Source organism: Lentibacillus jeotgali, from assembly GCF_000224785.1.
GTDB lineage: Bacteria > Bacillota > Bacilli > Bacillales > Amphibacillaceae > Lentibacillus > Lentibacillus jeotgali.
Genome location: NZ_AGAV01000019.1, coordinates 57,672 through 173,014, shown reverse-complemented (window position 1 = coordinate 173,014; position 115,343 = coordinate 57,672). Strand labels below are relative to the sequence as shown.

The window sequence follows — 115,343 nt, the reverse complement described above, 5'->3', positions numbered from 1 at the left end:
GGAACAGCGGTGGAATCATACCGACCAGTACAATAATCGGAACAACCATGCTGCGGATTTTAGGCTTATAACCCTCTGGCATGTCAACTTCAGCCATTTGATCATCAGACGGCGGCTCAGCATCATCCCGAATGACTTTACCGGAAGTGCGCGCACGATGTTCCGCTTGTGCCATCGGTCCGAAATCCCATTTCAGGAAAACAATGATTCCAACAAGGATAATAGCTAAAATAGCATAAAAATTAAATGGAATTGAAAAAATATAGGTCATGTATTCCGATTCAGAAATTCCCATTTCGGTATACTGTGCCCCGATCAGCCCCATTACAAAAACCACCCACGTCGACACCGGGCCTAAAAGACACATCGGTGCAGATGTGGAATCCACGATATAGGCTAATTTTTCGCGTGATACACGCATTTTGTCAGTCACCGACCGCATCACACTTCCAACTGTCAGCGCGTTAAAATAGTCTTCAAAGAAAATAATCAGCCCGAACACCATCGTCGAGCCTTGCGCACCTCTTGGTGTTTTAACTTTTGAGGAAATGGCATTGGCAATAGCTTCTGCACCACCAGTCTTTTGCAAAAAAGCAATCAATACACCAAAAAGTCCGCAATAAATCAGCACAGTCGCATTCCATGGATCACCCGCACTGGGAATAATAAAGTCACTAAAGGTTGCATACACTCCCATGAACGGGTTCCAGTCATACATCATTGTCGCTCCCAGCCAGACCCCGACAAATAAGGCAGGAATAACATTACGGGTAATGAGAGCCAGTACAATTGCTATGACGGGAGGCAGCAGCGACAGGATACCAAACTCCATATTTTACTCTCCCTTCCTAAATAATGGACATACTTGTTAAGAATATATGTCATATCTTCTCATATTATTTGCATGAATAGAAGATGAAATTAATACCACCTTAAAAATTTTTCTTCATAAACAAAAAAGCCGCTTCAGACAACTGAAACGGCTTTTTTCCAGTGCAAGCCCACTTAATAAATTATTTGTTATTTTGGGACATGCCTGATTCGGCTATTTTGATCATGCGCTTGACCATTTCGCCTCCCACAGAGCCATTTTCACGTGCAGTTGTATCCGCTCCGGGCTGGACACCAAATTCATTTGCAATTTCTTCTTTCATGTTTTCCATTGCATCCTCTGCTCCAGACACCAACAAATCATTTTTGTTATTTGCCACAACTGATCACTCCTCGTGGGAATTCGAACAGATCTTGAATTAATCTGTTCATCATTAGTTTTTGGTATTAACGGCGCTTTAACCCTGTTAAAATATGCATATGTAAGTGGCCGCCTCATGTTTGAACGGTCCCGTTGAAATTGTGAAGTGTAGCAAATCAGGCTATTACCCGCGCCCACTCCGCCATCCAAATAGATTTACAGCAAAACATTTCTTCGCAAAATTTCAACCTCTATGCTAAAATGCTTTTATAACTATATTGACTAGGGAGATCAACATGGCATACAAGATTTTATTTCTCGATATTGACGGAACGATTTTAAAACCGGACCACACTTTCTCTGACATCACAAAGCAGGCGATAGCTTCTGTCAAAAAACAGGGCGTTGAAGTTTTTCTTGCGACAGGCCGGCCGCTTCATGAAATCAGCGAACTGGCAGAGGAACTGGACGTCCATTCATTTATCGCATACAACGGTGCTTTTGCCATTCACCAGGGAAAAACGATCGTAAATGAACCAATCCCATTGAAAAACATAGAGCAATTTATTGATATCGCAGAGAAAAATGACCACGAACTGATCATGTACACGCGTGACAAGAATTATTTCACAAGTCTTGATCGACCATTTATCAGCCAATTTATCGACATATTTGATCTAAAAAAGAATGCAGTGTTCACGCCTGACATCATGGACAAGATACTGGGTGCGACAGTCCTTAATGTGTCAACGGAAAAAGTCCGCCTGTATGAGATTGAATCCAATCTGCGCCTTTCTCCTGTTCATGTCAATGGAGCGGAGCACAGTTATGATATTCTGCGAAAAAACGTGAACAAAGGTTATTCAGTAGAACAAATTCTCAGCCTGCTGGACATCTCCCGTGATCAGGCCATTGCCTTTGGTGATGGTATGAATGACAAGGAAATGCTAGGCGCTGTCGGTGAGGGATTTGCCATGGGTAATTCCCATGAAGATCTGTTTCGTTATGCCAAGCACAGAACAGCGACTGTTGCCGATGAGGGCATCGCCTATGGTCTTAAACAACTTGGTCTATTTCAGCATGCATAAGGGACGGGGCAACGACCTTGTCCTTATTTTTATATATAAGTATCCTGTTTTCCGATAAAGTCTTAATCACGCTACTTTCGTACTAGAAAATGACTTGCTAAGTAAATCACTTGCTTTGTTTGCTCATAAAGCAGCTTATCAGCCTTTTCCATACACTCCTTAAGTGACATCGGCTTGTTAACAATTGAGAAACAGCCTGCAAAATGTTCTCTTAACATATCCAAATCACCATCAAGACTGCCTGAAACCAAAACGGCGGGAACCTGATTTCTCTGTGCAAGGGAAGCAATATAGCCCGGTGCTTTTCCATAAAGTGTCTGTTCATCACTCTGCCCTTCCCCTGTCAGAACAAGACCAGCTTCTTGAATTGCTTCCTCAATATTTATAACTTCTGCTAAGAGTTTTGCTCCAGAAACAAGGTGACCTCCAATGGCTAATAAAGCAAAACCAAGACCGCCAGCAGCACCTGCACCAGCAATGTTTTTAAACCCTTTGTTCAATGTTGATTCTACTGTATCCCCAAGCTGGTTTAAGGCGTTATCATATTGCTTCAGTTCACTATCCGACAGCCCTTTTTGCGGTCCGTAAACGTATGTTGCCCCCCTTTCCCCGCAAAGCGGATTATCAACATCGCAGGCAACTTTAATGGTTGCTTTTTCAAGTCGTGGATCAATTTCTGCAAAACTGATATCAGTAATATGCTGCAGATCTCTGCCAAACTGACCGGTTTCCTTTCCATTCTGCTCCCATGCTTTCATTCCAAGCGCTTTAAGCATTCCTAGCCCACCATCGTTCGTTGCACTGCCCCCAAGCCCAATTACAAAGGATGTACACCCCTTATCAAGTGCATCAAGCATAACTTCGCCAATTCCAAACGTGGTGGTAACATCAGGATGCCGTCTATCTTCGGGAACTTGAACTACCCCCGCAATATTGGCACATTCGATGATGGCTGTATTTGACTCAACGATGGCATATGTTGTTTCAATATTTTCACCTAATGATCCTGTACATCTAATATGAACTCGCTTCCCATCGGCGGCAGCAAGCAATGACTCAAGCGTTCCCTCACCGCCATCAGCCATTGGTTTCAAAGTAACGCTGGCGTTATTATCAACTGCTGTGACAGCTCTTTTCATGATTTCCGAGGCCTGAATCGATGTCAGACTGCCTTTGAAAGAATCCGGTGCAACAACAATATTCATAAAGGTTCTCCTTTTGATTATATTCTGGTTATCTCTAATATAATCCAGCCTGCCACTTGTTTCAATAAAATTCAGAATCAATTGTTTCTCAAAAATTTCAGCTCAAAAACCATACTAAAAGAGGACCCGGTCCAAGGCCCTCAATCATTTCTTCTCACTGTCAAAAATAATTCCATTTTCATGCCGGACTTTTTCTGTAACGGCCAACACATCATAACTGAGCTGTTTCAGCCGTTCATAGGCATCCAAATCGCGGGACTCAATAATCCGGGCAAATTCCCTGGCTTCATGGACCATATTGTTCGGGTGGGCGTCTGCCTGCAGCACTCTTTCTTCCGCGGATTCATTGTATACTATCCTTGGCCTGCACATATCCCCCGCGTTCTCAAACACTAACATCGCCTTTTCACCATGAATCTCGCATGTATTGGACGACTGGGTAATTTTTGAACAAAGAATCGTGGCCGTGAATTCAGGATATTCGAGTACATTCATGGCTTCCCATTTAAAAAGTCAGACAGCGATTTCGCCTGGTCAGGATAACCGGCAATCACTTCATCAGCCATGTCAGGAAACAGTCCGGTTTCCACAACACCGGTCAGCTGCTTCATTTGCTGATGCAACGCCTTTGGGTTGTTGATGGATCCGAAATCACAATCCACAATGTAATTCCCATTATCAGATACAAAAATACTGTCATCACCTTTCTGGCGGAGAACCGGATCACAGCTCAGTTCGGCAATTTTTTCAGCGGTCACTTCCCAGCCGAACGGTAAAATCTCAACCGGCAGTCTAAAAGCCCCAAGCCGGGAAACCAGTTTCGATTCATCCACAATAACAACAAACTTCCGGGCAGCTGCTGCAATGACTTTCTCACGTACGAGTGCACCACCACCGCCTTTGATCAGATTCCATTGATCGTCCACTTCGTCAGCACCATCAATCGCGACATCAAGTTCCCGGGCCTGGGAAAAGTCCGTGAGTGGCACACCAAACGCCTCAGCCCAGTTTTGAGTCTGACGTGAAGACGGAATACCTTTTATATCCAGACCAGCTTGTACATGTTCGCCGAGTTTCCGGATCATCCAATAAACTGTCGAACCCGAACCCAGCCCGATTGTCATTCTATTTTCAATGTATTTCAATGACGCTTCTCCTGCAAGTTTCTTGGCATTATTCTGATTCGTCATGCCACCACCACTCCTTTGTCGATTTTTCATTTGGTGTCACTATTAATTCCATTCCACCACGTTCATCTGTCTGCGTCACGTGATATGCTCCTTCTACCCTGTCATTCATCTGATCATGATACCAGTCGCGTCTGACGATCTATTTATGTACACGTTTACGAATATCAACAGCACGATGCCGATTGCTGCAAGTATCCAAAGAACCGTCAGCAGTAATTTTCTTTTACGACGCTTAAGCTTTACAGGCTGTTTTGTAATCGTTTCTGCCTCCACTGGTAATAGCCCCCTTGGTTTGTGTTACTTTCCTAATATTTCGCCATACAGGTAAAAATCCCTGCAAAACAGTAAAAAGGACTCTTTACAGAAAAAGGAATTTGATATTACTATTAATTTAGCGAGTCCTATTTGTTTGTAATCAAGTCGCAATCAAATTGTAAGATTATTTTCTTTAAAAAACGGTAATAAACGATAATATCACGAGCGTAATCTATGGATAGTAATCCATACCTTTGACTATACCTTTTAGGAGTGGTTTGCATGAAAGGGATTGTACTTGCAGGAGGAAGCGGTACACGGCTCGCTCCCAGCACAAATGGCGTAAATAAACATTTGCTCAATGTCTATGATAAACCGATGATTTACTATCCGTTATCTGTTTTGATGCTTGGCGGCATTAAAGATATACTGGTCATCAGCACACCGGACGATATGCCGCGTTTCAGGGAAATGCTTGGTGATGGCTCCGCATTCGGCATCAGGCTACATTATATGGAACAGGCGAATCCGGATGGCATTCCCGAAGCCTTTATCCTGGCTGAGGACTTTATCGGCAATGATGATGTCACCTTGATTCTTGGTGACAATATATTTTATGGGCAAGGATTCACGACACTTTTCCGAAACGCTCTCAAGAACCACAAAAACGCTACTATTTTCGGCAGCCGCGTAAAAGATCCCGAACGCTTTGGTGTTGTCGAATTTGATGAAAAACAAAAAGTTCTGTCCCTTGAGGAAAAACCGGAAGACCCAAAATCGGATTTTGCAGCGGCGGGCCTGTACATTTATGACAACCGTGCGGCACAGATCGCAAAACGGCTGCCATATTCCGACCGCGGCGAAACAGAAATCACCGATTTGAACAAGGAATATTTAAAAGGCAATCAGCTTGATGTCCAATTGCTGGGTAGAGGGTTTGCCTGGATGGATGCGGGCACCCATGAATCCCTGTTTGAAGCATCCGAATTCGTCAAGATAACGCAGCAGCGGCAAGGGTTCAAAATCGCCTGCCTGGAGGAAATTGCTTATTATATGGGCTATCTCAGCAAACAGGCACTTTATGAAAAAGGCGAACGAATGAAAAAGACTGACTACGGACAATACCTGATGGAAATTGCCAACCGGAGACATTCAGAGCAATATTGGGAAACAATTGATAAAAATCCGATACTGGAGCTGGTTCAAAATGAGTAAGACCCTTCTTGTTACGGGCGGAGCGGGCTTTATTGCCTCCAATTTCATTCATCATATCATGCAGCGGTACCCTGACTACCGGATAATCAACATGGATAAACTGACGTATGCCGGGTCCGATACCAATGTACAAGATGCTGCTGTTTCTGATAACTATCAGTTTATCAAGGGTGACATCGCTGATGAACAGCTGGTAAACAGCGTTTTCACCGAATATGACGTTGACGGTGTCATTCATTTCGCCGCTGAATCACATGTTGACCGCTCAATCAATGATGCCAAAGCTTTTATTGAATCAAATGTGCTTGGAACCAATGTCCTTCTGCAGGCTGCGCGTGACGACTGGGACAAGAAAGACGAGTTGGCAGCAAGGCGTTTTCACCAGATTTCCACCGATGAAGTGTATGGGGCACTTGATTTGGAAACAGACGAAAAATTTCATGAGCAAACACCCTATGACCCGCGTAACCCATACAGTGCATCGAAAGCCGGTGCTGACATGCTCGTAAAAAGCTTTGCTCGAACGTACGGCATGAATGTTGTCACTTCCAGCAGTTCCAATAATTATGGACCGCGTCAACATTCGGAGAAACTGATTCCAACCATCATTTCAAATGCACTTAGTGGCAAGCCGATACCATTGTATGGAGATGGAAAGAATGTGCGTGACTGGCTCTACGTTGAGGATCACTGCCGGGCAATCGACCTCATTTTCCATGAAGGCAAAACTTTAGAAAAATACAATGTCGGCGGCAGTAATGAACGGACTAACATTGAGCTTGCCATGATGATTTGTGATATTCTCGATCATTTAAAACCCAAGCGGCATAGTTACAAAGAACTGATCACATATATCGGTGATCGCAAAGGTCATGATAGGCGATATGCAGTTGATGACAATAAAATCAGAGAATCGTTAAGCTGGAAACCTCTGATGACATTTCATGAGGGACTTAATAAAACAGTAGAATGGTATGTTGACCAATGGGAAAAAGTCACCCTTTAATTTCTGTTGTTATTCCGGTATATGGCTGCAGGGCTTGTCTGCATGACCTATGCAATCGTATCATAACCACTATCGAATCGATTCCAGCCGATTTGGAAATTATCCTTATCAACGACGCGAGTCCTGATCATGCATGGGAAGCAATTCAAGAACTCAACAAGCAGGACAGCCGGATCAAAGGGATTGATTTTGCCCGCAACTTTGGACAACACCACGCTATTACGGCCGGACTCGATTATGCCTCCGGCGACTGGATTGTCGTCATGGATTGTGACCTGCAGGATCGTCCTGAAGAAATCGCATCTTTATATGATAAGGCGCAAGTTGGGTATGAGGTTGTATTTGCAAACCGGGTTGAGCGTCAGGATAGTTGGTTTAAACGCACGACATCGCAATTGTTTTACCGTGTTTACGACTATTTTACCGGGAAAACCTCCGATCACACGATAGCCAATTTCAGCATCAGCCAGAGAAAGGTTGTCCTTGCGTTCAGGCAAATGCGTGAACAGAACCGTTTCTTTCCGATGTTCATCCAGTGGATGGGCTACAAAACAACCGGCATTCCGGTCGAGCATAATGCTAGGAAAGAAGGCAAAACGTCTTACAATCCCAAAAAACTGATCACGCTGGCGACAGACGCCATCATATCCCAATCCAATAAACCGCTGAGGCTGTCTATACAGTTTGGTTTCTTATTAGCCTTTGGATCATTACTGTATGGTCTTTATTTGTTTGTGCGTTACTTCTTTCTGGCTCAACCCGTCCAAGGATGGACCAGTGTGATGGTCTCGCTTTATTTTATCGGCGGCCTGATATTTTTCAACTTCGGTATTCTCGGTATGTATATAGGGAAAGTCTTTAATGAAGCAAAGGGCAGACCCCTGTACCTAATCCGTGAAACGACCGAAGATAATGATGAACAGAGGTGATTACATGACCTATTTGCGCGAAACACCGTGGGATAAGCGGAACTTTAATATCAATACATATGAACTGATGAGCACAAACGAGGAAGCACTCCGGGAAACGGATGAAAATAAAGGTCATTACACATTGAAAGTGGGACCCCTTGAAAATCCTGAGCCATTTCTCCGGCATGGTTTTTATTATGTTGATACATTAATTGAGCCGGTTTGCAAAAAAGAGAATCTGACGCTATTTGAGAAGGAAGAGCTCAGTCTATCCCGAACCTATGACCGTGATGCGATTCTGGCTATTGCTGAAGAAGCATTCGTTCATGGACGCTTCCACCGTGACTTCAACATTCCGGATTCGCTGGCTGATAAACGATACATGAACTGGGTGAACGATTTACTGGATGCCGGGAAGATTATTGCATTGAAATACGGCGATGATACAGCCGGATTTTACGGGTTTGACAATGATAAAGTCCTGCTGCTCGGGATACGTGAGGAGTACCGCAGCAGAGGACTTGCCAAGGCATATACCAGTCTGGCGTGCCAGGATCAGTTCCAAGCCGGATATGACGAACTGAAGACGTCCATATCAGCTGCCAATGTCGCGTCTTTGAATTTGTTTTACGCGCTTGGCTTCCGTCTGCGGAATACGATTGACGTCTACCATAAACTTAATGGCGAGGTATTGTAATGGGATACCTATATATATTCGGAACAGTCATCTTCACCGTTTATGGACAGCTCGTTTTAAAGTGGCAGGTTGATCAGGCAGGTGCTCTACCGCAGGCATTATTGGATAAATTTCTTTTCCTGCTTCAGCTTTTACTGAACCCGTGGATTATTTCCGGGTTCACTTCTGCGTTTTTGGCCGCTTTATTCTGGATGGCAGCGATGACCAAATTTAATATCAGTTTTGCTTATCCGTTTATGAGTCTTTCGTTTGTGCTCGTATTCATCCTATCTGCTTTCCTGTTTGGCGATCCGGTAACCGTACAAAAAGTTGTAGGACTTGGCCTGATTGTCGCCGGTATCGTCGTAACAAGTCAATCACTGTGAGGTGTTTTCAAATGATACCCTTTAATAAGCCATGTTATATTGGAAAAGAAGAAACTGCAATGCATGAAGCCATTACGAATCAAAAACTTTCCGGCAATGGACCATTCAATAAAAAATGTACCTCCTGGCTGGAGGACTATCTTAGCTGTGAGCGGGCAATCCTAACCCCCTCTTGCACGGCAGCGCTGGAGATGGCAGCACTTCTGACCGATACAGGACCGGGTGATGAAATCATTATGCCCTCCTATACCTTTGTCTCAACAGCAAATGCGTTTGCATTGAGAGGGGCGGCTATCCGATTTGTTGATGTAAAACACGAAACAATGAACATATCGCCTGATGCCATTGAAGCGGCCATCACTGAACATACGAAAGCGATTGTCGTTGTCCATTATGCTGGCGTCAGCTGCGATATGAATACGATTATGGATATCGCCAGCCGTCATGGTCTATGGGTGATTGAAGATGCCGCACAAGCCCTGACCAGTACATATCATGACAGAAAGCTCGGCACCATCGGTCATTTCGGCACGTTCAGCTTTCACGATACAAAAAATGTCATATGCGGTGAAGGCGGCGCGTTGATCGTGAATCACCCCGACGCCGTTGAACGGGCTGAGATCCTGCAGGAGAAAGGGACAAACCGGCAGCAATTTGTAAAAGGAATGGTTGATAAATATACATGGCGTGATATCGGTTCTTCCTATCTGTTAAGCGAACTGAACGCAGCGTATCTTTCCGTCCAGCTGGAGCACGCTGATCAGATTATGGCCGACAGACTTCGGACATGGCAGAAATATTATGATGGACTCCGGGACATTAAGACGATTTCGCTCCCCTTTATCCCGGGTAATTGCACACATAATGGTCATTTATTTTACATTAAAACAGACCGGCGTTCCGAATTAATGGATTATCTGAGAGAACAGGGGATCATGGCTGTATCGCATTATGTCCCGCTCCATTCATCCGAAGCTGGGCAACTATTTGGCCAATTCGCCGGAAATGATGTTTATACGACGGCTGAAAGTAATAAACTCCTCCGTCTCCCTTTATATTATGGAATAAAAGAAAAGGATGTGGATCATGTCATCAGCCATATCAAACATTTTTTCAAACTATAAACATATCCTAATGGCCTGTCTGGTGATAGCTGTTTATTTGTCACCCTATTACATTTTGGGCGAGGACACCCATATTCGTGTCCACGACAATATGGATTCAAATATAGTCTGGTATAAACTGCTGGCAGAAAGCGGACAATTTTTTTCGATGTCCGAGCTGCCAAATGTCATCAATGGGCTGCCCCGCAGTACCCTTGCCACACCATTTGACATAATGGTGTGGTTCTATACACTGTTTGAACCGATGACCGCCTACACAATCGGTCAGACGATTATGCGATTTGCCGGATTTTTCGGGATGTATCTGCTGCTGCGGCGGTTTATCAGCTCAAAATGGATTGTTGCTGGGGTCTCTGTGGCTTTTGCTATGCTCCCCTTTTGGCCGTCAGGGCTCTTATCGATTGCTGGGCTGCCACTTGCACTCTATCTATTCTTGTCCATCCGGGATAGAAGCTGGCGGGCACCATGGTATCACTGGCTGACGCTGATGCTAATTCCATTTTTCTCAAACTTTATATTAACATTTGTCTTTTTCCTCGGGCTGATGGGTGTTATCTGGCTGGTGGATTGGATTCGTTTCAAACACAGCAACTGGGCGTTATTCACGGCTGTTGCTGCAATGACAACTATTTATCTAATTAAAAACTACATGATTATTTATTCCATGTTTATAAATAGTGGCTTTACGTCCCATCGCGATGCTCTCGATTTGGGACACAACAGTCTGATGGGAACCATCCGCCTGTTTTTCGAAAACTTTCTAACTGGGCATACACATGACATGGCGATTCATACATATATCATCCTGCCTGTTATCGGGATAGCATTTGTTGTAGCCATTTTCAATCGCTTGAGACCGACGCTGCTCGCTAGTCTGCTTCTGTTCAATGCGGCACTTTCCCTCTGGTATGCATTCTGGTACTGGGAAGGCTGGCGCATTGTCAAAGATAACGTGATGCTCGCCAATACATTCAACTTCAGCCGGATTCATTTTTTGGATCCGATGGTCTGGTATATCTGCTTTGCCTTAGCGCTATGGCTTTTATGGAAACATCTGCGATTTGGGAAAACCATTGTCGTCCTTCTGATCATCGCTCAATGTGTGAGTGTGTTCTGGCTGAATGAAGAATTGAAATACGAGCGTCTCGGAATGCCGACATACGAAGAATTTTATTCCGAAGAACTGTTTGAATCGATCGAGGAGTACATTGGAAAGGATCAGTCGGAATACAGGGTGGTGAGCATTGCCATGCATCCAACTATCGCACAATTTAACGGTTTTTACACACTGGATACGTATAATAACAGTTATCCGCTGGAATACAAGCAGCGGTTCAGAGAAATTATAGCCCCGGAACTCGACAAAAATCCAACGCTGGAAAGTTATGTTGATACGTGGGGCGGCCGTTTATATATGTATGTTGCTGAACTTGGCAAGAATTATATCTTTAAGAAAAACAGTAATGAGGTTCTCGATAACCTGAATATCAATACGGATGCCCTCCGTGAGTTGGGCGGCGATTATGTGCTGTCAGCGCTGCCGATTGAAAATCATGAGGAAAACCAGCTAGCATTTGAGCGGAGCTTTGAAAATGACGAGTCGATTTATAAAATTTATTTGTACCGGGTTGAGGGTGAACCGTGGTATTTAAGATGATGCTGAATCTTGTCTGAAGGCGGCATACACTGATATGAATGAAATTGTGAGCTTCCTCCTACTTGCAAATATACTAAACAATCTTAATTGGGGCTTGGCCACTTGCGAGGAACGTATGCTGTATCGAAATGACTTGCAACGGGACGTGCATAAAGCACGAGGAGGCTCACCAGCCCCCTAAGGTGCGCGAAGTATATTTCCGGAGCGTGTTGTATCACTAACCATATTTTCTGCTTACATCAGATTATAAAAACTCTTTGGCTCAGCCCCTTCATTTTTTGTAATTCCAGAGCACTTTCCATTCACCTTCAACGTCAGTTACGAATACATTTTGCGTTATAGTGAAATTCCCGTACCTTCCTTTGAACACTTGTATGACGGGCACCTGATAAACGGTATCTATCGTGTCCGCATCATTTTCAAACGCCCAGTCCTCGATTTCCGTCGTTTCCCCAACCGAAAAACTAAAAGTATCCACACCAAAATGATCCATAAACACATGCGCACGATCCTGCAAGTAATCGATTTTGTCAAACTTCTCTTTCATTAATGGATGAAACATCTCCCACGAATCTGAAAAATTCCCGTCCTGTTCATACGCATAAAATGCTGAAGCCGCTTCAGCTGCTTGTTGTTCATTTGATTGATGTAAAAACAAAAACACTGCAGCACCACCGATTAACACGACAAGGATAACAGCTATTTTCCGCATCGAAGCCCTCCCGCAGATCTCTAATACCATTTTATTACGCAGACAGAAAAATCAGTACTGGCTTCACCGGGGAACTTTATGTCATTACAAAAGCTTATTTGCGCTTATGCCACAATTGCAAACCTAAACTTATCACTTTATATAAGTATTTAGTATGATTTAATTAGTATTCAAAAAACGGAGATTTGCACTAGCCGTTAAGACGGGATTTCGAACACATTTTGGAGGTGATTCACGTGTCAAGCGAAAAAACGATGGTCGAACAGCTAGCCGAATGGGCGCACAGTGTCGATTGGAATAGCCTCTCCGATGAGGCAAAGGAAGGATTGAAGGGGCGTGTACTGGATTCAGTCGGTACAGCAATCGGTGCACTTAATGGTGAACCGGTCAGAAATATTCGCCGGATGACAGAGCATCTCGGCGATGAATCACATGTCACGCTAATCGGCGGTGGCAAAACGACACCTGATTATGCTACATTTTACAACGGAGCGGCTGTCCGCTACCCTGACTTCAATGATTCATATCTAGCAAAAGAAGAAACCGGACACCCATCCAATAACATTGCACCTGTGTTAGCTGCTGCTGAGTATGCCGGTACGAGCGGAAAGGACTTCCTGCTGGCACTGGCCGTTGCTTATCAAGTGCAATGCCGTTTGTCAGATGTGGCACCTGCCCGGAAGCACGGTTTTGATCATACCGTGCAGGGGGCATACGGTGCTGCAGCCGGAGCGGCACGAGCAATGAAGCTTCATAGCAGCCAAATTGCCAATGCGATTTCAATCGCTGGCACAGGCTACAATTCACTCAGAGTAACGCGAACCGGTGAATTGTCAAATTGGAAAGGTCTCGCATATCCGAATACGGCAATGGGAGCAGTTCATGCAAGCATGCTTGCCAAGTACGGCATTACTGGTCCGAGGGAAGTTTTTGAAGGTAATAAAGGCCTTATGGATTCGATTGCAGACGATTTTACAATCAACTGGGAAAAAGAAGATCTTGAACGTGTTACCGATACAATCATCAAACGCTTCAATGCCGAAATTCACTCACAATCTTCCATTGAAGGTCTGCTTGAGATTCGGAGCCTCGAAAATATAAAACCGGAAAACATTAAAGAAATACGGCTCACAACTTTTGATGTTGCCTATAACATTATTGGTGGTGGCGAAGAAGGCAGCAAGAAATTGATCCGATACAAAGAAGAGGCCGATCATTCACTCCCGTATATGCTGGCAGCAGCCTATCTTGATGGTCAGGTTATGCCCGAACAATATGAACCGGAACGCATCATGCGTGATGACATCCAGGATCTGCTGCAAAAAGTTGACGTTCAACCGAATGATGAATACAGCAGCCGCTTCCCGGATGAAATGGCATGCCGGATCGAACTTGAAACACAAGACGGACGGATTTTTAATGTTGAAAAACGCGATTACCAGGGCTTCAAAACACAGCCTGCCAGCTGGGATGTCCTGATGGAAAAATATAATAAACTGACACGGGACATCGACAGTACACTCGCTGCAAAAATTGCGGATACTATTAAGAATCTGGAAAATGTGCACATCAGCGAATTAACGGAAACTATGGACCTGAAGTCAACGTGTTTGTTGATCACAGCCAGATCGTCCAGCTGGAGGTGCTCCGCCGCGGCATCTGGGGCACCAAGGACTTGTGGGGACGTGTCATTACGTTTAATGAAGATGAATAAGTATACTGGAGCTGTTGACAACCGGGCACAATTTAGTGCCCGGTTGTTTTTTGGTTTACGGAAGCCGCTTGCAATATATAAAGCTATCGCGCGAATTAATGTGAATAAGCCCCTCATTCAACCCTCTCCATTTCTCAAACGGTTAAGGTTTCGTTATAATAGACAGCAGATTATTTTGAATACGTCATTGTCCGCGAAGGAGGGCTGTACATGAATCAAACAATTCGCGATGTATGTATGATTATCATTGGATCGTTTATATTTGCAATCGGAGTTAATTATTTCGCCATCCCGAACCGATTATCGGAAGGCGGTGTCATCGGGATAACCATTGTCACCTATTATCTGTTCGATTGGTCCCCCGGCATTGTTAACTTTGTGCTGAACTCCTCACTGGTCGCATTCGGCTATAAGTTTTTTGAAAAACGTGTCACTATCTATACGATTCTCGGCATTATTTTCACATCCCTGTTCTTGCATATCACCGTCGATTGGGGATCTGAGATCAATGATGACATGCTGTTGGCAGCCTTGTTCGCAGGCCTTGGGGTGGGTCTCGGCCTTGGTCTGATTTTCCGGTCAGGAGGGACATCAGGTGGATCAGCCATCCTTGCCCGGCTCGCCAGCCAGGCATTTGGATGGACCATCGGCAAGGGCATGCTGATCATCGATATTGCTGTCATTGCCGGTTCAGCGTTTATTATCGGTCAGGAACGCGCTATGTACACACTTGTTTCCGTTTATGTCGGGGCAAAAATTATTGATGTTGTGGTCGAAGGTGCCAATGAACGAACAGCAGTCATGATTATTTCCAGCTCCCCTGACGAGGTTCTTGACGCTGTTACGAATAAAATGGCCCGCGGTATAACGGTATTGGAAGGACAAGGCGGTTATACCAGAGCACAGAGGGAAGTTCTCTACCTGGTCATCAGCCGGTATGAAATAGTACCGTTTCGAAAAATCATCACCGACATTGACCCAGATGCATATGTCACCGTTCATCCCGTCCAGGAAATTTTCCGGAAAGGCTATAAGGGGAGGTAACTGACGAGGTTTAATGTGCCATTCATAAGATGAATTTCTATTCGGGCGGGGATTTTCTTTTCGGGGTGAAGTTTTCTTTCTCGAGCTGAAGTTTTCACTCTTGGCCGGGACCTCCTTCTCAAAATATCCAAACCATTAGCAGAAAAAAGTCCTTTCACTTTTCTGTTTGGAGTGAAAGGACTTTTTCATTAACCGCCATATTCGATTGGTGAACCCGGACCAAGCGGAATGCCGAGAAGCATCCATACGACCAGCATGAGGGTCCATGAAATCAGGAAGAAAATTGAATATGGCAGCATGACGGAAATCATCGTACCAATACCCATTTTCTTATCATATTTTTGTGCAAACGCAATGATGACCGCAAAGTATGTCATCAACGGCGTGATGATATTTGTCGATGAGTCCGCCACACGGTAAGCCATCTGAGTCAACTCCGGCGAATAGCCGAGCTGCATCATAATCGGTACGAAGATCGGTGCCATCATAGCCCATTTGGCAGAAGCACTTCCGATGAACAGGTTAATAAACCCAGTTAACAGGACAAACATCAGGATTAATGGTATGCCCGTTAAGTTGATGCTGTTGAGAAATTCTGCACCATATACACCGAGCACTGTACCCATATTGGATTCATTGAAGTAAGCAACGAATTGACCTGCTGTGAAGGCAAGAACGATAAACATCCCCATTGATGCCATCGTGTCGGACATTTGTGCTGCAACATCCTTATCGTTACGAATATTTTTCGTAACCATTCCGTACACAAGACCTGGAATGAAGAACAAAATCGCAATAATCGGTACCAGTGAATCCATAAACGGTGACTGAATGATCTGGTCCATATAATTGCCTTCCGTACCACGCAATGGCGCATTCTCTGGCAGCACGAGTAGCGCAGTCAATATAAGACCGACAGCCAAAGAAACTGCGGCCCAAATAATTCCTTTCTTTTCAGTCGAATTAAGCCCTTCAAGGGTGTCATCATTTACTGAGTCCTCAGCGTTTTCCCCTTTATATTCACCCAAACGTGGAATAACAATGCGTTCGGTTACCCACGTACCGATAAGCGTCAGCAAGAAAACGGAAGCTGCAATGAAGAACCAGTTCATGGCAATATTCATCGTTTCGGCGTAGGCTGGATCGATGGTTGACGCGGCAGCAATCGTCAATTCACCAAGCATCACATCTGTACCGGATAATACCAAGTTCGCGCTGAACCCGGCTGATACGCCGGCAAATGCGGCTGCCAGACCAGCTAACGGATGCCGTCCCATTGCTGCGAAAATCAATGCACCAAGTGGCGGCAGGACAACATAACCTGCGTCAGATGCCACACTTGACATGACACCTGCAAAAACAAGCCCAAGGGTGATAAAGCGGGTGGGCACTGATAAAACAAAACCGCGTAACAATGCACTGATCAAACCGGTCCGCTCAGCAACCCCAATCCCGAGCATCGTCACAAGCACAACACCCAACGGCGCGAAACCTATGAAGTTATCGGTCATGCTGCCAAAAATATATTCAAGTCCTTCAGCACTCAGTAAATTTTTAATTTCTACCATTTCGCCTTCTCCGCCCGGGTGCTCGACGCTGATTCCCAGCGGTTGCAAAGCGGCGGACAGCAAAAGCACCAGCCCGGCTAATATGGCAAATAGTGTTATAGGATGTGGCAATTTGTTCCCCAGCCACTCGACCCCGTCTAAAAAGCGCTGGAAGATCCCATTTTTCGGTTTATCCATTTCGTATTCTCCCCTGTTCGTTTTTTCAAATAATTTGGAATAACTGCAAGCGTTTTCTGCCCAAATTACATTATAAAGTGACAAGTTGTTAAATTAAACACATAAACGATAAATAAGATAAGTAAAATAGTTGGGAAGTTTATTTCAAGGTGGAATTATCTGAGAAGTAGCCAGTAGATTGAAATTTTCATAATTTAATAGCCATATACCGAAAAAAGAGCATGAATGCTCTCCCTTTTCTATAGCGATATTTTAAATATAGGCTCTTTCCGTAATTATTGTTGCTTCTTGGTAGTTGATATAAAATGCGATATAGTGAAAATTTGTGCGTTTAAACACCGCTTCGGAAATACACTACGCGCACCTTAGGGCGTCTGGTGAGCCTCCTCGTGCTTTATGCTCGTCGCGTTGCAAGTCATTTTGGTGCAGCATACGTCCTCGCAACTCGAAGCAGATTTGGTGGAGGCGGCACAAGATCGTGGGGTGCTCTGAAATTCGCGCGGGGATTGCATAAAATCGCGCATGGCTCTCCGAATTTCGCGCGAGGATTGTACAAAATCGCGCGACACCCTCTGAATTTCGCGCGGGGATTGCATAAAATCGCGAAATGGCTCTCCGAATTTCGCGCGAGAATTCCTTGTACTTAAATCGAGCTTCTATGCTTTACCAAGAAATCGTGAACAAAATACACTGCGCTAAAATAGCGTTTATTGGAGCGAAGGGCAGTTGACTCCTGCGGGAAAAGCAACTACCCGAAGCAGAAATCAACCCTGTCACTACGTCGCAGTTTATGGTTTTTGTCAAAAACAACGACCTTTTAGAAAACAGTTTTATTATAAAAGGCCTTTATGGTTCATCAAAACTGTCAGGATTTTTGCCGGTACGGTCATCCTGATTTAAATTACTAATTTGCTTCATTTCATCCTTCGTCAATTCAAAATCAAAAATGTCCGCGTTTTCCTTTATACGGTGTTCATGCGTAGTCTTCGGAATTGTAATAACATCATTTTGCACATCCCACCGTAAAATAACCTGTGCGCTGGTTTTCCCATATTTCTCAGACAGTTCCGCAATTACCGGTTCATCCATCAGTCTCCCCTTTTTCAGTGGGGACCACGCCTCAAGCTGTATGTTCTCCTGCTCGCAAAATGCTCTCAGTTCTTCCTGTGTCAGATGCGGATGATATTCCACCTGATCGATGACAGGTTTCACGCTGCTATCAGCCATCAGGTCCTTCAGGTGGTGAATATGGAAATTGCTGACACCAATCGCACGGACCTTTCCTTCCTCGTATAACTTTTCCATTGCTTTCCATGTATCTTTATACTTTCCTTTGACAGGCCAGTGGATGAGATATAAGTCAAGGTAATCCGTGCCGAGTTTTTCAAGACTATCTTCAAATGCCTGTAATGTATTTTCATAGCCCTGTTCATCATTCCAGACTTTTGAGGTAACAAAAATCTCTTCCCTTGGGATGCCGGATTCTTTTATACCCTGTCCAACACCCCTTTCATTGTCATAAAAAGAGGCTGTATCAATGCTTCGATAGCCGTTATTTAAAGCTGCCTTAACAGATTCGACGGTAACAGAACCGTCTTCAACTTTGTAGACACCCAAGCCGAAACCGGGTATTTTCACGCCGTTGTTTAACATAACCGTATCCTGAAGATTTCGAATCATGACTATTCCCTCCATATCTGCATACATGATTTAATTCATTCTCTTATTGTACAAAATATAAAACGACGGTACAAAGATCCGAAATATACAGCGTCAATTCTAGTATTCATTCTTAGACTATTATATATCGCCCGGACCAGTACTTTTTTACAGGAATAATGTAGATGCAATCAGCGGGGGTTTTCTTTTTACCCCACTGATTGTTAGTTAGTTGAACCGAATCGAGCATTTACTGACACCTATCCATTAGGCAATTCTGCTGTCAGCATCCGCGTATTTCTTCGCATGCCGGTTGCCCAAATAACGCAACAGAAAGAATTGAACAACAATACCGGTTATCAATAGTATCATGCTGCTTCCAATAAAAGAATAGCTCAAATATAAGACGCCTGCAATACCAGCCGGGACGAGTGCATATGGCGCTTGTGTATTCACATGAGCGATGTGATCTGATTCTGCAAATATGGATGCCATGACCGTTGTATCCGAAATTGGCGAAACATGGTCACCAAAAATCGATCCGGCAAAAATAGCCCCGATGGCTATTGGTATAAGTTCTTCACCGCCAAACGTAAATGCAAGCGGAATTGCAATTGGTGTTAAAATCGACATCGTCCCCCACGAGGTACCGGTCGCAAAGGAAATAAACATGGCAATAACGAAAATCAGGAATGGTAACAGTGCTGCCGTCATCCAGCTTTCTGTCGCAGCCACAACAAATTCGGCCGTGCCAAGTTCGGATGTTACCGTTCCAATGGACCAGGCCAGAATAATGATAATCAGAGCCGGAAGCATCGTCCGTATACCACCAAGCAATGTATCCTCAACATCTTTTAGACTCATGCGCTGTATCAGTGCCTGAATCAGTCCCACCAGTGTCATGGCGAAAGCTCCCCATGTCAAGGCAACAGAAACGTCGGTATCTTCCAGCGCAGCCATAATGGATTTTCCTTCAGGTCCGCCGCCTGAATACCAGAGCCCCCACATACTCACGCCAATCAGTGCAACCAGCGGCAGGATAAAGTTCCAGACACTGCCATCTTTGTTGTGCGGTTCACCCAGATCCTGATCAACTGACGACAAAGGTGTCGAGCCATCCGGTATCAGCTTGCCTGTCTTCTGAGCACGTTCTTCAGCTTTTGCCATCGGTCCGAAATCCTTGCCGGCAATAATCATCGGAACAGCCAACAGACAGAGAATCGCATAAAAATTCCATGGGATTGATTGTAAAAAGGCACCGTATGGCTGCAGCCCGACGATACTGAGACTGGCAAACGCACCGGCGATCAAGGATACCTGAAACCCGATCCAGTCTGATACCGGCCCAATGGTTGCTATCGGAGCGGCGGTTGAATCCAATACATATGACAATTTTTCCCTCGAGATCTTATGTTTAGCAGCGATGTCTTTTGAGGCATTTCCAACGATAACAGAGTTTACATAGTCATTAAAAAATATGATAAGTCCTAAAAAATACGACAAAAACTGGACTCTTTTTGCTGTCGTCAATTTTTTCCGCAAAACGTTAATAAGACCTTGAGATCCCCCTGTCTTAAACATAAATGCAGCTCCACAGCCAAGCATTGCGGTCATCACAAGGAAGCGGGCATTCCACGGATCAACCATCACATCTTTCATCCATGTAAACGTCATGCCCACCGCCGCAAACGGATCCCCTCCTGCAGCGATTAACCCGCCCACCCAGATACTGATAAACAATGATAGCAGTACGCGCTTGGTAACGATTGCCAGCACAACAGCGACTATCGGCGGTATAACGGATAAAAAGTCCATTGTTTACCCTCCTTTTTAATTTAATGAATTTTCAGAATATATTATGATTATATACTTATTTATAAACTCTTTCAACTCTTTCTTTCAGCCCTGCCAGCACTTCATCAACGATGCTGTCCATCCAGCCGGCTATTTCACGCGCAGAAATAGCATCACCTGCCTGCCTCCCCATCAGAATAACTTCATCACCATCAGCTGCATCCGCAATATGTGTCACATCAATTAGCGTTTGATCCAGTGACACTTCACCGATTATTTCAGCACGTCTGCCGTGTACAAGCATTTGTCCGTTATTGGAGAGCGCCCGGTGATAGCCATCACCATGCCCAATCGGTATGACAGCTATTTTCTCATAGCCTTTTGTTACATAGCTGCCGCCGTATCCGATAGGTGTCCCCGGGGGGAGTTCACGTACATGCAGGATACGTGATTTCAGGGACATAACCGGTTTTAACGAAATCATGTGATCCTGTCGACCCTCGGGAGGATAGCCAAATAACGCAATCCCCGGTCTGACCATATCAAGATGCATATCCTCCCGTTCAATGGCAATCGTTGATCCGCCGGCATGCCGAACGGGAAAATGATAGCCATGCCTCTTAAGCTTTGCTATCGTTCCCATAAATAAAGCAAATTGATCTTCAGTTGTCTTCCACTCGCCCTCATCTGCACTGGAGAAATGCGTGTAAATCCCTTCCCATTCCAGTCCAGGCAATTCATAACACAGGCGGCAAAATTCCAAAGCCCGATTCGGATCAATACCAAACCGGTGAAGGCCGGTGTCAATTTTAAGGTGGGCTGATACCATCTTATTCTGTGCCACAGCTTCCCTGCTCAGGGCATTTGCCAGCTCAAGCGAAGATATTGAAGCAGTCAGATCGTATGCAACAGCATCTGCTGCCTGCCAGCTCATGATGGAGCTCAAAATGTGAATGGGGACATCAATTCCATTCGCCCGAAGCTGCGCACCTTCTTCAACCATTGTCACACCAAGGCGGTCCGCTCCTGCTTGGACGGCTGCTTGCCCAATAGGGACGACACCGTGTCCATAGGCATTTGTTTTGATAACAGCCATGAGTCTGCTGTTTCCTGCAAAATGCTTCAAAGTCCTTACATTTTCCCGAAATGCACCCAGATCCACTTCAGCTACAGTCGGACCATAGGCCGTTAATGTTGACGGATGTGACAAAAAACAGCCCCCCCCTTTTAGAGTCGGATCATTCAACAGAGAACCTGATTTCTACCCTCATGCTTTGTTTCTGGCACCCACCTCATATAGTGATCGGAATTGCTGTAAGATTTGTTTTGTTATCTTGCCGGGTTTTCCGTTGCCAATCGTCTGATCATCGATTTTTAAAATCGGGATAATATCCATTTTAGTGGCAGATACAAATACTTCATCCGCGTTCAGCAAATCATCGACTGTATACGTCTGTTCATTCACATTGATATTCAGCTCATCGCATAATTGAATAATTTTTCTCCTTGTAATGCCATTTAATATATAGTTGTCAGCCGGGTGTGTATAAAGCTCACCACCTGTAACCATAAAAACATTCGATGCGCTTGCTTCTGTAACGGTGCCGCCACGGTGCAAAATAGCTTCAACGGCGTTATTTTCAACCGCTTTTTGTTTAGCCATGACGTTTGGAAGCAGATTAAGTGTCTTAATGTCACAACGAAGCCAGCGAATATCTTCGGCAAGGACTGCAGTGGCACCCTGGTCTTCAACATCCGGCTCACGTTCTTCCTCACGTGTATAGGCCACCGTTACAGCTGGTGTCTGGGAAGCCGGAAATCCGTGTTCACGGGAGGCAATGCCGCGTGAAACCTGCATATAAATAATGCCTTCTTCAAGTCCGTTCGCCTCCACCAGCTTTTCGAGATTGCTTTTTAATTCACTGGTCGAAGCGGGTAATGTCAGCCGAAGTTCACGGGCACTTCTTTCCAGCCGCTCCATGTGTTCATCCATCATCAGCGGCTCGCCATCGTAGACACCGATAACTTCATAAATGCCATCACCGAACTGATAACCGCGATCCTCAATATCAATAACGTTATCCCGTTCCATGATCTGGTCATTGTATAGCATCTGACTCATATAAAATACCTCCTCTATTAAGTATCACGTCAACAGCGTGACGGTCCTGCACGAAAAAAACTACTCCGGGATTGCATCGGAATATTTCTTCATAACATTCAGCATCGTTGCTGTATCAACACTGCATCCGCTGATGACAACAACCGCCCGGGACCCCAGGTTGATGCGATTATTTAAAATCGCTCCGATACCGGAAGCTGCCGCACCTTCAACCATCATGCGATGTTTATCAAGCATGAAGGCCATCCCCTGGGCAATTTGATCATCACCAAGCAGTTGAATGTCGTCAACATACTGCTGCACCATATCAAATGTATAACGGTTGTTTAATCCGATTCCGCCCAGCAGACTGTCAGCCAGCGTATCCTGCTCCTCCACTGCAACCGGCTTTCCCTGTTGAATGCTTTTATACATGGCAGGTCCCCTGTCTGTTGAAATACCAAGAACCTTGATAGCCGGATCAGCAGATTTCAATGCGACACCCAATCCTGAGTGCATACCGCCTCCGGACAATCCCGCGACGACTGTGTCAATATCAGGCATATCTTCCAGCAGTTCAAGCCCGATCGTCCCCTGACCGGCGATAATATGAGGGTCATCAAACGGATGAACGACAGTGAGACCGTGCTCTTCTTCCAGCTGATAACTGCGCTGTTCAGCATCATCCTGTGAATCACCATAAATCTCGATCTGTGCACCGGAACTTTTTAACGCGTCAACTTTTGCTTTTGGCACCCGACTTGAAATGCAAATGATGGCTTTCATACCGAGCTGTTTAGCAATGTAGGCAACACTCATCCCATAATTGCCTGTCGAAAACGTTGTCACACCGCGCTTTCGCTCTTCATGTGATAAACTGAGAATCTTGTTTGCCGCTCCTCTGATTTTAAACGAATTGCTGACATTCAGATTTTCCAGTTTTAAATGAATTGGCGTTCCCGCATATTCTGATAGTTTCTCAGAATAAATAAGTGGGGATTTTGACACAATCGGCGAGATGCGCTGCTTTGCTGCCCAGACATCATGCTGGGTGACGCGTTTTCTTGTCATGCTATACCCCCTTTGCAACGATCAGGATGATTATTGCGCGAATCGCGGCTTTTGCCGTCTGTTTCACCCTGCATCACTTTTCTCACTTAAAAACCGCCGAGATGCTTCTGTTAAAATGGAGACGCCTATTGGCAATACATTTTCGTCAATATCAAAATTTGGTGTGTGCAGATCGCGGGTTTTGTCATCACCAACAGCACACCCGACAAAAAACATAGCTCCCGGTACCGTCCGGGTCATATGGGCAAAATCCTCACCACCCAGTCCAAACGGCTGATCAAGAATTTTAAAATGAGGATACAGATCTTTTAATGTCTCTCTGAACGTTTGGTTCACATTCTTATCATTATACAGGGCGGGATCTTCAGGCTTTATCGTCAATTGGTAATCGCCATCCAGAGATCTGACCACGGAAAAAGCCTTTTCCAGTTCTTTGTGAAGCATCTCACGCACATCTGGATGATAACTGCGAATCGTTCCTTTAATATGAACTTCAGAGGGGATTACATTACTGGCGGAACCACTTTGAATGCTGCCAACACTTATAACTGCCGAATCAAGCGGTGAGATTCGGCGGGCAACAATCCCGTGAAGTGCCTGCAGCACCGGACCAAGCATCCAGACCGGATCTTTCCCCAGATGCGGATAAGCGCCATGACCGCCGCTTCCAGTAACCACCGCCTCAAAGACATCAACATTTGCCATACTGTAGCCATCATGAACCTTAAAATGGCCAAGTTGATCTTCAGGGCTCATGTGAAGCGCCAGCACGTAATCGACATCATCCAGAGCACCTGCCTTAATCATATAAGGCGCCCCGGTCGATCCATAAGCATCCGCCATTTCCTCGGCGGGCTGAAACAGAAATTTAACCGTGCCTTCAAGCTCTCCGGTCTGAAACAACCCCCCTATTAAACTGGCAGCACCCAAGCCAATTGCCGAATGGGCATCATGACCGCATGCATGCATAACACCGTCATGAACCGATTTGTAATGGCATTCATTCTCTTCCTGAATCGGCAAGGCATCCATATCCGCCCGAATCGCAACGGTTGAGCCGTCCCCTGAGGAAAGCGTTCCCATAACAGCTGTGGAATAGCCCTTTTCTGTTTCCACCTGCATACCGGGAATTTTCTTAAGCGTCTCAGCGATAATGCGTGACGTTTCCACTTCCTCAAAACTTAATTCCGGGAACCTGTGAAAATGCTGCCGCCACGCTGTTAACTGTTCAAACATAGACTGTGCCCTTGTTTGTATATCATTATATGTTATAGCCATTTAATCCCCCCTGCCACATCATCAACTACAACAAGATGAGATGGAATCGGCTATATGCCGATTCCAAATGTTTTACAAGATAGTTGACTCTCAATCAGATCAGCTGACAGATGCGATTGCCGTCATTTCCACATCCGTTTCAAGAAGCTGGCTGCCAATTGTTATACGTGCTGGCTTTACGTCAACATCCTCGAAATAAGATTCATAGGCTTTGTTGAATTCCCGGACTGTTTCTTCATTCAAATTGGATAAATGACAGGTCACATAGACCAAATCTGACAAACCGGCATCCTTTTCTGCTAGTATATTGTTTATATTATCCAGACTGGCAGCGGTTTGTGCTGCAATTGAGGTACCGACTAAGTCACCATCTGGCTTCACACCGTCCTGTCCGGAAACAAAGATAAGCGATTCTGTCTTTACGCCCTGAGAATAAGGACCGCTCGGTTTTGGAGCGTTCAACGTTTCAATAACCTCTTTCACTTGGCAACACTCCTTTTCTGCCGGCATTAACCCATGCCAATCGCAACATACTGTGATTCAACAAACTCCTCAATACCTTCGTGACCGCCTTCTCTGCCAATACCACTTTCTTTCATGCCGCCGAATGGTACTTGTGCGGCAGAAGGGCCGCCCTCATTCCAGCCGACAATTCCGAAATCGAGTTTTTCAATCAATTGATAGCCGCGGGCAACATTGCTGGTAAACACGTACGCTGCCAAGCCATATGGGGTATCGTTTGATAGTTTGACCGCCTCTTCATCAGATGAGATTTTCTCAACTGGTGTAACAGGGCCGAATGTTTCTTCCTCCATGATCACCATTGATTGATCGACGTCTTTAAGGACTGTTGGCTGGTAAAATAGACCGCCATTATCCGTAACAGCTTTCCCGCCGGTCGTAATAGATGCTCCCTTGGAGGTAGCGTCATCAACGTGACGTTTGACCTTATCCAAACCATCCTGATTGATCAATGGGCCAATATCATTGGATTCATCAGTGCCATCGCCGGCTTTCAGTTCCTCCACTGCCTTTGTCAATTTCTCAACATATTCATCATAAACGCCTTCCTGCACGTAAATCCGGTTGGCACAAATACAAGTCTGACCGGCATTTCTGAACTTTGATGCTACCGTTCCTTTTACGGCCAGATCAACATCTGCATCATCAAGAACAACCAGCGGCGCATGACCGCCAAGTTCCAGTGACAGCTTTTTCACCTGATCGGCGCTTTGACGAATCAGTGTCTTGCCGACTTCGGTAGATCCCGTGAAAGTTACTTTGCGGACCTTGCTGTTTTCCATAACGACTTTGGCAATTTTAGAGGAAGACCCTGTCACAAGGTTGACGACCCCTTTTGGAAAACCGGCCTGTTCACACAACTCCATCAGTTTAACCGCAGTCAGCGGACTTTCACTGGATGGTTTCATGATAAAGGTACAGCCAGATGCAAGTGCCGGACCCATCTTACGCGTCAGCATGGCAGCTGGAAAATTCCATGGTGTAATTGCTGCTGCAACACCGACAGGCTTTTTCCAGACTTGCAGGCGTTTTCCCGCTGCATGTGTCGGAATGACTGCACCATCGATGCGCTTTCCTTCTTCTGCAAACCACTCGATAAAGGAAGCTGCGTATTTAACTTCTCCTCTTGATTCATTAATCGGTTTGCCCATTTCAATAGTCATCATCTGAGCAAGCTCTTCCTGATTTTCCAGCATTAGCTGATTCAGCTTTTTAAGATAAACCGCACGGTCGTGAGCCGTCAGATTAGACCATGACTCGAACGCGTCATATGCTGCATTCACAGCCTGTTCCGCTTCCTTCTCACCGCCATTTGGGACTGTACCGACCGTTTCACCGTTTGCTGGATTGACAACGTTCAGCGTATCAAGGTCGCTGCCAACCCATTGACCATTAATACTCATTAGGTAGTTATCTGTTTTAACTGCCATCTTCACGTCACTCCCATCCTGAAAAATTGACAGGCTGGTACGTTTTTTAAAGATTACCAGACTATATTTTCACTGTACCAGCCTTCTATTAACTTCTAGCCTAAAGTGGGGTTTTTTAAACTCTTACACTGACTGTTGCTGCCTCTATAGCTTCTTCCAATATATCGAGTCCTTCTTCAAGCTGTTCGTCCGTGGTTACCAGCGGCATCAAAAGACGAACAACATTGTCAAAGACACCAGCGTTTAAAGCAATGAGTCCGCGTTCACGTGCTTCTTTCAATACCTGGCCGGTCAACGCTTTATCCGGTTCTTTCGTGTCACGGTCCTTAACAAACTCAAGCGCACACATGGCGCCAAGACCGCGGTAGTCGCCAATGGCATCAAAACAGTCATACATTTTGCCGAACTTCTCCATAACCTTTTCACCGATTTTAACTGCACGATCATTCAAGTTTTCTTTTTCCATGACTTCAAGTACGGCCAATCCCGCACGGCAGCCCAGCGGCGTACCGCAATAGGTTCCGCCTAACTCACCCTTTTGCGCGAAATCCATCACTTCCTGCCTGCCAATGATGCCGCTGATCGGCAAGCCGGCTGCCATTGACTTGGAAACCGTAACTAAATCCGGTTCCACACCAAAATGGTCCATCGCAAAATACTTGCCTGTACGGCCGAAACCAGTCTGGATTTCATCGGCGATAAACAGAATGCCGTGCTGCTTGCACAGTTCATAGACCCCTTGAACAAATTTTTTATTTGGAATGATGAAGCCACTTTCACCCTGTACAGGCTCCATAAAGAATGCAGCGACTTGGCTCGGGTCGACTTCCGTAATGAAAAAGTCCTTCACCCGTTTGAGAAGTTCATCCGTGTACGCTTCTTCACTCATTCCATCGGGACGGCGGTAATTATACGGAAATGGCGCATGGTACACTTCCGGTGCAAATGGGCCATATTCGTATTTATACGGCTTAACTTTACCGGTCATGGACATCGCCAGCAAGGTCCGTCCGTGAAATCCGCCGGTGACTGAAACAACGGCCTGTCTTCCTGTATATTTACGGGCAATCTTGACGGCATTTTCATTCGCTTCTGCCCCGCTGTTTAAAAACATTACTTTTTTATCAAAACTGCCCGGCGACAGATCTGCCAATTTTTCTGCCAGTTCAACATACGAATCATACATCATAACGTTAAATCCGGTATGAATATATTTAGGAGCCTGATCCTGTAAAGCGTTCACAACAGTGTCATGGCTGTGCCCGACGTTATTGACACCTATGGCTCCCGCAAAATCAATAAAATGGTTGCCGTCAATATCCTTGAGCAGCGCACCCTTTGCTGACTCCACAAATGTCGGCGTGCCATAGCTGACACCATGTGGTACCGCATTATGTCTGCGCTCAAGCAACTCCTTCGCCTTTGGACCTGGCAGTTCGGTTTTGACGTTAGCAAATTGTCTATTCATATGCTAGACCTCCTCATATTTTATATCATTATTTTGCCCAAGCAGTTTCGTCTCGACATATTCGATATGCTCTCTTACTCTCCCATTCAATGTATGCACGTCATTCGAGACTAATGCTTCAAGCAATTGCCGGTGTTCATGATAAAATGCATGAGTGCTTGAATAGTACCTGTCAAGATGCATGAGAAATGTTCTGATTTGCACTTGAAGCGAATCATAAATCTTTATGATTCTTGTATTCCCGCAAAGACCCACAACGTAACTATGAAATTGCATATCAAGATCAAATAAATCATTCCAGTCTTCTTCGTCGGCCTTTGCTTTCATCTGTCCCACAATTCCCTCCAATTTCTTTGTGTCCTCAGATTTAAGACGGGGCATTGCCTGCATAAACGCATGTGATTCCAGCAATGTGCGCAATTCAATCATCTCGCCCGCATCCTTGTCGGTGAAATCAGCAACATAAGTCCCTTTTCTCGCCTGACTGACAACGAGCTCCTCGCTTTCCAGAATCTTCAGCGCTTCCCTGATTGTACTGCGACTGACATCATAGTGTTCTGCAAGTTCTGTCTCCAGCAGCCGCTCGCCAAACTGAATTTTTTCGTTCCAAATGTTCTGCTTTAGATGGTCCGCAATCAGCTCGCTTAATGGTTTTTGCATAATAGCGCTATTATTAGGCTGCAAAACCAATTGCTCCTTTCTGGCATAATCAAATTGTCTTATGTCGATTGTCGACAAAGAACATCTTACATTCATCTTAAGTTAGACGCATGTCATTGTCAACTGAATTTTTCATTAATTTAAAATTCATTGACTTAAAAGGCATTTACGTCTATTTTTAAAGAAAGGCTCTTTTTGTTAAATTGGTTACTCATGAGTTCGGAGTTGATATAAACTACGACACAACCCAGAAGTTAGCGAGAACCTCTAACCACGCAGCTGGAATATACTCGCTTTCCGTGGGCTCATCACGAGCCTCCTTGCTCGCAAAGAACGCTCGCTGTGGGGTCTCTTAGGCTCGCTGTCCCACAGGAGTCTCGCATATTCCAGCTGCTTTTAAGCGTTAAGCAATCCAGTTTTATCTGTCATAAAATATTTTGTTTTACCAAGATATAGTGAACAAAACTTAGCGGAGGAAATACACGGAGACTCCTGTGGGAGCAGAGGCATAGGTGAGACCCCGCAGTGCGTCAGCACGCGGAGGCTCACCAGCCCCCACGGAAAGCGTAGTGTATTTCCGAAGCGTTATTATCGCACACAAGTTTTTTGTGTCGCAGTTTATGGATTTTTTATCAATTAGAAACATGTTTAAAAAACAGCTTCAGAGAAAGAGCCCCTATAGACAGCGCGAAATGGAGGTATTGAATGTGAGGAAGAAAGTCATTGCCTACAACCGTGTGGAACAGCCTGTTTTGGATGATCTGAAAGAAAAACATGATGTCCGTTTTTTTAAAAACATTGATACGAAGAACGACCCTGAATTTCTGGAACATTTGAATGAGGCTGAAGGAATTATCGGACTTGGAACACCTGTAGATGCTGAACTGTTGAACAATGCACCAAATCTGAAAGTTGTCAGCAATGTCTCGGTAGGCTACAATAATCTGAATTTGGATGAAATGACCAGGCGCAATATTATGGGAACCAATACACCCGGCATCCTGACAGATACAGTTGCAGATGCAGTGTTTGGCATTCTGGTCGCAACAGCCAGACGTATCCCGGAATTGGACCATTTTGTCAAAAAAGGCGAATGGCAAGCCGAAGCAATTGGAGAAGAACACTATGGCAACAATGTCCATCATAAAACACTTGGCATTATTGGAATGGGGCGGATCGGCCAAGCCATTGCGCAACGCGGCCATTTTGGTTTTGACATGGATATTTTATACCACAGCCGAAGCCGCAAACCCGATGCTGAGAAAACTTTCAATGCCGGATACCGCGACCTTGATGAATTACTGGAGGAATCCGATTTTGTCTGCATGATTACCCCACTGACGAAAGAAACCGAGGGCATGATTGGAAAGCGTGAATTTCAGAAGATGAAAAAATCCGCCATTTTCATCAACGGCTCCCGTGGACAGACAATCGTGGAACAAGATTTGATTGAAGCACTAGAGAATGGTGAGATTACGGCTGCCGGTCTTGACGTATTTGAGCAGGAACCAGTCAACCCCGATAATCCGCTTTTAAAAATGAAAAATGTGGTGAGCACACCACATATCGGTTCGTCCACGCACGAGACGGAACTGAGTATGTCAAAACTTGCCGGAGAAAATCTTGAAGCCGGTCTAAACGGAGAAAGACCGCCGAACCTGGTTAACCCGAACGCCTTTGATAAGAACGCATAATCATTAAAACGGCCGTACCACGCTACACTGGTACGGCTTTTCTCTAACTTTTTTATATTGAGAGCGAGAACTTCAACCCGGCTGTTGAAATCGGCACTTGATGTTAAGCCAGTCGGATGTTTGGCTTTACCATCAGTTCGCGTGGAAACTCGGCGAGAATTTCAACACCTGTTTCGGTTACCCGGAACGATTCGCTGATTTCCACTCCCATATTTTCCATCCAAATACCCGGTATCAGGTGAAATGTCATGTTCGGTTCCAGAACTGTACGATCTTGAGGCCTCAGGCTTGCTGTATGCTCGCCCCAATCCGGCGGGTAATTGAGACCGACTGAATAGCCCATCCTGGACTCTTTCTTGATTCCGCTTTTTTCAATTACACGGCGCCAGACACTTTCCAGTTCTTCACAGGTAATCCCCGGTTTGACCGCATCAAGTGTTGTATTGATTCCTTCAAGGACAACATCCGAAACATATTGCATCTGCTCTGACGGTTTGCCAATGACAGCCGTCCTTGCCAGCGGTGAGTGATAACGACGGAAACAGCCGGCCAATTCAATAATGACCGGATCGCCTTGCTGAAACCTGTCATCAGTCCAGGTCAAATGTGATGCAGACGTCTTTTCACCTGTGGGAAGCAATGGAACAATTGACGGGTAATCACCGCCAAAATCCTCTGTACCGCTTATTTGTGCGTGCGATATTTCAGCAACGACATCACATTCACGGACCCCTTCTTCTATTGATTCAAAAGCGACTTCCATCGCTTTTTCGGAAATCCTGGCAGCTTGTTTTAGATATGATATCTCCCGGTCGGATTTAATAATGCGTACCCAATTAACCATATTGGTTCCATCTTTAAAGGTCGCGTTCGGCAGGCCTTTCGTTAATTGCATATAACTTTTTGCCGTAAAATAATAAGCATCCATTTCCACAGCAATTGTTTTATGATCACAGTTTTTTTCTCTCAGCAAATCAGCTATAAAGTCCATTGGATGCCTGACTGATGACTGAACATAATGGTCCCCATAAGGAATAATGTGATCTTCTTCAAGCCAGGTGGTGTGCAAAGCAGCGTTCGCATCCTGTTCACGGCCAATCCAAACCGGCTGATCATTATCAATGATAACAATAAGCATTTGATGTACATAGAATGACCATGCATCATACCCGGTCAAATAGTTCATGTTAGCCGGATCTGTTATCATCAGTAAATCGACCCCGGCGTCAGCCATCCGCTGCTTTGTTTTGTTAAGCCGTTCGTGAAACTCTGAAATCGGAAATGTTAACACAGTTTTTCCCTCCCCATCGTGTTGCTAAAAACCACAGAAAACGCTTACCTATTATAGCTGAAGATTATTTGTGATCCACTTGTTTGCTTTTGGAATGGATTTGATAATGCTGATTGAAAAAGAGCTGTGTTTGATAGTGGGGATACTAGTACAATTGGACTTCTTTGTCGATTGTCGACAATTGCTTTCTTATTTACATTATATTCACGGAATTTCACAGTGTCAATTATAATTTTAAACAATTTGAAATATTTATTTTTTATCAGTTTAAAATAGCTTTAAAAACCGCGTTCTTAAATGATTGCACCTGCCATTAATCTGCTTCCCAGTAATAAAAAATCGGAAACATTAACTCCGTGTTCAGAAGTCCTGTTTCCGATTCATGACAATGATGTGTATGTGTTCTGGTTAACTGACTTGATCAATTTCAGCTTTCATATGTTTATCTGCATATTCCCTTCCGTATTTCGACAATGATACTTTATACAGAATTAATCCTAGAATGACCCAAAGGCCGACAATCGCCCATTCATACGGCCAAATAAGGGCTGACGGCATGCCGGGCATATACAATACCATAACACCGGCCGACATGATGACAGCAACCCATCCGATGAAGGTACCTCCGGGAAGCCTAAACGGACGCTCCATTTCTGGATTCTTTCTGCGGAGAATAATGAACGAAAGCGCCACCATGAACCATGCCACGACCAGTCCAAGTCCGCCCGCATCCACCAGCCATACAAGTGCTGGCCGTCCCAATAAAGGTGCGGCAGTGGATAAAACGGCAATCAGCAAAATTGCCCGGTGCGGTGTATTAAACGTTGGATGTAGCACACCTAATGATTTCGGCAGCATGCCCGCTCTGGCCAAAGCAAAAATCGCCCGGCTGCCGCCAACATAAAAGCCAAGCCAGCTTGTCAAAATACCCCCGATACCGCCAAGTACCAGAAAATTGCCCATCATTCGACTGTCGCCAAAAGCGTTTGCCATCGCATCAGCTGTCACCAGATTTGAATCACTGAGCTCACTGGGTCCCATCACCCGTGACACGCCAAAAATAACAGCCACATACCAGGCAATGGCTAACACAACTGAAGCAATCAGCAACTGTCCGATCTTTTTCTGCGGCAAATTAATTTCTTCCGCCGCCTGGGGAATTACATCAAATCCAACGAACATAAAAGGTGTCATAATGACGACTGTCAGAAGCCCTGCAATCCATTTGCTTTGCCGCTGCATCAGCCAGCTCTTTACGGCCATGTCCAATATTGACATTCCATAACGATGACATTGCATCAATGTATGCGTTCCCATTTCTGTCAGTCAAAAAAATTCCGTCGCCCTGTTCCATAATGACCTTTGGCCCGTTTTCCTGCTGCTGCTGGATTGAGGAAGTCGGGTGAAGAAAATGCTTTTTGTCGAGTTCGATTAAATTTTTCATGTTCATCCTCCTCGTATTTTTTCGAAATAAAAAACCAGTTATATGAAACAGGTATATGCACCATACACCTGTTAATAGAACTGGTTTCAACCTAAGGCACTGCTTTGCTTCATCAGCAAAGTCAATCAAGTTTGGCAGTTAATCTGTTGTTTATTATTCACTAATATATCAAAAGATTTGGAACTATTCAATAGTTAAAAAACTGCTGTAAAGTTCTTCAAAATTGATCTGCATCACAAAAAAGTGATCCGCTGATATTATACTGAAAATGATGTGGTAATATGGGATTTCCGACAAACGACCAAGTAGCACGGAAACATTCAAAAATATGACATCTATTAATTGAAAATAATTTTCATTAGACGGTATAATGTAGAAAGGTTAGTATGTTGAAGGAGATGATTTCATATGGCTAATGTTCTGGTCTTGTACGCAAGTCTGACAGGAAGCACAGAAATAATGGCAGAAACCATGACCGAACACTTGAAAGAAAACGGACATGAGGTGGCACATAAATCGTTTGACCTCGATCCGATTGATGTTTCGCGACTAGCGGAATTTGACAGCATTTTGTTTGGATCGTATTCATGGGATGACGACATTCCGTTTGAAGTAGAGGATTTCTATTTCGATATGGACGAAATTGATCTTAACGGCAAAACGGTAGGTGTATTCGGATCATGTGATACCTATTATGATATATATGGACCGGCAATTGACACACTTGCCGCCAAAGCAAAAGAACGGGGCGCAACTGTATACGAAGAAAAGTTTAAATTTGAGCTTGAGCCTGACGATAAAGACATTGAACACGGCAAATCATTTGCAGATGCCGTGCTGAACCTTGAAACAAAATAGACCGATCATATAAAGCGCGAATTCCGTTTAAACCAATACAGGAATTCGCGCTTTATCTGTCAAAAGATCTCCCATTATCCTGTTGACCGTCGTCTTCGCTCGAAAATGTTGACAACAATCACACTCGAAATAGCAATTAACCCGCCGATAACAGACAGCACACTCGGCAATTCCCGAAGCCAGACCCATGCTACCAGAATAGCAAACACAGGTTCAATATATATCATGCTTGTCACAGCACCCGCTCTGCCGCTGGAAAGCGCAATCGCCCATGTCACATAAGCAATGGCTGCGGGAAAAATACCAACATAAACCGCTGACAAGTGTGCTTCAAGCGTCGCTCCCTGCAAACCTTCTATCAGACCAGGGGAGAAAATCAGAAGCGGCACTGTCCCGGCCCACGTGAAATACGCTGTCAGTTCGATCGGCCGGTACTTGGGCAACAGCGTTTTTTGAAACACAAAAAAGATTGATGTAGCAAACGCCGCAATCACAATCAGGAATGCGCCCGCTGTAATATTAAAACCTGTTCCCGACGTGCCGAGTGTTATCAGAAATATCCCGACAAAACCAATGCCAAGCCCGATCCATCCGAACACACTCGGGTATTCATTTAATGCAAAAATAGCTATAATGGCTGTGAATATAGGAGCTGAAGCAACAATCATTGCTGCTGTTCCGGCGGCAACGGTCTGCTCGCCGAATGTGATACCGGTATGGTAGATAGTTATACCGATCCATCCAAGCACAAGAATTTTAATGATATCTTCTTTCTTAGGCAAACCGAATTTTGTCCCCGGCCACAAGGCGTATAAAAGAAAGGCCCCTGAGGCGATCAGAAACCTGGTCAGCACCAGATGCCCTGAACTGTAGCCGCCGTGAAGACTCGCACGAATAGCAGCGAAAGTTGAACCCCATATAATGATTGTTATAAACGCCATCACAAAAGCTTTTTTATTCATGTCCCTCCCCCTTATCGCCCCACCTATTATACATGAAACCGTAAAAAAAGATAAGGTGATTAGTGGGCACAGAGGATATTTCTAAGGCTGTGAGATTTATTGATGAGCTTCGGGAATTTAATTGTGAACTTTGGGGATTTCTCTGTGAACTTCGGGAGTACTTAGACGCAACTTATTTCGCTAACAAATATATTGCTAAATTTTATACTTCCTATTTTTCAGAAAAAACTATCACGGTGTGAACACCATGATAGCTCCAATTCTGTATATCATCCTATTAATAGCCATAAAACTCTTCGGCACGGATATTATCCTCATTCGCACCTGCTTCTACTAGCATGTCATACATATCATTGACCATACCACCCGGCCCGGAAAGGTAATAAATCGGTTCACTCACATCAGAAACATAACGTTTCAGCATGTCCTCATCGATGTAGCCGCTTTCTCCATTCCATTCATCCGAATCAGCCTGCGTCATGACAGGGACAAATTTGAAGTTCGGGTTTTGCTCCTCAAATTTTTTGAGATCCGATTGGAACGGGGCATCTTCAGGTTTGGTGTTGGAAAAAAGCAGTGTCATATCGTGTGAAGTCTGCTGTTCTGTCGCCTCAGCGATCATACTTCTTATCGGTGTAATACCAATTCCCCCAATAATGAAAACAGCTGGAGTTGATTCGGTTTTATGCAGCGTGAAATGGCCAATCGGACCGTCAAATTTTACTTCAGATCCCTCCGGCAATTTTTCCAGTTCCCGTTTAAATGCCGAGTCCCGCATACGTGTCGCTGTCACTAGTTCATTTTCAGACGGGGCATATACAAAGGAAAATTCTCTACTGTTTCCTTTTTCATCTGTTTCACTAGGATCAATTAATGTGAAATCTCCAAACTGACCAGCTTTAAATTCAAATCCATCTGGCATCTCCCAGTGAAACGCCATCGTGTCATCCGCTATTTTTTCCTTTTTAACCAATTTAATTTTTTCTTCCGCCATACTTTCATCCCCTTTTGATTAAAATGATTCTGAGCATACTCTATTTAATTTCTTCCCCAATTATACTTCTTTAAACATGTTATACAGAGACTTTAAAACAGTCGAGTTAAAGCAACCTAATTCCATCTTAATATGATACGATATCAACAAAATAAAAATAAAGGAGCGACCTATTATGACCAATTTTCCAATATTCGACGGCCACAACGATACCCTGCTCAGACTGCACATGTCGGATAACCCGCCATCTTTTTTCGAGGAAAGCTCAGCCGGGCATATTGATTTGCCCCGTGCCAAAAAAGGCGGTTTTGCCGGTGGATTTTTTGCGGTTTATACACCGAACGAGGACTATGAAGCTGAGCCTAAAGAGCACATGACTGATGATGGCTATGATGTGCCGCTTCCACCAAAGATCAGCCATGAACGCGCTTTATCATTCACAAACGCGCTTGCAGCGAAATTGTTCAAGCTTGAATTCGAAGCAAAAGGTCAACTGAAGGTTGTACGGTCGACTGATGAATTAAAGTATTGCCTGGAACATGACATCATGGCGACGATTTTCCATATTGAAGGGGCCGAGGCAATCGACAGCAACTTTGATGCGCTTCATGTCCTCCATCAGGCCGGACTAAGGTCTCTCGGGATTGTCTGGAGTCGGCCAAATGTATACGGAGAAGGCGTGCCGTTCCGCTATCCATCATCCCCTGACACAGGAGACGGGCTTACCGATAACGGCAGAGCTCTTGTACGCGAATGCAACAAGCTCGGGATTATGATTGATAACACCCATCTTAATGAAAAAGGCTTCTGGGATGTTGCGGCGCTCACCGATGCCCCGCTCGTGGCAACCCACTCCAACGCACATGCTCTCAGCCCGATTGCCCGGAACCTGACCGACAAACAGCTCTCGGCCATCGCCGAGTCAAACGGTTTAGCAGGTATCAACTTTGCGGTCAACATGCTTCGGGAGGATGGCGGACTTGGAACAGATATTTCACTGGATGAAATTGTCCGTCACGTAGCATACATCGCCGAAAAATTCGGTGTCGAGCATGTTGCATTGGGATCTGATTTTGACGGCACGACTGTCCCCGATTCTTTAGGGGATGTTACAGGACTTCCAAAACTCATCGAGCGTCTGAAAGTACATGGGTTTCATGATAGTGAACTGCAGAAAATCACCTATGGTAACTGGATGCGTGTACTGCGGGATACATGGAAATAATCATAAAAACAAGAAGAAGCCTATATCTTTTAAACAGGATATGGGCTTTTTTAGTCAGGACAGAGTGTCAGACACCTTGTCTCAGCGCCCATTTTTTAATTTTATTTGGTTTTCTGTTGGAAAATGAATAAAACCATGGTAAAATGCTTAAAACGCATATTTCCGATAAAGTTAATGTGAATTAAATTAACAGGAGTGAAACCATGTACCTGGACATCAATAACATCTCTAAATCATTCCAAAAAAAAGATGAACAGCCGCTCCAAGCATTGAAAAATATTAATCTGGAAATCAATGAAGGCGAATTCATCTCATTGCTGGGACCTTCAGGATGCGGTAAATCAACCCTTTTATCCATGATTGCCGGACTATCAAACCCGTCATCAGGCTCGGTCTCTCTTGAAAACAAAGAAGTTACAGAACCGGGGCCGGACAAAAGTATGGTATTTCAGAAACCGGCGTTATTCCCATGGATGTCGGTAAAAGAAAATGTCACTTTCCCACTGCGCAAACAATTGAGTAAAAAGAAGCAGGAACAAGCGGCAGCGGATTATTTAAAAATGGTTCACCTTAGTCAGTTTGCCGAAAATTACCCGCATGAACTTTCCGGCGGGATGCAGCAGCGCGTCGCTATCGCCAGGGCCCTTGCGATGGATTCTGGGCTGCTTTTGATGGATGAACCATTCGGTGCACTGGATGAACAGACACGCCAGGTACTCCAGGATGAAGTGGAAAAGATTTGGCTGGATACTAAAAAGACAATCGTATTTGTCACGCACAGCATCCGGGAAGCTATTAAACTATCGGACCGCGTTATCATCATGAGTGCACGGCCAGGCACTATTATTTCTGATTTTAAGGTTAATGTAGAACGGCCGCGTAAGCAACAGGATATGGCTGCACTGGAAGAGGACGTCATGGCGATTTTGAAGACAGAGATTGAAAATGTGATGGAAGAGGAGTTGCAGTATGCCGGTAGTCGTTAAACGTATTATTTTTTTCGTTGCCCTTATTTTAATCTGGCATGGGATTTTTCTGCTCGGCTTCTGGCCGGATTCTATGATTCCAAGTCCGTTTACAGTTGCCGAAACAATCTATGCTGGTTTGGCAGACATGACATTGGTTTATGACATTATCGCCAGTTTCCGCCACCTGCTTATTGGGCTTTCGATTTCGCTCGTAATTGGAACACTTCTAGGTGTATTGCTGGCCAAAGTGAAAACCGCTGACGAAACGCTTGGCACTATGATTTTAGCATTGCAAAGCGTTCCAAGTATTGTCTGGGTACCGCTTGCTATCATCTGGTTTGGCTTCACTGAAGCATCGATCATTTTTGTCGTCATAATCGGTGGAACATTCGTCATGACGATGAATATGCGCATAGGAATCAAAAATGTCGCACCGATATACCTGAAAGCAGCACGCACCATGGGATCAACAGGAATGGATCTATTTTTGAAGGTTGTTGTGCCAGCGTCCATTCCGCATGCAGTAACAGGCGTTCGTCTGGCATGGGCATTCAGCTGGCGTGCACTGATGGCCGGCGAAATGCTGAGCACAGGTCCTGGGCTTGGCTACACACTCAGTTATGCATCGGATTTTAACAACATGAGTCTCGTTATTGGCATCATTATCATCATCGGTGTCATTGGTTCGATTGTCGATCAGCTTGTATTCCAGCGGATCGAAAATAAAGTACTCAAACGCTGGGGGATGGAAGAAGCAGCGTAACAGTAATAAATAATTCATTTTCAATAGAAAGGGGATTTTCAAGTTGAGAAAGTTTTTGGGATTATTGATGATCAGCACACTTCTGATTCTTGCGGCTTGCGGAGGCAGTGGTGAGGCTTCAGGCGATAAAGAAAATGAAACAGTAACCATCGGCTATTTTCCTAACCTGAACCATGCCCCGGCCATGGTGGCGAAACAAAAAGAAATGTATAAGGATCACTTAGGGGAAAATGTCAACATCGAATACCAGACGTTCCCTGATGGCGCCACATTTATGAAAGCTCTGGCAGCAGGTGAAATCCAAGGCGGGCTTGTCGGACCGGGGCCAGCCATGAACAGCTTTATTTCCGGTGTGGACGCTCAAATCATTGGTGCATCATCGACCGGTGGCACAGTCATTGTATCCCGTGACGGAAGCGGCATTAAATCATGGGAAGACATCAAGGGAAAAACGTTCATTTCACCGCGTGTCGGGTGCACACACAATGTTCAGTTCGAAACATATATGAAAGAGAAGGGAATCACTTCTGAACGGATTGGCGGGTCGATGAAGCACGTAACCGGTGAACCTGCACGGTACCAGTCTTTATTTGAAAAAGGGGATGTGGATGTAGCCACAGCACCAGAACCATGGGCCTCTGTTATGGAAGCAAAAGTGGACGCCAACGTTGTCATCCCAACCAGTGAAATTTCATTTGGTAAGACACTGCCGGCAGCTGTCATGGTCACATCAGATGACATGATCGAAAACAACAGTGACCAGGTGCAAAAATTAGTTGACGCCCATAAAGAAGCCGTTAAGTATATAAACGAAAACCCTGACGAAGCCATCGATATTACCATCGAAGGCATCGCTGACATCACCGATCAGCAGCTGGAAAAAAGCGTTATGGAAAATGCATGGGAACGAACAAACTTTACGTATGAAGTCGATGCGGACGTCATCCAGGAATTCGGAAACTCATCTCATGACCTCCAATTCCTGAAAGAGAAACCTGATTTTGAAGGATTTGTGAATAAAACATTTATTCAATAGAGTAGAGAAGAAAATGGGCTATTCCGATAATAGAGGCTGGGACAAAAGTATTTAAGGCACTTCTTTTATTGCTTGCACCTATACCTCATCAACGAGTCTGTTTATGTCATTGTATTAAATTACTCCATCATATAAAAAAAGAGCGTCGGTTAACAACCGACGCTTTTTTTTATTTAAAATCTATACTTTACCAAGCTTCCGTCACAGTCTTAGGAGCCAAGAAGTTCAGCAGATAATCCGGTCCACCCGCTTTGGCATCTGTTCCGGACATCTTGAACCCGCCGAATGGCTGGTAGCCAACAATTGAGCCTGTACATCCGCGATTGAAGTACAAGTTGCCGACTTCAAAATCATGTCGGGCACGGTTCAAATGTGCACGGTTTTTCGAAATAACCGCTCCAGTTAGTGCATAGTCAGTGTTATTGGCAATATCCAACAATTCATCAAAGTCTTTAGCTTTAGAAAATCCTACAACAGGTCCAAAGATCTCTTCCTGCATGATGCGCCCTTCTGGATCCATGTCTTTAAAGATGGTGGCATGAACATGATAGCCTTTGGAATCATCAGTTGTCCCGCCATAAACGAGTTCGCCTTCTTTTTTACCGATTTCAATATAGTCTTTGATTTTGTCAAACTGCTTCTGGTTAGCCACAGCGCCCATCGGCACATCTTCTTCACCAGGATTGCCGACAGTATAAGCTTTTGCTTTTTCAATGGCTTTCTCCAGCACTTCATCATAAACATCCTGATGAACAATAGCCCGTGAGCATGCGGAACATTTTTGTCCCTGGAAGCCAAATGCTGAGTCAACGATCGATTTTGCAGCAAGATCAAGATCTGCCTCATTGTCTACAATAATCGTATCTTTACCACCCATTTCAGCCACAACACGCTTCAAGTGCGTTTGTCCTTCCTGAACAACAGATGCTCGGTTGTAAATGCGTGTACCTGTTCCACGTGAGCCGGTAAAATTAATGAAATGTGTGTCTTTATGGTCGACAAGGTAGTCGCCAATTTCTGCCGGATCGCCTGGAACAAAGTTGAGGACGCCTTTAGGTAGACCGGCTTCCTCCAAAATTTCTACTACTTTATAAGCGATAACAGGTGTATTTTCAGATGGCTTCATCAATACCGGATTGCCGGCTACAATAGGTCCGACTGTTGTTCCGGCTACGATTGCAAATGCAAAGTTCCATGGCGGAATCGTTACACCTGGTCCAAGCGGTTGATAGAAGTACGTATTGTTCTCGCCGGGACGGTCATTGATTTCCCGGCCCTCTCCAAGACGGATCATCTGACGGCCGTAGTATTCCATGAAGTCGATGCCTTCAGCTGTGTCAGCATCGGATTGTCCCCATGGTTTGTTTGCTTCATAGGACATCAAAGCGGAAATTTCATGCTTGCGGCGGCGTGCAATCGCAGCTGCTTTGAACATCACTTCGGCACGCTCTTCCGGAGTCCATTTTTTCCATACTTTAAAAGCTTCCTTTGCCGCTTCCATAGCCTGTTCTACGTGGTCTTTGGTCGCCATTGATGCATTTCCAATTACTTGCTCTTTATTGGCTGGATTAACCGAGACAAGTTTATCATCGGTATAGATTTTTTCCCCGCCGATAACCAATGGATAATCCTGCCCCAGTTCACTCTCAACTTTTCTGAGAGCGGATTCATAATCTGCACGATTTTGTTTATCGGTAAAATCAGTAAATGGTTCGTGTTTATATGGTAATACCAAAGTTATAACCTCCCCAATAAAAATAGAAACAAACTTATTTTCAGTTTACTATAAACTCATATGAAAACGCAATCCGGTGAAATTCAGTGCATTCGAAAAATCGAAGGTACCCCATATGCCTGATCTATGAATGCTTTTCACTATGAATGGTGTCTTCAAGAAAGATTTCAGAATGAGTATGATCATGTACATCACAATAGTAGACAACTGCTTTCAGTTTATGTGAAACATTACATGTCCGGGTTTTTTCGATAAAGTTCTTCCAGTATGTATAATCGTGTGATCTGACTTTGACTGTTTCATAATGGGTGCTGTATTCCTGCCAATTATGCTGCTCGGTTTCATTTTCAGTTGGTTTACCGGCCACTCCCGTTACACCGGTTGTCAGGAAAACTGCAAGCATGAGAGTAATTCCAGAGAAAAAGATTTTCATTCACATCACCACTTCGACTTTGTTTAAATTATCGTTTCCTTATTAGAGTCTGTTCAAAAAGGAGGATAAAAAGGACCGAGAAGTTCGAGGCGGCGCTATTTCGAACAGCGGAATGTATGCATTACATGAGCAGCGGAGAAACAAGCCAACGACGAAATTCGATGCGTCATTTTACCGGACTCTTTGAACAACCCCTTATTAGTGTTCTAAACTTGCCATATTGTATACATAATACTAGCACTCATAATTTACAGATTCCGTTGAATATTTAACTGAAGAATTCTTGTTTAAGGAAATCAGGCGATTTGGAGAAGTCAATCTTCTGATGCAAATTCGGAACCAGAAACAACATACACGCTTCAATCAATTTTTCTAAAGCGCATCATAGTCTGGTGTTGTTTCATTATAATCAGTCGTTATAGAACAAAGGTTTTTGATATGCAAGTATTTATTTAAAATTCCAAAAAACCGGTCACCTCACCTAAGTGAAGCGACCGGTTTCTCGATACAGCAACTATTCCGTGACCATCTGCAATTCAACAGGAATAAATTCATCGACAGATTCGCCGCTGACAACCGATCCAGCTGCGTCGATCGCATTTTCTCCGATTAATTTCGGCTGCTGGGCGATTGTTGCATCCATTGTTCCTTCTTCAACAGCTGCAACCGCATCGTCTGTCGCATCAAAGCCAACAACAGTCACATCCTCCAGCATACCATTTGATTGAAGCGCCTCTACTGCCCCCAGTGCCATTTCATCGTTATGAGCGAATACGGCGTCAATCTGGTCCGTACTTTGGATGATGTTTTCCATAACATTCAGGCCCTCTGAGCGGTTAAAGTTTGCCGATTGCTGGGCAACGACTTCCAGACTATCGATTCCATCAACAATATTATGGAATCCTTTCCCTCTTTCTCTCGTTGCAGAAGCGCCTGGGACACCTTGCAATTCAACCAGTTTTCCACTTTCACCCAGTTGCTCTGCAATATACTCTCCGGCCATCTCACCACCTGACACGTTATCAGAGGCAATATGGCTGACAACTTCTCCGCCTTCAGCACTACGGTCAACGGTAATGACCGGCACATCCTGAGAATTGGCCGATTCAATTGCAGTGACGACTGCTTCCGAATCGACTGGATTAACCAGTAGAACATCAATATTTTGCTGCAATAAATCTTCAATATCACTTAATTGTGTTGACGCATCATCCTGTGCATCCGTTACCACAATGTCATATCCGGCTTCTTCGGCCGCAGTTTCTGCACCATCACGCAATGTCACAAAAAACGGATTGTTCAAAGTGGAAATGGACAGTCCAATTTTCACTGAATCATCTGAAGATCCTTCAGAACTCTCCCCGCCTTCATCTGATGAACCGGGACTTTCTGTTGAACAAGCACTGACAACTAAGAGCAATACTGACAAAACCCCTAACCTTTTCAACCATTGAGTCATTTAAAACGCCTCCTTAAATTTATTTATTGGACTTTCTATCCAGTAATACCGCAAGCAGAATGACGCCGCCTTTTACAATTTGCTGATAGAAGGACGACACATTCATGAGATTCAGACCATTGTCGATAACGCCGATAATCAGAGCGCCGATCAATGTACCAGTAATCCGTCCGCGGCCTCCCATGAGACTCGTACCGCCAATAACGACTGCTGCAATGGCATCCAGTTCAAACATTTCCCCGGCAGTAGGCTGTGCTGAGTTTAAGCGGCTTGTTAGTATCAGACCAGCCAGAACAGAGAGCATTCCGGTTAGGGAATAAACCCATATTTTGACACGGTCTGCCTTGATGCCTGACAGCACCGACACTTCCTCATTACCCCCAACGGCATACACCTGGCGGCCGAACACCGTCTTTTTGAGAACAAAAAACAGAATCAGAAATACAGCCAGCATCAAAATTACCGGGAAAGGAATCCCAAAAACATATCCCCCGCCAATCATTTCAAATGCAAAACTGTCAGATAGCCCTGTTACAGGCATGCCATCAGTATAAACAAGCGTTGCACCGCGATATACGGTCATCGTTGCCAGCGTCGCAATAAACGGTGCCACTTTTCCTTTTGTAATGATCAATCCGTTTATGGCACCAAGACCCAACCCAATCAAAAGTCCCAGAAGTACTGCCAGCATTGGATCCATGCCGCTTGTCAAAAGCCCTGCTGTTAGTGCGCTTCCTAAAGCAAGCAAAGAGCCAACTGACAAATCAATACCTGCCGTCAAAATAACAAACGTCATCCCGAACGCAATCAGTGCATTAACAGAAATCTGACGAAGCAGGTTTAAAATGTTATCGAGTGTAAAAAAGGCATCACTCATAAACCCAAGAAAAATAACCATTATAATGAGTCCGATTAATGGGCCCAATTTGGAAAAATCTTTAAATAGATTCGCCTTCCAATTCAATTTACTCACCTCCTGCAGCTGCTGTCATAATGTTTTCCTGATCGGCTTGATCGCGATCAAATATATTCGCGATCCTGCCTTCATAAATGACCATTATGCGGTCGCTTACGCCCAGTACTTCCGGCAAATCTGAGGAAACCATGATAATGGCAACACCGTTTTTGGTTAATTCATTCATGATGTTATAAATCTCTTTCTTGGCGCCAACGTCAACTCCTCTTGTCGGCTCATCCAGAATAAGCAGCTTCGGTTCAATTCCAAGCCATTTGGCAATAACCACTTTTTGCTGATTGCCACCGCTTAACGCCTTCGCTTCCTGAGTGGCACCGGTTGCCTTAACTTTCAAACGATCCATCAATTCAGCAATCAATCGATGTTCCTTATTAGCCGAAATAATGCCGTTACTGGAAACCGATTTCATATTCGTTAACGAAATATTGTCCCCGATGGAAAAGTCAGTGAGCAATCCTTTCGATTTCCTGTCTTCGGTTATAAAACCGATACCCGCTTTAATCGCATCTGACGGATGTTTAATGGGTAATTCTTTTCCGTTCAAATGGATGCTGCCGTTTTGTTTATGGGTATAGCCGAAAATCGTCTCCATAATTTCCGAGCGCCCGGCACCCATTAATCCTGCGACACCGAGAATCTCGCCTTCTTTTACTGAAAAACTGATATCATCAAACAGCCCTTTTCTGGCCAGGCTCTTCACCTCAAATATGACATCACCGCCTGTGTAATCGCGTTCCGGAAATCTTTCGCCCAGTTCGCGCCCAACCATCATTTTAACAATGCCATCGAAATCAACATCGGTAACGTTTTTGGTTCCGATATACTCACCGTCACGCAATACAGTAATACGATCGCAAATCCTAAAAATCTCTTCCATCCGGTGCGAAATGTATATAACTGCAACACCATTTTTCCGTAATGACTGAATAACCTCAAAAAGACTGTCAATTTCACGATCTGTCAAGGCAGCAGTCGGCTCGTCCATCACAATTAACTCGGCATTTGTTGATACCGCTCTGGCAATTTCAATCATCTGCTGCTTCCCGACTGACAAATCCCCGGCAATATCATCCGGGTCGATCGTTGATACACCTAATCTTTCCAGGTTTGCTTTGCACTGTTTTCGCATTTCTTTTGTATTGAGGATGCCGGTTTTGCCATAAGCGATATTTTTGCCCAGAAACATATTTTCGGTAACGGTCAGATGCGGAATGATATTCAATTCCTGATGGATAACCATGATTCCTTGCTGTTCAGCCTCTTTTGGATGAGAGAAATGGACCTCTTTTCCGTTAATCCTGACAGCACCTTCATCCCGTTTATGAATGCCGGTCAGAATTTTGATCAGTGTTGATTTCCCGGCACCGTTTTCCCCGACCAAGGCGTGGACCTCGCCTTTATCCACCGAAAAATTGACGCTTTTTAACACTTGGTTACCGGAAAAAGATTTACTGATTCCCTGCATTTCTGCAAAAGGTGTATTTGGCACAGTTTCACCTCCCTATGTTTGCTAAAAAATGACGCCTGATTTTAAAATAACATTGGCAAATGGCGTTGCTTCTCCGGTGCGGATAACAGCCTTTGCATTTGTGATTTCTTGTTTCAGGTTCTCATGTGACAGATATTTTTTTGGAATACCGGCATAATCCGTCTTTAGCTGATTATACAACGCCAGATTCGATGTTTTGATTTCCTCCGCAAGTGTCATTTCCTCAATCACCATATCGTCTGCAATTGCTTCGAGTACAGACAGAAAATCCGGTGTCCCCACCTTGATTGACAAATCAATCGTCACCGTTTCATCCGGAATGGGCAGCCCGCAATCTGCAATAATAAGCGTATCAGTATGCCCCAACCTTGCGAGAACAGAGGTGATGTCACGGTTTAGCATTCCTGTGTTCTTCATTCGGACATTTTCCTCTCCTCTAGGAATATTTGAACGTCCTGTTTAGACGGCATCCCAACTTGTGCCCCCATCTTTGAGACCGACAATGCTGCAGCTGCGTTTGCGACACTGACTGCTTCTGAAAGCTTCGCGCCACCGGCAAGCTCACCAGCTAACGCCCCATTAAACGTGTCCCCGGCACCTGTAGTATCAGTTACCTGTACATGGTGTCCGCCGATATCCCGTCCGATTCCATTCTCAACAAACGACACACCTTTATCACCGCGGGTTACGATCAGCTTTTCCTTAATAGATTTATACAGCGAACCTTCTTTCATTGATGCAAGCTCAATTTCATTTGGTGTCATATAAGCAGCGCTTTTCAGAACTTTCTCCGGCAGCGCCTGGAATGGTGCGGGGTTCAATATGACTGGAACACCATTTGCTTCCGCGACATCCATAGTAAACTCAATCGTTTCCATCGGGATTTCAAGCTGCATAAGCACCATGTCACTATTCTTAATTAACTCGCGCTGATTCCGCACGAGTTCAGGTGTCACATGATGATTGGCCCCAGGCGCGACGATAATACGGTTATCATTTTCAGATAAGATAATCGTTGCTGTCCCGGTGGCTACATCAGGAACTATTTCCATGCCTGTTGTCCGAACACCTTCACTGGTAAGGTTCTGGCGAAGTGTTTTGCCAAAAGCATCTTCACCGACGGCACCGATGAAGTTCACATCAGCTCCCATCCGGGCTGCTGCTACTGCCTGATTCGCTCCCTTACCGCCAGGATTGGTGAAAAACGTATCACCAAGAACTGTTTCACCTTGCATTGGCATTTTATCGGTTGTTACGGTCAGATCCATATTAATGCTGCCAACAACGCATACATTCGACTTAGGGCCCATGTATTTTCTCCTTTCTTTAGGTCGATTGCCGCTCGATTAGTTTAACCTTAAACGCTTCTCTCATCACCTTTTGAGATGGTGTCCTGATTTGTTTTATTAGAATTTCTGCAGCTTCCGCACCCATGTCATAAATAGGCTGAGCCATCGTCGTTAATGCCGGAGTGACCCTTTCGCCCATGGAAATCCCATCAAAACCAATTACTGCAAGATCCTCTGGCACTTTTATGTCCAGTGATGCTGCGGCATTCAGCACAGCAGTACCCATTAGATCATTCCCGGCAAAAATTCCATCAATCCTCGGATTGTTCGTTAACAAATGTACAGCAGCTTCCCGCGCTGTTTCAAAATGATACGCACCCGATACCACATAACTGCTGTCAAACCAATCTTCATGTTTTACTTCATCCAAATACCCCCGCATACGGTATATGGCATTGTCGACATGTTCTGGTCCTGCAATGTGGGCAATCCGTCTGCAGCCGAGCGACCTCAAATAGTTTACTGCCTGCCTGCTGCCAATCCGATTATTGACAGTTACCGAAGAAATATCAGTGCTGATGATGCGGTCGAGCGCTACAATCGGTGCCTGAATATTTTTCAGATGGTCTTCTGTAAGTGAGCCTGAAACAATAATAAAGCCGTCAGCAGATTTTTGCTGCAGTGCATTCAGGTAATTAGTTGTTTTATGGATATCGCTATCCGTATTGCAAAGGACAAAGGTATAATCATGCCGGTTCGTAACATCCTCAATAGCTCGCGCAAGTTCAGGGAAAAAGGGGTTCGTAATATCAGGCACAAACAGTGCAATCATTTTTGAGCGGCCTTTAAACAGACTGCGTGCCACATCATTGGGAAAATAATTCAATTGTTCAATCGCTTCTTTGACACGTTTTATTGTCCCTTCATTCACATAGCCATTGCTGTTAATGACCCTGGAAACCGTCGCCGTCGAAACCTTGGCGAGCTGAGCTACATCACGGATAGTCGCCATACAATAAGCCCTTTCTATCATGTATTTTTCGCTCTACTCATGTAACGGGTTACATATTAATAAAATAATAGCGGATTCATGTAACCCGTTACATATTATAATAAAGCGATTACATAGATATGTCAATAGAATAGATAATAGAATCTACCATTAATAATTGGAAAAAGGTTTGATGACAACCTCAAACCTTTTTTCCAACCTATACTATACGATTAAGTTTTACAGCGCCTTAACCATGCCGCCATCTACCAGAAGTGATTGCCCGGTAACGTACGAATTCGCCAGTGAGCAGAGAAATACTGCGATTCTGGCAAGTTCTTCAGGTTCTCCATAGCGGCCAATTGGGATTTTACGCTCAGCTTCTTCTTTAACTTCCTCAATCGGAATACCAAGTTTATCAGACTGGACTGAATCAAGATGGTCGACACGGTCGGTGCCAATCCTTCCGGGCCCAATTGTGTTAATCAATATGTTATCGCCTGCAAGTTCCTGCGACAAACTTTTCGCAAGTCCAGTAATGCCGGCCCTGAACGTATTCGATAAAATCAGTCCATCGATCGGCTGCTTGATGGATGAAGAAGCAAAATTCAAAATGTGTCCTCTGCCCTGCTCTCGCATATAAGGCAGAACTTCCCGAATCGCACGGACAAAGCTTAAGAGATTAAGTTCAAATGCATGCTGCCAGGCATCATCATCGACTTCATCGAACGTACCTGCCGGGGGGCCGCCTGCATTATTGATTAATACGTCTATTAGTCCGTGTTCACTGACTGCCTGATCGACAAGTTGTTTAATAGAATCAACATTTTTAATATCACAAACACTGTACGCAACACTTGGATTACCTGTCCCGTCACGTATTTCTGCAGCCGTCTTTTCCAGTGCGTCTTCATCGCGGCTGGCTAAAAATACACGTGCCCCTTCTGCAGCAAATTGATGGGCAGTTGCTTTTCCAAGCCCTTTGCTGGACGCCAAAACAATGACAGATTTATCTTTCAGACCAAGATCCATTAAAATACCTCCTTACAAAAATCGGAATCTATTAAAATCACATTATTGTTCTGCGATTGAGGCCGGTTCCTGTTCAATTTTTTTAGTAAAGCGGTTTGCGATTACCAAGGCAAATGCAATTAACCCTGCAATATCCGTCCATATTCCCGGATATATCAAAAACAGTGCCCCGACAATAGCAATGATTCTTAAATACCATCGGAGCGGAACTTTAAAGTGTCCCTCGGCTGCAACTGACAATAGAAAGACACCCATCAGCGAGGTCGTTGCAATTAAGAGAACATTCCCTGCTGTTGCATCAATCATCAACATTTCATGGGAGAATACAAACATGAACGGTACAATAAATCCGGCAATCGCCAGTTTCATGGCCTGAAATCCTGTTCGCATCGGATCGCCGCCGCTGATACCGGATCCGGCGAATGCCGCGAGTGCCACAGGTGGTGTAATGTTGGCGAAAATACCAAAATAAAACACAAACATATGCGCAACAAATACCGCTGTTTCACCAGACCCTGCCATTTCCCTGAAATAAGGAAGTTGAAGCAATATTGGCGCGGCCATTGTACTCGTAATAATATATGTCGGGATACTTGGCAGCCCCATACCCAAAATAATCGATGCAACCATTGTCAAGACCAGGGTAATCAGCAATTGGACAAGCGGGCTGTCAATCACTTCACCAAGGCTTACGATCGTGCTGGCAATTTCCAGTGCCACACCAGTCAATGAAGCAATCCCCACAATAATGCCAACAGCACCGCAGGCAATAGCCACGGGAATTGTCGTCCGTACACCATCCTCCAGCGAGCCGACAAATGACCTGACACTAATTTCCTCAGCCTTAACACCTGCTTTTTTACGAACCAGATTAACAATGAAAGGAATGGCAACAACTAAACCGAGCTCAAGCCAATTGTCCCGCACACCTGGGATACTGGTACCGGATAAAATCGCACGGACTTGGGGTTCAAAAATTAAAAACATTGATACAGCTGCACTGACCAAAAGCATCCTGCCTGTTCCTGTTATAATAACAGTCGCAATGATGGCCCAAAATGCCGCATAAAAAGGTGTTTTACCTGAAAATAGCAAGTATAGCAAAATGACCATCGGAATCAATAAATGACCGCGTTTCTTCAGCACTTCGGTAACGGAAGGAAGTTCATTCCGGTTCAACCCTTTTAATCCAAGTTTTGATGCACGTATATGAACCTGAAGCAAAATACCAATGTAAAACAACAAAGCCGGGATGATGCCGGCAAGTATAATGGTCGTGTATGGTATCCCCAGATTTTCAGCCATAATAAATGCCGCTGCCCCCATAATCGGCGGCAAAATCTGTCCGCCGACACTTGAAGCCGATTCGACTGCACCCGAGAAATTTTTATGGTAGCCGATTTTCTTCATTAACGGAATCGTAAAGGCACCGGTTGTCACAACGTTGGCAATCGCCGAACCGTTAATCGAACCTAAAAACCCGCTTGACAGAACAGCAACTTTGGCAGGCCCGCCTTTTGTATGTCCGGCAACAGCCATTGCCAGATCATTAAACATCTGTCCCATACCGGACTTGCTCAAAAATGCACCAAACAAAATGAATAGAATGATATAACTGGCTGAGACGCCGATAGCGGTACCCAATATACCTTCTGTGATATATATCAGATGCGAAATAATGCCCTCTGATACATTAAGAACGACGGGTGCTGTCAATTCCGGGTATACAGACAGTTTAACGTAAAAACCGTAAATAAGGAATCCCAGCGCCAGCAGGGTCAATCCCCATCCGGTGACACGCCGGGTTATTTCCAGCAGCAGAATGAGCACAGCAAACCCAACATACAAATCCACTTGATTGATCTGACCGCCCGATTCAATAATCCGATTGGCGGTAAACAGCATATAAAGACCGGCCCCTGCTGCCAAGCCAGCGATGATATAATCGTAAAATGGTATTTTGTTTTTATTCCCTTTTTTCATAAGCGGATATAATAAAAACCCTAAAAGTATCAGCGCATATAAATGAATGCTCCTTTGCTTTATATCCACCAACGACCCTGCATATGACGTATATAAATGGAACAAACCAAGCGCTCCCCCGGCAACGGTTATGAAAATACCGATGCTTTTCGGATAATTGGTTCTGATGTTGCTTTCACGGTCATAATCTTCAACGTTTGTTTTTTTATCCTTATCCATTACCTCACCTCACAATGCGCTTCAGATATGTGAATAATATAGAATGTAAAGGTATCTTGTTTACAGTTATCGTATAAGCTTCATCACTTGGCTGTAAATCATACGTATTGCTGCCAAACGCCAGTTGATAATCGTTCAATTGATGGGAACGGACGACAAGCGCTTCGCCGATTTTCCGTTTAATATCCATATGAACCCAGCCATCTTTTAAAACGGCAGGGCGTTCCGATTGAGATGGAACACCCGCACCGAACGTTTTGAATTTAGTTGACTCTAAATACAATACATCATCCTTGATATTAAAATACTCTATCCATTCTTCCTTTTCCACTGAATGTATCCACTGAATGGAAAAGGAGCGTTCGTTCAGGTATAGAGCATAGACTTTCTCGCCGCCGTTCAAAACAGTCAGTGCTTTTACCGGTATAGACATAACTCCGATTAAAATCAGGGTAAGAAGCGCTAAAGAAAAGACTGCCTTATATTTTCGGAACATCGATTATTCCAGCATGCCATTCTCTTCATAAAACTTTTTGGCGCCAGGATGCAGTGGTGCGACTAAGTCTTTGGCTATATCTTCGCGAGGCAATTCATTCAATCCACTGATCGAAACCTCGTCACTTCCAAGATACTCGTAATAACGCTTGGTCAGATCATAAACGAGATCTTCACTTAAATCCGGTGAAACGGCAATCATATTTTGAATGCCGACCGTAGTTACTTCCTGATCAAGGTTATACATGGCTTCATCCCCGGCAGGAATTGTATACTCTTTATAGAAAGGGTAGCTGTCCATTAATGTTGAAGCAACATCATCTTTAATTTCAACGAATACAATGTCATTTTGCTGCTTCAAATCGGTGATATTGCTGTTTGGAACACCTGACGTGAAGAAAGCAGCATCGAGCGTTCCATTCTTCATTTCCTGAACACTGTCAGCGTATCCGGTATGTGTAACCTTGGACAAGTCATCATATGTCAGGTCAATAGCCTCCAGAACTTTTTGTGCACTCTGCTCAACACCGGAGCCTACTTTGCCGACACCAACACGCTTTCCTTCCAGGTCCTGAATCGTTTCAATTCCACTGTCAGCCATCGCTACAACCTGTACGACATTTTGATACATGCCAGCCATTGCTTGGATATCTGCCTGATTTCCCTCAAACTGACCTGTTCCTTCCAATGCATCATAAGCAACATCACTCATAATGATTGTCATTTGATTTAGTCCATCCTGCATATTTTGGATGTTAGCAACCGAAGCTCCGGTGGACTCAACTGTCACATTACCGACCTGATCACTCTCTTCAAAGATTGGTTTCAGGGCACCACCGATCGGATAATATGTCCCGGACGTTCCTCCGGTCCCAAAAACAAGTGATTCACCATCTCCGCCGCCTGACCCTTCTGTTCCCTCAGCAGACTCGCTGTCACCTCCGCAGGCTGCAAGAAAAATAACCATAAGGAAAAGACTGATAAAAAAAAGTTTTCTCTTCATAATCTAACCCCCTAATTTAAATATTTCTTTAATGATAACGCTTTCAAATATATTTTTAAATATTACGAACATAATGGACATTTTGTTCTTTTTGGTCTTTGATTTGATCATTTAAGCCGGTAGCGATTCACGGGGCGTCCCACTTCACCATATTGCAAATGGATTTCCGCCTGTTCAACTTTTACCATATAATCAAGATAGCGCCTGGCGGTAACACGGGCAATTCCGATATGCGCGGCCGTTTCATCTGCCGATACAGGTAATGTCTGTCCGGCTATATATCCCTTTACTTGTGTCAATGTTTGCTGATTAAGTCCTTTTGGGGGATACATATCATGTTGTTTTTCAGTGGTTTGCGATATTAGAGCATCAAGTTCCTTTTGTTCAGTTCTGGCTGACCGGGAAAATTGGCGCAAAAATGCTTTGTATTTATTTAAAGCCTGAGCAAGTCGATCAAATTTGAATGGTTTGATGATATAGTCGATCGCACCATACTGCAGAGTCTTTTTGATTGTGTCTGTATCATCAGCAGCTGAAATGACGAGAATATCAATATCCATTTCTGCACTGCGAAGTTTATTTAATGTCTGGATTCCATCAAGTTCAGGCATGAAAATATCAAGCACAACAAGATCGGGATTTTGCTTTTCTGCAATCTTCAATCCTGCTATCCCATCTGCGGCTGCCGCTATCACCTGAAAGTCTTCAACCTTCTCAATCATTTGCTGGTTAACTTCCTGGACCATCGGATCATCTTCAATTAATAATACACTGATATTATCTGACTGCTTCATTGGTCGTTAGCCCTCCCATCTGCATTGGCAGCTCGATAACCATTTCTGTTCCTTTATTCACTGACGAGTGAACGTCTATCGTTCCGCCCGCCTTTGTTACCGTCTGTTTAATTAAATAGAGTCCCAGGCCGGAACCGTCCCCTTCTTTTGTTGAATAGCCTTTTTCAAATATGTGTTGCAGATCATTTTCAGTTATGCCTGCTCCATTATCTGCCACTTTGATCAGGAATCTGTCAGCGTCCTGTTTAATGGTGATATCGACATGTTTCTCACCATCTGTAAGCCCTTTTAAAGCATGAAACGCATTTTCGATCAAATTGCCCAGCATCTTGACAAGATCATGATCATTGACCATTGCGGGAAACGTTTCAAGCTTGCTTGATTCATTCAGCGTGACATCAATGCCAAGCTCCTTGCCTCTTCGGATTTTACTGATGATCAAACCGGAAATACTGTAATTTTCAATCCGCTCCAAAATATATTTTGATAGTTTTTCCTGTTTATCGGTCATTTGAAAGACATATTCCAAAGCTCGTTCGTTTTGATCTAATTGGATGAGACCGGCAATGGTATGCAGCTTATTCATATATTCATGATTCTGTACGCGCAGTGCGTCAATGAACGCTTTCACACCAGTCAATTCCTCAGCCATTTTAGTCACATCGGTCTTATCCTGAAATATGATCATTGTACCGACAAATTGTCCTTCCACTCTTATTGGAACACGATTGAGCATAATCAAGCGGGCACCGATACGGACCGTTTCATTGAATTTCTTTGATTTCTTTTTGAGATGACTACTGATCTCATGATCGGAAAACATTGCTTCAAGCGGCTTCCCGTCTACTTCTTCGTTAATGCCCAATATCTCCTTTGCCTTATCATTAAAGACCACAAGCCTTTGATTCCGGTCAACTGCAATCACGCCTTCATGCATTGCCTGGAAAACAGCGGTGCGTTCTTCAAGCACACGTGCCATTTCATACGGCTCCATAAAAAAGGTTTGCTGTTTGACATGATTCGCCAAAAGATAAGAGCCTGCAGTACCAAACGCCAGTGTCAATAAAGCAATGGCCATGATCTCAATACGAATCGATGACAAAATTGACAAAAATGATGGCAGCATGTTTCCCACAATTACCACACCGATTTGTTCATGATTGTCATTCATGATTGGGACAAAGGAACGTACAACAGCCCCCTGTTCCCCCTTAGCCCTCGTGACGTAGCTGTGCTCGGCAAACGCTGCACCTTCGTCTTTTCCGGAAGAAACCGTCCCGAGCTGTTCATCAAGCGGATGGGAATAGCGAATCCGGTTCATATTCAAAACAACAATATAATCAACACGATTGACCGTCTGCATCCGCTCCACAACCGGATTAACCGTTTCCCATCCATCAGGCTGTATCAAACCTTTCTTAACTTCAGACAAATTCGCCACGATTCTGCCTGTCATCAGTCCCCGCTCACCCAACTGTTCTTCCTCACTCTCGTATTTATTGCCAATAACAGTAATCCCGCCTATCAGCAAGGAAAAGAGTACAATACCAAACGATAGAATCATAATTTTAAGACGTATCGGCAGCTTCTTTAATCCCATTCCAAACCGTCCCCTATTACAGAATCAACAAGAGTCAAAATAATATGATAGAATAAAGTGAAACTTCATTCAGTGGGGTGTTCTTTCCCCCATTATACACAAGCGGGTGAGTGATTTGCGTAACTTTTTAATAATTCTATCGTTTATTGTAGCAGGAATTACCTCTGCTGTAATGATTGGATTTGATATAGGAGAAATTGCTTCCGACACCTATTATGATGACGAACAGGAAGGATTGGAGGAGCAAATCATAATCCGCTTCAGTCACGTTACAGCTGAGAATACACCAAAAGGAAGAACGGCTTCAAAGTTTGCAGAACTCCTTGAAGATAAGACAAACGGTAAAGTCAAAGTTCATATATTTCCTAATGCCATATTATATAATGACACCAATGAATGGGAAGCAGTCCAAAACGGCAGTGTCGAAATGATAGCGCCGGCAACCGCAAAAATCAGTAGGCATTACCCCATATGGCAAATTCTTGACCTGCCCTTTGCTTTTCCAAATTACCAGGCTGTAGAAGAGGCCTACGAAGGTAAGATCGGAGAAACGTTACTTGACAGACTTGAGCATACAAACGTGAAAGGACTGGATTTGTGGTATAACGGATTCAAACAAATCACAACTCAGGAATCTGCTATCCGCACAGCGGACGACTTCAGCCGGCTTCACTTCCGTACAATGCCCGGACCAGTAATTCAGGAACAGTTTAATCAATTGAATGCAAGCACCAGCACTTTATCCTTCAATAAAACCTATCATAATCTTGAAGTGAATTTTGTGGATGGGCAGGAGAATACTCTATCAAATATCAATACAAAAAAGTTTTACGAACATCAACAGTATCTCACCATCAGCAATCATGGTTACCTTGGCTACGGTGTGCTGATGAACCGGGATTTCTGGAATGGACTGCCTTCCAAGATTCAGGAATCGATTCACGAAGCTATCCATGAAGCAACAGAATGGGGACGGAGGCACGCCATCGAAATTAACGACCAGCATGCCCGTGAAATCAGGTTAAATCAATCACTTGAAATCTATACATTGTCTGCGGAAGAACGTGCACAATGGCGGCAAGCGCTCCGCCCGGTTTACATTAAAGCAGAAGAGGCAGTCGGCAGTGACTTAATGCAAGAAATTAAAACAATCAGAGAAAACTACGCCTATTAAACATTCCGCTATGACTCCCCCGATTACCTATGAAAGCTGTGGCTGCCGGTGAGGTACGTTGCAGAGACGTGAATTGAACGCTTCCCGTTGGTGAAAAAGAATCATCAAGACTGAAGTGTGAGCTTAGCAACTTCTGCTATGGGGGCGAACACTTCTGCACGAGAGTAGAAACTTCTGCACGAGAGTGTTAACTTCTGCTCGAAAATAGAATCTTCCGCCCGAGAGCAAAAACTTCTGCCCGAAAATAGAATCTTCTGCCCAAAACGGCAACCTCTGTCCCGAAGACAAAAACGCTGCTCTGGAAATCAGTTTTACCCCCGTCTACAAATAATACCAATACTTGCCATCACTGATCTCTCTTTTGCACTCTCCCTTGTACCGCAAATATTCTAGATGTGCCAGTGTTTCACCGACCGCAAATCGCATCTCATGAACCGTAAGCTCTTTTTGAAATAGCCTTTCGCATACTTCATAGACAGCGTTTCCGCGACCAATTGACGCCAACGTCTGATCAAGCCGCTCATAATGATGAGCTTTTATTTCCGCAATGCGGTCATTTGCCCCGTGAAACGGGTCACCATGTGACGGAACGACCAAATTCGCATCAAGTTCTTTTATTTTATCTAATGATTCCAGATACCGTGCCAACGGATTGGGATCGCCGTGAAACCAGTACGATATATTCGGCGTTATCTTCGGCAAAATATGATCTGTTGAAAGCAGCATGCCTGTCTCGTTGTTATAGAATGTGACCAGACCGTCCGAATGCCCCGGTGTCGCAATCACTTTATAGTCATACTTGCCAATCGGAATCATGTCACCCTCCTGCAAGAAATGATCCACTCTTGGATAGGGTGACACAATCGGTACAAATTCCCGGGTATTATTCAGCATTTTATCGGCCTGCGCTTCCGGAATGCCTGTCAGTAAATAGTTATTTGAAAGCTCATCCAAAAATGGTTCATCCCATGCGTTTAAGGCAGCGTTAAAATCAGTTTCAGACATGAAAACACGTGCATTGTATTTCGCCTGGAGCCCACCGGCATAGCCGAAATGATCCGGATGGTAATGCGTTATTATAATATCGGTAATGTTTTTTCCTCGCAATTCCGCTTCCCATCGTTTAACGGTCTGTTCGTTATGCAGACCGGCATCTATTACCGTCCAGCCATTTTCGCCTTCTGCCAGAAAGCAGTTAACATGGTCAAGCCGGAACGGGAGATCAAGTGTCACACGTTTTAAACCGTATTCTTCCAGCATCGTTTCATCACCTTCACTTTTAAAAATTAACCTATTCTATTCCTGACGAACGCCACACATTTTTCTGCTATCAGTTCTTTATCATTGTCCAGTGTTGCAACATGATAGCTGTTCTCAAGCACAACAAATTCCCTGTCCGAAGATGAGATAGATTCATAAATTTCCCGTGAATTTTCAGGTGGTACAACATGATCTTCAGCGGAAGATAAAATCATGGCAGGTGCTGTTATCTCCGGGAGTTTATCTTTCACCATTTCAGATAAGCTGATCAGCTCCTTCATTGACTTCACCGGCGTCAGCTTATAAGCCAGTTCCTCAACACCTTCCTGTTTAATATCCGATCCAATCCCTTCTACAAACTGAGTGTCCGTATCTTTAAGGGTCTCATAGTTTTTAATCAAATCAGGCATGTGTGTGGCTGCATTTATCGGCATAATTCCCTTGATCTCCGGATGGTTTTCCGCCAGATAGAGTGACAATGTGCCGCCCATAGACAGTCCGGCCACAAATACTTCCTCACATGTGGCCTGCAATTTTTCCAGTCCTGTCTCAACTGTTTCGATCCAATCGTGGTATGTACTTTGCTCCATATCCTCAGGGTCAGTTCCATGTCCACTCAAACGCGGTCCGAATACAGTAAACCCTTCTTCTGCCAATTGTTTGCCAAGATAATGCATACTCTGAGTTGTGCCGGTAAACCCATGAATCACAAGGATTCCCGTGGTATTTCCCGGATAATAAAACGTTTCTGCTTCTTTCATGACGGGATAATCATTCATCATCGAACCCTCCATAGTAGTTGTTATAAGCTATTTTATCATACTTTTGTACAACCTGTTTGAAAATTCCAATTCAAAACATTTTTTGATCAATTACTTTTTCCAGGAATTACTATTCCATAAGGTGACCATCCCGAGCAGCCGACATAATATGACTCGGGTAATACATTTTTTTACAAAAAATAAAATTCGTTGATTCAAACCTCTTGAAAATCAGCACAAAAGTGCTATAATAATTTTTGGAATCAACGGGGCATTAGCTCAGTTGGGAGAGCGCATCGCTGGCAGCGATGAGGTCATCGGTTCGAGCCCGATATGCTCCATCTAATTATTCTCTCATGTAAAACAGATCAGCAGGAGCTGATCTGTTTTGTTTTTTATAAGCAGTTTTAAAAGCTATAGATACTCTAAGGATTATAGTTGACCGATGGGAACTTACTTGATTTGGAAAGCTACTCATCTGAGGTGTGATTATACGTTTTAGGATTTACATGCAGCATCTCTTCATTTCCATAGATTTTTCGTCATCGATTAAGCCACTTTGAAAGGACCGTTTAAGTGTTTGGCGTGGACTGTTAACAACAAAGCCTCTGTTTTCAAATAATCTTTGAGCACTTTCCAGGAAAGTTCAAATGTTATCTCAAAAAATTGTATGATGCCTGCACGTTCAAGTTCATTATCAATGCTGCCGTTCGTATATTTCTACAGAAGTTTATACGATTGCTCAAAATTTTCAAATCGCTGCTTCCAGCGAATATCTTTTGAAGAAGTCATTGTTTCTCCTCCCTTATCACACTTTCTTTCATTATAAGTTAACGTTGACAAGAGAACAAATAATTTTAAATAGTTTTGACAAGGATCGTTTCTGGTGGCAGTTAAAGCAGAGAAACATAAAGTTGCATGTGGTAATCTAGGACGTTTCAATAAATCAAAAACCTGCACAACTGTGGTGTGCAGGTTTTTGATTTAATTCGGTGTTACGCTGATTGATGCAGCTTTTTTGCAAGCTGCTGGATCATCGGCAATGTGCTGATATCCATATTACCGCCGCTGACAATCGTTCCGCAATGCTGTGAGTCGATGTCACGCGAAAACAACGCAGCCAGAGCAGCAGCACCGGCACCTTCCAGCAACGTTTTATTGCGTTCGAGCATATAAACGATCGCAGAGGCAATCTCTTCGTCGGTGACAGTGACAATATCATCAACATACTCGTTGATGACTGGCAGCGTCCGTTCACCAGGCTGTTTAACGGCTATTCCATCTGCAATCGTTGATACACGATCAAGACGCTTTGTGCGATTATGATAGAAGCTTTGATACATGGCAGATGCACCAGCTGACTGAACACCGATCACCTTAATATGCGGATTCACATGCTTTACAGCAGCGGCGATACCACTGATCAGGCCGCCGCCGCCGACAGGTACCAGAATCGTATCTATCCGGTCTTCCTGCTGCATCATTTCCATCGCGATCGTACCCTGACCGGCCATAATATCATAGTCATCAAATGGATGAATATATTCCCCACCTGTCTGCATTTGCCGTTTCATTGAGGCATCATAGGCTTCCTGAAAAGATTCCCCCGTCAGGACAACCTCTGCCCCATAAGCACGTGTTGCATTTACCTTGGCCATCGGTGTTTTTTCCGGCATAAAAATGGTTGCCCGGGCATTCAGTTTCGCCGCAGCATTTGCGACTCCCTGAGCGTGGTTGCCGGCGGATGCGGCAATTACACCTTTTTGCAATTGTTCATCTGTGAGCTGCATTAGTTTAAAACTGGCGCCCCTGAACTTAAATGACCCGGTTTTCTGCTGATTTTCCATTTTAAAATAAACATGTTTTCCAACTAGCGCATCTGTCGTCGCTGATCTCATTATAGGTGTCCGGTGAGCGACCGTCGCCAAGCGATTTCTTGCTTCGGCAACGAGGTCACCAGTTAAGCAATTCCCAATTCCTTCACGCTCCTTCGTTATCATATCTATTGTTTATCATGGTTCATTATGCGTTAAGCTTGCTCAGCGCTTTCAAACGCCGTGATTTTACCTTCGTGCTGTAGCGTGAGAGCAATGTCATCCAGCCCGTGAAGCAAGTTCTCTTTGTGATACGACGGGATATCAAATTGAACTTCCTGCTCATTGCTGCGAATAATTTGCTGTTCCAAGTCCACTTTTAGCACTAATTCGTTCGCTTCTGCCTGTTTCATCCACTGATGGACCTGTTCTTCATTCATTTGAATCGGGATGATGCCATTTTTCAATGCATTGTTATAAAAAATATCCGCAAAGCTTGGTGCAATAATAACGCGGAATCCATAGTCAAGAAGCGACCATGGGGCATGTTCCCTTGATGAACCACAGCCAAAATTCTCACCTGCCAGAAGAATCGAACCTTCCTCGTAGGCTGGCTGATTCAGCACGAAATCGTCACGCTTATTACCATCGTCATCAAATCGCCAATTGTAGAAAAGAAATTGGCCGAATCCGGTCCGTTCAATCCGTTTTAAAAATTGCTTTGGGATAATCTGATCCGTATCAACATTTGCCCGGTCCAACGGAACAGCTAACCCTTCATGCTCCCGAATCGCTTCCATGCTCGACACCTCCTAAGAGTATACACTTGCGGCAAACTGGCGGACATCAACAAAGTGCCCCTCAATCGCTGCGGCTGCCGCCATTTCCGGGCTGACCAGATGCGTGCGGGCGCCGTTGCCCTGCCTGCCCTCAAAATTCCGGTTGGACGTTGATGCACAGCGACCGCCCGGAGGCACCACATCGTCATTCATTGCCAGACACATGCTGCACCCGGCTTCACGCCATTCAAACCCGGCTTCTTTAAAAATGGCATCAAGGCCTTCTTTTTCCGCCTGAAGTTTTGTGCCGAATGATCCGGGCACCACAATTGCCCTGACATCGTCATTGACCTGATGTCCTTCGACAACCTTAGCCGCTTTGCGCAAATCGGTAATACGCGAGTTTGTGCAGGAACCGATGAACACATGATCAATGTCAATCGACTGAATTGGCTGATTTTCTTCAAGTCCCATATATTCCAAAGCACGGGCCACATCATCGTGGTTATCCGATTCATTAACATCCGGTGTACTTCCACTGACAGGTACACACATTCCGGGGTTTGTGCCCCATGATACTTGCGGTTCGATCTCATCCGCCTTGATGGTAACTGTCTCATCGTACTCGGCACCTTCATCCGTTGCTAGTGCCAGCCATTCGCGAGCTTTTTCATCAAATGCCTCCCCCTGTGGTACGTGCGGCTTATCCCGCAGAAATTCCACCGTTGTTTCATCAGGACTGATCAGCCCGGCACGTGCACCGGCTTCGATTGACATGTTACAGACGGTCATTCGCCCTTCCATCGACAAATTCCGGATCGCTTCTCCCGTATATTCCATCACATAGCCGGTACCGAAGCGGACGCCAAATTTGGAGATAATTGCCAGAATCAGATCCTTGGCAGTCACGCCTGTTCCAAGATCGCCTTCCACATGGACATTCAATGTTTTCGGCGGCTTTTGCCATAGTGTCTGTGTGGCCAGAACGTGTTCAACTTCACTCGTTCCAATTCCAAAAGCAAGCGCGCCGAACGCCCCGTGAGTCGACGTATGACTGTCACCGCACACAATCGTTTTGCCCGGCTGTGTCAGTCCAAGCTGTGGACCGATCACGTGAACAATACCCTGGTCGGGATGAAACATATCGGCGAGTGTAATGCCGAAGTCTTTGCAGTTTTTCCTCAGCGTCTCCATTTGCTTTTGGGAAATTTGATCCTCAATGACATCCCGGTTTTTCGTCGGAACGTTGTGATCCATTGTAGCAAACGTTAAATCCGGACGCCTGACTTTCCGATTATTCAAGCGAAGTCCTTCAAACGCCTGAGGTGATGTGACTTCATGCACCAGATGCAAATCAATATACATTAAATTCGGTTTCTCCGGCTCTTTGTGCACCAGGTGGTTTTTCCAAATCTTTTCAACAATCGTTTCCGGTTTCCCCATTCTGTCACCTCCATATTACGCATGTTCAAAAAGGAGGGTAACAAGGACCGTGAAGGGCGGCATTGTTACCAGACTTTTTGAACACCCTTATAAGACATACATACTGCAGATACTGTCGGAAACACTCTTAACCGTCAGATTATCCAATACAGCCTCTGTCATTTGCTCCGTACTGACAATCTGACCATTTGCGATATTCAGGTCAGCTGTATAATAACCCTGTTCCAGACATTCGCGAACCGCCCGTTCAACGGCAGCTGCTTCTTCTTCCATCTGGAATGAGTGACGGAGCATCAATGCCACCGAAAGAATGGTGCCTAACGGATTGGCAATTCCTTTTCCGGCAATATCGGGCGCTGAGCCGTGAACAGGTTCATACAAGCCAACACCGTCAGAGCGGACACTCGCAGATGGCAGCATCCCCAGTGATCCAGTCAGAACCGATGCCTCGTCACTTAAAATGTCACCAAACATATTTTCCGTGACCATGACATCAAATTGACTTGGTTGTGTGATCAGCTTCATGGCAGCCGCATCAACCAGCTCATGTTCAACCACAACATCGGGATATTCTTTGCTTTTTTCGTTGACGATTTCGCGCCACATCCGGCTCGATTCCAGGACGTTTGCTTTGTCAACGGATGTCAGATGATTATTTCGCAAGCGGGCACTCTGGAACGCTTTATCAATAATCCGCTCCATTTCCTCCTTACGGTAATAAAGGGTATCAACAACTGCGTTTCCGTTATCCCGCCGTTCGCTTGGCTGCCCGAAGTATAGTCCTCCTGTCAGTTCCCTGATAATTAAAATATCACTGCCATCAATGATATGCTCTTTCAGCGGGGAAGCATGCAGCAGTGATGGAAATCCTTTGACCGGGCGTAGATTCGCAAACAGCCCAAGTTCTTTGCGAATTCCCAGCAAGCCTTTTTCCGGCCGTTTTTCAGCAGGCATTGCATCCCACTTTTTACCGCCCACGGCACCGAGCAGAATGCCGTCCGCTTCCTGGCACGCCTCCACAGTAGCTTCCGGCAGTGGTGTATCGTATTGGTCGATGGCCGCGCCGCCAATATCTTGCTCCTGAAGTGAGAAGCTATGGCCAAATTCGCTGACAACTGCGCCTAGAATTTGTTTGGCCGAATTCATGATTTCTTTACCAATCCCATCCCCCGGAAGCAAAACAATGTGTTTAGTCATTCACTTCCCCTCCTTTATTTTATGATTCTTTATTTGCTACCGTAGTTGACATACACTTCGCTTTCCACGAGGGTCTTTAAGGTAGCAATCTTACAAAACAAATCGACTCTATTTATTAACCACAGGCTCTTCTTTCGGCGTATTCTGATGAATGATGTAACGATTGACGGCGTTCAGGAATGCGTTGACTGAAGCCTGCAGGACATCCTGAGCTGTGCCCCTTCCGTTCATTGTTTCGCCATTGACGATCAGCTGGACGTGCGATTCAGCCAGTGCGTCCTTGCCGCGGCCCACGGAGTTGAGCTGGTAATCGGTCAGCTGCAGTTCTTCCTTAATTAAAGCATCCAATGTTTTGTATAGCGCTTCGACACTTCCCTGACCCGTCTGTGCGGTCTGGACGGTTTTACCATCCGGTGCTGTCAAGGAAACAGTTGCTGTCGGAATATTGGACGTTCCATACTGCACCTGGAACATTTCCAGCTGATACTTATTAACCGCTGAGGTATCGGTCTGAATTTCCATCAAAATTGTATACAGGTCATCATCCGTTACTTCCCGTTTACGATCGGTCAGCTGCTTGAACATGGTGAAGGCTTCTTTTAGTTTATCCTCTGAAAGCTGAACGCCAAGCTCATTAACCCTGTCTTTGAATGCATGACGCCCGGAATGTTTTCCAAGGAACAGTGTATCAGCTTTAACACCAACCATTTCCGGTGTCATGATTTCATACGTTTCTTTGTTCTTTAGGACGCCATCCTGATGAATACCCGCTTCGTGCTGAAAGGCATTGCGGCCGACAATGGCCTTGTTTGCCTGCACGTACATGCCGGATAGTTTGGCAATCAAGTCGCTTGTGCGTTTCGTTTCATCCAGTTTAAGTCTGGTCGTGTACGGATAATAATCAGAACGGACGCGCAATGCGACAGCCACTTCCTCAAGTGATGCGTTACCGGCCCGCTCCCCGATGCCGTTAATCGTTCCTTCTACCTGTGTGACGCCATTTTCAACCGCAGCAATCGAGTTAGCAACAGCCAATCCCAAATCATTATGGCAGTGGCATGAGAGCTCCACTTTATCAATATTCGGAACATTTTCCCTGATATAGCGGAACATGGCACCATATTCCGCCGGTGTCGTATATCCGACCGTATCCGGAAGATTGATAACAGTTGCTCCGGCGTCAATCACTTTCTCAATGATCTGAGCCAAAAAGGTCAAATCCGATCTGGATGCATCTTCTGCCGACCATTCCACTTGCGGAAACTTCTCGCTTGCATAGCTGACCATGCTGACGGCGTTTTCGATCACCTGCTCGGGTGACTGTTTCAGTTTATAGGTCATGTGAATCGGTGAAGTTGCCACAAACAGGTGCAGGCGAGGTTCCTCAGCATACTTTAGAGCTTCCCACGCTGTATCGATATCTGATTTGACCGTTCTTGCCAGCCCTGTTACCGATGTGTTTTTAATCGTTTTGGCAATTTCCTTCACTGCCTCAAAATCGCCCTTGGAGGAAGCAGGGAACCCTGCTTCCATCCTGTCAATTCCCATTTTCTCCAATTGTTTGGCGATCTCCAGTTTTTCCGGCTTATTCAGATTGACACCTGGTGATTGCTCACCATCCCGCAACGTTGTGTCGAAAATTTTAATTTGTGGCATTTGCCGTCACATCCTTTTGTTTATCTTTTTGTTTTGCTTGCAGTGGCTGCTTGACAAAAGGCATTAACTCACGGAGCTCCCTTCCGACATGTTCAATCTGATGATTATTTTCCCTGGCATTAATCGCATTGAATTGCGGGCGGTTTGCCTGGTTTTCGAGGATCCATCCTTTGGCGAATTCACCTGATTGAATCTCTGACAGAATCTGTTTCATACGTTCTCTTGTCTCATCGTTGATTACACGGTCACCGGATACGAAATCACCCCACTGAGCTGTATCCGAAATTGAATAGCGTACATTTTCGATGCCGCCTTCATACATCAAATCAACGATTAGTTTCATTTCATGGAGACATTCAAAATAAGCGACTTCCGGCTGATATCCGGCATTTGTCAATGTTTCAAACCCTGATTTGACAAGGCTGGTCAACCCGCCGCATAGTACTGCCTGCTCACCGAACAAATCAGTTTCCGTTTCTTCCTGAAAGCTCGTTTCCAGAACGCCAGCTCTTGCTGAACCGATGCCCTGCGAATAAGCAAGTGCCACTTCTTTAGCATTGCCGGTGACATCCTGAAATACGGCATACAGGGACGGAACACCGCCGCCGTCTTCAAATGTGCGGCGAACCAGATGTCCGGGTCCTTTTGGCGCAACCATGAAGACATCGACATCGCTCGGCGGGACAACCTGGGAAAAGTGAACGTTGAAGCCGTGGGCGAATGCAATCGCATTGCCAGCCCCGAGATTCGGTTTGATGCTTTCTTCATAAACCGATGGCTGATGCTCATCCGGAAGCAGTATCATCACAACCTCTGACTGTTTAACGGCTTCCGCAACCGGTAAAACCTCGAATCCGTCATCTTCTGCTTTTTGCTGGGATTTGCCTGGTCTCAGACCGACAACAACGTCATAGCCGCTTTCCCGCAGATTTAGTGCATGCGCATGACCTTGTGAGCCATAACCGACTACCGCAATTTTTTTCGCCTGCAATACTTCTTTCTGGATATCCTTTTCATAGAGTACTTTTGACATGTTCATCGTCCTCCCTAATTGTTTGATTTAAACTAAGTGTGAATTGATTTCTGTTACTTCCTGTGGCTGGTAGCCTCTCAGGAATGCTGTCATCCCTGTTCGCGCCATCTCCTTGATGCCGTATGGCCTTAACAGAGCGATAAGCGCTTCGATTTTATCCGGTTTGCCGGTAACCTGAATCGTCAGACTATCTCGGCTGACATCGATGACAGATGCCCGGAATGGGTTAATGACACCCTGGATTTCGGCTCGCTGCTGGCCGCTTCCGCCAACTTTAATCAGCGCAAGTTCGCGTGCCACGATCGCCTTATCCGTTATGTCCTTCACTTTCAGAACATCGATTTGTTTGTTCAGCTGTTTCGTCAGCTGCTCTAGCTTCTGATCATCGCTGATTTCGACAACAAATGTCATTTTTGAAATGCCCGCCCGCTCTGATTTGCCGACTGTAATGCTTTCGATATTGAATTGCCGCTTATGCAGCATCCCGGTGATCCGGTTTAGGACCCCGCTCTGGTTCTGAACATCGGCTGTTATAATTCGTCTCATCGTGTCACCCCTATCATTTCATGCATCCCTTTTCCAGGGGCGATCATCGGATAAACACATTCTTCCTGAACGACATGGCAATCAATGACGACTGGACCGTCATAGTTAAATGCATCGGTTAAGACGTCCGGCAATTCTGATTCATTCTCAGCCCTCATGCCAAGGATGCCGTAGCATTCAGCCAGCTTGACGAAATCCGGGTTCTCCGGAAAAATCGATTCGGAGTAACGCTTATCGTAAAACTTTTCCTGCCATTGCCGCACCATACCGAGTGACTGATTATTCACGATCACAACCTTTACCGGTAGCTGTCTTTCTTTGATGACTGACAGTTCCTGGGCTGTCATCTGGAAGCCACCGTCTCCGACGACAGCTACAACCAGTTCATCCGGTGCGCCGAGCTGGGCGCCAACTGCAGCCGGGAAGCCGAATCCCATTGTTCCGAGTCCGCCAGAGGTAACCCACTTGTTTGGATTAGCAAACGGGTAATATTGTGCCGCCCACATTTGGTGCTGCCCGACATCTGTTGTGACAATTGCCTCGCCATCCGACACCTTGTAAATTTGCTCGGTCAGCCATTGCGGAGAAATGTATGTTTCCGAGCGGTCGTACCAATAAGGGTAATCCATCTGATTTTGTCGGAGTGTGTCGAGCCAATCACCGTGGTCATTGGCTGTTATCTCCGTTTTGACCAGCGCCTCCAGCGCCTCTTTGGCATCAGCAACAACCGGTATTTCCGTTTCGACATTTTTGCCTATTTCCGCCGGATCAATATCAACGTGCGCTACTTTTGCGTTCGGGGCAAAATGCTTCAGATTACCGGTCAACCGGTCGTCAAACCGTGCTCCGATATTGATAAGCAAATCACATTCATAAACCCCCTGGTTGGCTGCATAGCAACCGTGCATGCCGCCCATTCCCAGTGATAGTTCATGCGTTCCTGAAAAACCCCCCAAACCAAGCAATGTATTGACAACCGGAAGTTTGTGTTTTTCCGCGAATGCTGTTAGTTCTTTTGATGCTTCTGCTGAGACCACACCTGCACCTGCCAGAATCAGCGGCTTCTTGGCTCGGCTTATCGCCTCGGCCAGTTTTACGATTTGCAGCGGATTCGGCTTTTTATTCGGCTGGTAGCCAGGCAAGTAGCAGTCATCATTGAGCTCAACACTGATACCTGAAACCGTTGATGAAATATCTTTGGGAATATCCACAACAACCGGTCCCGGCCGTCCTGTCGACGCAATATGGAAAGCTTCTTTGACAATCCTCGGAAGTTCCTTCAAATCCCGGACCTGATAATTGTATTTCGTGACCGGTGTCGTAATTCCCATCACATCCGATTCCTGAAATGCATCGGTTCCAATGACATTGCTGGCAACCTGACCGGTAAATACAACCATCGGGAGTGAATCCATCATCGCATCAGTAATGCCGGTAATCAGGTTGGTTGCCCCGGGGCCCGATGTCGCCAGAACAACACCAGGTTTTCCGGTAACCCGTGCATAGCCCTCCGCCGCGTGAGCTGCACCCTGCTCGTGACGCGTCAGTACATGCTTGAACGGCGCATCACTGCGGTATAAGGCATCATAAATCGGCAATACCGCTCCGCCCGGATAACCGAAGACGGTGTCCACATTGACAGCTGTCAAAGTCTGAATCAGTAAATCAGCACCGGTCACCTTTTTTTCCACTTGTTTTAATTCCTGCTCAGCTTTAACACTCACTGCTGCTCGCCTCCTTTAGTATTTTTGTTTCAAAAAACTTAAGGCTTTTTTCCCTGTTGTTAAGGGACTGCCAAAGTTTTTGTCCAGCGATTAAAAAAAGACCCTTTTCTTCCCACACAAAACTGCATTGTCACAGAATTATTGGGGAGAAAAGAGTCATCTTTCCACGGTACCACCCATTTTCATAGCATCTTCGCAAATACTATCTTGCCAGCTGATTACGGATCAGCTGATTTGATAACAGGTGCATGAGCCTGCACCTGGCCAAGTCTAATGGGTCTCCCTTTCAACAAGGCACTCAGAGAAGATGTCAGAACAATATGCACTTCCGGGCTTTCAGCATCCCCGGATCTCTGTAAATGCATGCGGCATGTTCCTTTTTTCCCGTCATCGCGTTTTAGCTTTTTAGATTCATAATTTCTTGAAAGACTTTACGTTAAATCTGAAAAATAAAATTAATATTGCCGATAATCATAAACTGATTTTTCGAATTGGTCAACAGCTTTTGCAAAACTTTTTTGACGGTTTTGATAAGTCCGAAATATTGTATACGCTTACAATGAAGGCGTGTCAGAGAGGTTGCTGAAATATTTCAATTTTGTTACAAGCAAAAATAGGCCCTTTAAAAAACTTCGGGACCCATCTTATTGCGGGTCCCGAAGTTTTCCTTATAAGCAAGTCGACCTGATTACTGAAGCTTCTCGGTGTAAAAATAACCCCGGACGGACTGGCCCGGGGATTGACTCTAATCAGTGGCATCCAGAAAGTCTGTGACGGCACCTTTTGATGAACAGGATACATTATGCGCATATTTGCCCAGGACACCTTTTTTATAAAGCGGTGGCGCGCTCCAATTCTGCTTGCGCCGTTCGAGTTCCTCCTCGGACACGTCGGCGGTTATTTCTTTTTCGTCAGAATCAATCGTGACATTGTCGCCTTCTTTCAAAAAGGCAATCGGACCGCCATCCTGAGCCTCTGGCGCGATATGTCCGACGACAAGCCCGTGGGTCCCGCCTGAAAAACGGCCGTCTGTCAAGAGAGCAACTTTTTCACCCAGGCCTTTCCCAACAAGCAGGCTCGAAACTGAAAGCATTTCAGGCATGCCGGGTCCGCCTTTTGGTCCAACATAGCGAATAACGAGCACGTCTCCTTCCTGGATTTTATTTTGTCTGACGGCATCTGTTGCTTCCTGCTCGGTATTAAAGACACGCGCAGGCCCGGTATGACGGCTAACTTTGACGCCGGAAACTTTTGCAACTGCTCCACGCGGCGCCAGATTGCCTTTAAGGACAATCAGCGGTCCGTCAGTACGTTTAGGGTTATCAAGCGGTGCAATCACTTTTTGATCCTCTGCCAGTGATGGTGCTTCCGCCAGATTCTCTGCCACCGTTTTGCCTGTAACAGTCAGACAGTCGCCGTGCAGGTAGCCGGCTTCATAAAGCAGCTTCATGACAGCCTGAACCCCGCCGGAGCGGTGCAGATCCTGCATAACATATTGTCCGCTTGGCTTCAGGTCTGCCAGATGCGGCACTTTTTCCTGGATCCGATTAAAATCGTCAATCGTGATATCCACCCCGACAGCATGCGCCATTCCCAGAAGGTGCAGGATAGCGTTTGTTGAGCCACCAAGTGCCATGACAACTGTCATTGCATTTTCAAACGCTTTTTTCGTCATGATATCTTTTGGATAAATGCCTTGTTCCAAAAGCTTGTACACCGCTTCACCGGCTTCAGCGCAATCGGCTGCTTTTTCTTCAGATTCAGCAGGATTCGACGCACTGCCCGGCAGGCTCATTCCCATCGCTTCGACTGCAGATGCCATTGTATTGGCGGTGTACATGCCACCGCACGCACCGGCACCGGGACACGCCTTGCACTCGATGTTCTTAAGCTCCTGGTCATCAATATCGCCATTGTTATGTTTGCCGACACCTTCGAATACGGAGACGAGATCAATGTCCTTGCCATTGTGTGACCCAGGCGCAATCGTACCGCCATAAACGAAGACAGCCGGCACATCGGAATTGGCAATCGCAATCATACAGCCCGGAATATTTTTGTCACAGGCTCCGATCGCGACAAATGCATCCAGATTTTCCGCCCCGACAACCGTTTCAATCGAATCGGCAATCAAATCACGGCTCGGTAACGAGTAGCGCATTCCCTGCGTCCCCATCGAAATACCGTCCGAGACGGTAATCGTATTGAAAATAAGCGGTGTCGCACCCGCTTCTCTTGCCCCTTTCTTGGCACTGACAGCCAGGTCGTCGATATGAATATTACACGGCGTTACCTCACTCCATGTGCTGGCAATGCCGACCATCGGCTTCTCAAAATGTTCATCGGTTAAACCGACCGCACGCAACATCGCTCGGTTCGGCGCCCGCATCGTATCATCACTGAATACTTGGCTTTTGATGCGTAAATCTTTTTCCATACAGCAGACCACCTTTCTCTTTCGGATAATTATATGCCTAATTTTCTAATCGTTCAATCTTTTTATTTAATTTCGTGATATTTATAAAAGGAATATGAGCTGTGCTCAAGCGATTCGACCGACTCCCGGTTGCTTTCAGCTACAGCTCGATCAATTAGATCAGCGCTCGCTCGAATGCCTTGCCTCTAGCCTGCTTTGTGATTCTCATCATCAGCAGGGAACTCTCCACTCCGTTTGCCCCACCAGGTTGCCAGCACTGGACCGGATATATTATGCCAGACACTGAACAGGGCACTCGGAACAGCCGCGATCGGTGAAAAGTGAGCAAGTGCCAACGCGGAACCAAGCCCCGAATTCTGCATGCCAACTTCAATCGAGACAGCTTTTTGATCGGCAAAATTAAATTTAAACAGTTTGCCAAACAAATAGCCAATCGTAAGCCCAAGCACATTATGCAAAATAACCACAGAAAAAATCAGCAGTCCGGTCGTGAGAATATCCTCCCGGTTGACCGCCACAACAGCAGCCGCCACAGCTACAATTCCGATAACCGACACGAGCGGCAGTGCTTTGACACTTTTATCAACTTGTCTGCTGAACAACAAACGGACAACGATACCTAATACGATGGGAATCAGTACAATTTGCACAATCGACATAAACATATCAGCCGCGGATACCGGCAGCCATTGACTGGCAAACAGCAGCGTCAGTGCAGGCGTCAGAATCGGTGCAAGTACGGTTGATACTGCTGTCACCGACACGGACAGGGCTGTATTTCCTTTTGCCAAAAATGTCATGACATTGGAAGCTGTTCCACCCGGACAGCACCCGACCAGAATCACACCGGCTGCAATCTCCGCTGGAAGCTGGAAAACCACAGCCAGTCCAAACGCAACAAGCGGCATGACCGTATATTGTAAAGCAACAGTGATGAGAACACTGACCGGCGCCTTGAGGACGCCTTTAAAATCATCGAGTGTCAGCGTCAGCCCCATACCAAACATAATAATTCCCAGAAGGAGCGATACATAAGGTGCAATCCATGCGAAACCTCCCGGAAAAATTAAACTTAAGGCGGCAAATAAGATTACCCAGACGGCGAACGTATTGCCCGCAAAATCGCTGATCTTTTCTAATGTTTTCATGACTTTTCCCTCCCAGATGTGTTGAGTTACATTTTCAGATAACCATAGATTTTAGCATAATCGTCCAGGCATGGAAAGTCCAATTTTTAAAAGATTGTTACAATATCCAAAAAATAAATTTTTGGGCTTGCTTTTGCGCGAAATTTATCCTATGATTGTATACAACTTTTTACACAAGGGGATGGCGACATGGAGGAAGAACAACAAGGAATCCGAACCGAAATCTGTTCTTCAGGCAAAGAAAAACCCAAATCAGATCAATTGGAATTTGGAACAATATTTACAGACCATATGTTTATGATGGACTATACGGCTGACAAAGGCTGGCATGATCCGCGCATTGTGCCTTATGAGCCATTGAATATCGAGCCATCGGCAATGGTTTTCCATTACGGCCAATCAGTGTTTGAAGGAATGAAGGCATACCTTACCTCAGACGGGGACGCTCAACTATTCCGGCCGCAGCGGAATTTCAGCCGGATGAACCATTCCAACAGCAGGCTTTGCATCCCGCCGATCGATGAGGCGTTTGCACTGAAGGCGCTCAAACAGCTTGTTGGACTGGAAAAAGACTGGATACCTGAAGCAGAAGGAACATCCCTCTATATCCGGCCGTTCATCATCTCAACCGAGGCATTTCTCGGTGTGGCACCATCAAGTCATTATAAATTTATTATTATCCTATCGCCGGTCGGTGCTTACTACAAAGAAGGCATCAATCCGGTCAAAATAGCAGTCGAACACGATTATGTCCGGACCGTCAAAGGCGGAACCGGCGAAGCAAAAACCGGTGGAAACTACGCAGCGAGCCTTAAAGCCCAGGAAATGGCGGCGGAAGGTATTGCCCAGGTGCTGTGGCTCGACGGCGTTGAGCGCAAGTACATTGAGGAAGTTGGCAGTATGAACGTCTTTTTCAAAATCGATGGCACTGTTGTCACGCCTGCTTTGAATGGCAGTATTCTGGAAGGTGTTACCCGAAATTCCGTTATCCAATTGCTAAAATACTGGAACGTTCCGGTTGAAGAGCGAAAACTCTCAATGGAGGAAGTGATCCAGGCACACAAAGACGGCAAACTGGAAGAAGCATTCGGTGCCGGAACAGCTGCTGTCATCTCGCCGATCGGTGAACTGGTGCGAGGTGAAAAACACATTGAAATCAATGAGGGCAACACCGGAGCGATTGCCAAACGTCTGTATGACACATTGACCGGTATCCAATACGGCAAAATTGAGGATCCATTCGACTGGGTTGAAAAAGTTAAAGATTTAAAGCAAACTACACTGAAAGCTTCAGGTTAATAACAGTAAAAATCCCGGTACACCCAATGTGCCGGGATTTTTACTGCATTATAATAATCTATCGAGCAAATTTAACAAGCAACTAGACAACCGGTGTGTGTCACACTTTACCGGATTTTTTGAACAACCACTATTAGCGATTATCAACCTTTTCGGGATACAAATCATGGTTCATAAGGCGATGATCGGCCATTTGTCCAAATCTGGTATCCGGCTTTCCATAGTTGCAATACGGATCAATAGATATACCACCACGGGGTGTGAATTTGCCCCACACCTCAATGTATCGCGGATCCAGCAAATCAATTAAGTCATTCATGATAATATTGATGCAGTCTTCATGAAAATCTCCATGATTCCGAAAACTGAACAAATACAGCTTTAAGGATTTGCTTTCTACTATTTTTTGGTCTGGTATGTAGCTGATATAGACTGTCGCAAAATCAGGTTGCCCGGTTTGCGGACAAAGTGTCGTAAATTCAGGACAGTTGAATTTGATAAAATAATCCCTGTCAGGATGTAAGTTTTCAATTACCTCGAGCACTTCAGGTGTATAGTCAAACTGGTAACCTGTCCCTTGATTTCCCAATTGTGTTAAGCCCTGTAAATCATTACGTCGCTGTGTCATCGCAAAAAACCTCCTGCCCAACATTTGGCAAATAAAAAAACCACGGCCTAAGGCACATGGTTTAACAATTCGTAATCATCTGTCCTTAGTTTTTTATAGAGGGTTAAAGCTAAGAACCTCTACCGTCTTCAAGAACGGATATAGTTTTATCCAATTCACGCAAAGTTATTGTATAACGGAAATAGACTTTTGTCAAATTACTAGACTCTACTAATACGGCGGTTGCGCGAATTTTGGGGGTTGCCGCGCGATTTTGATGGCTTACCGCGCGGAATCCCCTGGTTATTGCGCGATCAGCATAACTGCTTGCGAGAAACTGAAAATCAAATTTCGCTCGTACTCGTGACATCAACACTTTTTAACGCCTGTGATGCCAGACGGTCCGCTTCCTGATTATGCTTTCTGGGAATCAGCTCATATTCCGGGTCAATCCCTAGCCTGTCAAGATCGTTTTCAATCCTGTCGGCCCATCGATTCAATTCCGCTTCATAACACGGCCACTCACCTTTCAGCTGATTAATGACAACCTGCGAATCACCGGCAAACGTTACTGTCAGATGGTGGACACCCATGAATTCCAGCGCCTGTACAGCCAGATGCAATGCCGCATACTCAGCTTCATTGTTGGTTTCAAGTTCCTCGACGCGAGCATTTTTACGCTGGCGCCAAGATTTTTCGTTCTGTTCATAATAGATAACACAGCCCAGACCAGAGTTTCTAGTGGTCAGGTCAAAACCGCCGTCAAAATAGACTGTCACCTCATGTGGCTCGGTATTAAGAGCCTCCATCTGTTTTTTTAACTCCTTCATCGTCCATTTACTCTCATATTGATCAATGAATATGATTTCTTTTGCCCGGCCTGTTTTTTCCAGATCTTCAGCCAAGAGAAGTGCTTTAGCCGCCCGCATTTCATCGGAACTGAACGAAGCTTCCGTGCCTTTGGGTGTGATATATGATAACTCAATCCTGACATTCATGGTAAAATCACCTTTGTGAAATGTATTGGTTCGTCTTACACAGTGTTCCCGTTTTATCTTGTCATTATTTTCGGGAAAAGTCAGCTAAAGCCCAGACCCGGCTTGTTGGACAGCTTAGCCGTTGCGCCATGCCATGTGATGCCGCCTTCCTCAGGCTGTTCTTTCAGCCATAATGCTGCGTCAAGATCATAGTATGTAATGTTGCTGTGGGCATAAGCGAGATGTACGGCTGCAGTTAACGAAACGGCCGATTCCATCATGCTGCCAATCATACACTCAATACCTGCACTTTTCGCTGTATCGGCAATTTGCTTCGCCCGGCGAATTCCACCGCTCTTCATTAGCTTAATATTCAGTAAATCAACCGCTTCCATTTTGATCAGACGAAACGCATCGAATGGGGAAAAGAGACTTTCGTCCGCCATAATTGGTGTGTCAACCCGGTCACGGACATACTTCAGTCCTTCAAAGTCATTTGCCGGGACTGGCTGTTCAATCAGTTCAATGTTCACATTTTCTTCTAAATAACGAATGATTTTAACCGCTTGTTTCCGAGTCCATCCCTGATTGGCATCTAAACGCAGTGCTGCGTCATCACCTACAGCCGCACGTATTTTTTCTAACCGGCTAATATCCAATTGTTCGTCACTGCCCACTTTGATCTTCAGTGTATTATACCCCTGTCTGATCCTTTCTTTCGCATCCTGCTGCATAACTTCCGGCGCATCAATACTGATCGTCATATCTGTTTCAGGAAACGCCGATCTGCCGCCGAGATACTGATGCAACGGGAGGCCATAAAGCTTACAATAAGTATCGTGAAGTGCAATATCAACGGCAGCCTTGGCACTTGTATTGCCGACACAGCTCGTCTCCACGTTTGTTAAAATATCTTCTAATTCCTCGATATTACGATTGAGCACAGCCTGATTGATGGGCCCTTCAATCGCCGCCTGAATGCTGGCAAGTGATTCCCCCGTAATCTGCCATGTGGATGCAGCCGAGCCTGTACCGAACGCACCATTTTCCAGACGAATCTCAATATCGATCACTTCAATTTCCGTAACCTTCCGCAATGCTGTTTTAAATGCTTTCTTCAATGGCATGGTTGTCCATTTTGTGCGGACTTCAGTAATTTTCAAAAGCGGCCCCCTATTCAAAACTCCATTATTCACTTCCCCAAATAAATGACACTCTACATATAAAAATCTATGCTGTTTCCTAAGAAAATTGTTGTTTTTTTACATAAAATCCATAAACTGCGACGTAAAGGTTGAGTGGAATAACGTCGCTTCGGAAATACACTTCGCTTTCCGTGGGCGGCTGGTGAGCCTCCGCGTGCTGACGCACTGCGGGGTCTCACCTATGCCTCTGCTCCCACAGGAGTCTCCGTGTATTTCCTCCGCTAAGTTTTGTTCACTATATCTTGGTAAAACAAAATATTTTATGACAGATAAAACTGGATTGCTTAACGCTTAAAAGCAGCTGGAATATGCGAGACTCCTGTGGGACAGCGAGCCTAAGAGACCCCACAGCGAGCGTTCTATGCGAGCGAGGAGGCTTGTGGTGAGCCCACGGAAAGCGAGTATATTCCAGCTGCGTCGTTAGAGATTCTCGCTAACTTCTGGTTTGTGTCGCAATTTATATCAACTGTAAGATAAATAATAGTAATCTTTACTGAAAGAGACAAAATCCATAAATCCAGATTACTTGAGTGCACAGATCCTAAACAAGTTCTTCAAGAATTTTGCTGGCTGTAAACATCTAGTATCCGCCAACATCAAACGTCTCTTTTATGCCCGTATCTTATTCAGCCAAACAACACCCATCCTCCATTCGCAGCTATCTTTCTCATGTCTTCATCCGGGTTCACGACAATCGGATATTTGACAAACTGAAACAATGGGACATCACTTTTACTGTCGGCATATGCCCATGTTTCCTCCGTCTCGTCTCCAGTCAGATTGCCCAGCCCCTTCTGGCATTCATGCTCGTGAATTTATGAATCAAGTCATAATGGGCATCCTTTGTACCCATCGCAACACGTTTCTGAAAAAACGCATTAAGTTCGGTTTGCGTCATGCCCTTAAACGACTTCGCAAAAGCTTTAAAAAATCGCATGCGAAACGCATTTTTGCCTTTAATCAGACCTCCAGCTGCCGCTTTAACAATACCTGTTCCAACCACGCTCCACTGTTTCCAGCCAAATGATTTATTTGCTGCTTGAAACATCACTTTAAATGAATTGCCCTGATACAGGGTGCCGTCAAAGCCTACTGTCACAACGCCCAGGGGTACCACCTCTTCATTTTATTGTAAGCTAGTCCGGTAAAAAAGTAAATATTCGGAAAAGAAGCAGCATGATCCGCGCGGTTAGAAATATGGCCGAATCCAGAAAAACTGTTGACAGCAATTAAATTCCGCTGTAAATTGGATATAATTATTCAATTTCATAGTGATTCTTTTTCTTATCCAGAGAGGTGGAGGGACTGGCCCTGTGAAGCCTCGGCAACAGACTTCAAAAGTACTGTGCCAATTCCAGTAAGCGTCAAGCTTTTTAGATAAGAAGCATCAGGTACTTGTTTACCCTCTTCTTATCCGGAAGAGGTTTTTTTGATTTATGGCGCTTTACTACATATCGGAGGAGGGATATCATGTCCTATCAGAAACACCATAGTGAAACAGTTTTTACCCAGATCGGCAACCGGAAAGAAGAAGCATTAAAAGCGGTCAGCACCCCGATTTACTTATCCACTTCCTACAGACACAACGAGATTGGGCATGGCAATGGCTACGATTATACGCGGACGGGCAACCCAACACGGGATGTTTTTGAAGAAGCAATGGCCAACCTTGAAAATGGCGACAAAGCATTTGCCACAAGCTCCGGAATGAGTGCGATTCAGCTTGTATTTTCGCTGTTTAGAAGCGGGGATCATGTCATAACTTGTCGTGATGTTTACGGCGGATCCTATCGCTATTTTGATTTGCTCGAACAAAAGCAGGGCTTTGCATTTACATACTGGATTGGCAGCGATGCGCACGAATTGCAAAAGCAAATCAAGTCAAACACGAAAGCGATCTATATCGAAACTCCGACGAACCCGCTCATGACAAACATTGATATGACAGCTGTTTCGAGTGTGGCCAAAGCGAATAATCTGCTTTTTATCGTGGACAACACGGTATATACGCCTTACCTTCAAAAACCGATTGATGAGGGGGCTGACATCGTGATCCACAGCGCCACCAAGTATCTTGCCGGGCACAATGACGTCCTGGCCGGTGTCGTTGTGTCCAAAGGAATGGAATTAAGTGAAGAGCTCGCTTATATCCACAATTCAACAGGATCAACTCTGTCACCATTCGACTGCTGGCTTGTCATGCGTGGCATGAAAACCCTGCCCCTCCGCATGCGCCAGCACGAACAGAATGCAAAACAACTTATGGAATATCTTGAATCTGAGCCGCTCGTCAGAAACGTACTTTATCCAGGCAAGGGTGGTATGCTAAGCTTTTTCCTAAAAGATGAAAATCGTGTGGTGCCATTTCTACGGGCATTAAATGTGCTCACATTTGCTGAAAGCCTTGGTGGTGTTGAAAGCCTGATCACCTATCCGGCAACACAGACACATGCTGAAATTCCCGTAGACGTGCGCAATTCATACGGCCTGACCAACGAACTTTTGCGGCTGTCAGTAGGGATAGAACATGCGGATGATCTGATTCAGGATCTTAAGCAGGGATTTGCCGCAGTGGAAAGGAAGAATGGATAGAGAATAAAGCGGGGTCTTACTGTCTGTTGAAGTCGGGATAAAGCAGTGATGTCCCTTTATTAACGAAAAACGCTTGTTCAAGTACCTGATTTTGTCTGTCTCTGTCACAATTAAAATGCTTAAATTGGTATATCCTAAAAGATGAATCACGCTTGTATAGAACAACTTGGAGGCACATTATGACAAACATCAATTCTCTCAACAAACAGTATATTGCCGGTACTTGGCGCGACGGTAGAAGCAACAATACGTTAACTGATAAAAATCCATACAATGGCGAGCGTATCACGCAATTCAAAATGGCCACCACAGAGGATGTCGATGAAGCTTACAAATCTGCTCAAGATGCAATGGATGAATGGAACCAGATCAACCCTTACAAGCAGCGTGACACGCTCGAAAATGCCGTCACGTACATTGAGGAGCATGAAGAGGACATCACTGATATCATTATTGACGAACTTGGCGGAACACGCCTAAAAGCCGCGTTTGAAATCGGGCTTGTTAAAGACATGATCAAGGAAGCCGCGACATTCCCGCTAAATAAGGAAGGTAAAATTCTGCCTTCCGTGGAAAATGGAAAGGAAAACCGTCTATATCGGATGCCAGCGGGTGTTGTCGGAGTCATCAGCCCGTTTAATTTTCCATTTTTCCTATCCATCAAATCGGTTGCTCCTGCAATCGGTGCTGGCAACGGTGTTGTGCTAAAGGCGCATGAGGAAACGCCTATTATGGGTGGAACACTGATTGCTAAAATTTTTGAAGAAGCAGGCGTCCCAAAAGGTTTGTTTAACGTCGTTGTCACAGATATCAACGAAATCGGGGACACTTTTGTGGAACACCCGATACCAAGAATCATATCGTTTACCGGCTCAACCAAAGTCGGCAGCCATATCGGCCAGTTAGCAGTGAAACATTTCAAAAAGCCGATACTGGAATTAGGCGGCAACAGCGCGTTCATTATCCTTGATGATGCCGACGTTGATTACGCAGTTGAGGCAGCAGCATTCAGCCGGTTTACACATCAGGGGCAAATCTGCATGTCCGCTAACCGCATCATTGTGCATCAATCCATTTACGACGAATTCATCACGAAATATAAGGAGAAAATTGCATCACTCAAAACCGGTGACCCGCGGGATCCGGACACCGTCATTGGCCCTGTTGTGAATGAAGGCGCGGCAGAAAACCTTAAAGCCATTATTGATAAAGGGATCGAACAAGGTGCTACGCCAATTTTGAAAGGCGACATCTCCGGCAATATGGTGGAACCAACCATATTGACTGATGTAACCTCGGACATGGCTGTGGCCCAAGAAGAGCTGTTCGGCCCGGTTGTCAGTGTGATGACATTTGAAACAGACGAAGAGGCAATCAAAATCGCCAATGACACCGAATTCGGATTGAGCGGTGCTGTTCATACATCCGACGGTGAACGCGGTGTTCAATTAGCCAAGAAAGTGCACACCGGCATGGTTCATGTGAACGACATTACGATCAACGACGAACCGATTGTCGCTTTCGGTGGTGAAAAGAAATCCGGTATGGGCCGATTGAATGGCGACTGGAGCCTGGAAGAATTTACAACGCTGAAATGGATCTCTGTCCACTATCAGCAGCGTGAAATCCCATACTAGGGAGATGAAAGACAGTGTCGTACAATCACGACACTGCATAGAATTACTCATTATCCTTTTTCCTATCACGTTTTGCTTTGACGCACCAGAGGGCTATCGCTGAAGTAGCCGCCACTGCACCACCGGCAGCAATCGGACCTTTCTTCAGCTTATTGTCCTCGGTGTAAAACGTATCTTTCAAAACCAAAGTCATGTTTTGTGGACGTTCAGCGAGACGGCGCATGAAATAGCCGAACCAGTCATCGCCAAACGGAATATAGGTGCAGAAGTTGTAGCCTTCATTTGCCAGCTTATTCTGCATATCATTCCGGAAACCGTAAAGCATCTGGAATTCAAATTTATCATGATCAATGTTGTGCTCATCAGCAAACGCTTTCAGTTCATTAATAATATGATGATCATGCGTACCGATGGAAGTGAACGTATCACCCGCGAGCCGCTGTTTGGCAAGCTCCAGAAAGTTGCGGTCGATATCCTGTTTTTCAGGATAGGCAACCTCCTCACTTTCTTTATAGGCCCCTTTGACAATCCGCAGCCGCACATTCTTCAGGTTTTCCATATCTTCCTCTGCGCGGTAAAGATATGATTGAATGACAGTCCCGACATTATCATAGTCTTTGCGAAGAGCCTGCAGCACTTCCAGCGTCTGGTCATAGTGCGAATAGTCCTCCATGTCGATGTTCACAAAAATATTATATTGCCTGGCGATATCGAGAATTTCTCGCATATTCTCAGTACAGTACGCCTGGTCAATGTCCAATCCGAGCTGGGTTAATTTAACTGACAAATGGCAATCCACATTTTCCTCATGGATCGTATTAAGCAGCCTGATGATTTTATCTTTCGCCTCGCCTGCTTCCGTTTTATCGGAAACAAACTCCCCCAGGTTATCAAGCGTACAGCTGATGCCCTGATGATTCAATTCTTTAACCGCTTCCATAACACTTTCAACGGTAGTACCGGCAACAAACTTATCAGCACCCAGGGAAAATCCCCATTTTTTTGCCTGTGTATTCAAAAATCGATTATTTGATAGTCCGATGAAAAAATCGCGCATTACATTTGCCATGATGAAAACTCCCCCGACTTCATTTACAATGGATAGTGTTTAAACAATTGCTAATACTAGAAGATAATTCTATTATACTATAAACAGAGTGAAAAAATAAAATGGAAGTTATAGATATTCAAATGACTGTATTAAGGGCTTCTGGTAAAATTAAGCCTAATGACTCGTAAAAGGAGATTTGACAACATGGCAAACAATTTAAGATTACGCGCACTTGAAAAAGATGATTTAACATTTCTGCACAAACTATTCAACAACCCGGATGTCATGAATTACTGGTTCAGTGAGTCTTATATGTCCATGGAACAACTGAAAGAAAGCTTTGACAAAGATAAGGACAACCCGAAAAACCGTGAATTCATTTTAACAGATGGTGAGAAGCAGCTAGGGTTTGTCGGACTGTTTGACATAGAGCAGCGCCACCGGAATGCGGAATTTGCGATCATGATCGATCCCGCCCATCAGGGAAACGGTTATGCAGGGATGGCGACTAAACTGGCGATGGATTATGCGTTTTCCGTCCTTAACCTTCATAAACTTTACTTAATTGTATCAAAAGTAAACGAAAAGGCCGGTCATGTTTATGAAAAAGCAGGCTTTCAGGTGGAAGGTAAGATGATTGAACACTTTTTTATCAACGGGGCGTATCATGATGGCATTACGATGAGTATTTTTCAGCGGGATTATTGGAAGATGACATAAAATAAGTTACAAAACTGCCGGTGTATAAACCGGCAGCTTTTCGAATGTCAGTGATTCGGACGGTGCCGCTTATTGCGTTTATTATCCAAATTGAGAAATTCCCGATCTTTCGCGAACTCCACATCAGGATCAGGTTTTTGCTTATTAAATCTGTTCTTATTGTTCTGTGTATTCTTATCTTTATTGCGGTTCTTGTTTTGTTCGGACATATGACTTTCCTCCTATCATGTCGTATCACATACTTATTTTCCCCGCCGGTCATCATGTTATGACAAAACGTCTAAGATTTAACAGAATTATTCGTAGGACTTATTGACATTTTTATAATATTCGTATACCTTTTATACTATATTTACATAAAGGGGGAGGATTGACATGGGAGAGTGGCTTGCGAACATAAGTGGTCAAATAAGCGGCTTCGTCTGGGGGTTACCGCTGATTATCCTGTTAGTGGGAACCGGTTTATATTTAACGGTACGATTAGCGTTTTTTTCATTTCGAATGCTTCCATATGCATTGAGTATTACGTTTAAAAAACATGACAAAGAATCCACAGGGGATATCTCCCATTTTCAGGCACTCATGACGGCGCTTGCTGCAACGGTTGGAACTGGTAACGTTGTTGGGGTAGCAACAGCGGTGGTAGCCGGCGGTCCTGGTGCCGTTTTTTGGATGTGGATCACAGCCCTTGTCGGAATGGCAACGAAGTATTCCGAGGGCGTACTCGGGGTAAAATATCGGCAGACGAACGACAAAGGTGAAATGTCTGGTGGGCCGATGTATTATATTGAAAAAGGCCTGGGACAAAAATGGCTGGGTATGATTTTCGCCTTTTTCGCCGTCTTTGCAGCCATCTTCGGAATCGGCAACATGATTCAGGCAAATGCTGCTTCAGATGTTGCCCAGGATGTGTTTAACATTCCGCTTTGGGCAACCGGTCTAATATTTGCCATTCTCGTCGGGCTTGTCATCATCGGCGGCGTTAAAAGTATCGGTCGGACAGTTAGTATTCTCGTTCCTGTCATGGTCGTGTTTTACCTGATAGCCGGCTTTATTATTATTTTTACGAATATCGATATCGTACCACAAGCTTTCGGGTTAATTTTCAGTGATGCCTTTACCGGCCAGGCCGCTGCTGGAGGTGCTATTGGAACAGTTATCCGAATGGGGGTTGCCCGCGGTTTGTTTTCTAACGAAGCAGGTCTGGGTACCGGCGGAATTGCCGCTTCAGCTGCCCGTACAGACGTCCCGGCGCGCCAGGCACTCATTTCCATGACTCAAGTCTTTATCGATACCATTATTGTTTGTACGATTACAGGACTTACACTGACAATGGCTGACTTGTATACGAGCGGTGAAGAAGGTGCTGCGCTCACAGCATCGTCATTTGAAGCACTGCTGCCTGGATATGGTGAGATTATCGTTGCAGTGACGCTTTTAACATTTATCTTCTCGACTATTGTAGGTTGGGGCTATTTCGGTGAGAAATGTTTCACTTACTTGGTAGGAGATAACTTAACCTTACTTTACCGGGTTATCTTTGTACTGGCAATTATCCCGGGAGCTACGCTGTCGCTGGAAACCGTATGGAATCTGGGCGACATTTTCAACGGCTTAATGGCCATACCTAACTTGATCGGCCTCTTATTCTTATCGGGAGTCGTTGTTAAGGAAACGAAACGGTTTAATGCAATACGGTCCGCCGAAAAGAAAAATGCCGCATAGTAAGACGTGTACGGAGCGCCTTGTTCCCTTATGGGGCGGGGCGCTTTCCAATGCCATTTCAGCCTCATTTTCCAATTAAAACTGCTGTTGTCCCTCGATATGCATCTAATTGAGCGTCATCCTGAAATGACTTTTATCATACATTTTAAACAAGCTCCACGATTATACTTCAGAGAGGAGAAAAATGATAATGAATCATGACCTTGAAAATAGCGGTCGAAATCCAACCATTTTAGAGGTGCTCATTTTACTTGTTTTATTCCTGGCAATCGCCTTTTCATTCACCGGTATTTTTAATTTGTCCATTCAATTGGCATTATTTATCGCATTATTTTTGGTCATTTTGCTGGGGCTGAGGCTGGGATATAAGTACGATGATTTACAGGAAGCGCTGAAAAACGGCATCTTCAATGGATTGGAAGCCGTATTAATTTTAATCGCTGTCGGGGCACTCATCGGCACCTGGATCGCAGGCGGTATTGTACCGAGCATTATTTATTTTGGTCTGGAATTTATTCATCCAAGCATATTCTTATTAGCCACTGTCATCCTTTGTGCCATAACATCACTGGCAACAGGAACATCCTGGGGAACCGCCGGAACAGCGGGGATCGCCATGGTTGGTGTCGGAGAAGGATTGGGCATGCCGCTCCCGATGGTTGTGGGGGCTGTTCTTTCAGGTGCCTACTTTGGCGATAAGCTGTCACCGTTGTCCGACAGCACCGTCCTGACTGCTTCGATTACGAAGGTTAACATTGTTGAACACATCAAATCACTGCTCTATGTCAGTGTGCCGGCACTCATTATCAGCGGCACCGCTTTTACAATTGTAGGTTTTACGTATACAGCCGATAACGTGGACTTAAGCAGAGTGAATTCGATTATGACAGCGATCGGCAACGAATTTAATGTCAGCTGGATCATGCTGCTCCCTGCTGCTATCGTCATCGTTTTATTAGCCATGAAAAAACCCGCTTTTCCGACGATTGCATTCGGTGCTTTACTCGGCGCCGTTTGGGCGTCGATATTCCAGAACATGGATTTCGTTTCGGCTTTAGGCACCGCCTATGACGGATTCAGTCTGCAATCCGGCAATGAATTTATGGATGAACTGTTGAACCGCGGCGGCATTACGAGCATGGTCGGGTCGGTGATGGTCATCATCCTCGGACTTGGGTTTGGCGGTTTATTGAATTACATCGGCGCACTGCAGGTTCTTGTTGATTCGTTTACAAAATTCATTAAGAATACTGGCCGTCTATCGGTTTCAACGCTTTTGACCGGATTTTTATCCAATGTGTTTGGCTGTGCCATGTATGTTTCGTTAATCTTAACGCCAAAAATTATGGAGAAGAACTATGACCGTCTGAACGTTGACCGGCGTATTCTTTCTCGGAATACGGAAGTGGGCGGCACATTAACATCAGGGATGGTCCCATGGTCTGATAACGGCATATTCATGGCCGCAATGTTCGGGGTTCCAGTCCTGCAATATGTGCCGTTTCTGTGGCTGAATTTTGCCGCAATCGTCCTTGTGATCATTTACGGCTATACGAATAAATTCATTTGGTATACTGCGCAGGATTCGGAAGGCACACAGACAACATAGCGAAAAGCACCCCATTTAATAAAGCGGGGTGCTTTTTTGTTCGGCGAATTGGATGGTAATTTTAGGTATAACACTTTCCAGTATTGGGTGTCGCGCGATATGATGCAGCTGTCGCGCGAAATTAGATCTGTGTTGCGCGAAATAGTGGCTTGTCGCACGATATTTCATGTTTGTTGCGCGATGTCAAGACCGCGCCGCTCGAAATTCCTCGTTTGCTGCGCGAGTCCTTCCCATGCGTGAAGCTTTCTTCCCCGCATCACAAAGGTTACAATAAATTAGGAAAGGAGTTCAGCCATGACACAATATAACCAGCTGCCTGAGCCAATCAGACATTTAATAGATGATAATCGAAATACCTATCAAAACAATGAATTCAGCGACCTCATCCGTGAAGGCGGATACGTGCCGCCTGAAGAGAATCTTTTGACAGATGCCATCACGGCCTTAAGCATGGGAAAAAATGTGCTGCTGAAAGGCCCGACCGGTTCAGGTAAAACACGATTTGCCGAGACGTTGTCCAATTTGTTTAATCAGCCAATGTTCAATGTCAATTGCTCGGTCGACTTAGACGCGGAAAGCCTGATGGGGTTTAAAACGCTCGACTATGAAGACAACAGACAAATCATTGACTTTGTGCCCGGTCCTGTTACGAATGCGATGAAGAACGGAACATTTCTATATATCGATGAAATTAACATGGCTAAGCCAGAGACGTTGCCGCTCATTAATGGCGTTCTGGACTACCGGCGCACCATCACTAACCCGTTCACCGAGGAAATTATTACTGCCAAAGATGGTTTTGGTGTCGTTGCCGCGATCAATGAAGGCTATGTCGGGACGGTCCCGCTCAATGAAGCCCTGAAAAACCGATTCGTCGTTATTGATATTCCTTATTTGCAAGGTAAGCAACTGAAAGAACTGATTCAGAACACCAGCCGTCTGGAGGATGGACGGACAATTGACTTGTTCGTACAGCTTTCCGAAGATCTGATTCAGGCGGTAGCCCAGGGCAAGCTGGCAGAAGATGCCGCATCAGTCCGCGCATTGATTGATGCTTGTGACCTGAGTGCGATGATCCCGCCAAAAAGGGCTATTCGCCGCGCCATTGCAGATAAACTAGACGAAGATCGGGAAAAGGAATTCGTCATGACCATGACTGAAACGCTCTTCAGCTAAAATTGGGGTGGGTATTAGAGTGTTACACTACCTCGAATAGGAGAATTTGTATGTTTCGATTCCGTGAAACCAATATCGATACCCGACTATACCTGCAGTTACAGGATCTGGCATCGGTGCTCTCAGGGATTCCTGAGTTAAAATTTGACTATGCCTATGGGTCAGCGATCGATAATGAACAATATAAACTAACTGCAAGTGCCAATTGGGGGATTGGCAACGCCAAAGCCAAGGAGGCTGGACTCAAAACGGATATCCTGTTGCGGACGGTTGGAACGTTGCATCATTCTGATATTCAGACAATGCAGCAATTTATGGAAAATATGTCCGAATCAGGTCTCCCGAAATTTGCCGGTCAGCTATTCACACTGTTTGAAAATATTCGGCTTGAAGAAATCGTCAAAAAGCAGCGTCCCGGGACAGCGGGATTATTTACGATTCGCAGAGACTACTTAAACCGGTATTTTACCCAGCAGCTGGAGGCAAATGTGACGCGGAGTCTCTCCCTTGATGAATTATACTGTCTTGTTTATTTGCTGACACAGGCTAAGACACCCGATCCTTCATTCCCGGCGGCCAATGACAGACAAGTTAAACAGCTGGAGAGACTAAAACCGATGATTTTTCAGTTATTTGACGCCGGCAGTACAAGCGATATAGTCCGAATTACTGAACAGATCGTCTTTCGGCTGGAATCTGATTATACCGACATGGTGCATGAATATGTCATACTTCCAATCGCCAACCTTTCCAGCTATACAGAAAAAAATGCCTTTGATGAGCTAACCCGCACCGACTCGCTTGCCAATGAAAGCCTTGAGGAGGATGTCAGTGAGGAAGACAGTGAAACATTCGAACAGCAATTTTCCACCTGGCACGGCGAAAACGAAAATGCCGACCGCAAGCAAAATTTCATGCAGTTTGAATTGGAACAAGGTACACGCTCAAGCCTGATGGGTGAAGGCGCCCGCGAAACCGAGGAAGGCGACCAGGCTATGGCCGCCATGCAGGGTGCATCAGGAAAAAGCGAGCAAAATGATTATTCTGAGATGGAAGCCATGGAAAAACGCCAGGACAATCAGAACACCGAGTCTGCCGGCGGTGCCTATGGCCGGGAAAATCAGTACGCTGTTAAGGTGATTAAAAACGCTGAAGCACCGACTGATGCAGATGTAAAGCTATATCACCAATATGCCGACGAAATCGCACCTTATCAGCGCCGGCTTTCGAAAACAATTGAAAAAATGCTAGAGCATAAACGGCAATCACCCCGAAGCAACTTGACGACCGGCCGTTTGTCAAAAAAACTGGTATCAGCGGCAACCGAAGAATTTCCACGGCTTTTCTATAAAAAAGATGAAGAATCAAAGGAAATGGATGCTGCCTTTACCCTGCTCGTCGATTGCTCAGCCTCCATGCTGAATAAGATGGAAGAAACCAAAAAAGGAATTGTCCTGTTCCATGAGGTACTGAAAGATTTGAAAATCCCCCATTCCATCATCGGTTTCTGGGAAGAAGCAACAGCAGTAAAAGATCAGTTCCAGCCCAATTATTTTCATGTGATTCATTCCTTTCGTGACTCGCTTTATCAGAACAACGGCGCGAAGATTATGCAGCTGGAAGCCCAGGAAGATAACCGCGATGGTTACAGCATCCGTGTCGCAGCCGAGGAATTGGAAGCCCGGAGTGAAAAGAACCGCTTCCTGCTTGTTTTCTCAGACGGCGAACCAGCCGCATCGAATTACAATGAAAATGGCATCGTGGACACGACCCTTGCTGTTTCCGAGACCCGCAAAAAAGGTATGGATGTTATCGGCATGTTTCTAGCAGAAGGCCACATCAGCGAACAAGAAGACGAACTGATGCGCAACATTTATGGTAGAGAGCGTATCATGATTCCGACAGTTTCCGAATTGCCGGAACACTTTGCTCCCCTGCTGAAGAGATTGCTGTTGAAAATGCTGTAAGTAGAGGGTTGTCTTGCACGAGTTGAGGCTGCTCTCGCTCAAGTTAGAGGCACGCTCGCACGAGTTGGGAACGTTCTCGCACAAGTTAGGGGTGCTTTTGCACGAGTTAGGAGCGCTCTCGCACGAGTTGAGACTGGTCTTGCACAAGTTTGAGGCACTCCCGCTCAAATTTGAGTAGCTACCGCACGGGTTAGACCCGCTCCCGCTCAAGTTTGAGGCTGTAACTATACGTCTCCCTTGCGCCGCCTCTTCCCAATCACTTGCTCCAGGGCCCCGGTTCCCATAAACACACCACACAAGATCAGGAAAAAACCGGCAGCATGATTCAAGGTAATTGTTTCATTTAAAAAGATTGCCGAGCCGGTGACTGCGAAAAGCGTATTCAGATTGATGAAAATCGCCGATTCGGCGGGCCCGACTTTTTTAATCGCATGATTATACGTCATGTGACCGAATGCTGTCGCCAATACAGCACTGAATAAGAAAACGGAAGCGAGCTGCCAGTCAATCAATCTGGTAATCTCCTGAACCCCCGATCCAAGCGCCTGGCTCGCCAGAAAGATAAACACAGCACCAATCACAAGCATATAACCCGTAGCGAGCCTTGCGTCAAACGTCGGTTTCAATTTGCTTATCAAAACAAAACTAAACCCTTGGACCAACACACCCAAAAATACGATAAAATCGCCCAGTGATATTCCTGTCAGCTCCCCTGTCCCGGTCATCGTCGTCAGAACGACACCGACAAATCCTAGTACAAATCCAAAAATGCGCAGCCACGACATACGCTGACGCAAAATAATAAAAGCCATCATCACCGTGATAAGCGGGTTCATTCCCAATATCAGTGACCCATTAATGCCGCTTGTTATCTCCAGACCAATCGCAACAAGCGAATGATGCAAAATAACATTAAAAATCGATATGTAAAAAATAATGAGCCACTCATGCTTGTACGGCAGCCTGAATATCCCCATCGCAGAACAAATCACTAAAACGGCAACTCCTGCTGTCATTACCCTAAAGGCGGTTAATAGCATCGGATCGATCGCATCAACCAGCACTTTGATTGCCGATACATTCAGCCCCCACATCAGCATGACCAGTAATAAAAGCGTATAAATCCTGACCATAAATTAATTCACCCAATTTCCAAGCAGACTTAAACTATTATAATATCAAATCTATTAAGAAATTTCTTTCCTCCCGCCTGCAATATTATGTTACGCTTCTCATCCACATTGTAATCATGATATAATAATGTCGTAAAGTTAAATTTGAGGAGGAACCAAATGGCTAAACGGCTATTTCTTTTTTTACTGACAAATATTCTTGTATTAACCACCATCGTTATCGTCTGGTCCGTTATTGTGACATTTACAGGTGTCAGCGGCTCATTTATCAATGGTGCTAGCGGATTAGCCGGTATCAATTATGGTTCATTAATGATATTCAGTTTACTGGTAGGCTTCATCGGCTCATTTCTTTCATTGGGCATGTCACGTATCATTGCCAAGAAAATGATGCGAGTCAAAATGCTGGATCCAAATGGGCAATTATCTTCACAGGAACGTGCTATTGTTGAAAAGGTACATCGACTGTCCCGCACAGCAGGTCTGATGCATATGCCGCAAGTTGGCATCTATCAATCCCGTGAAGTCAATGCGTTCGCGACAGGTCCAACCAAAAAGCGTTCGCTCGTCGCTGTATCAAGCGGATTACTGAATGAAATGGATGATGATGCCGTTGAAGGTGTTATTGCCCATGAAATTGCCCACGTAGCAAACGGTGACATGGTTACCATGACACTGCTGCAAGGGATCGTTAACACGTTTGTTGTCTTTTTATCAAGAATTGCGGCGATTCTTGTATCACGTCTTGTGCGTGAAGAACTGCAGACCGTTGTGCATTTTGCTTCGATCATTATATTCCAAATACTTTTTTCGATACTCGGCAGCATTGTTGTCGCTGCGTTTTCAAGGTATCGTGAGTACCGGGCAGACCATGGAGGCGCAGACCTGGCCGGACGCGATAAAATGGCCCATGCGCTCCGCTCGCTGAAAAGCCGGACAGCGATGGCGCAAACGAGTGATCTCACTGACGACGCAGCCATTCAAACCATGAAAATCAATGGTAAAAGTAAAATGGTTTCGCTTTTTTCATCGCACCCGCCGATTGACGAGCGGATTGCCAGACTGGAGCGACGTTAAATTTGGTAAACGCCATGCAGCCTAACTGGGCTCCATGGCGTTTTTCATTTAGTTGTACAAGATACAGTAAACCTAGTGGAGGTCTGCACAAGTTATTGCTGTTCCCGCTCAAGTTAAGGCCCTTTTCGCTCAAATTAGTGCTGTTCCCGCTCAAGTTAAGGCCCTTCTCGCTCAAGTTAGTGCTGTTTCCGCACGAGTTAAGGTCCTTCTCGCTCAAGTTAGTGCTGTTCCCACACAAGTTAAGCCCCTTCTCGCTCAAGTTAAGCCCCTTCTTGCTCAAGTTAGTGCTGTTCTCGCACGAGTTAAGCCCCTTCTCGCTCAAATTAGTGCTGTTCCCGCACAAGTTGAAAATCTCCGCACTATTCACCAAATAATCCAGGCGGTTCTATGACTTATTGTTTTCCGATTCCTGGTTTTTTCTTTTCACCTCTTCAGCATTAGTGTTGCTATAAATATTCGTACCGCGCCCGCCTGTCGTTCGGGCGATAAATTCTTTAGCCTCATTATACGACATTCCTGAACGGCGGCTCTGTTCCCTGATTGACTCTGCATCTGCTTGGTTGCTTTTGTCCATAAAAAAACCTCCATTGCGTTTTTATATTAGTTTGTGCAATAGAGATTTTTTAATGACAATCATTTGTATCTCCAAAAACCGTCGCAACCTTTTGTATGTGTTGCTGTCCGCTTTTTAACAAGGCCTCAGTAACTATTGGTGACAACTTAGCTGCTGGCAAAATTGATGTTTTAAAACGCAAATTATGAGCAACACTTGTCCTGTTTTGGGCTACATACTCCCTCGCCATCGTCCTGATGCATGATATCCCCTTCTTATAGCGACTTCTACTCAGCAGCTTCCTATTGATTTGACCCTGTTTTTCCTTGTAATAGCAATCATCATAGCCCGTCTAACCAAAATAAACTTTGACCGCCCCCTCTTTTTGGGCCGTTTCCAGACAGGTTTCAATAAACTTCTGAATCTCGTATCGCTGCCACAATAAAAAATCCTTGCTCCCTTTAGTGCCGAAATCCTTAGCTTTCCATTTGTCATAAGCTTCCAGGGCGTTTTTGACTTGAACCAAAGGCAGTGTTGCCACTTCGCCTGATCCGCTAACACCCGCATAATACTCATTCGCGTCAAACAAATCATAAAACAACGGGGCGATTATATCTCCCATCGTAAAACGAACATAGCCAATTTCCTGTCCTGCTTTATTGAATGAACTGATATCGTGTCCCAATAATTCGTCCTCCCTTGAAAAATATTTGAATGTTTCAAATGAAAAAAATACATAGGTAGGGTTACGTCAGATTGATAAAGTGGTTTATATTCACCCTCGTGAAGATACATGAACATCTTGGTTAGAAGAAAAAATGTGCGAGAGACAATCAGAGATGATTGCGTAAAAGGAAAATGGAATGCAGAATGTTATAGTTTCAAACCTCGGAAAGCGTAACTGGGAAGATTTAACTTGAAGTGAAAAGAGGCACTCTTAAAATGGGAAGCAAATTGAAGTATGCAAGATAATAATACAAAGTTTTGAGACCGTTGTCAAACCATTGAAAATTTAACGAAAACGCCAGCAAGCGGGCGAAAAAGAAAAGCCCCGCTGGTTGAACGGAAGCTTTTATAAAAATTCCAAATCTCTTTGTTCCCGGCAAGATTTACACCGTCTGGGATAAACAAATCCCATTCTTTGATAAAATCTTTGCTCACCAACTGTAAAGGTGAAATAATTACCGCATTCGATACATCTCAGATCGATATCACGCGGTTCTAAACCCTTTAATGCTTCATTGATTGAATCAGTCCGGTCAGCGACAACTTGCTGGTCGGGAGCATCTGATTCCAAGCTCCGGATGACTTCCCGAATCCTGGCTCTCACCTTTTCGTAATCAATCTTTTCCCATTCCTGCAAATATCCAGCCCCAGCTGCAAAACCTTCTTCTCGCGTGATTCCTTCAAAACTTTGGTGTACGTCCGCCTCCTGCTATCATATCATCCGCTGCGCGTAAAATAGCACGAATCTCATTTTCCGGTATCTGTTTCATTTAAAATGGCAGCTCCTCATCTGAAAAAATATGTTGGGCATCCTCTCGCTTCTTCTTTTGTTTTCCGGATTTTTTCTGTACCGTTTTATCAGGCTTAAGCAATTCTCCAAACTTTTCCTCATACAGGTCCCGGACCCAAATCTTCACAGGTGCTTTCCAATGCTCTTTCGGTGCTGGAATATTTTTGATGAGACTTTTCGGTTTCATGCCAAGCTCCTTAGCCATTTGTATATCAGCCTGATTCAGCCGGCAGCGTTTTTTAGCCTCTGCCCATGTTGCATGCTTCAGCTTTCTCCCCAATGGATTCAGTCCCTTTCTTATTGATTTACTATAAAAAGAATATCACTTATGACTACAAAGTGGCTCGCTTTTTCCAATCGAAATTTGTGCTATCGATCTCACGACACTCCCTGGACTTCGCGCGAGAATGGCACGAATTCGCGCGACACTCCTTGAATTTCGCGCGAGAATAGCAGGATTTCGCGCGACCCCCGGAATTCGCGCGAGGATTCCTCGTACTCAACCATTTTTGTACCTTCTGATCATTTTTCTCTCAAAGTTGAGGATAGTCTCGCCGCAGCTTATCTCGCCAATAAAACGATATCATTTATTTTTGGCCTGCAAAAAAGCCAGGCGCATTGTCCTGACTTTGGCTTGATAAAAGATACATCGCCCTCATATAAAGTTACAATACCGCAGCCTCTTTATCCTCGTTTGCTTCATTCAATATGCTCAACGGATTAAACAATTCATAATGACGTTTTGCGCTTGAGATACCCCATTCTTTAAGCCCCTTGTCGACAGCTTTCATGAATGGCGCAGGCCCGCAGCAGTAGAAATCCGCATCGTTGCCGCAAGACAGAATGGATTGAAGCCATGGCAGATCAACGAACCCTTCTTTATCAAAGTTTCGGCTTTCCCGGTCCTTATCATTCGGACTGTCATAACAGACAAACGATGAAATATTTGAATGCCCTTCTGCTATTTGTTCAATGTGCGCTTTCATCGCATGAGCGGAACTGTTTTGTGTCGCATGGATAAAGGTTACTGGACGTTCAGGCTCTTTTTCAGCAAGTGTTTCCAGCATACCGACAACTGGTGTCAGACCGATGCCGCCACTTAGTAATACAATTGGATCCTTTTCACTCGTAATTGTAAAGTCACCTGCAGGAGCGGAAAATTCAAGAGTATCACCTTCAGATACCTGATCATGCAAGTAAGTGGAGACAATACCATCGGGGACCTCCCCATGGCCTTTTTCTCGTTTGACACTAATTTTATAATAGCCTTTGCCAGATGGACCGGACAGACTGTACTGGCGCATATGTGTATGCGGCTCCCCATCAATATCCGCTTTAATAGTCAAATACTGCCCCGCCTTATAAGGTGAAATTGGCTGGCCATCTTTTGGCTTAAGACAGAACGATACAACATCATTTGTTTCCTGAATTGTTTCATCCACGACAAATTCACGGAATCCTGTCCAGCCACCGTCTTGTTGCTCTGTCTCATGATACTTTTTCTGTTCAATTTCAATAAATAGGTTGGCGATATAATCATAGGCGGTACCCCATGCTTCAATCACATCATCTGTTGCTGCATCCCCAAGAACGTCCTGAACTGCCTGAATCAGCACTTTACCGACAATCGGATATTGCTCAGGTTCGACACCGAGTGACACATGCTTTTCAGCGATACGCTCGACAAGCTGATTGATATTCTCCAATTTATCAATATTTTCCCCCGCAGCGTACACGGCATAGACGAGTGCCTCCTGCTGAAAACCTCTTTTTTGGTTCGTCTGGTTAAAAATATTGCAAAGTTCCGGCACCTTTGTAAACAGCAATTCATAGAAGCGCTTGCCGATTTCAGTACTATTTTCCTTTAAAACAGGTGCACTCGATTTAACAATTGCAAGCTTTTCTGTATCAAGACTCAATTAAATTCCCTCCAACAAAGTAATGATGATTTTTCCTATACATATTATGTTAAGCTTAATAACCTCCCCGGTAAGTGATGCAAATCACACTTAGCTGTGACAGTTCTGTGAAAAATGTCACATAAAGTAGCCCAGTATCATGCCTTCGAGCCCTTCCTCACCAAACCAATTGTCTATCCTGATTAAATCGTGCTAAACTTAGATAACTTATTTTGTTTTCGGGTGGGTGCATGATGAAAAAGTTGTTAGCTGTTTTTACATTATTAGGGTTCATTTTCGCTTGTTGTTGGAAAGTCCACCGTGATACGCATTATTTTAAAATGGAAAAAGTCACATTCCGCAGCCCCAAGCTTCGGGCAGACACCAATATCAGGATATTACAGATCAGTGACCTGCATAATCACGTTTTTGGAAGGGATAACGAACGGCTGATCACCGCTGTGAGGGACACTAATCCTGATTTGATTGTTTTAACGGGGGACCTGATCGACAAAACAACCATGACATTTGAACATGTCTTCCCGTTCATTGACCAATTAACCGCTATTCATCAACGCGTCTTTTTCGTGCCCGGGAATCATGAATGGGAAAATGGACGAACCGCACAGTTTCTCAACGGTCTGCGCGAACGGAAAATTACAATCCTGAATAATCGCAACATACCTATTGTGAAAAATAATGATACCATTAATCTGGCCGGCATTGACGATTACGGGACAGAACATGACAATCTCGAGGAAACCTTCAACAATCTGAACACTGACGATTATACCGTTCTGCTGTCGCACTCACCCGGCATCATTCAACATGAAGGCCCCATACCGGCCGATCTTATCTTAAGCGGGCATACGCACGGCGGCCAGATTCGGTTCCCGTTGATTGGCGCACTCATTGCACCCGGCCAAGGATATTTTCCAAAATACGACAAAGGCACGTTTCGACTGGGTCTGACGCAGCATCTCTATATCGACAGTGGGTTAGGGACAACCAGACTGCCGGTACGGTTTTTAAATAAAAGCCAGTTGAGTTTGATTACGATTACAGCTGAAGCACGTGAATGAAATGTAAAAACAGCCCCCTTTTCATGAGAAAGGAGGCTGTTATAATGTCTGCTACCACTGGCTTATCAGTTTGTCAGCTTTTGTATGAAGTTCTTCATGTGCTTTCCCTGAGATGAGCCCGTTTTCCTTCTGATAATTAACAAGTACTTTAAAACTTTCCATATGCTTTATTAATTTATTCTGCAAATCTTGTTCCTCGAAATGCCCAACAGCCGTCAAATGCATTTTAAGCGTATGTGCTGCATTGTCATTCATAATCTCCCCGTTGTCCTCAAGCGATGTCACCGTTTCCTGTATATCTTCCGAGGTTATCGGTTCGTTAGGCGTATCACCCTTTAAATCAACAATACGATCTTCTCTTTCAGGCTCCACAATACCATTTAAATAGTCTTCTTCTGTCATGTAGTCGACCAGCTGCTGCCAATCAATTTCACCAATATCCTTTACCCGCCCTTCGTTATAGGCCTGGGCAAACGTTTCAAAACCGTCACCGCCTTGACCGGTAAAGCCATTCGTCGTTACCTGATATTCCGCATCAAGCTGAATCTCCTCCAGTTCGCCATTCCGCTCAACGTACATATTGACGACCCGGCTTCCTGGCTCTTTTTCACTGTCGTAATAGAATTCCATACCGGATACGTGTAGGAATCCCCCGTTCTCAGCAGGCGCCTGACGGACACTGTGCTCCAGAATATCTTTGATCTCCTGTCCAGTCAATGTTGCGATAACCGGATCATTGCCGAATGGCAGGACATTGATGACTTCTCCGGTTGTAATCGGTCCCTTATCAATCGGTGCACGGATACCGCCGCCATTTTGGAAAGCAATGGCTGTTTCCGGGTATTTTTCTTGTGCCTTAGCAAGCATAGCATCTGTCACTAAATTCCCAAGCGCTGTTTCATTAGCTCTGACACTGTCATCACCCGGATCATCCTGTCGCGGATTTGGCAGTTCCTTCATCGCCTCTGCACCGATTTCTTCATTCATAACCTCATCCACTTGATCTTTATATGGCGCAAGCACATCTACGGCCTCGGGATCTTCAGCAAAGTCATCAACCTCAAGCAATTCGCCTTCGTATCCAGTGACCACTCCGTTCTTATCAAATGTCACCTCAAGTGTCCCAAGATTCTCGGCATATTGCCCGGCCTGGACAATGACGGTCGGATCTTTGGCATCGCCATCAGCACTTTCCTCAACAATTGCCGGCTCTTCCAATACAGAGTGAGAATGACCGCCGACAATCACATCGATGCCATCGACCTCTTCAGCAAGGCGCAAATCATTGCCCACTTCAGGTGCACTGTCAAATCCGAGGTGATTAAGCGCAATAACTTTGTCAATACCTTCGTTTTCAAATGCTTCAACAGTCTGTTCAGCCGTTTCTTTGTAGTCGGCGAACGTGACATCTTCAGGGTTTGCAATATTTGCCGTATCCTCGGTTGTCAAGCCGAAAATCCCCACTTGCTCACCGTTGATTTCTTTAACGATACTATCATAGATTTTTCCCTCTTCTGGGTCATCAACCAATGATTGATTAGTTTCAAGCTCTTGCATATAAGGGTCCTGCGAAAAATCAACGTTTGTACCCAGGAATGGAAAGTCTGCATTTTCAACGAACGCCGATAACGATTCATGACCGCCTTCTTCACCACCGAGGTCAAATTCATGGTTGCCGAAAACCATCGCGTCAACATCCATCATGTTCAAGAGAGCCAGATCCGCCTGTCCCTTGAACTCATTAAAATACAGCGTTCCGGAAAAGACATCCCCGCCATGCAGAAGCAATGAATCCGGATTCTCCTCCCTGAATTCCTTAACCGCGGTCACCATTTTTGGCAGTGGTTCGACTCGGGCATGTGTATCATTCATATGCATGATAGACATGTCAAAATTGTCGTTAGTCTCTCCAGCCTCCTGCAGATCAATCTGTGTCAGCACCGGGTCATGATCACTCGCCCGCCCGTGCATATCCGTGAAGTCGGCATTTACATGCAACACGTCAGTTTCCGTCACATTAGCGAGATTATCGGACACAAGAACATGATCAAGCACCTGTGAGTTACCCTGGTAAAGATAGGTATAGCGTTCTTCTTCAGGCACGCTCATCATTTGATTTGTCAATTCATCGCCTTTAAGGATATCCAGCGTTTCTGAAAACTCAAAGTCATTCATATCGCCTAAAACAACGACATGTTCATCCGGATTTTCTGTTTTGATATCCGTAACAAATTCGTTAACAATCCTTGCGAGCTTGTGACGCTGGGTTTCACTGCCTTTTACCGGCGGCTGATTCTGTCCGAATGCACCATCGTCACCACTCTTGGAATTAAAATGGGTCGCTGCCACGACAACACTTTCACCATTAAAGTTGAACTGGGCCGCCAATGGCTTCCGGGTATCCGCAAACGCTTCGTCCTCAGGGGCAATGCGCCCAGGATTCATCGTTAATTGGCCATCATCATAATCAGTCGCTTCTGTCGCTGTGCCGTGCTCGCCATTCGTTAACGATACACGTTCAGGATTGTAAAGGAAGCCGACGCGAATGTTACCGTGCGGTGCGCCGCCATCCTGATTATACTCAGGATTGATATTGGCATAGTTGTAATTCGGGCCGCCTTGACTCTCAATTTCATCAATAAGCCGTTCGTAGCTTGCCGAAGCGTCCGCATCCTGCGGACCTTCATCCTGTCCATTATTATCCATCACTTCCACGACTCCGACAATATCCGGACTGTTCATATCACTTACAAACGCACGAGCAACATTTTCAGCTTTTTGTGGTGATGTCTCACTTTCATTTGCTGAAAAATTTTCTACATTATAAGTTGCAACCGTCAGTTTGTCCTCATCTTTCTCAATCGTTGTCTGTTCCGGCTGTGTGTCGCCCTCTTCAAAGGCAGATTCCATCTCATTCAAATCAGCATAGACTTTATAGTTTCCATAGCCGTAATTGACCACGCCATCAACGGGCTCCGTGAACTTGTCCCCTGTTTTAACCGCAAAAGCCCTGGCCTCGTCATTTGGATGCAATTTATACTGAATCGTTTGGGCATTCGGGCCTTGTTCCGTTAAACGGAGACCGCCATTGACTGTTGTATTGGCAGGTGTAAACTCTTCTGTTGCCACGACAAGATCGCCATGTTCCTGTGGCGCCACTGCTCTTGATGGTGCGACTTCCACCCGCATGCCTTCAATACTTTCCCAGTAATCGAGCGCATAGTCAGCTGGTTCAAAACTACCAAAGCCATCATCACCAATAATGTTTTCAGGTATATCACTTGAGGTTAACGAAACAGGTGATGGCAAAGCGACCTCACTTTCTTTTACGTCGACAGCGCCTCCCTGATCATCTCGCGCGTTGATTTCTGTAACCGGCAGGTCTGTCTCAGCTCTGTCATCATACCCATCTATCTGATATTCATCGACCTCTCCAGTGACACTGACAAGATCCCCTGTCTCAACATTATCCGCATTGCCTGTATAAACCACGATGCCTTCAGATGTCTTATCATTTCCGTCGACATTCTCATCCGGTGTCTGCATATGAAAATAATGTGAGCCCCTTAATTCGTACTCGTAAGTCACAACACCTTCAACATCCTGAACAGCGCTGCCATTCATCGGCGACTCGTGACCTTCTCCCTGAATATCATGAATCATGACATCGGTCTGTTCACTGCCATCATTGTTTTTCGCAATGGCTTCCCCGACAGTTATAGTCCCTTCCGCTTCAGTAGCACTTACTGCTAATGGTCCGGCTGCAGGTGTCAGCATACTTGCGATCAGTACAAAAGTCATCATGATACTGACAATTTTTTTGCTGAACCTTTGTTGCATACTAATCTCCCCCTTCGTTTTAGATAGAGTTGATAGACTAACTGAATGACGGTAATAACACCATTCTTTTGGTAATATCCCCTAAAAAAACTCCCCTCCCTCTATCTCATTTTATGACTTTCTATTCATCTATTTTAAATATAGATAACTTTTTAAAATGTAACTAGATGTCAAAAGCACTAATTTATGTCGAAATAGACGACTAACAGGTCTAAAGCCTTACAATAATGATACAAAGTAACGTATCACTGTCCCAGGATTATTTTTCAGAAAAAAACAGGGAGCGTGGTTACACCACGCTCCCTGTTTTCATGTACTATAGGCTTTTTACAAAGTTTCTTGCCCATTCCGCATCATGTTTTTATTGTTTTCTTCCAGAAACCGAGCACGAGTGCTGAGATAACAGAACCTATTACCAGCGCCACCAGGAACAAAAGCGCATGGTCAGCCAGCGCAATGACGAAAATACCGCCGTGCGGTGCTGGAATTGAGCTTGCCCACAGCTGTGTCAATCCGCCGCCAATCAAAGCACCGATCACAGACGATCCGATGACGCGAACCGGATCGGCCGCCGCAAACGGAATTGCCCCTTCTGTAATAAAGGAAAGTCCCATGACGTAATTCGTCACGCCTGATTTCCGTTCCTCTTCCGTAAATTTATTTCTGAAGAACGTCGTTGCCAGTGCAATAGCAATCGGCGGAATCATCCCGCCAACCATGACTGCTGCCATCAGACTGCCATCACCGGTGTCGGTAAAAATGCCAATCGAAAACGTATAAGCCGCTTTATTAAACGGACCGCCCATATCGATCGCCATCATCCCGCCGAGCAGTGCCCCAAGAATGACCGCATTGCCCGTTCCGAGGTTTTCCAGAAAACTGATCATGCCGGTATTAATTGTTGAAAATACCGGTCCGATCAGAAAATACATCAGGAGTCCAATCAGGAACAAACCTGTCACCGGATAAAGCAGGACTGATTTTAACCCGTCCAATGATTTTGGCAAGCCACGGAACCATCTTTTTACGAGGAGCATGAGATAACCAGCCAGAAAACCGGCAACCAATCCGCCAAGAAAGCCCGCATTGCTTTCCACTGCCATAAAACCGCCGACAAGTCCTGGCATCAAGCCGGGACGATCGGCTATACTCATGGCAATATAACCGGCAAGAATCGGAATCAGAAAGCTGAAGGCATTACTTCCGATTGTATTGAAGAAGTTGAAAAGCTCATGATCATCCCCCAAAAATCCTTCCAGAAGAAATGAAACAGCCATCAAAATACCGCCGCCGACAACGAATGGCAGCATGTGTGATACACCATTCATCAAATCTTTATAAATTTTCCGCCAGACAGATGTTGAGGACTCTGCCTCATCATCCGCTTCAGCAGCTTCGTCAGCATGATAAATTGGAGCATCACGATGCATTGCCATTTTAACCAGTTCTTCCGCGTTGTTGATGCCCTCGCTGACTGGGCGTTCGAGCACCGGCTTCTCATTGAAACGGGCCATCGGGACATTTTTATCAGCGGCCACAATTACACCATTTGCCCGCTCAATTTCTGCTTGGGTCAACGCGTTCGAGGCACCATCCGAGCCGTTTGTTTCCACCCGGATATCAACACCCATTTCAGCTGCCTGTTTCTTCAGCGCATCTTCCGCCATATACGTGTGGGCGATCCCGGTTGGACAAGCTGTCACAGCAACAACGAACGCCCGCTCCTCTGCTGGTTTCTCCTCTTCTACTTTTCCCTCAGAGAGGTCTTCTGATGGTTCCTCTTCTTCATGATGGAAAAGTGCCTGAATCTCTTGCGGTGTCGAGGCCTGTTTTAACTTAGCCACAAAATCCTGATCAATCAGCATGCGCGATAACGCTGCCAACGTTTCCAGATGGGTATCGTTGGCGCCATCCGGAACAGCAATCATGAAAAATAAATACGTCGGCTGACCATCCAGGGCCTCATAATCTAGCCCGTTTTCACTTTTGGCAAACAGAACAGTCGCCTCATTGACTGCATCCGTTTTGGCATGTGGCATGGCAATTCCGTCACCAAGTCCGGTCGATGTCTGCTCTTCCCGTTTTAAAATCGCATCTTTAAATGATTCGGCATCATTGACGACTTTGTTCGCCTCAAGGGACGCTACCATTTCATCAATGGCAGCCGATTTGTCTGATGCCTTCATATCCATGATCATGATATCTTTGCGCAGCAAGTCATTAATGTTCATGTTTCTCCTCCCCCTATTTCGAGATGTGGGTGATATCGATTTTTTCCCGTAATGAAAAAACATCCCCAGCCATGGCTAAATCATCTGCAAAAGCTGTCGCACTGCCTGCTGCCAGACTCATGCGGAATGCTTCCATCACATCTGCTGTTTCGGTGTACTTTCCTGCGAACCCGGCAATCATCGAATCCCCGGCTCCGACAGAATTTCTGACATGTCCTTTCGGTGCCTGACCGTGATAAATGTCTTCTTCCGTGAAAAGCAGTGCCCCGTCGCCGGCCATGGAAACAATCGCATTCTTTGCGCCCAGATCCAGCAATTGTTTCCCGTAGTTAATAACGTCCTCTTGATTGCTGAGCGTCACGCCAAACAGTTCAGCCAGTTCGTCCTTATTCGGCTTGACCAATAGCGGTCTATAGGGCAGTGCCGATTTCAAGGCCGCACCAGTCGTGTCAATGACAAATCCAGCACCCGCTTCCACAATGCGTTCAAGCATTTGCCGCTGAAGATCATTGGTTAACGATGGCGGTGTGCTTCCCGATAAAACCACCGTATCTTGATTTGTGATATCTTCAAGCTGATACAGCAGTTCACTAGCTTCATGCGGCAGAATTTCCGGTCCCTGGCCATTAATTTCCGTTTCAATTCCTGACTTCAGTTTAATGTTGATACGGGTATCACCCTTAATTGGTGTAAAATTGGTTCGAATACCATAATTGTTCAATGTATCGGTAATAAAATCACCGGTAAAACCACCTAATAACCCAAGGGCTGTCGTGTCATATACCAGTTCATGCAAAACGCGGGAAACATTGATTCCCTTGCCGCCCGGAAACATCATCGCATTTTCCATTTTATTTAATTCGCCAAGGTTCAACTGATTGACCTGGACAACATAATCAATTGAAGGATTAAGCGTTATCGTATAAATCATTTTGCTGCCTCCATAATGGTTGTTTTATCTTGGTAGTGCTGGAGATTATCGGTTAATGTGTCGGTAACAATGGTGACATCCTCTAGTTCGCATACTTTGGAGAAGTTAACCTTATTCCATTTGGTCTGGTCTGCTAACAGGAAGCTGGAAGCCGCCTGCTGATGTGCCATTTGTTTTAAAGCTGCTTCCTCAGGATCCGGTGTTGTACAGCCAAAAGCCAGATCAATACCATTCATGCCTAAAAATACTTTATCGAAACGATAGTTTTTCAGTGCGGCCAAACTTTGAGATCCGATAATGGCTTTAGTTGAAGGCTTGATCTTTCCGCCCGGCAAGTAGGTTTCAATCCCCTGATCGGCAAGAAGTGAAGCATGCTGAATACCATTTGTCACAACGGTAATAGTTTTTGTTTGTAAATACGGCAGCATAGCGTAAGTTGTGGTGCCGGCATCAATGAAAATGACATCATTGGGTTCAACCAGTGCTGCCGCCAATTTTCCAATCGATTCTTTGGATTGAATGTTTTTGAATGATTTTTCGGAAGCTGTCAGTTCTTCGTCCAATTGGTAAGCCCGTTTTGCCCCGCCATGGATGCGTGTCAGCCGCCCCGCATCTTCAAGATGGTCTAAATCCCGTCTGACAGTGGATTCCGAACAGCCGATAACATCCATCAGATACTGCGATTTCACAATGCCATCCTGATTCAGGAGATCCAATATAACCTGATGCCGCTCTTCCGTTAACATCGCACAATCCTCCTTAACCATTATAATACCATCAAAACCATTCAAAAACAATCAAAAATAACTGCCAATCCTATTTAGACCGGCAGCTGAAAATGCTCCTGCTGTTTAAAAAAAGCCAGGCCAATTATAGCCTGGTTTTTCTGTCATTGTACAGTACCGTATTACGTTTTTGCTGCCGTCCAATTCCGATCGAAGGGTTGTTCGATTGCGTAGGGCTGAAACGAGCGTGCGGTGTTCTGAATTTCGCGCGAGGTTAGCACAAATTCGCGCAGGCGATGAGGAAAGTCTCGCTGCAGCTGTTGCTTCAGCTCGAACACGCTTATTTCGCCAACAAAATATACCGCTACATTTGATACTTTCCTATCATTAAAAAAATATGATTAATTCACGCCATTCTACCCGAATAACTGAATTTTTGTTATGATTAAAACAACTCTAACAGGCGAATCTCTGTCACCAGGAAGGTGTGTTATAACCATGCGGAAACTCTACATAAACGGAAATTTTTATACATTTGACAAAATGAGGCCGATTACGCAGGCTGTCGTTGTTGAAAACGGCCGGTTCATTGATATGGGATCAACGGATGATATGCTACTGCGCTGGGAAAATCACGGCAGTGAAACAATTAATTTATACGGAAAGGCTGTCACACCCGGACTGATTGACAGTCACATGCATCTGTCAATCACAGCTGAACATTTCCTTAATCTTGATTTGACCGATGTTACTTCCAAATACGAAATGCTTAACAAAATACAATCATACGCCAAAACTTTGCAGCAAGGGGAATGGTTGCTGGGAAGGGGCTGGGATGAAAACTTGTTTACCGATGGCGGCATCCCGACCATTGACGAATTGGACAACGTCTCACCGGCTAATCCATTATATATTCCGCGGGTTTGCAGCCATGCGTTTCTCGTCAACAGCAAAGCACTGGAAGCTAGCCACTATCATCCATCAATGTCTGTTCCGGAAGGCGGAACCATTGTACTTGATGAACAAACCAAAAAACCAAGTGGCCTCCTCTTGGAATCGGCGTCACAGCTCATTACGGAACATATACCGGAGAAATCATATGACCAGCTTAAAAGTGCCCTGCGCAAAACGATGCAATTCGCCATCTTAAAAGGGCTCACCAGTGTCCATACGAACGATCCGCAATTTTTAGGCGGGTTTAACCAGACATATCAACTTTATGATGAATTGCTGAACCAGGAGCAGCTTGGCCTGCGAACCAATCTGTTAATAGATTATGATTTTCTTGGCGGACTCAGAACGAATGGTATGTATGCAGGCTTCGGCAATGACACATTGCAAATTGGCGCCATTAAACTGTTTGCCGACGGGGCGCTTGGAAGACGGACTGCGTTATTGTCGGAGCCGTATAGCGATGCACCGGGAACGTATGGTGAGGCCATGTACAATCAGGAGACACTCTATAAAATGGTTCAGGATGCACGTAGGCTTTCTATGCCGGTGGCCGTACACACAATCGGGGATCAGGCACTTGAGAACGTCCTCGACATTCTGGACCAATTTCCTGCTGTTTCATATCGAGATCGAATCATTCACGTGCAAATACTTAGAGAAGACCTGATCAAACGGCTGGCAAACCCGAGCCGGATTGCCGACATCCAGCCGCGGTTCGTTCCGAGCGATTTTCCATGGGTAAAGGAGCGGCTGGGAGAAAAGCGCGCTGCACTTTCCTATGCCTGGAAAACATTGCAACAAGCAGGGGTTATTTGTGCTGGCGGTTCTGACGCGCCGGTTGAACCGGTTGATCCACTCATGGGCATTCATGCTGCCATCACGAGAAAGACACCCGGAGAAAATCATGAGGGGTGGAACCCGCATGAAAAATTATCAATGGGTGAAGCCTTCCGGTTATTTACGGAAATGGGCGCCTATCCGACGAATGAGGAAAATAAAAAAGGAACCATCTCACGCGGTAAACTGGCCGATATGACGGTTTATTCCCATGACCCTTTCAAGATGGAACACCCGGATGAGCTGCTGGGGACCAACGTTGAAATGACCATTATTGGCGGTGACGTGAGGTAGGGGGGCTACTGCCGTTGCATGCGGGATAAAAAAAGGAAACAAACACCATACCAGCGTGAAGAGCCCGTGTTTGTTTCCTGCCAAATCTCTATAAAAACAGTAATGTCAGCGCGGGAACAGAAATTATTACTATCAGACTTAACAACATTACGAAAAAGAATGGAACTACCGCCCTCGCCAAAGTGGGCATGCCCAGACCTGAAATGCCAGAGCCGACGAATAGGTTAACACCAAGTGGCGGTGTGATAAATCCGATAGCTAATGTTGCAATCATTAATACACCAAAATGAATTGGATCCAAACCTATTTCGGAAGCTATTGGCAGCAAAATTGGTGTAAAAATGATAACTGCTGCTGACGTGTCAATAAAGCATCCTATAATCAGCAATAAGAGCGTTATGAGCAGAATAATTACAAAAGGATTTTCCGATATCGATACAAAACCGTTTGCAATCGCTTGCGGTATTCTCTCAACTGATAGAAGTGTTCCAAATGTATTAGCTGTTCCGATAATAATTAAGATTACAACCGAATTTAACGCTGCATTTGAAATAATGTCCTTGAAATCCTTTATTTTCACTTCCTTATGAAGAAAGTAAGCAACAAGTCCAGAATATACAACAGCAATAACAGCTGCCTCTGTAGGTGTAAATATACCTCCGTATATTCCACCTAAAATTATAACTGGAACAAGCAGTGACCATTTCGCTTTATAAATCGCATGAAACATTTTCTTAACTGAAAAGGGTTCATTTGTACCTCTATAATTTTTCTTTTTGGAATATATATACACCCAGCCAATCAGAAACGCCCCAATTAGTATACCAGGCAGAATACCCCCAATAAACAGATCCCCAATTGACTGACTGCCGGAAACGCCATACAAAATCAGCGGTATGCTGGGTGGAATAATAATCCCTAATGAACCCGATGAGACAATGACTGCTGTTGCGAATTTTTTGTCGTAGCCATAATCTACCATAGCAGGTATCATTATTCCTCCGATAGCAGCTACTGTAGCCGGACCTGAACCGGATATGGCAGCAAAAAACATACACGTGATGACGGCTGCCATCGCAAAGCCACCAGTAAACCTGCCTACAAATACATTTGCAAGATCAAATAAACGTGTTGAAATACCACCTCTGCCCATGATTTCACCGGCCAAGATGAAAAAAGGAATTGCCATTAAGGCAAAGTTATCAGTCGACGTAACCAAACCTTGCGTTAAGAACATGAGCGATATATTTTCCGAATACAATGCAGTGATTACCCCTGCCAATCCAAGTGCAATTCCAATAGGGACTGTTAAGACCAAAAACAGAAAGAAACTGCCAAACAATACAAAAGATGTCATTGTCATATGATTCCCCCCTGTTCTTGATAGTCATCAGAATTGGCTTTCGTATTTCCGATAGCTTGAAACTGTTTAATCAAATTTTGCACAAGACGAATAACCGTTAAAAACATGCCAACTGCCGGAGCAGCATAAACCCATCCCATAGGCAGCTGCAGTGCTGCAGATTCTCTGGTAATCTTTGTCACGATTTCAACGCCGTACACTGTAATGACGACTGCAAATATAAGAAAACAGATATTAGCAATGATGCCAATGACGATTTTGCCTGTTTTCTCAAATAACATCGCAAAAGCATCAACACCAAGATGCTTTTGTTTCTTGACACCGTAACTGACGCCGATATAAATCATCCAGATAAATGCATATCGGGCTATCTCTTCTGACCAGGAAAGGGAATCACTAAGGATAAATCTCATAAAAACCTGCAAAAATATCACTGCAACTGTAAAACAGCTGAGTGCTATTAATATATATTCTTCCAAATGCTCATCGAGCCATCTCAATATTTTCATAGAAATCCTCCCAGCCTAACTGACATTCTATTCCGCAGCTTTAATGACACGATTAACAAAATCCTCACCATACTTTTGTTTGAACGCTTCATAAACAGGGGCCACTTTTTCTTTGAATGACTCTAATTCCGGCTCGACAATCTTCATTCCACCATTTTTTAATTCTTCAAGCATCTCTTCTTCTTTCGCCCTGAGTGTATCCCTGTGAAATTGTGCCGCCTCTTGAGCACTCCTCTTAATAATTTGCTGGTGATCCGCTGATAGTGACTGCCAAAATTCTTCACTGATTGCTACTGGCAAAGGCATGTATTGATGCGACGTCATGCTTAAATACTTTTGCACTTCCTGAAATTTATTTGCGTATATATTTGCGACAGGATTTTCCTGTGCGTCCACTGTACCCTGCTGCAATGCCATATATAATTCTCCGAATGCCATTGGAGTAGGGTTTGCACCTAAAGCATTAAACGTGCTGAGGGACAACGGAAATTCCGGCGTTCTTATATTCAGCCCCTGCAAATCTTCAGGTGTTTTAATTGGAACATTGGAAGTCACATGCCTAAACCCGTTCTCAAAATAAGCGAGGATCCTTAAGTTATCTTCTAAGAAAAAGTTGGACACTTCCTGACCAATTTCGCCATCCAATACATTCCATGCTTCATCGTAGGAATCAAACAAGTATGGTAAATGAAAAACACTTATCCTTTGGTCATATTGACTGAAGGCACTTGCAGCAACCATTTGAAGATCATTTAACGTCACACTCTCAATCATTTCAGCCTCAGAGCCCAACTGTTCGTTAGGATAAACCAATACTTCTATTTTTCCATCTGATTTTTCTTCTACAAGTTCCTTGAAACGCATGACGGCTGCATGCCTTTCATTTGTTTCAGGAGAACCATGCCCGATTCGCAGTGTTATGACATTTTTGGATTCGACAACATTTGCAGATGAAACAAATGCAAACATTAAACTGCCTGCCATAGCGACTATCAATAGAATTATAAAGTTACGCAGTTTTTTCAAAGTTACCCTCCCTCCTGATGATGACAAAGTAATTTTGGGTGTTAGCGTTTACAAATGTATCCAGTTTTCATTCTGAGTTACTTTTCCTAAGGGAGTCTTTTCTCTGGATGGTACAGAGAAAAGACTGGACACCAACAACCGTTTTAAGGAATGTGTCTATTAATCTATATGAGAACCACCATTAATATCCAGTTCTTCACCAGTTATATAACCCGCACCTTCTGATACCAAAAAGGCAATTGAGTAAGCGACATCTTCAACTTTACCAACTCTGCCAAGCGGAATGCCATTTTGAATTTCGGCCTTCTTTTCTTCTGTCAGCAAGCCACTGGTAATATCAGTGCCACCTATCATTCCGGGAGCCACAGTATTGCAAGTTATCTCATATTTGGCAACTTCTCTTGCTACCGCTTTCGAAAAGCCTGTTACCCCGGCTTTAGCCGCTGAATAATGTGAACCGCCGAATATGCCGCCGCCGCGTTTACCGGAAACTGAGCTCATGCTTACAATTCGGCCGTAATTGTTTTCCTTCATATAGGGCAAGACAGCCTGAGTAAGGAAAAATACACCTTTCATATTAACATTGAAAACAAGATCCCATTCGTCTTCTGGAATCTCTGTAACACCGGTTGGACGTGAGACGCCAGCATTATTTACAAGTATATCTATTCTTCCAAACCGTTCAGTCACTTCTTTAATACTTTGTTGAACATTGTCTCTGCTTGTGACATCCACTGTAATAGAGGATGCTGTTCCTCCGTTCCTTTCAATTTCACGGACACCTGATTCTAAACCGCTCTCATTTATATCTGCCAATACAACTTTAGCGCCTCTCTTACTTAGTTGTCTGGCAATCTCTCTTCCGATACCAGTTTCAGAACCAGCACCGGTTATGATTGCAACACGACCTTCAAAGTTCATTTTCATCCATCTCCTATTTCCTGTTGTCTAACTTCAATATTTAGCTTAAGAGGAAAGCGGCTGCTTTTAAAAACAGCACCTTCCGCTATTATTTTGAATTATTGATTCAGAAATTCCTGTGCAACTGACCCAATTCCTTCACCATTCAGCTTATAATGTTTATATAAATAATAAGGTTTTCCTATCAAAGAATATTCATCGTAGAAACCATGGCGTTTGAATTTACAGTTGATTCCTGATTCCATAAGCACTTCAGATACGGCGCTGCCCAGTCCTCCTTGAATATTGTGTTCTTCCACTGTCAATATGGCACCTGTTTCTCTGGCTGCATTGTAAACAGCTTCCGTATCCATTGGTTTTATCGTGTGCATATCAATAACCCGAACTGAAATGTTCTCTTCAGAAAGCTCTTCAGCAGCTTTTAACGCTTCATTAACTTCAATTCCGCAAGCAATGATGGTTAAATCTGTTCCATCTCTGAGAATGTTTGCTTTTCCAATTTTATTTTGCACATCACTTGCTTCTTTTTGATAAACCGGCTCTTCACGTCCGCGGCTGACCCTGAAGTAAATCGGACCTTGGTATGATTTAACCGACTCTTCTACCATCTCCGCCAAAGCTGCTCCATCAGCTGGGGATATGACAGTCATATTTGCCATAGCACGTGTGATGGAAATATCCTCTGTCGCATGGTGAGATGAGCCGTAAAAGCCCATTGCAATACCTGTATGTGTACCAACCAAGCGCACATTCTGATTGGTATAAGCGACAGCTGTACGGATATTTTCAGCTGCAAGCACCCCTAAAAAAGAGGCGTAGGTCGCAACAAAAGGTGTTTTTCCAGTACTGGCCAAACCTGCTGCTGCTGTAACCATGTTTTTTTCAGCAAGACCGAAGTTAAAAAAGCGGTCCGGAAATTCCTTGCCGAAATCCCAGAGTCTAGTCGGTTTTCCGAGATCGGCACAAAGCGCGACAACCTCAGGATGATCGTCACCCAATTTTGCCAGTTTTTCACCGACCGTCAATTGCTTGGATGATTCCATACTCTTATATAATTCCCAGGTATCTTTATGAAAAGTTGTTGCAGCCATACTTTAGAAGCCTCCTTTTATTTCTTTGATAGCTTTTTTCATATCATCTTCACCTAGATTCGCAACGTGCCATTCATAACCGTGTTCCATAAATGAAACCCCTTTACCGGCTACAGTATCACAAATGATGACGGTTGGAATCTCGGAATCCGGAGAAGGCAAATTGTCAAATGTCTCAATTAAAGCCTCAACATCATGACCGTCAACTTCCACTACATTCCAGCCAAAACTCTGCCATTTTTCTTTAATCGGATTAACATTCATTAATTCTTCTGTCACGCCGTCAACGGTCACTTTATTATTGTCGATAATCGCAATAAGGTTACCTAACTTGTGATTAGGTGCACTCATTGCCGCTTCCCAGACTTGTCCTTCCTGCAGTTCGCCATCCCCCATCAGGATATAGGATCTATAATTTTTGCCATCTACCCGGGCGCCAAGTGACATTCCGACACCTACAGATAACCCGTGCCCGATAGAACCTGAGCTGAAGTCGATACCTTTAATTTTGTTCATGTCAGGATGATCGCCGAATGGACTTCCCACATCTGTATAAGTCTCTAATTCCTCTTTTGGGAAGAATCCAACATCAGCCAAAATCGGATACATACCGACGGCCGAATGACCTTTTCCCATAACGAAGCGGTCTCGATCTGCCCACTGCGGGTTTTTCGGATCATAATTCATAACGTGATAATATAACGTGGCAAATATTTCAGAGCTTGAAAAAGACGATCCATAATGACCACTTTTTGCCTTAGCAATCAAGTTAATGGTTTCAAGTCTGGACATTTTTGCTTTTTCTTTGATTAAATCTATCTTTTCCTTGGAAACTGAGGTTTTCTTAACCATCTTATCCCTCCTGAAGTTTGGTTAATCGATTAACTTACTTAAAGCTTATGTTAGTATGAAAGCGATTTTTTGTCAACAAAAATTCTAAAACTTTTATTTAATTCGAGATTAATAGCCCTTTCTCGATCTTATTGATAAATGAGTTCAACTGAGCTAAAATGGGGTTATGCTACCATCCGGTAAAAGGTTTAACTTTTGGGAGGAACCTATGAAAGTTACAATGAAAGATATCGCAAAAGAAGCAAATGTATCGACAGCCACTGTCTCGCACGTCATTAACGGTACAAAGCAAATATCGGAAGAAAAACACAGAAAAATTAAAGCTATCATAAACAAATACAATTATGTGCCGAATTCCACAGCCAAAAATCTCAGGAAAAATAAGACCATAACTGCTGGTCTGGTCGTATCCAGTTTCCGGGATTCTTTCATATCCCAAATGGTCTATGGCGTTGAGGAGCGGGCAAGAGAGCATGGCTATCAGATTCTGCTTGTAAATACAAATGAAGATAGGAATTATGAGGAAGAAGTCATCAGTTCACTGCATGCCAGAATGGTTGATGGGGTCATTCTTTCACCAACTTCGAGTGATATTGGTTACCTGAACAAATATACAAAAAATGATTTTCCCACTGTACTTGTGAATCGCTATGATCCTGTTGCTGAGAATACGCCTAAAGTGACCGGTGACGACTATCAGACAGGGTTCGATGCAACACTCCATTTGCTGGATCACGGTCATCAAAAAATTGGTGTTATCTATGCCGTTCCAAATGTTTCAACAACGAACGAACGAATCAGAGGATATAAAGACGCCTTAAAAAAGTATCATTTACCGTTCAACGAGCATTATTTGGAACTCGGTTACGCCACGGTAGATGGAGGAGAAATTGCTGTCAACTCGCTGCTGGAACGCGAAGAAGATATTACAGCTGTTTTTATACTTAATGACCTTATGACAATAGGTGCCATTTCTAAACTGAAAGAATTGATGATAAAAATACCGGAAGACGTGGCGATCATAGGATTTGGAGACTTTGCATCAGCAGGCATTATCGCCCCGCCGGTAACAAATATTGCACTCCCGGCGGATACCATTGGAAAAACTGCTTTTGACGCACTACTGAATAAAATCAATAACTCTGAATACATGAAGCATATTGAACTCCCGCCATCCATGATTTTAAGAAAATCGTGCGGATGTTAGAAAGAAACAGCTTAATAGTTTAAAAGAAAGTACTAAACCTGTTCTTCAATTTCTCTACAAGTATGCAGAAGGCCCCCTCCCCCCTCCTCTGCATACCCAAATACGCTTTTCTTTACAATCGCCTCAAACAAAGCTATCATAAACTCAATTCATTTCGTAGAGTTTCAGGTGTCCTGTCGCTTATTAGAGTGATAGGCGTCAGTAACCTGCCATTCAGTCCTAAGGGGGGAGTGTACATGACACAGAATTTCGAACAATCTGACATGCTGAAACGATTACCCGAGCAATTTTTTGCCAAGCTTGTTGGCAGAACACAGGAATTCAAACAGCAGGGACATGATGTCATTAACCTTGGTCAGGGCAACCCCGATTTGCCGACACCGGATCACATCATTCAAGAGGTGCAGGAAGCTGCCAAAAATCCAGCTAATCATAAATATGCGCCTTTTCGGGGATTCCACTACTTTAAAGAAGCCGCAGCCAATTATTATAAGCGCGAATATGGCGTCTCCCTCGATCCGGAAACGGAAATTGCTGTTTTGTTCGGGGGCAAAGCCGGTTTGGTGGAGATAAGCCAATGCCTCTTGAACCCGAATGACACAGCACTTTTACCAGATCCGGGATACCCGGATTATATGTCAGGTATTGCTATGGCGGATGCCGACCCATATTTCATGCCATTGCAAAAGGACAATCACTTTCTGCCGGATTACAGCACGATTCCTGGAGAGACGCTGAACCAGGCGAAACTGATGTTTTTAAATTACCCGAACAACCCGACCGCTGTCACCGCCAATAAAGATTTCTACGATGAAACGGTTAAACTCGCCAAAGATCATCACATTTGTGTCGTGCAAGATTTTGCATACGGTGCGTTGGGTTTTGATGGTCAAAAACCGCAAAGCTTCCTCCAGTCTGAGGGGGCAAAAGATATCGGCATCGAAATCTATACATTATCCAAAACGTACAACATGGCCGGATGGCGCGTGGCTTTTGCTGCTGGAAATCCTTCTGTCATAGAAGCGCTTAATAAAATTCAGGATCATATGTATGTCAGTTTGTTTGGTGCTATACAGAGCGCTGCTGCCAAAGCACTGAACAGTGACCAAAGCGCGGTTCAGCGGCTGATCGATACATATACTGAGCGTCGTGATCGGTTCATCCGTGCAATCCGTGAAATCGGATGGGACGTGGACACACCGGAGGGATCATTTTTCGCATGGCTCCCCGTCCCGTCAAACTATACATCCGAGGAATTCTCCAACCTATTATTGGAAAACGCACATGTCGTTGTCGCACCGGGACGGGGTTTTGGCAAGTATGGAGACGGCTACGTGCGGGTCGGGTTACTCGAATCAGCAGAGCGTCTTGAAGAAGCGGCAGCCCGAATCGGACGACTGGGGATTTTTAGAAAGGGGGAATAGGAATTGACAAATGTTATTGATTTGCAGGATGTTTCCTGGAGACGAGAACAGGAAAATATTTTATCCGATATCAATTGGTGTGTTGAAAAAGGCGAGCACTGGGCCGTTTTAGGGTTAAACGGTTCCGGAAAAACATCATTGTTAAATATCGTGACCGGCTATTCCTGGCCAACAGCCGGTCACGTCCGTGTTTTAGACCAGCCTTTTGGAAAAATTGACATCCGCGAACTTCGCAAATCAATTGGCTGGGTTAGCTCATCGCTTCAAGAGCGAATCAAGGAGACTGAACGTGCTGAAGATATAGTCGTCAGCGGCAAATACGCATCGATTGGGCTGGCATATGAGGAACCAGCCGAAGCGGATTTTGAAAAAGCATTCCAGATAATGGATCAGATGCGGTGCAATCATTTGATCGGCCGGACTTACAAGACGTGCTCACAGGGCGAACGGCAAAAACTTCTCATCGCCAGAGGGCTGATGGCATCACCTGACCTGCTGCTATTGGA

General features: G+C 44.8%; 104 protein-coding genes, 1 tRNA gene and 2 riboswitches (2 of these 107 cut by a window edge). Of the genes, 32 read left to right on the top strand and 73 right to left on the bottom strand.

All coding sequences use genetic code 11. From position 1 onward, the window contains the following. Both ON01_RS16265 and ON01_RS16260 read right to left on the bottom strand, forming a co-directional pair. A protein-coding gene (locus ON01_RS16265; RefSeq protein WP_010532068.1) for a Na+/H+ antiporter NhaC family protein crosses the window boundary here: on the bottom strand, positions 1-832 show its 5' portion. Its footprint begins 719 nt before the window's first position; only the first 832 of its 1,551 coding nucleotides appear in the window; it begins with the start codon at positions 830-832; its stop codon lies beyond the left edge, outside the window. 181 nt (positions 833-1,013) lie between these two features. Continuing rightward, complete coding sequence (locus ON01_RS16260) at positions 1,014-1,211, bottom strand: alpha/beta-type small acid-soluble spore protein (protein ID WP_010532067.1); 198 nt, start codon at positions 1,209-1,211, stop codon at positions 1,014-1,016. A gap of 277 nt (positions 1,212-1,488) precedes the next feature. On the opposite strand from ON01_RS16260, the gene ON01_RS16255 reads away from it, so the two are divergent. Beyond that, positions 1,489-2,280, top strand: a complete 792-nt coding sequence (locus tag ON01_RS16255) for an HAD family hydrolase (RefSeq protein ID WP_010532066.1) — start codon at positions 1,489-1,491, stop codon at positions 2,278-2,280. Positions 2,281-2,351: 71 nt separating this feature from the next. Here ON01_RS16255 and ON01_RS16250 read toward each other — a convergent pair whose 3' ends face one another. From ON01_RS16250 to ON01_RS19650, 4 genes are all read right to left on the bottom strand, one after another. After that, positions 2,352-3,485: a glycerate kinase gene (locus tag ON01_RS16250; RefSeq protein WP_010532065.1), complete on the bottom strand. Its 1,134-nt coding sequence runs from the start codon at positions 3,483-3,485 to the stop codon at positions 2,352-2,354. A gap of 144 nt (positions 3,486-3,629) precedes the next feature. Further along, a complete protein-coding gene (locus ON01_RS16245) occupies positions 3,630-3,980 on the bottom strand; it encodes a hypothetical protein (protein ID WP_010532064.1) in 351 nt (116 codons plus the stop codon). Then, positions 3,977-4,675, bottom strand: a complete 699-nt coding sequence (gene rpiA / locus ON01_RS16240) for a ribose-5-phosphate isomerase RpiA (protein WP_010532063.1) — start codon at positions 4,673-4,675, stop codon at positions 3,977-3,979. The genes ON01_RS16245 and rpiA overlap by 4 nt, the downstream gene beginning before the upstream one ends. Before the next feature lie 105 nt (positions 4,676-4,780). Further along, positions 4,781-4,948 (bottom strand): hypothetical protein, encoded by a 168-nt coding sequence (locus tag ON01_RS19650; protein WP_175284970.1) that lies wholly within the window; start codon positions 4,946-4,948, stop codon positions 4,781-4,783. 264 nt (positions 4,949-5,212) lie between these two features. Between ON01_RS19650 and rfbA the strand changes: the two genes are divergently transcribed. From rfbA to ON01_RS16205, 7 genes are read left to right on the top strand one after another with little or no spacing between them, the layout of a single operon-like run. Next, positions 5,213-6,145 carry a glucose-1-phosphate thymidylyltransferase RfbA gene (rfbA, locus tag ON01_RS16235; RefSeq protein WP_010532062.1) on the top strand — a complete coding sequence of 311 codons (933 nt, stop codon included), beginning with the start codon at positions 5,213-5,215 and terminating at the stop codon, positions 6,143-6,145. Next, positions 6,138-7,151, top strand: a complete 1,014-nt coding sequence (gene rfbB / locus ON01_RS16230) for a dTDP-glucose 4,6-dehydratase (RefSeq protein WP_010532061.1) — start codon at positions 6,138-6,140, stop codon at positions 7,149-7,151. Before rfbA ends, rfbB begins: the two co-directional genes overlap by 8 nt. Continuing rightward, entirely contained in the window at positions 7,130-8,080 is a 951-nt protein-coding gene (locus ON01_RS16225; RefSeq protein ID WP_010532060.1) for a glycosyltransferase family 2 protein, read from the top strand. Before rfbB ends, ON01_RS16225 begins: the two co-directional genes overlap by 22 nt. 4 nt (positions 8,081-8,084) lie before the next feature. Further along, on the top strand, positions 8,085-8,759 hold the full coding sequence (locus ON01_RS16220; RefSeq protein ID WP_010532059.1) for a GNAT family N-acetyltransferase: 675 nt from the start codon (positions 8,085-8,087) through the stop codon (positions 8,757-8,759). Next, on the top strand, positions 8,759-9,124 hold the full coding sequence (locus tag ON01_RS16215) for an EamA family transporter (protein WP_010532058.1): 366 nt from the start codon (positions 8,759-8,761) through the stop codon (positions 9,122-9,124). The genes ON01_RS16220 and ON01_RS16215 overlap by 1 nt, the downstream gene beginning before the upstream one ends. Before the next feature lie 11 nt (positions 9,125-9,135). Then, positions 9,136-10,248: a dTDP-4-amino-4,6-dideoxygalactose transaminase gene (gene rffA, locus ON01_RS16210; RefSeq protein WP_010532057.1), complete on the top strand. Its 1,113-nt coding sequence runs from the start codon at positions 9,136-9,138 to the stop codon at positions 10,246-10,248. Further along, complete coding sequence (locus ON01_RS16205) at positions 10,211-11,905, top strand: DUF6044 family protein (RefSeq protein ID WP_010532056.1); 1,695 nt, start codon at positions 10,211-10,213, stop codon at positions 11,903-11,905. The genes rffA and ON01_RS16205 overlap by 38 nt, the downstream gene beginning before the upstream one ends. Before the next feature lie 271 nt (positions 11,906-12,176). On the opposite strand, the gene ON01_RS16200 is transcribed toward ON01_RS16205, so the two are convergent. Further along, entirely contained in the window at positions 12,177-12,617 is a 441-nt protein-coding gene (locus ON01_RS16200; protein WP_010532055.1) for a hypothetical protein, read from the bottom strand. Between the two features lie 236 nt (positions 12,618-12,853). Between ON01_RS16200 and ON01_RS16195 the strand changes: the two genes are divergently transcribed. Together ON01_RS16195 and ON01_RS16190 are read left to right on the top strand one after the other, a co-directional pair. Further along, the gene (locus ON01_RS16195; RefSeq protein ID WP_010532054.1) at positions 12,854-14,545 is read left to right on the top strand and encodes an MmgE/PrpD family protein; all 1,692 of its coding nucleotides are present in this window, start codon (positions 12,854-12,856) and stop codon (positions 14,543-14,545) included. Further along, positions 14,542-15,375 carry a YitT family protein gene (locus ON01_RS16190; protein ID WP_010532053.1) on the top strand — a complete coding sequence of 278 codons (834 nt, stop codon included), beginning with the start codon at positions 14,542-14,544 and terminating at the stop codon, positions 15,373-15,375. Before ON01_RS16195 ends, ON01_RS16190 begins: the two co-directional genes overlap by 4 nt. A gap of 188 nt (positions 15,376-15,563) precedes the next feature. Here ON01_RS16190 and ON01_RS16185 read toward each other — a convergent pair whose 3' ends face one another. The 11 genes from ON01_RS16185 to ON01_RS16135 all read right to left on the bottom strand — a co-directional run bounded on the left by ON01_RS16185 (position 15,564) and on the right by ON01_RS16135 (position 29,127). Then, positions 15,564-17,120: an AbgT family transporter gene (locus tag ON01_RS16185; protein WP_010532052.1), complete on the bottom strand. Its 1,557-nt coding sequence runs from the start codon at positions 17,118-17,120 to the stop codon at positions 15,564-15,566. A gap of 846 nt (positions 17,121-17,966) precedes the next feature. Beyond that, positions 17,967-18,800, bottom strand: a complete 834-nt coding sequence (locus tag ON01_RS16180) for an aldo/keto reductase (protein WP_010532051.1) — start codon at positions 18,798-18,800, stop codon at positions 17,967-17,969. A gap of 246 nt (positions 18,801-19,046) precedes the next feature. Beyond that, positions 19,047-20,594, bottom strand: coding sequence for a Na+/H+ antiporter NhaC family protein (locus tag ON01_RS16175; RefSeq protein ID WP_010532050.1), 1,548 nt, complete (start codon positions 20,592-20,594; stop codon positions 19,047-19,049). 55 nt (positions 20,595-20,649) lie between these two features. Beyond that, complete coding sequence (gene alr / locus ON01_RS16170; protein ID WP_010532049.1) at positions 20,650-21,783, bottom strand: alanine racemase; 1,134 nt, start codon at positions 21,781-21,783, stop codon at positions 20,650-20,652. Positions 21,784-21,840: 57 nt separating this feature from the next. Continuing rightward, positions 21,841-22,695, bottom strand: a complete 855-nt coding sequence (dat, locus tag ON01_RS16165; protein ID WP_010532048.1) for a D-amino-acid transaminase — start codon at positions 22,693-22,695, stop codon at positions 21,841-21,843. A gap of 60 nt (positions 22,696-22,755) precedes the next feature. Continuing rightward, positions 22,756-23,745, bottom strand: a complete 990-nt coding sequence (gene eutB, locus ON01_RS16160; RefSeq protein ID WP_010532047.1) for a hydroxyectoine utilization dehydratase EutB — start codon at positions 23,743-23,745, stop codon at positions 22,756-22,758. A gap of 63 nt (positions 23,746-23,808) precedes the next feature. Then, a complete protein-coding gene (locus tag ON01_RS16155; RefSeq protein WP_010532046.1) occupies positions 23,809-25,023 on the bottom strand; it encodes a M20 metallopeptidase family protein in 1,215 nt (404 codons plus the stop codon). Positions 25,024-25,122: 99 nt separating this feature from the next. Then, a complete protein-coding gene (locus tag ON01_RS16150) occupies positions 25,123-25,506 on the bottom strand; it encodes a RidA family protein (protein ID WP_010532045.1) in 384 nt (127 codons plus the stop codon). A 26-nt stretch (positions 25,507-25,532) separates the two neighbouring features. Continuing rightward, on the bottom strand, positions 25,533-26,975 hold the full coding sequence (locus ON01_RS16145; protein ID WP_010532044.1) for an NAD-dependent succinate-semialdehyde dehydrogenase: 1,443 nt from the start codon (positions 26,973-26,975) through the stop codon (positions 25,533-25,535). Between the two features lie 115 nt (positions 26,976-27,090). Then, positions 27,091-28,443, bottom strand: a complete 1,353-nt coding sequence (gabT, locus tag ON01_RS16140; protein WP_010532043.1) for a 4-aminobutyrate--2-oxoglutarate transaminase — start codon at positions 28,441-28,443, stop codon at positions 27,091-27,093. A gap of 3 nt (positions 28,444-28,446) precedes the next feature. Then, the gene (locus tag ON01_RS16135) at positions 28,447-29,127 is read right to left on the bottom strand and encodes a GntR family transcriptional regulator (RefSeq protein ID WP_010532042.1); all 681 of its coding nucleotides are present in this window, start codon (positions 29,125-29,127) and stop codon (positions 28,447-28,449) included. A gap of 683 nt (positions 29,128-29,810) precedes the next feature. Here ON01_RS16135 and ON01_RS16130 point away from each other — a divergent pair. Continuing rightward, entirely contained in the window at positions 29,811-30,797 is a 987-nt protein-coding gene (locus tag ON01_RS16130; protein WP_010532041.1) for a 2-hydroxyacid dehydrogenase, read from the top strand. A gap of 103 nt (positions 30,798-30,900) precedes the next feature. Here ON01_RS16130 and ON01_RS16125 read toward each other — a convergent pair whose 3' ends face one another. The 3 genes from ON01_RS16125 to ON01_RS16115 form a co-directional block, all read right to left on the bottom strand. Further along, positions 30,901-32,088 (bottom strand): M24 family metallopeptidase, encoded by a 1,188-nt coding sequence (locus tag ON01_RS16125; RefSeq protein ID WP_010532040.1) that lies wholly within the window; start codon positions 32,086-32,088, stop codon positions 30,901-30,903. 408 nt (positions 32,089-32,496) lie between these two features. Then, positions 32,497-33,330 (bottom strand): APC family permease, encoded by an 834-nt coding sequence (locus ON01_RS16120; protein WP_050901135.1) that lies wholly within the window; start codon positions 33,328-33,330, stop codon positions 32,497-32,499. Beyond that, a complete protein-coding gene (locus ON01_RS16115; protein ID WP_010532038.1) occupies positions 33,254-33,532 on the bottom strand; it encodes an aminotransferase class III-fold pyridoxal phosphate-dependent enzyme in 279 nt (92 codons plus the stop codon). The genes ON01_RS16120 and ON01_RS16115 overlap by 77 nt, the downstream gene beginning before the upstream one ends. A gap of 408 nt (positions 33,533-33,940) precedes the next feature. On the opposite strand from ON01_RS16115, the gene ON01_RS16110 reads away from it, so the two are divergent. Further along, positions 33,941-34,390 carry a flavodoxin domain-containing protein gene (locus tag ON01_RS16110; RefSeq protein WP_010532037.1) on the top strand — a complete coding sequence of 150 codons (450 nt, stop codon included), beginning with the start codon at positions 33,941-33,943 and terminating at the stop codon, positions 34,388-34,390. Positions 34,391-34,464: 74 nt separating this feature from the next. Here ON01_RS16110 and ON01_RS16105 read toward each other — a convergent pair whose 3' ends face one another. After that, a complete protein-coding gene (locus tag ON01_RS16105) occupies positions 34,465-35,352 on the bottom strand; it encodes a DMT family transporter (RefSeq protein ID WP_010532036.1) in 888 nt (295 codons plus the stop codon). 277 nt (positions 35,353-35,629) lie between these two features. Beyond that, complete coding sequence (locus ON01_RS16100; RefSeq protein WP_010532035.1) at positions 35,630-36,346, bottom strand: FAD-dependent oxidoreductase; 717 nt, start codon at positions 36,344-36,346, stop codon at positions 35,630-35,632. Positions 36,347-36,521: 175 nt separating this feature from the next. On the opposite strand from ON01_RS16100, the gene ON01_RS16095 reads away from it, so the two are divergent. The 4 genes from ON01_RS16095 (at position 36,522) to ON01_RS16080 (ending at position 40,338) form a co-directional block, all read left to right on the top strand. After that, the gene (locus ON01_RS16095; RefSeq protein ID WP_010532034.1) at positions 36,522-37,571 is read left to right on the top strand and encodes a dipeptidase; all 1,050 of its coding nucleotides are present in this window, start codon (positions 36,522-36,524) and stop codon (positions 37,569-37,571) included. 203 nt (positions 37,572-37,774) lie between these two features. Continuing rightward, positions 37,775-38,557, top strand: coding sequence for an ABC transporter ATP-binding protein (locus ON01_RS16090; protein WP_010532033.1), 783 nt, complete (start codon positions 37,775-37,777; stop codon positions 38,555-38,557). Next, entirely contained in the window at positions 38,541-39,302 is a 762-nt protein-coding gene (locus tag ON01_RS16085) for an ABC transporter permease (protein ID WP_010532032.1), read from the top strand. Before ON01_RS16090 ends, ON01_RS16085 begins: the two co-directional genes overlap by 17 nt. Positions 39,303-39,345: 43 nt before the next feature. Next, positions 39,346-40,338 carry an ABC transporter substrate-binding protein gene (locus ON01_RS16080; RefSeq protein ID WP_010532031.1) on the top strand — a complete coding sequence of 331 codons (993 nt, stop codon included), beginning with the start codon at positions 39,346-39,348 and terminating at the stop codon, positions 40,336-40,338. A 187-nt stretch (positions 40,339-40,525) separates the two neighbouring features. Here ON01_RS16080 and pruA read toward each other — a convergent pair whose 3' ends face one another. The 14 genes from pruA to ON01_RS16010 all read right to left on the bottom strand — a co-directional run bounded on the left by pruA (position 40,526) and on the right by ON01_RS16010 (position 55,836). Continuing rightward, a complete protein-coding gene (gene pruA / locus ON01_RS16075) occupies positions 40,526-42,073 on the bottom strand; it encodes an L-glutamate gamma-semialdehyde dehydrogenase (protein WP_010532030.1) in 1,548 nt (515 codons plus the stop codon). 124 nt (positions 42,074-42,197) lie between these two features. Next, positions 42,198-42,506, bottom strand: coding sequence for a hypothetical protein (locus ON01_RS16070; RefSeq protein WP_010532029.1), 309 nt, complete (start codon positions 42,504-42,506; stop codon positions 42,198-42,200). 514 nt (positions 42,507-43,020) lie between these two features. Next, positions 43,021-43,965 (bottom strand): ribose ABC transporter substrate-binding protein RbsB, encoded by a 945-nt coding sequence (gene rbsB / locus ON01_RS16065; RefSeq protein ID WP_010532028.1) that lies wholly within the window; start codon positions 43,963-43,965, stop codon positions 43,021-43,023. Between the two features lie 19 nt (positions 43,966-43,984). Then, positions 43,985-44,863, bottom strand: a complete 879-nt coding sequence (locus ON01_RS16060; RefSeq protein WP_138919826.1) for an ABC transporter permease subunit — start codon at positions 44,861-44,863, stop codon at positions 43,985-43,987. A 67-nt stretch (positions 44,864-44,930) separates the two neighbouring features. Further along, positions 44,931-46,430: a sugar ABC transporter ATP-binding protein gene (locus ON01_RS16055; RefSeq protein WP_010532026.1), complete on the bottom strand. Its 1,500-nt coding sequence runs from the start codon at positions 46,428-46,430 to the stop codon at positions 44,931-44,933. Positions 46,431-46,451: 21 nt separating this feature from the next. After that, positions 46,452-46,847, bottom strand: a complete 396-nt coding sequence (gene rbsD / locus ON01_RS16050) for a D-ribose pyranase (protein WP_010532025.1) — start codon at positions 46,845-46,847, stop codon at positions 46,452-46,454. Continuing rightward, the gene (gene rbsK, locus ON01_RS16045) at positions 46,844-47,740 is read right to left on the bottom strand and encodes a ribokinase (RefSeq protein ID WP_010532024.1); all 897 of its coding nucleotides are present in this window, start codon (positions 47,738-47,740) and stop codon (positions 46,844-46,846) included. Before rbsK ends, rbsD begins: the two co-directional genes overlap by 4 nt. A 16-nt stretch (positions 47,741-47,756) precedes the next feature. Then, positions 47,757-48,731 (bottom strand): LacI family DNA-binding transcriptional regulator, encoded by a 975-nt coding sequence (locus tag ON01_RS16040; RefSeq protein ID WP_010532023.1) that lies wholly within the window; start codon positions 48,729-48,731, stop codon positions 47,757-47,759. Positions 48,732-48,950: 219 nt separating this feature from the next. Beyond that, entirely contained in the window at positions 48,951-49,742 is a 792-nt protein-coding gene (locus ON01_RS16035; RefSeq protein ID WP_010532022.1) for an SDR family oxidoreductase, read from the bottom strand. Positions 49,743-49,784: 42 nt separating this feature from the next. Then, positions 49,785-51,944: a TRAP transporter permease gene (locus tag ON01_RS16030; protein ID WP_010532021.1), complete on the bottom strand. Its 2,160-nt coding sequence runs from the start codon at positions 51,942-51,944 to the stop codon at positions 49,785-49,787. Between the two features lie 4 nt (positions 51,945-51,948). After that, complete coding sequence (locus tag ON01_RS18630) at positions 51,949-52,377, bottom strand: DUF1850 domain-containing protein (protein WP_083838416.1); 429 nt, start codon at positions 52,375-52,377, stop codon at positions 51,949-51,951. A 66-nt stretch (positions 52,378-52,443) separates the two neighbouring features. Next, positions 52,444-53,442 (bottom strand): TAXI family TRAP transporter solute-binding subunit, encoded by a 999-nt coding sequence (locus ON01_RS16020; RefSeq protein ID WP_010532019.1) that lies wholly within the window; start codon positions 53,440-53,442, stop codon positions 52,444-52,446. Positions 53,443-53,549: 107 nt separating this feature from the next. Beyond that, positions 53,550-54,236 carry a response regulator gene (locus ON01_RS16015; protein WP_010532018.1) on the bottom strand — a complete coding sequence of 229 codons (687 nt, stop codon included), beginning with the start codon at positions 54,234-54,236 and terminating at the stop codon, positions 53,550-53,552. Next, positions 54,220-55,836, bottom strand: coding sequence for an ATP-binding protein (locus ON01_RS16010; protein WP_010532017.1), 1,617 nt, complete (start codon positions 55,834-55,836; stop codon positions 54,220-54,222). Before ON01_RS16010 ends, ON01_RS16015 begins: the two co-directional genes overlap by 17 nt. 115 nt (positions 55,837-55,951) lie before the next feature. On the opposite strand from ON01_RS16010, the gene ON01_RS16005 reads away from it, so the two are divergent. Continuing rightward, positions 55,952-57,010 (top strand): DctP family TRAP transporter solute-binding subunit, encoded by a 1,059-nt coding sequence (locus ON01_RS16005; protein ID WP_029329165.1) that lies wholly within the window; start codon positions 55,952-55,954, stop codon positions 57,008-57,010. Between the two features lie 321 nt (positions 57,011-57,331). Here ON01_RS16005 and ON01_RS16000 read toward each other — a convergent pair whose 3' ends face one another. After that, positions 57,332-58,270 (bottom strand): MBL fold metallo-hydrolase, encoded by a 939-nt coding sequence (locus tag ON01_RS16000; protein WP_010532015.1) that lies wholly within the window; start codon positions 58,268-58,270, stop codon positions 57,332-57,334. A gap of 26 nt (positions 58,271-58,296) precedes the next feature. Then, positions 58,297-59,049, bottom strand: coding sequence for an alpha/beta fold hydrolase (locus ON01_RS15995; protein WP_010532014.1), 753 nt, complete (start codon positions 59,047-59,049; stop codon positions 58,297-58,299). A 250-nt stretch (positions 59,050-59,299) separates the two neighbouring features. On the opposite strand from ON01_RS15995, the gene ON01_RS15990 reads away from it, so the two are divergent. Then, a tRNA-Ala gene (locus ON01_RS15990) sits at positions 59,300-59,372 on the top strand. A 208-nt stretch (positions 59,373-59,580) separates the two neighbouring features. Here ON01_RS15990 and ON01_RS19990 read toward each other — a convergent pair. The 12 genes from ON01_RS19990 to ON01_RS15940 form a co-directional block, all read right to left on the bottom strand. After that, entirely contained in the window at positions 59,581-59,703 is a 123-nt protein-coding gene (locus ON01_RS19990; protein ID WP_342632881.1) for a hypothetical protein, read from the bottom strand. Between the two features lie 323 nt (positions 59,704-60,026). Beyond that, a complete protein-coding gene (ilvA, locus tag ON01_RS15985; RefSeq protein WP_010532013.1) occupies positions 60,027-61,031 on the bottom strand; it encodes a threonine ammonia-lyase in 1,005 nt (334 codons plus the stop codon). A gap of 29 nt (positions 61,032-61,060) precedes the next feature. Next, a complete protein-coding gene (gene leuD, locus ON01_RS15980) occupies positions 61,061-61,645 on the bottom strand; it encodes a 3-isopropylmalate dehydratase small subunit (protein ID WP_010532012.1) in 585 nt (194 codons plus the stop codon). Between the two features lie 12 nt (positions 61,646-61,657). Next, positions 61,658-63,067 (bottom strand): 3-isopropylmalate dehydratase large subunit, encoded by a 1,410-nt coding sequence (leuC, locus tag ON01_RS15975; protein WP_010532011.1) that lies wholly within the window; start codon positions 63,065-63,067, stop codon positions 61,658-61,660. An 87-nt stretch (positions 63,068-63,154) separates the two neighbouring features. After that, the gene (gene leuB / locus ON01_RS15970) at positions 63,155-64,264 is read right to left on the bottom strand and encodes a 3-isopropylmalate dehydrogenase (protein ID WP_010532010.1); all 1,110 of its coding nucleotides are present in this window, start codon (positions 64,262-64,264) and stop codon (positions 63,155-63,157) included. A gap of 108 nt (positions 64,265-64,372) precedes the next feature. Next, entirely contained in the window at positions 64,373-65,920 is a 1,548-nt protein-coding gene (locus ON01_RS15965; RefSeq protein ID WP_010532009.1) for a 2-isopropylmalate synthase, read from the bottom strand. Next, complete coding sequence (gene ilvC, locus ON01_RS15960) at positions 65,907-66,953, bottom strand: ketol-acid reductoisomerase (protein WP_010532008.1); 1,047 nt, start codon at positions 66,951-66,953, stop codon at positions 65,907-65,909. The genes ON01_RS15965 and ilvC overlap by 14 nt, the downstream gene beginning before the upstream one ends. Positions 66,954-66,980: 27 nt before the next feature. After that, positions 66,981-67,499: an acetolactate synthase small subunit gene (gene ilvN, locus ON01_RS15955; RefSeq protein WP_010532007.1), complete on the bottom strand. Its 519-nt coding sequence runs from the start codon at positions 67,497-67,499 to the stop codon at positions 66,981-66,983. Then, positions 67,496-69,223, bottom strand: a complete 1,728-nt coding sequence (ilvB, locus tag ON01_RS15950; protein WP_010532006.1) for a biosynthetic-type acetolactate synthase large subunit — start codon at positions 69,221-69,223, stop codon at positions 67,496-67,498. The genes ilvN and ilvB overlap by 4 nt, the downstream gene beginning before the upstream one ends. A gap of 218 nt (positions 69,224-69,441) precedes the next feature. Continuing rightward, positions 69,442-69,588 (bottom strand): hypothetical protein, encoded by a 147-nt coding sequence (locus ON01_RS19645; RefSeq protein ID WP_175284969.1) that lies wholly within the window; start codon positions 69,586-69,588, stop codon positions 69,442-69,444. Between the two features lie 380 nt (positions 69,589-69,968). After that, complete coding sequence (gene ilvD / locus ON01_RS15945; protein ID WP_010532005.1) at positions 69,969-71,660, bottom strand: dihydroxy-acid dehydratase; 1,692 nt, start codon at positions 71,658-71,660, stop codon at positions 69,969-69,971. 185 nt (positions 71,661-71,845) lie between these two features. Continuing rightward, positions 71,846-72,808 (bottom strand): bile acid:sodium symporter family protein, encoded by a 963-nt coding sequence (locus tag ON01_RS15940; RefSeq protein WP_010532004.1) that lies wholly within the window; start codon positions 72,806-72,808, stop codon positions 71,846-71,848. Between the two features lie 189 nt (positions 72,809-72,997). Here ON01_RS15940 and ON01_RS15935 point away from each other — a divergent pair, with 189 nt between their 5' ends. After that, positions 72,998-74,107, top strand: a complete 1,110-nt coding sequence (locus tag ON01_RS15935) for a branched-chain amino acid aminotransferase (protein WP_010532003.1) — start codon at positions 72,998-73,000, stop codon at positions 74,105-74,107. A gap of 133 nt (positions 74,108-74,240) precedes the next feature. Here ON01_RS15935 and queF read toward each other — a convergent pair whose 3' ends face one another. From queF to ON01_RS15915, 4 genes are all read right to left on the bottom strand, one after another. After that, positions 74,241-74,735: a preQ(1) synthase gene (queF, locus tag ON01_RS15930; RefSeq protein ID WP_010532002.1), complete on the bottom strand. Its 495-nt coding sequence runs from the start codon at positions 74,733-74,735 to the stop codon at positions 74,241-74,243. Between the two features lie 79 nt (positions 74,736-74,814). After that, positions 74,815-74,861, bottom strand: a riboswitch (PreQ1 riboswitch). Between the two features lie 197 nt (positions 74,862-75,058). Continuing rightward, positions 75,059-75,712, bottom strand: a complete 654-nt coding sequence (locus ON01_RS15925; RefSeq protein ID WP_010532001.1) for a ribonuclease H family protein — start codon at positions 75,710-75,712, stop codon at positions 75,059-75,061. Between the two features lie 80 nt (positions 75,713-75,792). After that, positions 75,793-76,854, bottom strand: a complete 1,062-nt coding sequence (locus ON01_RS15920) for a dipeptide epimerase (RefSeq protein WP_010532000.1) — start codon at positions 76,852-76,854, stop codon at positions 75,793-75,795. A gap of 817 nt (positions 76,855-77,671) precedes the next feature. Further along, complete coding sequence (locus tag ON01_RS15915) at positions 77,672-77,995, bottom strand: HAD family hydrolase (protein ID WP_010531998.1); 324 nt, start codon at positions 77,993-77,995, stop codon at positions 77,672-77,674. Between the two features lie 182 nt (positions 77,996-78,177). After that, positions 78,178-78,280: riboswitch (SAM riboswitch) on the top strand. 86 nt (positions 78,281-78,366) lie between these two features. Between ON01_RS15915 and ON01_RS15910 the strand changes: the two genes are divergently transcribed. Together ON01_RS15910 and ON01_RS15905 are read left to right on the top strand one after the other, a co-directional pair. Beyond that, the gene (locus ON01_RS15910; RefSeq protein WP_010531997.1) at positions 78,367-79,488 is read left to right on the top strand and encodes a PLP-dependent transferase; all 1,122 of its coding nucleotides are present in this window, start codon (positions 78,367-78,369) and stop codon (positions 79,486-79,488) included. Between the two features lie 179 nt (positions 79,489-79,667). Further along, entirely contained in the window at positions 79,668-81,125 is a 1,458-nt protein-coding gene (locus ON01_RS15905) for an aldehyde dehydrogenase family protein (RefSeq protein WP_010531996.1), read from the top strand. Positions 81,126-81,168: 43 nt separating this feature from the next. Here the strand turns inward: ON01_RS15905 and ON01_RS15900 are convergent, their stop codons facing one another. After that, positions 81,169-82,194, bottom strand: coding sequence for a proline dehydrogenase family protein (locus ON01_RS15900; protein ID WP_010531995.1), 1,026 nt, complete (start codon positions 82,192-82,194; stop codon positions 81,169-81,171). 186 nt (positions 82,195-82,380) lie between these two features. Here ON01_RS15900 and ON01_RS15895 point away from each other — a divergent pair, with 186 nt between their 5' ends. Beyond that, complete coding sequence (locus ON01_RS15895) at positions 82,381-82,896, top strand: GNAT family N-acetyltransferase (RefSeq protein ID WP_010531994.1); 516 nt, start codon at positions 82,381-82,383, stop codon at positions 82,894-82,896. A 47-nt stretch (positions 82,897-82,943) separates the two neighbouring features. Here the strand turns inward: ON01_RS15895 and ON01_RS19640 are convergent, their stop codons facing one another. Next, positions 82,944-83,105: a hypothetical protein gene (locus ON01_RS19640; RefSeq protein WP_010531993.1), complete on the bottom strand. Its 162-nt coding sequence runs from the start codon at positions 83,103-83,105 to the stop codon at positions 82,944-82,946. 166 nt (positions 83,106-83,271) lie between these two features. On the opposite strand from ON01_RS19640, the gene ON01_RS15890 reads away from it, so the two are divergent. The 4 genes from ON01_RS15890 to ON01_RS15875 all read left to right on the top strand — a co-directional run bounded on the left by ON01_RS15890 (position 83,272) and on the right by ON01_RS15875 (position 89,373). Continuing rightward, positions 83,272-84,621: an alanine/glycine:cation symporter family protein gene (locus tag ON01_RS15890; RefSeq protein WP_010531992.1), complete on the top strand. Its 1,350-nt coding sequence runs from the start codon at positions 83,272-83,274 to the stop codon at positions 84,619-84,621. A 142-nt stretch (positions 84,622-84,763) separates the two neighbouring features. Beyond that, positions 84,764-86,230 (top strand): Na+/H+ antiporter NhaC, encoded by a 1,467-nt coding sequence (nhaC, locus tag ON01_RS15885; protein WP_280990996.1) that lies wholly within the window; start codon positions 84,764-84,766, stop codon positions 86,228-86,230. A 294-nt stretch (positions 86,231-86,524) separates the two neighbouring features. Further along, a complete protein-coding gene (locus ON01_RS15880) occupies positions 86,525-87,406 on the top strand; it encodes an ATP-binding protein (protein WP_010531990.1) in 882 nt (293 codons plus the stop codon). Between the two features lie 50 nt (positions 87,407-87,456). Then, positions 87,457-89,373 (top strand): vWA domain-containing protein, encoded by a 1,917-nt coding sequence (locus ON01_RS15875; RefSeq protein ID WP_010531989.1) that lies wholly within the window; start codon positions 87,457-87,459, stop codon positions 89,371-89,373. Positions 89,374-89,597: 224 nt separating this feature from the next. Here ON01_RS15875 and ON01_RS15870 read toward each other — a convergent pair whose 3' ends face one another. Beyond that, entirely contained in the window at positions 89,598-90,506 is a 909-nt protein-coding gene (locus tag ON01_RS15870; protein WP_010531988.1) for a DMT family transporter, read from the bottom strand. A gap of 159 nt (positions 90,507-90,665) precedes the next feature. Between ON01_RS15870 and htpX the strand changes: the two genes are divergently transcribed. Continuing rightward, the gene (gene htpX, locus ON01_RS15865; protein ID WP_010531987.1) at positions 90,666-91,583 is read left to right on the top strand and encodes a protease HtpX; all 918 of its coding nucleotides are present in this window, start codon (positions 90,666-90,668) and stop codon (positions 91,581-91,583) included. A gap of 385 nt (positions 91,584-91,968) precedes the next feature. Here htpX and ON01_RS15860 read toward each other — a convergent pair whose 3' ends face one another. The 5 genes from ON01_RS15860 to hmpA form a co-directional block, all read right to left on the bottom strand. After that, the gene (locus tag ON01_RS15860; RefSeq protein WP_010531986.1) at positions 91,969-92,157 is read right to left on the bottom strand and encodes a hypothetical protein; all 189 of its coding nucleotides are present in this window, start codon (positions 92,155-92,157) and stop codon (positions 91,969-91,971) included. 331 nt (positions 92,158-92,488) lie between these two features. Further along, positions 92,489-92,821, bottom strand: a complete 333-nt coding sequence (locus ON01_RS15855) for a hypothetical protein (protein ID WP_010531985.1) — start codon at positions 92,819-92,821, stop codon at positions 92,489-92,491. A 387-nt stretch (positions 92,822-93,208) separates the two neighbouring features. Then, positions 93,209-93,499 carry a zinc-ribbon domain containing protein gene (locus tag ON01_RS19985; protein ID WP_010531984.1) on the bottom strand — a complete coding sequence of 97 codons (291 nt, stop codon included), beginning with the start codon at positions 93,497-93,499 and terminating at the stop codon, positions 93,209-93,211. Between the two features lie 133 nt (positions 93,500-93,632). Next, entirely contained in the window at positions 93,633-93,932 is a 300-nt protein-coding gene (locus tag ON01_RS15845; RefSeq protein ID WP_010531983.1) for a hypothetical protein, read from the bottom strand. Between the two features lie 385 nt (positions 93,933-94,317). Next, entirely contained in the window at positions 94,318-95,571 is a 1,254-nt protein-coding gene (hmpA, locus tag ON01_RS15840) for an NO-inducible flavohemoprotein (RefSeq protein WP_010531982.1), read from the bottom strand. A 233-nt stretch (positions 95,572-95,804) separates the two neighbouring features. On the opposite strand from hmpA, the gene ON01_RS15835 reads away from it, so the two are divergent. After that, positions 95,805-96,632, top strand: a complete 828-nt coding sequence (locus ON01_RS15835; RefSeq protein ID WP_010531981.1) for a metallophosphoesterase — start codon at positions 95,805-95,807, stop codon at positions 96,630-96,632. Positions 96,633-96,683: 51 nt separating this feature from the next. On the opposite strand, the gene ON01_RS19980 is transcribed toward ON01_RS15835, so the two are convergent. The 4 genes from ON01_RS19980 to ON01_RS15815 all read right to left on the bottom strand — a co-directional run bounded on the left by ON01_RS19980 (position 96,684) and on the right by ON01_RS15815 (position 104,380). Beyond that, complete coding sequence (locus ON01_RS19980) at positions 96,684-100,472, bottom strand: 5'-nucleotidase C-terminal domain-containing protein (protein ID WP_010531980.1); 3,789 nt, start codon at positions 100,470-100,472, stop codon at positions 96,684-96,686. A 353-nt stretch (positions 100,473-100,825) separates the two neighbouring features. Continuing rightward, positions 100,826-102,703, bottom strand: a complete 1,878-nt coding sequence (locus ON01_RS15825) for a PTS fructose transporter subunit IIABC (RefSeq protein WP_010531979.1) — start codon at positions 102,701-102,703, stop codon at positions 100,826-100,828. Positions 102,704-102,716: 13 nt separating this feature from the next. Beyond that, a complete protein-coding gene (gene pfkB / locus ON01_RS15820) occupies positions 102,717-103,634 on the bottom strand; it encodes a 1-phosphofructokinase (RefSeq protein ID WP_010531978.1) in 918 nt (305 codons plus the stop codon). Then, a complete protein-coding gene (locus ON01_RS15815; protein ID WP_010531977.1) occupies positions 103,631-104,380 on the bottom strand; it encodes a DeoR/GlpR family DNA-binding transcription regulator in 750 nt (249 codons plus the stop codon). Before ON01_RS15815 ends, pfkB begins: the two co-directional genes overlap by 4 nt. Positions 104,381-104,857: 477 nt before the next feature. Between ON01_RS15815 and ON01_RS15810 the strand changes: the two genes are divergently transcribed. Next, positions 104,858-106,444, top strand: a complete 1,587-nt coding sequence (locus ON01_RS15810; protein ID WP_010531976.1) for an amidohydrolase — start codon at positions 104,858-104,860, stop codon at positions 106,442-106,444. An 88-nt stretch (positions 106,445-106,532) separates the two neighbouring features. On the opposite strand, the gene ON01_RS15805 is transcribed toward ON01_RS15810, so the two are convergent. The 6 genes from ON01_RS15805 to ON01_RS15780 form a co-directional block, all read right to left on the bottom strand. Then, complete coding sequence (locus ON01_RS15805) at positions 106,533-107,801, bottom strand: TRAP transporter large permease (protein ID WP_029329160.1); 1,269 nt, start codon at positions 107,799-107,801, stop codon at positions 106,533-106,535. Between the two features lie 2 nt (positions 107,802-107,803). Next, positions 107,804-108,316, bottom strand: a complete 513-nt coding sequence (locus tag ON01_RS15800) for a TRAP transporter small permease (RefSeq protein WP_010531974.1) — start codon at positions 108,314-108,316, stop codon at positions 107,804-107,806. A gap of 27 nt (positions 108,317-108,343) precedes the next feature. Then, positions 108,344-109,342 (bottom strand): TRAP transporter substrate-binding protein, encoded by a 999-nt coding sequence (locus ON01_RS15795; protein WP_010531973.1) that lies wholly within the window; start codon positions 109,340-109,342, stop codon positions 108,344-108,346. Between the two features lie 159 nt (positions 109,343-109,501). After that, on the bottom strand, positions 109,502-110,263 hold the full coding sequence (locus ON01_RS15790; protein WP_010531972.1) for an SDR family NAD(P)-dependent oxidoreductase: 762 nt from the start codon (positions 110,261-110,263) through the stop codon (positions 109,502-109,504). A gap of 98 nt (positions 110,264-110,361) precedes the next feature. After that, positions 110,362-111,354: a transketolase family protein gene (locus ON01_RS15785; protein WP_010531971.1), complete on the bottom strand. Its 993-nt coding sequence runs from the start codon at positions 111,352-111,354 to the stop codon at positions 110,362-110,364. Positions 111,355-111,357: 3 nt separating this feature from the next. Next, positions 111,358-112,206, bottom strand: a complete 849-nt coding sequence (locus ON01_RS15780) for a transketolase (protein WP_010531970.1) — start codon at positions 112,204-112,206, stop codon at positions 111,358-111,360. A 208-nt stretch (positions 112,207-112,414) separates the two neighbouring features. On the opposite strand from ON01_RS15780, the gene ON01_RS15775 reads away from it, so the two are divergent. The 3 genes from ON01_RS15775 to ON01_RS15765 all read left to right on the top strand — a co-directional run. Then, the gene (locus ON01_RS15775; protein ID WP_010531969.1) at positions 112,415-113,413 is read left to right on the top strand and encodes a LacI family DNA-binding transcriptional regulator; all 999 of its coding nucleotides are present in this window, start codon (positions 112,415-112,417) and stop codon (positions 113,411-113,413) included. A 236-nt stretch (positions 113,414-113,649) separates the two neighbouring features. Next, positions 113,650-114,837: a pyridoxal phosphate-dependent aminotransferase gene (locus ON01_RS15770; RefSeq protein ID WP_010531968.1), complete on the top strand. Its 1,188-nt coding sequence runs from the start codon at positions 113,650-113,652 to the stop codon at positions 114,835-114,837. Between the two features lie 3 nt (positions 114,838-114,840). Next, positions 114,841-115,343 carry the 5' portion of an ABC transporter ATP-binding protein gene (locus ON01_RS15765; RefSeq protein WP_010531967.1) on the top strand. 283 nt of this gene lie beyond the right edge of the window, so only the first 503 of its 786 coding nucleotides appear in the window; the start codon lies at positions 114,841-114,843; its stop codon lies beyond the right edge, outside the window.

Bases quoted from the DNA above. Each gene is read 5' to 3' on its own strand.
- ON01_RS16110 (WP_010532037.1), top strand. From the start codon at position 33,941: ATGGCTAATGTTCTGGTCTTGTACGCAAGTCTGACAGGAAGCACAGAA.
- ON01_RS15800 (WP_010531974.1), bottom strand. From the start codon at position 108,316: ATGAAAATATTGAGATGGCTCGATGAGCATTTGGAAGAATATATATTA.
- ON01_RS16010 (WP_010532017.1), bottom strand. From the start codon at position 55,836: ATGGGATTAAAGAAGCTGCCGATACGTCTTAAAATTATGATTCTATCG.
- ilvD (WP_010532005.1), bottom strand. From the start codon at position 71,660: ATGGAAAAAGATTTACGCATCAAAAGCCAAGTATTCAGTGATGATACG.
- ON01_RS15835 (WP_010531981.1), top strand. From the start codon at position 95,805: ATGAAAAAGTTGTTAGCTGTTTTTACATTATTAGGGTTCATTTTCGCT.
- leuC (WP_010532011.1), bottom strand. From the start codon at position 63,067: ATGGGGAAACCGGAAACGATTGTTGAAAAGATTTGGAAAAACCACCTG.
- rpiA (WP_010532063.1), bottom strand. From the start codon at position 4,675: ATGACGAATCAGAATAATGCCAAGAAACTTGCAGGAGAAGCGTCATTG.
- ON01_RS15940 (WP_010532004.1), bottom strand. From the start codon at position 72,808: ATGAAAACATTAGAAAAGATCAGCGATTTTGCGGGCAATACGTTCGCC.
- ON01_RS16090 (WP_010532033.1), top strand. From the start codon at position 37,775: ATGTACCTGGACATCAATAACATCTCTAAATCATTCCAAAAAAAAGAT.
- ON01_RS16200 (WP_010532055.1), bottom strand. From the start codon at position 12,617: ATGCGGAAAATAGCTGTTATCCTTGTCGTGTTAATCGGTGGTGCTGCA.
- ON01_RS15925 (WP_010532001.1), bottom strand. From the start codon at position 75,712: ATGAATGTCAGGATTGAGTTATCATATATCACACCCAAAGGCACGGAA.
- ON01_RS15805 (WP_029329160.1), bottom strand. From the start codon at position 107,801: ATGACATCTTTTGTATTGTTTGGCAGTTTCTTTCTGTTTTTGGTCTTA.
- rffA (WP_010532057.1), top strand. From the start codon at position 9,136: ATGATACCCTTTAATAAGCCATGTTATATTGGAAAAGAAGAAACTGCA.
- gabT (WP_010532043.1), bottom strand. From the start codon at position 28,443: ATGAATAGACAATTTGCTAACGTCAAAACCGAACTGCCAGGTCCAAAG.
- ON01_RS15895 (WP_010531994.1), top strand. From the start codon at position 82,381: ATGGCAAACAATTTAAGATTACGCGCACTTGAAAAAGATGATTTAACA.
- ON01_RS15910 (WP_010531997.1), top strand. From the start codon at position 78,367: ATGTCCTATCAGAAACACCATAGTGAAACAGTTTTTACCCAGATCGGC.
- ON01_RS15905 (WP_010531996.1), top strand. From the start codon at position 79,668: ATGACAAACATCAATTCTCTCAACAAACAGTATATTGCCGGTACTTGG.
- ON01_RS16095 (WP_010532034.1), top strand. From the start codon at position 36,522: ATGACCAATTTTCCAATATTCGACGGCCACAACGATACCCTGCTCAGA.
- ilvN (WP_010532007.1), bottom strand. From the start codon at position 67,499: ATGAGACGAATTATAACAGCCGATGTTCAGAACCAGAGCGGGGTCCTA.
- ON01_RS16030 (WP_010532021.1), bottom strand. From the start codon at position 51,944: ATGGATAAGGATAAAAAAACAAACGTTGAAGATTATGACCGTGAAAGC.
- ON01_RS15875 (WP_010531989.1), top strand. From the start codon at position 87,457: ATGTTTCGATTCCGTGAAACCAATATCGATACCCGACTATACCTGCAG.
- ON01_RS16155 (WP_010532046.1), bottom strand. From the start codon at position 25,023: ATGGCTATAACATATAATGATATACAAACAAGGGCACAGTCTATGTTT.
- ON01_RS15860 (WP_010531986.1), bottom strand. From the start codon at position 92,157: ATGGACAAAAGCAACCAAGCAGATGCAGAGTCAATCAGGGAACAGAGC.
- ON01_RS15900 (WP_010531995.1), bottom strand. From the start codon at position 82,194: ATGGCAAATGTAATGCGCGATTTTTTCATCGGACTATCAAATAATCGA.
- ON01_RS16120 (WP_050901135.1), bottom strand. From the start codon at position 33,330: ATGCAGCGGCAAAGCAAATGGATTGCAGGGCTTCTGACAGTCGTCATT.
- rbsB (WP_010532028.1), bottom strand. From the start codon at position 43,965: ATGACTCAATGGTTGAAAAGGTTAGGGGTTTTGTCAGTATTGCTCTTA.
- ilvA (WP_010532013.1), bottom strand. From the start codon at position 61,031: ATGATAACGAAGGAGCGTGAAGGAATTGGGAATTGCTTAACTGGTGAC.
- ON01_RS15825 (WP_010531979.1), bottom strand. From the start codon at position 102,703: ATGAACATTAATGACTTGCTGCGCAAAGATATCATGATCATGGATATG.
- ON01_RS16225 (WP_010532060.1), top strand. From the start codon at position 7,130: ATGGGAAAAAGTCACCCTTTAATTTCTGTTGTTATTCCGGTATATGGC.
- ON01_RS16175 (WP_010532050.1), bottom strand. From the start codon at position 20,594: ATGGACTTTTTATCCGTTATACCGCCGATAGTCGCTGTTGTGCTGGCA.
- ON01_RS16220 (WP_010532059.1), top strand. From the start codon at position 8,085: ATGACCTATTTGCGCGAAACACCGTGGGATAAGCGGAACTTTAATATC.
- rfbB (WP_010532061.1), top strand. From the start codon at position 6,138: ATGAGTAAGACCCTTCTTGTTACGGGCGGAGCGGGCTTTATTGCCTCC.
- ON01_RS15790 (WP_010531972.1), bottom strand. From the start codon at position 110,263: ATGAACTTTGAAGGTCGTGTTGCAATCATAACCGGTGCTGGTTCTGAA.
- ON01_RS15890 (WP_010531992.1), top strand. From the start codon at position 83,272: ATGGGAGAGTGGCTTGCGAACATAAGTGGTCAAATAAGCGGCTTCGTC.
- ON01_RS15775 (WP_010531969.1), top strand. From the start codon at position 112,415: ATGAAAGTTACAATGAAAGATATCGCAAAAGAAGCAAATGTATCGACA.
- ON01_RS15815 (WP_010531977.1), bottom strand. From the start codon at position 104,380: ATGTTAACGGAAGAGCGGCATCAGGTTATATTGGATCTCCTGAATCAG.
- ON01_RS16105 (WP_010532036.1), bottom strand. From the start codon at position 35,352: ATGAATAAAAAAGCTTTTGTGATGGCGTTTATAACAATCATTATATGG.
- ON01_RS16205 (WP_010532056.1), top strand. From the start codon at position 10,211: ATGTCATCAGCCATATCAAACATTTTTTCAAACTATAAACATATCCTA.
- ON01_RS16060 (WP_138919826.1), bottom strand. From the start codon at position 44,863: ATGGTTATTTTTCTTGGGTTTATGAGTGATGCCTTTTTTACACTCGAT.
- rbsK (WP_010532024.1), bottom strand. From the start codon at position 47,740: ATGGGCCCTAAGTCGAATGTATGCGTTGTTGGCAGCATTAATATGGAT.
- ON01_RS16035 (WP_010532022.1), bottom strand. From the start codon at position 49,742: ATGGATCTTGGTCTGAAAGATAAATCTGTCATTGTTTTGGCGTCCAGC.
- ON01_RS16250 (WP_010532065.1), bottom strand. From the start codon at position 3,485: ATGAATATTGTTGTTGCACCGGATTCTTTCAAAGGCAGTCTGACATCG.
- ON01_RS16145 (WP_010532044.1), bottom strand. From the start codon at position 26,975: ATGGCAGTTAAAACAGATAACTACCTAATGAGTATTAATGGTCAATGG.
- ON01_RS16115 (WP_010532038.1), bottom strand. From the start codon at position 33,532: ATGAAAAATTTAATCGAACTCGACAAAAAGCATTTTCTTCACCCGACT.
- dat (WP_010532048.1), bottom strand. From the start codon at position 22,695: ATGAGTCAGATGCTATACAATGACCAGATCATGGAACGGGATAACGTT.
- ON01_RS16255 (WP_010532066.1), top strand. From the start codon at position 1,489: ATGGCATACAAGATTTTATTTCTCGATATTGACGGAACGATTTTAAAA.
- eutB (WP_010532047.1), bottom strand. From the start codon at position 23,745: ATGACAAGAAAACGCGTCACCCAGCATGATGTCTGGGCAGCAAAGCAG.
- ON01_RS19980 (WP_010531980.1), bottom strand. From the start codon at position 100,472: ATGCAACAAAGGTTCAGCAAAAAAATTGTCAGTATCATGATGACTTTT.
- ON01_RS16015 (WP_010532018.1), bottom strand. From the start codon at position 54,236: ATGAAGCAGTCAGATAATATCAGTGTATTATTAATTGAAGATGATCCG.
- ON01_RS16190 (WP_010532053.1), top strand. From the start codon at position 14,542: ATGAATCAAACAATTCGCGATGTATGTATGATTATCATTGGATCGTTT.
- ON01_RS15785 (WP_010531971.1), bottom strand. From the start codon at position 111,354: ATGGCTGCAACAACTTTTCATAAAGATACCTGGGAATTATATAAGAGT.
- ON01_RS15935 (WP_010532003.1), top strand. From the start codon at position 72,998: ATGGAGGAAGAACAACAAGGAATCCGAACCGAAATCTGTTCTTCAGGC.
- ON01_RS15965 (WP_010532009.1), bottom strand. From the start codon at position 65,920: ATGCCACAAATTAAAATTTTCGACACAACGTTGCGGGATGGTGAGCAA.
- ON01_RS18630 (WP_083838416.1), bottom strand. From the start codon at position 52,377: ATGTCTATACCGGTAAAAGCACTGACTGTTTTGAACGGCGGCGAGAAA.
- ON01_RS16000 (WP_010532015.1), bottom strand. From the start codon at position 58,270: ATGCTGGAAGAATACGGTTTAAAACGTGTGACACTTGATCTCCCGTTC.
- ilvC (WP_010532008.1), bottom strand. From the start codon at position 66,953: ATGTCAAAAGTACTCTATGAAAAGGATATCCAGAAAGAAGTATTGCAG.
- ON01_RS16040 (WP_010532023.1), bottom strand. From the start codon at position 48,731: ATGGCGACTATCCGTGATGTAGCTCAGCTCGCCAAGGTTTCGACGGCG.
- ON01_RS16185 (WP_010532052.1), bottom strand. From the start codon at position 17,120: ATGGATAAACCGAAAAATGGGATCTTCCAGCGCTTTTTAGACGGGGTC.
- ON01_RS16215 (WP_010532058.1), top strand. From the start codon at position 8,759: ATGGGATACCTATATATATTCGGAACAGTCATCTTCACCGTTTATGGA.
- ON01_RS16085 (WP_010532032.1), top strand. From the start codon at position 38,541: ATGCCGGTAGTCGTTAAACGTATTATTTTTTTCGTTGCCCTTATTTTA.
- queF (WP_010532002.1), bottom strand. From the start codon at position 74,735: ATGACACAGCGACGTAATGATTTACAGGGCTTAACACAATTGGGAAAT.
- pfkB (WP_010531978.1), bottom strand. From the start codon at position 103,634: ATGATTTATACGATAACGCTTAATCCTTCAATTGATTATGTTGTCCAG.
- ON01_RS16020 (WP_010532019.1), bottom strand. From the start codon at position 53,442: ATGAAGAGAAAACTTTTTTTTATCAGTCTTTTCCTTATGGTTATTTTT.
- ON01_RS16245 (WP_010532064.1), bottom strand. From the start codon at position 3,980: ATGAATGTACTCGAATATCCTGAATTCACGGCCACGATTCTTTGTTCA.
- ON01_RS15995 (WP_010532014.1), bottom strand. From the start codon at position 59,049: ATGAATGATTATCCCGTCATGAAAGAAGCAGAAACGTTTTATTATCCG.
- ON01_RS19640 (WP_010531993.1), bottom strand. From the start codon at position 83,105: ATGTCCGAACAAAACAAGAACCGCAATAAAGATAAGAATACACAGAAC.
- ON01_RS19645 (WP_175284969.1), bottom strand. From the start codon at position 69,588: ATGCATTTACAGAGATCCGGGGATGCTGAAAGCCCGGAAGTGCATATT.
- htpX (WP_010531987.1), top strand. From the start codon at position 90,666: ATGGCTAAACGGCTATTTCTTTTTTTACTGACAAATATTCTTGTATTA.
- ON01_RS15780 (WP_010531970.1), bottom strand. From the start codon at position 112,206: ATGGTTAAGAAAACCTCAGTTTCCAAGGAAAAGATAGATTTAATCAAA.
- ON01_RS15870 (WP_010531988.1), bottom strand. From the start codon at position 90,506: ATGGTCAGGATTTATACGCTTTTATTACTGGTCATGCTGATGTGGGGG.
- leuB (WP_010532010.1), bottom strand. From the start codon at position 64,264: ATGACTAAACACATTGTTTTGCTTCCGGGGGATGGGATTGGTAAAGAA.
- leuD (WP_010532012.1), bottom strand. From the start codon at position 61,645: ATGGAAGCGATTCGGGAGCATGAAGGGTTAGCTGTTCCGTTGGACCGG.
- ON01_RS15810 (WP_010531976.1), top strand. From the start codon at position 104,858: ATGCGGAAACTCTACATAAACGGAAATTTTTATACATTTGACAAAATG.
- rfbA (WP_010532062.1), top strand. From the start codon at position 5,213: ATGAAAGGGATTGTACTTGCAGGAGGAAGCGGTACACGGCTCGCTCCC.
- ON01_RS16180 (WP_010532051.1), bottom strand. From the start codon at position 18,800: ATGATTCGAAATCTTCAGGATACGGTTATGTTAAACAACGGCGTGAAA.
- ON01_RS15770 (WP_010531968.1), top strand. From the start codon at position 113,650: ATGACACAGAATTTCGAACAATCTGACATGCTGAAACGATTACCCGAG.
- ON01_RS15880 (WP_010531990.1), top strand. From the start codon at position 86,525: ATGACACAATATAACCAGCTGCCTGAGCCAATCAGACATTTAATAGAT.
- rbsD (WP_010532025.1), bottom strand. From the start codon at position 46,847: ATGAAGAACACAGGAATGCTAAACCGTGACATCACCTCTGTTCTCGCA.
- ON01_RS16100 (WP_010532035.1), bottom strand. From the start codon at position 36,346: ATGGCGGAAGAAAAAATTAAATTGGTTAAAAAGGAAAAAATAGCGGAT.
- ON01_RS16070 (WP_010532029.1), bottom strand. From the start codon at position 42,506: ATGAAAATCTTTTTCTCTGGAATTACTCTCATGCTTGCAGTTTTCCTG.